Below are 111,412 nucleotides of genomic sequence, written 5' to 3'. Positions count from 1 at the left end.
GTCCGGCCGAAGCGGAAGGGGTGCCCAGCCAAGTTCAGCTGGCAAACCGTTCTCGTACTCAGGATCGCTGTCCTGCTGAGGGATCAATTCAGTCTGGAGCTTCAGTCGCACAAAGACTCGTTCGCGGCGCTGCGCAGGGAGCTGCGAAACCGATCGTTCATCGCGCTCTGGGGGCAACGTTTGGCGCTCCACCCCGGCGGCGCGTGGGTATTTCTCGACGAAGCTGATTCAGCGCCGGGTTCGGACTACCTGTCAATCCGGCTGGACCCACACCTCGTCGTGCTTCGAGACGGCTTCGCGCTGTCCGACGCCGCGGCCGACCGCGGGCAACTCGATCTCTTCAGCCTTCCCGCCATTTACAGAAAGGCAAAACCGCGAGCCCCGAAGGTCGCGACGACGGGTCGAAAGCGATCGGCGTGATCACTCCTACCGTCCTAACGACAGCCGGTCTCGCGCGAGCATTCTCGCTTCAGCATGTTCGTGCTATGTTCTGTCTTTCGGGTGTAGCCAGGAAGGCATGGTGGTAACCGCTGCGGTTGAGATGTGGCTCGAGAAGCTCGGCTACGCCGCCGAGCCCGCCGTGCTGCATACCCGCGGAGAAGGCATTCCCGAGACGCACCCCTACGCGCTCGAGATCAAGGCGCTGCTTAAGCCGGACGGCGCCGTGCGTGCCCAAGCCGTATTCGACGTCGAGGGCGTACCGACCGTCGTGTTCGTCGGCGATGACGAAGGCCCGCTTTCCGCAGCGGCGCTCGATGACGCCCGCAAGCGGATATGGAACCAGAACCTCGCCACGGTTGTGATAGAGGTGAAGGGCGATGAGGCCGTCGCTCTTCCGGCGCGCAAACTGAAAAAGGCCGGTGAGCGCTTACGCCTCGACGAAGCACGCCCGGACGGTCCCTTTTCGGCTCTCGATGTCGCGTCGGCGAACCTATCCCGGCGCATGCCGAAATGGTTCGACGTCAAGGCGCGAGTCGACCGTAAGCTCCTCGCCAACTTGTCCACGTCCGTCGCTAAACTGACAGAGGGAGGGTTCGACGGCGTCACAGACGAGGGGGTTCGCCGGAGACTAGCCGAACTCCTCATGGGCCAGGTGCTCTTCGTCTCCTACCTTGAGCACCGCGAGATCGTAGGCGCCACGTATCGCGAACGACGCGAGGTCGCCGAGCTCCACGGCCTAGTCGCCCGCGCCGATCGGGACGGCGTGGGTACGCTGATCGACAGTCTAAGGTCCGACTTCAACGGCGACTTCCTCGGAGACGACAGGCACGATCCCTGGACGGCGTTGTCGGACGTGGGCTTCAACTTGCTCAATCAGTTCCTCCGCCGCACAGACATGCGAACTGGGCAAGGTGACTTCTGGAACTACGACTTCAGCTACATTCCGGTCGAGCTGCTCTCCGGCTTGTACGAGAAGTTCCTGACGCCGGAGCAGCAGGCTAAGGAAGGTGCCTACTATACGCCACGGCACCTCGCCATGCTGGCCGTCGATCAGGCGCTCATGGCCTCGCCCGATCCGTTGTCGGAAACGATCTTCGACGGTGCTTGCGGCTCAGGCATCCTGCTGACAACTGCCTATCGTCGCCTCATCGCACTTTCAGAGGCACGCGAGGGGCACCAGCTCGGCTTCGCCGAGCGAGGCGCACTTCTGAAGCGCACCATCTTTGGCGGCGATATCAATTTCATGGCATGCCGTGTCACGGCCTTCAGCCTTTATCTCTCTTTGCTCGAAGGGCTGGATCCCGCCGACATTTTGGAAGCGCAGGAGCGCGATGGCGCGAAGCTACCCTCTCTCAACGACAGCAATCTCGCTCATGGTAGGTACTACGGCGATTTCTTCCGCAGTTCACACCGGTTCCACGACCGACGCTTCTCGCTGATCATCTCCAACCCGCCCTGGGCAGAGCCGGAGGGCGAGGCTCAGACATCGGCCGACGAGTGGTCAGCCAACGCATCAGCCCCATTCGTCCGGCGACAGATTGCGGGTGCTTACGCCCTCCGCGCCCTTGAGTTCCTAGCCGACGGCGGTCGCACGTGCCTCATCCTGCCGATCGGTCAGTTCCTCGGCCCGTCGAGCACGGACTTCGTCTCGCACCTGTTCGAGGCGTGTCGGCCATTGCGCCTTATCAACTTCGGCGACTTGCAAGGGCTGCTCTTTCCGACCGCCGAGAACACGTGTCACGTGTTTTTCGGTGAGCGGCGGCCGGCAAGCGCTCTCGGCCGCATACCCTTCGGCGAGACCTTCGACTACCTCATTCCGAAAGCCGATCTAAGCTTGGCGCTCGGGCGCCTGACCATGCAGTCCGCCGACCGGCACACCCTGCAGACGCGTTCGGTGGTCGAAGACCCTCAGCTTCTCGTCACATTGATGTGGGGAGACGCGAACGATCTCGCGATCTGGGCCCGCCTGAGCCTGCGTGGCACGTTCGCGAACTTCTGGCGCGGACCGAAGGAGTCTCGTCGTTGGGTGTACCGCAAGGGCATCCACCTCAAGGACCGGAGCCGCGATGCCGTCAGTGCGAGGCCTATCAGCGACCGCCCGTTCGTGCCGATCGCCGCGTTGAGCGCCGGGTCGCCCGTTCTCCACCCAGACCTGCTCGGCAAGTGGCCGGTCACCCAAGACACGGTGGTCGGCCTAAACAACGCCGTACTTGCGGTCTTCGACGGCCCACGTGTCTTGTTCCCAGATGGCTTCTCGAAAGAGGAGCAGAACATTCGCGCCGTGTATTACGACAGTTCCGCAACATTCACGCACAGCATCGGCGTGATCGCGGGGAAGCGAGAGGACGCTGACCTTTTAAAGTTCGCGGCCGTTTATCTGCGCTCCACGCTCGCCCGCTACTTCCTCATGATGCGCGGCTGGAAGATGCTCTGTGAGCGTAACGGCGTCCACCTCACGGACGTGGAGGCGTTCCCGTTCTTCCCGCCAGCGGGCGCACCCGACCCGGATGCTGCCACGACTGCACTGAGCACGGTCGTTACCAGAATGGACCAGATCGCCGCCCTGTCCGAGCTTGAGCAGGGGCCCCGCTTCGGCGAGCTCCGGCCCGAAATCGACGACGCGATCTTCGATTACTTCGGATTGGCTCCCGAAGAGCGCACCCTAATCCGGGAAACCGTCGACGTGCTGATGCCTTCCGTACGGCCGCGCAGCTTCAAGAGTTTGGACACTCCAGCCCAGCACGTGGCCGACGCCGACGACTTCTCGATCTACGCCAAGGCTCTCGCAGAGGCGCTCACCTCTTGGCGCACGAAGACCCGAGGCCGAGGCCGTTTCCGAGTCGACGTCGTCACCAGCGATCCGGAGCGCGCAGGCCCGTCAGGGATCGTACGGGTGACCTACGTGGACGAGCCAACGCAAACGCCAGAAGTCGGGGCTGAAGTCAGCGACGAACTCGTCCTCGAGACGTTAGCCCAGTTGCGAGCGGCGGGCCTCCGAGCAATCCCGGCGGGCGACTTCCTGACGTTGGTTCCCGACGCGCACCTCTGGGTCGACGGCGCTTTATATCTGGTGCGGCCGCTCACACAGCGAAGCTGGACCGTTCGCCAGGCCATGCGAGACGCCGAGCACATCGTACGCGGCGTTCAGTCTCGCGCGGTGCGAGGCAAGATCAAGGTGACTGCGTGACGACACCGGTCGATTGGTTCGCCGCGTTCCCCATCCAACCGGCGACGGAAGCCGTCGAGGCGCTGCGGCAGGGGTGGACGGAACTGGCGTCAGTCGAAAGAGCCGATTTCAACCCCAAAACGAAAGAGGGCGCTCTCACGAAGCGCCTCAAGATCTACGTGGAGAATTACACTGCGCGCGAGCGCGGACTGCTCGGAATGTGGGCGGCCGAAGACATCATCGGCGAGATCGATCCCGTCACTGGAGAGCTGATCGAGGAGCGTCGAACGGACATCGTCTACGGATGGAACAATGACGTCGGTGCGATGAAGCTTGTTTTCGAGTTCAAAAGACTTGGACGCCAGAAGAAACACCGAGACCACTACCTTAAAGACCAAGGGCTTGGGCGCTTCGTCACCGGAATCTACAGCCGTCAGCAGGCCGTCGCCGCCATGGTGGGCGTCCTCCTTGACCCCGAAGCGGAAGTGGTGCCGCCGATCCGGAAGGCGCTTGAAAATAGCGCTCTCGCGACAAAACTGCGCTTGCGCGCGACGGCCGGCGGTCAGCCGTTCGCAAAACCCTCGACGATGTTCACGACAGCGGACTTCGACACCGAGCATGACCGAGACCCAGCCCTCGCACCCACCCACGGCACGATCTGCGTGTCTCACTTCTTTATCGCCTTCGGCTACCCGACCTCGACTAAGAAGCCGAAGAAGGCGAAGAGTGCCTGAGGGGCAACGACCCTGAAATTCCTAGCCTCAGGCGTCCGCGGGTTAGTACGTCTTCGAGAGCATCGGTAGAAGCTAAAGCGCCTTCCTCGATATCATCCGCGTAGCTCGCCTTCAGCTGGACAAGCTACAACGGCAGCCCTCCCGAAAGTTCAGCTACTGCCAACAATCGACCGTGAAGTCCTCGGTGAGCGCTATCAGGCCTGCTTCGATCGTGCGCCACACGAGCCGAAGATCGCGTAGGTCATCCGGCGTGAAATCGCCAGCATGGTGCGAGCGGGCACGCAGCCGCCCGGCGTCGTCGATCAGCGTGACGAGCACCGTGGGGTCATCAAATGCCACCGAGAATACTCGTGAATGATGATCGGGGTGGCTCATAATCTCACGGTAATGCGCATAGTCTGCATGATCGAGCGGCTCGCCACCCTTGGACGCTGCCCGGCTCAGCAGGGTTTTGCAACCGCATAGGGGCAACCGCTGGTCGGTCCAGTCCTCCCCGTATTCGGCGGCCATCGCGGCATCAATGATCTCCCGGAGAACGCGCTCGTACCGGTGCACGAGCGATTTGGCGCGCTTAACATGGGCCGCCTCAGTGTTCTGCTGGAGGCGCACTTTGAAGCGCCGCCGCTTCTCGGCGGTGGTGAGCAGGCGGACGCGTGGCCAGCGCGGCAGCCATAGGCCCGAAGCGTCGAGGAAGGCTCGATGCGCAGCCCAAGAGCCGAGGTCCGGCAGAAGGGTGCGTGAGAACGCCTGAGTTGCGTCGATAAGGCTCCGATCGACGCGCGAGGCAAGTGCAAGCGCGTTGGAGGCGGCGGCCCCGCGGGCAAACGCCTCGATCGCAACCCGATCGTGCTCGATGCGAGCCGTATCAAGCACCGTAAGCCGGTCCGCGAGCGATTGCGTGGACAGGCGGTAGGTGTCGAGTGCTGACGGTAACGCCAGAGCGCTGGCGCGCTCGGCGATCGCCCGGACCGCCTGCGCCGACTGGGTCTCGACGAGGCCGCTGGCTGAGCGCATCGTCTTACCATCGAGATAGCCCATCGCGGCTTTCATCGACGGGCTGTCGAGATAACCCATCGCCGCACGCATGGTAGGGCTGTCGAGGTGACCCTGCGCCGCCCGCGCAAGCTGGGACGTAGTCGAGCCGTCGATATGGTCGCGCAGCCGCTCGTGCCGCTGCCATTCGGCGACGGCGGTGCTCAGCTGGTGAATCCGCGACGCGCCGTCCATGCCGGCCACGAAGTCGCTGGCGAGGCTGGCGCGCTCTTTTGCTTCACGGACGGCGCGCGCTAGGGTCGTGCCCTCCGCCCCCACGTCCTGATCGAGATCCGCGTTAAGCACGACGCGCATCGGGCGATCGCCTGTACGAAAATCCGCGACGTGCTGCCAGTGCTGACCGTGGCGGCCGCGCTCCTGTCGGCTCGCAGCAGACTTCAGGCCGGCGGTCGCTAGCGCTGGTCCGAGCAGCGGATGCCCATCTGCCCAACCCTGACGTGCAAGGACTCTAAGCCGGCGAAGAACAAACCGTGAAAAGCTCTGCGAACTCTGGCAGAAAACCGTTTGTTTATATGGATTTGCAGTCCTCTGCGTAACCACTCCGCCATCGGGCCGAGTCACCGACTTTGCTTCTGAGAGATGTTGCGAAGCCTAAAGGTTCGCAACGAATTCGCACAAGCATTCGCGGTCGAGGACGCGCGTTTAGAGTGACTCCTCAATCTTGGTAATGGCGGCTTTCGCACGAAAGCGCCGCGAGGCGTCGTCGGTTGGCGGGGTCGGGGCTGAGAGGGGCCACCACTCAGCCCGGGATGGCAAAGGTCACATTGGCCGACATGGCGAGGCCGCGCGGGCCCTGGCGTGCAACCGCATCGGGTCGCCCTCTTCGCGCGACTCCGGCGTGATCGGCTCGCCATCGAACAGCGGCAACAGGCCCCGGAAATCAAAGGTTCGGACAGGGACCCGGGGGCGCTGCGCCAGCGCGTGGTCGAGCAACGGCGTCGCGGTCAGCGGCCCGTGGACGACGAGCCCGGATAGCCTTCGACGTTGCGGCTGAACGCACGGTCATAGTGGATGCGATGGCTGTTCAGCGTCAGCGCGGAATAGCGGAAGAGCAGGACAGGGTCCGCGAAAAGCTTGCGAATGGCGCCGTGATGACCGGGCTATCACCGGCCGGGATGGACGGCGGATCGCCCGTCGCGCCATTCCGATAGACGATGTCTTGCTGCTCGCGAATGGCGGCCCGAACGTCGGCAAGGCAAATCTCATGCTCGACGGTTACGAACACCGTCGGATCGCTACGGCCGGTCTTGGGTGTGACAGCGGTGACGGTCGATCTGCGCTGCAGGCGTGCCTCCAGCGGGATATCTGCCAGAAAGGTGATGCGGCTCCCCGCCCACATCCGGCGGGGAAGGTCGACGGGCGGCAGCAGGCTGGCGGCGTCACGCCTGGGATCACCGTCCGTATCCAGGTCCCGTTGCAGCACCTGCGGTCGAAACAGCAGCCAGTGGCCCAGCGGCGGCCACAGCCCCGGTGCCCAGGTTCAGCAGCGCCCCCAAGGCTTCAACGCGTTGCGGGTCCGCAAAGTCATCCTGAACTTGCCGGCCGCCGATATGGGCTTGCGGGTCCATCAGAAGGACTTCGGCAGGCCGAGAGCGTGAGTGGCGACGTGGCTCAGGATGAGGTTCGTCGAGATTGGCGCGACCTGATACAGGCGCGTCTCGCGGAACTTGCGTTCGATGTCATATTCCTCCGCAAATCCGAAGCCCCCATGGGTCTGGACGCACATGTCTGCGGCGTACCAGCTTGCCTCGGATGCCAACATCTTCGCCATGTTGGCCTCGGTGCCGCAGTCGAGGCCCGCATCGAAGAGGCGGGCCGCCTGGTCCACCACGCCTGCGGCTGCCGTCAGCTGCACATGCGCGCGGGCAATCGGGAATTGCACCGCCTGATTTGCGCCGATCGGCCGACCGAAGACACGTCGCTCCTTGGCATAGGCGGTGGCGCGATCGACGAAGAAGCGGCCGTCGCCGATACATTCCGATGCAATCAGAATGCGTTCCGCATTCATGCCGGAGAGGATGTAGCGAAAGCCCTTGCCTTCCTCGCCGATCAGATTGGCCGCCGGCACCTCCAGATCGTCGAAGAACAGCTCGGTGGTCGCATGGTTGAGCATGGTGCGGATCGGGCGAATGGTCAGGCCGCGGCCGACGGCGTCGCGCATATCGACGAGCAGCACGCTCATGCCGTCCGATGGCTTCTCGCACGCTTCGCGCGCCGTGGTGCGGCAGAGCAGCACCATCAGGTCGGAATGTTCGGCACGACTGATCCAGATCTTCTGTCCGTTGACCAAGAAACGATCCCCAGAGCGTCTGGCGAACGTTTGGATGCGGGTCGTGTCCGTGCCCGCGCCGGGTTCGGTGACCGCAAATGCCTGCAGCCGCAGCTCCCCTGACGCAATGCGGGGCAGATAGGCCTGCTTCTGGGCTTCCGACCCGTGCTTCAGAATCGTTCCCATCGTGTACATCTGGGCATGGCAGGCGCCGCCATTGCACCCGGAACGGTGAATCTCCTCAAGGACCGCTGTCGCAGCGGCAAGGCCCAAACCCGAACCGCCATAGCTTTCGGGAATGAGGACCGAAAGAAATCCGGCCTCGGTCAGGGCCTGAACGAATTCGGTCGGATAGCAGCGCTCCCGGTCGAGCCGCTGCCAATAATCGCCGGGAAAGCCGCTGCAGAGGCGACGCACCGACTCGCGGATCTCTGGAAAGCTTTGTTCGTCCGGGCTCATCACCCGTCGCTACCAGATCAAAGCAGGGTCTTGGAACCGCCGCCATCGCGGGTTCAGCAAACTGCTGAGCGCAGCCGGCTGCGGTCAGAGCATGCTGGACAAGCGCGGCCGCGCGCGCGCAGAGGCGGCGTCTGAAAGGACCCGGATGTGACGCTCGAGACGATTTCTTCATGGCGCAGTCATGGCGGCACGCAGGGTGTGTACCGCCACCCCAGCCAGGCGACCGGCACCGACATGGTGTTCTCGGTCTTCGTGCCCGATCATGCTGACGGGACCCGGCTGCCCGTCGTCTGGTATCTCTCCGGCCTCACCTGCACCCACGCCAATGTAATGGAAAAGGGCGAGTTTCGCGCCGCCTGCGCGGCGCTCGGCCTGATCTTCGTCGCGCCCGACACCAGCCCGCGCGGCGGACAGGTCGCCGACGACCCGGCCTATGACATGGGGCAGGGCGCCGGCTTCTACGTCGACGCCACGCAGGCTCCTTGGGCGCCGCATTTCCGCATGCGCAGCTATATCGAGGACGAACTGGCGGCGCTGATCGCCGAGGCGTTTTCGGCCGACATGGGACGGCAGGCGATCACCGGTCATTCGATGGGCGGCCATGGTGCGCTCACGATCGCGCTGCGCAACCCGGACCGCTTCCGCAGCGTATCGGCCTTCGCCCCGATCGTCGCGCCCTCGCAGGTGCCATGGGGCGAGAAGGCGCTCGCCGGCTATCTCGGCGAAGACCGGTCGACCTGGCGGGACTATGACGCGGTTGCGCTGATCGAGGACGGCGCGCGGGTGCCCGAGCTGCTTGTCGACCAAGGTGATGCCGATACTTTCCTGACCGAGCATTTGCGGCCGGAGTTGCTGTCGCAAGCCTGCGCACGTGCGGGTATCCCGCTCACCCTCCGCATGCAGCCGGGCTATGACCATAGCTATTATTTCATCTCGACCTTCATGGCGGATCATCTGCGCTGGCACGCGGACCGGCTGACCGCCTGACCTGTCCGCCTGCGAACAGACCCTGTCCGTTTTCGGACGCGAATTCCTGGTCTGGCATTGCCGTTCAAGGAAGGGGACGCCGCTGGCACGGGCTTTGCTGATGAAGCGGCATGTCGCGCTTGGCGTCCCCATTTCCTGCCGATAAGACGCAGCTGGTGCGCAACTGTATTGCGCTAGTAAGACAGTTATGCGAAGAGGCAGTCCGATGACCGAGCAGAGTTTCGAAGCGATGCGGCGCGCGATGGTCGAAAGCCAGCTGCGCACGACCGGCGTCAACGATCCCCGCGTGATCGCGGCGATGGCGGCCGTCCCGCGCGAACGCTTCGTGCCCGAGGAGTGGCGGACGCTTGCCTATATGGACCGGCCGGTGCCGGTCGGCGGCGGCCGCGAGCTGAACATGCCGGAGGCGACGGGGCGACTGCTCACCGCCGCGGCGCCGACGCGCCACGACCGCGTGCTGCTGGTCGGCGCCGCCACGGGTTACACGGCGGCCCTTCTCGCGCAGCTGGCCGGGCAGGTGGTCGCGCTCGAGGAAGACGCCGATCTTTCGGGCCAGGCCGTCGAGAACGACACTGTCGAGCGGGTACAGGGGCCGCTGGCCCAGGGTTGGGCGGCCGGCGCGCCCTACGACCTGATTTTCATCGATGGCGCGATCGAGCAGGTGCCCGACGCGCTGCTGGCCCAGCTGAAGGAAGGCGGCCGGCTCGCCGCCGCCATCCACGAAAAGGGCGCCACCCGCCTCGGCATCGGTCGCAAGTCCGGCAACGGCTTCGGCATGGACCTGTTCGCGGACTGCGAAGCGGTGCGCCTGCCCGGCTTCGAGCGCCCGAAGAGCTTCGTCTTCTAAGCAGAGAGTGAACCCACGAGCATGCGCCTGACTTACTCCGTCCTGATCTCTTCCGCAGCCGCGCTGGCGCTCGCCGGTCCGTCGGCCGCGGAGACGCTGCAAGGCGCGCTCGCCAAGGCCTATAACGCCAACCCGACGCTCACGGGCGCTCGTGCTCAGCAGCGCGTGACGGACGAGGATGTCGTGATCCAGCGCGCCCAGGGTCTTCCGAACGTCACGGCCAGCTCGACCTTCGGCGAGAATGTGGTGGTGCCGACCGGGCAGGTCTCGGCGGGCCGGCAGCTGCAAAACCAGTTGCAGATGAGCGTGCCCATCTACCAGGGCGGTCTCGTCAAGAACAATGTGCGGGCGGCCAACCAGCGCGTGCTCGCCGGGCAGGAGACGCTCCGCGCGACCGAGGCCAGCGTGTTCAGCCAGGTGGTGGCCGCCTATAACGACGTGATCCGCGATCAGGCGATCGTCGAGCTGAACCGCGCCAATGTCCGCCAGCTGGACGTGAACCTGACCGCGACTCGCGACCGGTTCGAAGTCGGCGACCTGACCCGCACCGACGTCGCCCAGTCCGAAGCGCGGCTGCAGCTGGCGCGCGGCGACCTGCGCACTGCCGAATCGAACCTGATCTCCAGCCGGGAGCGCTACATCGCGCTGGTCGGCGACGTGCCGGGCGAACTCGCGCCGCCGCCGCCGCTCCCCAACCTGCCGGACACGCCGGATCAGGCGGTCGAGATCGCGATCCGGGACAATCCCGACCTGCTCGCCGCCAACCGCAATCGCGAGGCGGCGCGCTATGGCGTCCGCGCCGCCGATGCCTCCCGCCTGCCGCGCCTGTCCGCCGTCGCGCGCGGCAACAGCACCAATTACCTGAACTCGCTGCAGAACACCCAGATCGTCCAGCAACCGGGCCAGGACCCGACGGAAGTCCCCCTCAACCTCCCCAACCAGCAGACCAGCGCCGTGATCGGCCTGTCCGCGAGCTTCCCGCTTTATCAGGGCGGCGGACCCTCGGCGCAGGTGCGCCAGGCCCAGGCGCGGCAGAGCCAGGCCTTCGAGCGCGAGATCGAGGTCGAGCGTAGCGTCGTGCAGCAGACCCGCGCCGCTTTCGCCAGCTGGCGTGCCAGCCAGGACGTGATCCGCTCGGCCGAGGCGGCGGTCTCCGCCAATCGCCTGTCGCTGGAGGGCGTGCGCGCCGAAAACAGCGTCGGCAACCGTACCATCATCGAGATATTGAACGCCGAGCAGGAACTGCTCAACGCTCAGGTCCAGCTCGTCACCGCGCGCCGCAACGCCTATGTCGCCGCCTTCACCTTGCTCGCCGCGATGGGCCAGGCCGAGGCGCGGGACCTGAACCTCGAAGGCGTCGCGCTCTACGATCCAACGCGCAACTACCGCCGGGTGAAGAGCGTCTTCTGGGACTGGGACAGCGATCCGACGCCGCGGCCGGTCGCGACGCGCACCGTTGACACGCCCGCGCTCAACCCGGAGAACATCGCCGGGCCCAAATAGCCGAAGGTCTGGACCGTGTCGAAAGAGCCGTCGATGGAGGAAATCCTCTCCTCCATCAAACGCATCATCGCCGAGGAAGGGGAGGCGGCACCCCCGCGCGCCTTGCAGCCGGAGCCCGAGGATGAGCCGGAGGTGCTGGAGCTGACGCACAGCTTCGCCGAGCCCGACACGATGCAGCCGGCGCCCGAACCCGAGGCCGAGCCGATCAGCGCCGAGGAAGCGCCCGCGCTCGCGACCGCCCCGATGGCGCCCTTCGTCAGGCGCGCCGAGCCGAAGGCGGAGCCGGCACCCATGTCTGCGCCGACGCCGACGCCCGAGACCCTGATCTCCTCGGCCGCCGCCGACGCGACGCGCGAGGCGCTCGCCGCACTGTCGCGCGTGATCGTGAAGCCGGAAGATCCCGCCGCCGACAACACGCTCGAAGGGCTGGTCCGCGAAATGCTGCGGCCCATGCTGAAGGACTGGCTCGACGCCCACCTCCCGCGCATCGTCCAGGCGACCGTCGACCGCGAAGTCGCCCGCATCAGCGGACGGGCCTGAGCACCCATTCTCCCGCGGTTTGGCCTGAGCCCAGACCGAATTGAGAAGGGGTGCGCGCTCTTCCCCAATCGCTGCGCCCTCGTCTAAGGCCGCGCGCATGAGCGAACTGCCGAAGACCTTCGACCCCGCCGCGATCGAGGCGCGCTGGTATCCCTATTGGGAAGAGAACAATCTGTTCCGTCCCGAGCGGCCCGAGGCGGAGCCGTTCACGATCGTCATCCCGCCGCCCAACGTCACCGGCTCGCTCCACATCGGCCACGCGCTCGACAACACGCTGCAGGACATTCTCGTCCGCCACGCTCGGCTGAAGGGCAGGGATGCGCTTTGGGTGGTCGGCACCGATCATGCGGGCATCGCCACCCAAATGGTCGTCGAGCGCAACCTGAACAGCCAGGGTGTCAAGCGCACCGACATGCCGCGCGAGGCGTTCGTCGAGCATGTCTGGGAGTGGAGGGCGCAGTCCGGCGGCCAGATCACCCGCCAGCTCCGTCGCCTCGGCGCCTCGTGCGACTGGGCGAACGAGCGTTTCACCATGGACGAAGGCTTCAGCCGCGCCGTGCTGAAGGTGTTCGTGGAGCTCTACCGCCAGGGCCTGCTCTACCGCGACAAGCGGCTGGTCAATTGGGACCCGGCGCTGAAAACCGCCATCAGCGACCTGGAAGTCGAGAGCCGCGAAGTGAGCGGCCATATGTGGCACTTCAAATACCCGCTCGCCGGGGGGCGCACCTATCGATATGTCGAGCGCGACGCGGACGGGAATGTGCTGTTCGAGGAAGAGCGCGACTATATCTCGATCGCCACGACGCGGCCCGAGACGATGCTCGGCGACGGCGCGGTCGCCGTTCACCCGGGCGACGAGCGTTATCGGCCGATCGTCGGCGCGCTGTGCGAGATCCCGGTCGGTCCCAAGGCGCAGCGCCGCCTGATCCCGATCATCACCGACGATTATCCGGATCCGAATTTCGGCTCCGGGGCCGTGAAGATCACCGGCGCGCACGACCAGAATGATTACGGCGTCGCCCAGCGCAACAACATCCCGATGTACCGGCTGATGGACGAGTCCGCCCGCATGCGGACCGATGGCGATGATTATGCCACCGCGGCCGCCCGCGCACGCGAGATCGCGGCTGGCGCGACCGCTTCAGCCAAGGACATCGATGCCCTCAACCTCGTTCCAGACATCTATCGTGGCCTGGACCGGTACGAGGCGCGCAAGCGCGTCATCGCTGACATCGATGCGGAAGGGTTGATGATCCGCGTCGAAGACAAGCAGATCATGCAGCCCTTCGGCGACCGCTCGAACGTGGTCATCGAGCCGATGCTGACCGATCAATGGTATGTCGATGCCAAGACGCTCGCCGGCCCTGCGATCGAAGCGGTGCGGTCCGGCACGATCAAGGTCGTGCCTGAAAGCTGGACCAAGACCTATTACAACTGGATGGAAAACATCCAGCCCTGGTGCGTCTCGCGCCAGCTCTGGTGGGGCCACCGCATCCCCGCCTGGTATGCCGACGATGGCCGCGTCTTCGTCGCCGAGAGCGAGGAGGAAGCGCAGCGCGAGGCTGGCAACGTGCCGCTTCGCCGCGACGACGACGTACTCGACACCTGGTTCAGTTCGGCGCTGTGGCCGTTCGGGACCTTGGGCTGGCCAGAGGACTTTCACCCCTCCCCTTCAGGGGAGGGGCAGGGGGTGGGGCAGTCGCCGGCTCCGCACCTGTCGGATGGCCCCACCCCAACCCCTCCCCTGAAGGGGAGGGGCTTATTGGCCCGCCACTACCCCAATGACGTGCTGATCTCCGGCTTCGACATCCTGTTCTTCTGGGATGCGCGGATGATCATGCAGGGTTTGCACTTCATGAAAGAAGTGCCGTTCAAGACCCTGTATCTGCACGGCCTCGTCCGCGCAGCCGACGGCTCGAAAATGTCCAAGTCGAAGGGCAACACGGTCGATCCCCTCGGCCTGATCGACCGATACGGCGCCGACGCCCTGCGCTTCACGCTGGCGGCGATGGAGAGCCAGGGTCGCGACGTGAAGCTCGATGAAAAGCGGGTCGAAGGCTATCGCAACTTCGCGACCAAGCTGTGGAACGCCACCCGCTTCGCCCAGGCGAACGGCATTGGCGCCTCGCAGACGCTGGAGCCGCCTGCAGCGACGCTGCCCGTCAATCGCTGGATCGTCGGCGAGACGATCCGCACCGTCCAGAAGCTCGACCTCGCGCTCGCGGACCTGCGCTACGACGAGGCGGCGAACACCATCTACCAGTTCGTCTGGAGCCAGTTCTGCGACTGGTATCTGGAGCTGATCAAGCCGGTGCTCTCGGAACAGCTCCCCGGCGAAAGCCGGGGCCCAGAGTCCGGCGAAGCTGGACCCCGGCCTGCGCCGGGGAGCGCCGCAGAGACCAAGGCCGTCGCCGGCTGGGTGCTCGACCAGATCCTGGTCATGCTCCACCCGTTCATGCCCTTCATCACCGAAGAGCTGTGGCATGCGCTGGGCGATCGCCCCTACGACCTGATCGTCGCCAAATGGCCGCTCGCCGATGCGCGCGCGATTGATCCTGATGCGGCGAAGGAGATCGACTGGCTGATCCGTCTGGTCAGCGAGGTCCGCACCGCGCGCACCGAACTCAACGTGCCGCCCGGTGCGCGGGTGCCTTTCTCGGTGGCCGATGCGAGCGAGCCGACGAAGCGGCGGCTTGCCGCCAACGCGGCGGCCCTGTCCCGGCTGGCCCGCATCGAGCCGAGCCAGAGTGCGGGCGGCCAGGCGCAGATCGTCGTCGACGAGGCTACCTATGCACTCCAGCTCGGCGACGTGATTGACCTCGAAGCCGAACGCGCCCGGCTCGCCAAGGCCATTGCCGCGGCGGAGAAGGAGCGGGATGCGCTTGCCGGGCGCCTGAACAACCCGAGCTTCGTCGAACGCGCCAAGCCGGAAGCGGTCGAAAAGGCCCGCGTCGATCATGCCGACAAGTCAGCCGAGGCGGAGCGGCTGACCGCGGCGCTGAAGCGTCTCGGTTGAAGGCCGGCCACCTGCTTTGACCATTGAGGCTGTCCTACAGGCCTGTCGATGTGCGACTGAAGTGCGGCGCAGGAGCGGAGGATCGCAACAGTCACCCGCTCCCTTGGCCAGTGCGACCTTTTGTGACCATTCGGACGTTAAGGGGGAGTAATGGCCCGTGATAACGCACCTCCCCGCCAGGACCTGACCGAGGGGCCGATCGCATCGACGCTGCTGAAGTTCGCGCTGCCGACGCTCGGCTCCAGCGTGCTGCAGTCGCTGAACGGGTCGATCAACACCTTCTGGGTCGGGCATTTCCTTGGTGAGGAGGCGCTGGCTGCGACCTCCAACGCCAACATGATCATGTTCCTGCTGAACGCCTTCGTGTTCGGCTTCGGCATGGCGGCGACGGTGCTGATCGGCCAGAGCTATGGCCGGCGCGACATCGATGCGGTGCGCCGGACGATCGGCACGGCGATGGGCGCGTTCATTCCGCTGACTCTGGTGGTCGCACTGCTCGGCTGGGTGTTCGCGCCGCAGATCCTCGACCTGCTGCAGACACCCGCCGGCGCCTGGCAACTCGCGCTCGACTATCTGCGGGTGATCTTCATCGCCATTCCGCTGTCGCTGATCGTCGTGCTGCTGATGATGGGCCTGCGCGGTGTCGGCGACAGCGTCACGCCCTTCTATTTCATGTTCGTGGCCGTGGTGCTCGATAGCGGCCTCAACCCCGTCTTCATTCTCGGGCTGGGGCCGGCTCCGACGCTCGGGATCGCCGGCTCGGCGCTGGCGACGGTGATCGCCAATCTCGTCGGCCTGCTCGCGATGATCGGCTTCATCTATGCCCGCGACCTGCCGCTGCGCCTGCGCGGGGCTGAGCTCGGCTATCTGCGTCCCCAAGGCGCCTTGCTGCGCACGATCGCGGCCAAGGGCTTCCCGATGGGCCTGCAGATGATCGTCATCTCGCTCGCCGCCCTGGTGATGATCGGCTTCGTCAATGCCGAGGGCGTCGATACCGCCGCCGCATTCGGCGTCGCCCAGCAATTATGGACCTATGTGCAGATGCCCGCGATGGCGATCGGTGCCGCGGTCAGCGCGATGGCCGCGCAGAATATCGGCGCGGGCCGGTGGGACCGGGTGTCGCAGATCATGCGCGCCGGCGTCGCTCAGAATGTGCTGCTCACCGGTGCGCTCGTCCTGCTGCTGCTCGCCGCCGATCGGCCGGCGATCGCATTGTTCCTGGGGCAGGACAGCCCGGCCATGGGGATCGCGCGGCACATCCAGCTGCTCGCCACCTGGAACTTCGTGCTGTTCGGCGTCACCATGGTGTTCTTCGGCATCGTCCGCGCGAACGGCGCGGTGTTTGCGCCGCTGGTGATCCTGTTCGTCGCCATGTTCCCGGTCCGGCTGGGCTTCATCGCGCTGGCGCGGCCGGCGCTCGGCGCCGACGCGCTCTGGCTGAGCTTCCCCGCCGGGTCGATCGTGACCTTGGTGCTGGCTGGCCTCTATTACCGCTATGGCGGCTGGCGGAAGGCGCGGATGATGACGCCGCCGAGCGGCGACGAATGTCGCGAGGAGGCGCTCGGCACGTCGGAGCCTGCCGGCCGCCTCAACCCTGCGGCTTAGGGGCGGCCACTTCGATGATGCCGGCGGCGATGCGGGCGGTGACCGGGGTATGCGCCAGCACTTCGCCGTCGATCGAGATGGGGAGGGGCGGGTCGGTCGCGACGCGCAGCTCGCTGCCGTGAAACTCGCGCACGGTGCGCTTGCGCGCGCGCAGCTTCAGGATGCTCGCCGCCCAGCTCCAGATCAGCCGGTGGCGCGCATTGCCGAGCACGGCCTGCACGACGATCTTGCCGCTGTCGACCGCGGCGTCTTCGACCAGTTCCGTGCCGCCATGGTAAGGACCGTTGGCGATCCGCACCTCGACGGCATCGACCGTCTCGTTGCCGACGGTGAGCTTGAAGGGCCGGAAGCGCAGGAACTGCCAGGCCGCCCAGCTCAGATAGCCGACGCGGCCGAGATAGCGTTTGAGGTTGTGCGGCACCGTCTCGGCGATCAGCGGCGACATGCCGATCGCTGCGCAATTGGCGAAATAATCCTTGTCGATCATGCCCAGATCGATCCGCCGCCGCTCGCCGGTCGCGATCACGTCGATGGCGCCTTCGAGGTCGAGCGGGATGCCGAGCGTGCGCGCAAAGCTGTTCGCGGTGCCGAGCGGCAGCAGCGCGAAAACCGTGTCGTGCGGCACGAAGTCGTCGACCGTCGAAGAAAGCGTGCCGTCGCCGCCGCCGACGATGATCATCGGCGGATCGATGGCGAGTGCCTGCTGGATCGTCGGGCGGAGCTGGTCCGGATCGGGCACGGCATGGGCGGCGATCAGCTCGATGCCGCGGGCGGTGATCAGTTCCTTTGCGCGCTCGAACAGGTCCCGACCCTTGCGCGACTTGGCATTGACCACGAGGATGGCTTGTCTGGGCAGCGGTTTCACTGGCGTCCTAACGCGGGTTCGGGCTAGTCGGGCGCATGCATAGTGCCGCTTATCCCGCACTGCGACTCCGTCGCACCCGCTCTTCGGCCTGGAGCCGGGCGCTGCATGCCGAAACCGTGCTCACGCCCGCCGATCTCATCTGGCCCTTGTTCATCGTCGAGGGCGAAGGCGTCGAGCAGCCGATCGCCACCATGCCGGGCGTATCCCGCTGGTCCGTCGACCTTATCGTCGAGCGCGCCCGCGATGCCGCGGCGCTCGGCATTCCCTGTCTCGCCCTGTTCCCCTACACGCCCGAGCCGCTGCGCACCGACAATGGCGATGAGGCGCTCAACCCCGACAATCTGATGTGCCGCGCCGTCCGCGCGATCAAGGATGCGGTGCCTGAGGTCGGCGTGCTGACCGATGTCGCACTCGATCCCTACACTGCGCACGGCCATGACGGCCTCGTCGATGAGCGCGGCTATGTGCTGAACGACCGGACGAAGGACGTGCTGGTCGCGCAGGCGCTCAACCAGGCGCGTGCCGGTGCCGACATCATCGCTCCCTCTGACATGATGGACGGCCGCGTCGCCGCCATCCGAGCGGGCCTCGAGGCTGACGGCCATGTCAATGTCCAGATCATGGCCTATGCCGCCAAATACGCCTCGGCCTTTTACGGGCCGTTCCGCGATGCCGTGGGCTCGCGTGGTCGGCTGCAGGGCGACAAGAAGACCTATCAGATGGACCCCGGCAACGCCGAAGAGGCGCTGCGCGAAGTCGCGCTCGACCTGGCGGAAGGCGCAGACACCGTGATGGTCAAGCCCGGGCTGCCCTATCTCGACATCATCCGGCGCGTGAAGGAGCGCTTCGAAGTGCCTGTTTTCGCTTATGCGGTGTCGGGCGAATATGCGATGATCGAGGCCGCAGCCGCGGCCGGCGCCGGCGATCGGGATGGCCTCGTGCTGGAAAGCCTGGTGGCGCTGAAGCGGGCGGGATGCTCAGGAGTGCTGACCTATCACGCGCCGCTCGCCGCGAGGCTGCTGGCCCGTTGAATCCCGCGGTGACATTCGAGCGCAACGACCTGAACGGGGCCGCTTAGCATGGCGAGCGCTGCCGGTGCGCTGACCGCCGAGGGCATTGGCGAACATCGGCGCGACCTGGGGCCGCTGTTCGTCGGCACGATCTTCGTCGGCTCGTTCCTGCTGTTCCTGGTGCAGCCGATGATCGCCCGCATGGCGCTGCCACGCCTCGGCGGTGCGCCGGCGGTGTGGAACAGCGCGATGCTGGTCTATCAGGCGCTGCTGCTCGGCGGCTATGCCTATGCGCATGGCCTGTCGCGGCTGAACGTGCGCAACCAGTCCGTCGTCCACCTGCTGCTACTGGCATCGGCCGCGCTGCTGCTGCCGATCGGGTTGGTCGACTGGACTCCCTCGGCCACAGCCTCGCCGGCGCTGTGGATTCTGTGGTTGCTGCTGGTGTCGATCGGCCCGCTCTTCCTTGCCGTGGCGGCGCAGGCGCCGATGATCCAGCGCTGGTATGCCGCGGCGACCGGCGGCCGGGATCCTTATCCGCTCTATGCCGCCTCCAATCTCGGCAGCTTTACCGGCCTGCTCAGCTATCCCCTGCTGGTCGAACCGCGATTGACGCTCGCTCAGCAGAGCACGCTGTGGACGATCGGCTATGTGCTGCTGTTCGTGCTGACGCTCAGCTGCGCCGCCGTACTGCCGCGCGCCGGCGTCGACACATCGGACGCCGGTTACACGGCCGAGCGGCGCCCGACGCTCAGGCGCCGGCTCTGGTGGATCATGCTTGCGGCGGTGCCCTCGGGGCTGATGCTGTCGACCACGACGTATCTGACCACGGACATCGTCGCGATGCCGATGCTGTGGGTGATTCCGCTCGGACTGTACCTGCTCAGCTTCACGCTGGCCTTTGCGGCGGAGCGCGGCGCGGTGGTGTCGCTCTGCCGCTTGTCGCCGCTCATCATCCTGGCGTTCGGCGGCATGGCGATCCGGCATGCGCCGAGCCAGCCCTTCTTCATGGCGAGCGTGGAGTTGCTGCTGCTGTTCACCATCGCCGTGACCCTGCACGCGGAGATGTATCGCACACGGCCGGCGCCGATCTACCTGACCGGCTTCTATCTCTGCATGTCGATCGGGGGCGCGCTGGGCGGGCTTTTTTCGGGACTGCTCGCGCCGGTGCTGTTCGACTGGACCTACGAACATCCGTTGCTGATCCTCGCCGCCGCCGCCCTGGTGCCGCAGCACTATTTGTTCGATGCGCTCGATCGACTCTGGTCGAATCGCACCCGCGCGGTCGTCCTGACACTCGCGATGCTCGTCCTGACGATCATTCTGGTCGGGATCACGATCGAGCAGCCCTGGCGCTGGATGTGGGGTCGATCAATGTGGATCGGGGGCGGGGCGATCGGCCTGCTCACCTTCTTCTGCATCGGGCGGCGCGTGCCGTTCCTGACCGGCATCGCCGGCATGATGCTGGTGTTCGGCGGCTATGAGTCGCTGCGCCTGTCGATGACGCCGGATGCCCGCGCGCGCAGCTATTTCGGCGTCTACACGATCCGCGACTCCGGCGACGTGCGGACGCTGGCGCACGGCACGACGGCACACGGCGTGCAACTGCTCACACCCGGCCGTGAGCGCGAGCTGACCAGCTATTACAGCGCCTTTTCCGGTGTGGGCCAGGCAATGTTCAAGCTGCCCGAGATTGCGGGGCCTGCCGCCCGCGTCGGGTCGGTCGGCCTCGGGACCGGCACGCTCGCCTGCTACACCCGGCCGGGCCAGAGCTGGCGGATCTACGAGATCGACCCGGTGGTGATCGATATCGCCCGGCGATCCGGCAAGTTTACCTATCTGCCGCGGTGCAACCCGCGTGCGCAGATTATCCTGGGCGATGCGCGGGTGAGTCTGGCCAAGGAGCCGGCGCAGAGCCTCGACTTCCTCTCGCTCGACGCCTTTTCGTCCGATGCAGTGCCCATGCATCTCCTCACCCGCGAAGCCTTCGCCATCTATGGCCGCGTGCTCGCTCCTCGCGGGATGCTGCTCGTCCACATCTCCAATCGCTTCCTGGAGCTGGAGCCGGTGATCGCGCGGGCAGCGCGGGAAGGGGGCTGGCTTGCCGCCCGCTACGATGACCTGATCTCGCCAACTTCCGAATATTACGACTATATCAACAGCTCGAGCTGGATCCTGATGACCCGCGACGCGGCTGTGCTCGCGCGGGTTACCGGCGACCCCCCGCCGCAGCACAAATGGCGACCGCTGAAGGAAGACGCCGGGTTCACCGGCTGGAGCGATGATTATGGCAGCATTCTGCCGCTGCTGAAGGCGTTCCGATGAACGGCAGCGCGGCGCCGACGCCCGCACCCGACCCCCATCTGCCGCTGGCCCACGCGCTGCTCGCGCTGGCGGTTGTTGCAGTCTGGGGCACCAACTTCGTGGTCATCAAGGTCGCGCTGAACGCGCTGCCGCCACTGACCTTCGCGACCCTGCGCTACATCTTCGCGCTGCTGCCGGCGGTGTTCTTCGTGCCGAGACCCGAGGTGCCGTGGCGAAGCCTCGCCACCTATGGCGTCGCGATCGGCTTCGGGCAGTTCGGGCTGCTCTTCATTGCGATGGACGGGCTGATCTCGCCCGGGCTCGCCTCGCTCGTCGTGCAGATGCAGATCTTCTTCACCATCGGCCTGTCCGTGTGGCTGTCCGGCGAGCGGATGCGGCGCTTTCAACTTGGCGGGCTGGCGCTCGCGACGGCTGGCCTGGTCGTCATCCTCTTCCACACCGATGCGGCGACCACGCCGCTTGGGCTCGCGCTGGTGTTGGCGGCGGCGCTCAGCTGGGGCATCGGCAATCATGTCGCCAAGGTCAGCGGGGCGAGCAACATGCTGGCGTTCGTGGTCTGGGCGAGCCTCTTCTCGATCCCGCCGCTGCTGATAGCGACGCTGGTCGCGGACGGTCCCGCCAAAATTGCGACAAGCGTGGCGGCTGCATCCTGGCCGACCTGGGCGGCCGTGCTGTGGCAGTCGGTGGGCAATACGCTGTTCGGCTATTCCGCCTGGGGCTGGCTGCTGTCGCGCCACCCGGCGTCCACCGTGTCGCCGCTGTCGATGCTGGTGCCCGTATTCGGCATGAGCGCATCGGCGCTACTGCTCGGCGAGCCGCTTCAGGACTGGAAGCTGCTCGCCGGCGCGCTGGTGATGAGCGGCCTTGCCCTGAACCTGCTCTGGCCCAGGCTCAGCCGCTCACGCGGTCACTGATCCAAGAATGAGCGCATTTTCCGCGACCGGCTCGGGTGCTTCAGCTTCCTGAGCGCCTTGGCTTCGATCTGGCGGATGCGTTCGCGGGTGACGCTGAACTGCTGGCCGACTTCCTCGAGCGTGTGATCGGTGTTCATGCCGATGCCGAAGCGCATGCGCAGCACACGCTCTTCGCGTGGCGTCAGCGAGGCGAGCACGCGGGTCACGGTTTCCTTCAGGTTCGCCTGAATTGCCGCGTCCACTGGAATGACCGCGTTCTTGTCCTCGATGAAGTCGCCCAGGTGCGAATCTTCCTCGTCGCCGATCGGCGTTTCGAGTGAGATCGGCTCCTTGGCGATCTTCATCACCTTGCGCACTTTCTCAAGCGGCATGGAGAGGCGCTCGGCCATTTCCTCGGGCGTGGGTTCGCGACCCTGTTCGTGGAGGAACTGGCGGCTGGTGCGGACCAGCTTGTTGATCGTCTCGATCATATGGACCGGGATGCGGATGGTCCGCGCCTGATCCGCGATCGAACGGGTGATCGCCTGCCGGATCCACCAGGTTGCATAAGTCGAGAACTTATAGCCGCGGCGATATTCGAACTTATCGACCGCCTTCATCAGGCCGATATTGCCTTCCTGGATCAGGTCCAGGAACTGCAGGCCGCGATTGGTGTATTTCTTCGCGATCGAGATCACGAGCCGGAGATTGGCTTCGACCATCTCCTTCTTCGCGATCCGGGCTTCGCGCTCGCCCTTCTGCACCATATTCACGATGCGGCGGAACTCGGGCAGCGCCATGCCGGTCGCCTGGGCGATCTCGGCGATTTCGGAGCGGATGCGCTCGACGGCATCGGCCTCGTTGGCGGCAAAGGCGGACCATTTCTTGTCGGCGCCCTTGACCGTCTCCAGCCAGCCTTCGTCGAGCTCGCGATTGACGTAGCGGTCGAGAAAGTCCTTGCGCGGCACCTTATGGCGTTCGGCCAGGCGCAACATCTGCCCGCCCAGAGCAGTCAGGCGCCGGTTGTAGCTGTAGAGCTGATCGACGAGATATTCGATCTTGGCGTTGTGGAACTGCACGCTCTCGACCTCGGCGGTGAGGTCCTCGCGCAGCTTCTGGTACTTCTTCTCGTCGCCGCTGGAGAAGGGCGCACCGCCGCCCATCGCGTCGAGACGCGCCGCCTGCAGCTTCGAGAATTTCTTGAACAGGGCGGTGATGCTGGCGAATTTCTCCAGCGCTGCCGGCTTCAGCTGCTCTTCCATCTGAGCGAGCGAGAGAGTGTTGTCCTCTTCCTCGTCGTCGCTCGGACGCGGCGCACGCCGTTCGGTCATCGACTCTTCGTCTTCGTCGTCCGAAGACTGAACTTCCTCGACCTCTTCCTCTTCCTTGAAGCTCGGGCCGGCGGTCTTTTCGGAAATCTCGCCGTCGCCGCCTTCTTCCTCGTCGGTTAGGTTTTCGGGCGCGGGATCCTTGTTCAGCATCGCGTCGAGATCGAGGATCTCGCGCAGCTGCATTGTCCCTTCGTTCAAGGCGTTCGACCAGCCGATGATCGCGTTGAAGGTGATCGGGCTTTCGCACAGCCCCAGGATCATCGTGTCGCGGCCGGCCTCGATCCGCTTGGCGATCGCGATCTCGCCTTCACGGCTGAGCAGCTCGACGGCGCCCATCTCGCGCAGGTACATGCGCACCGGATCGTCGGTGCGGTCGACCGTTTCCTTCTTCTTCTCGATCGCGGGCGCCGAAAAACCGTCGCCGCCTTCGGCCGCGACGTCGGTATCGTCCTCTTCGGGTTCCTTCTCGGCCTCGCCGTCCTCGCCCGCCTCGTCATTCTCAACGATGTTGACGCCCATGTCGTTGAGCGCGGACATGATGTCCTCGATCTGCTCGGACGACATCTGATCCTGCGGCAGCGCCTCGTTCAGCTCGTCATAGGTGATCACGCCGCGCTTCTTGGCGCGGGCGATCAGCTTCTTGATCGAGGCTTCGTTGAGGTCGATCAGCGGGGCATCGCCGCCCTCGGGCTTTTCGACCTGTTCTTCCATCTGTTTCGCCATTCAACCGCCCGAACGTAAATCAGTTTGCGCCTTCGTCGTCCTGCAACAGATTTGCAAGCCGCCGATCGATATCGACCCGCATTTCCAAGAGCCGTTGCTGCTCTTCGTAAGTCGTCGCGTCGAACGACTCCTTCAACCGCGCCGTGGCCGCGGCGAGCGCCGCGTCGAGTTCCGGCCGTTCGACCATCACTTGGATGGCCTCGCCCAGATCCGCCCGGGCCCGGTCCGGTGCTGCATCCTTCCGCGTGAACGAGAAGGGCAGGCAATCGGCACGCAACAAGTCTCTGGCGAGCGCGTCGAACTCGCCGGCGCGCAATATGGTGGCGAGTCGCTCGGTATCAAGCGCTTGCTCGTGCAGCGCCAGATCGACGAGCGAGTCGATCAGCCGCGCGACCAGCGGATCGCCGAACTGCAGCGCGTGCAGCGCCTCGGCATGGCGGGCGAGCATGTCGGGAAAGCGCAGCAGCCCGGAGACGACGCCCTTGACCAGCACCCGGTCGATGCCGGTCGCACCGACGACCTTAGCCTCGGACGAGGCCGGCTGGGGCGGTTGCCAGCGCGCACCAGGGCGGAAAGGCACGCGAGGACCGGGCTGGTAGGGCGGGCGCTTGCGCTGCAGGAAGTTGGTCTCGAACCGCTCGCGAAACTCGGCCTGATATTGCTGGCGGACATCCGGGTCGGCGATGGACGCGGCAAGCTCGTTCAGGCGCTTGCGCAGTCCCGCCTTCTGTTCTGGCGTGGAAAGGGAGCCGGCCCCCACCTCATGGTTCCAAAGCCGGTCGACCAGCGGCTCGGGTGCGGCGGCCAAGGCTTCGAAGGCGGCCGCGCCGCCACCGCGGACCAGATCGTCCGGATCCTGCCCCTGCGGCAGGGTCAGGAAAGCAAGGGAGCGGCCGGGCGCGAGGCCGGGCAGGGCGCGAGTCGCGGCGCGGAACGCCGCCTTCTGGCCCGCGGCGTCGCCGTCGAAGCAGAGCAAAGGCGCATCGACCTGCCGCCACAGCCGCTCGATCTGGTGCTCGGTCAATGCGGTGCCGAGCGGCGCGAGTGCCTCCTGGATGCCGACCTGGGCAAGCGCGATCACGTCGAGATAGCCTTCGACGACGATCATCCGGTTCGCCTTGCGCGCAGCCGGCGCCGCCCGGTCGAGATTGTAGAGCGTGCGTCCCTTGTCGAAGAGCGGCGTGTCCGGGGAGTTCAGATATTTCGGCTCACCCTGGCCGATGATCCGCCCGCCGAACGCGATGACGCGGCCGCGGGGATCGCGGATCGGGATCATCAGCCGGTCGCGGAACCGGTCATAGGGTTCCTTGTCCTCGACCTGGATCAGCAGCCCGGCTTCCACCAGCATCGCGTCGCCGAAGGAGGCGAGGGCGCGGCGCAGTCCGCTCTTGCCGTCGGGCGCATAGCCGAGCCCGAACGCCTTGCGGGTCTGCTCGGAGATGCCGCGCTTTTCGACATAGACGCGTGCCGCGGCGCCGGCGAGCCCGGCATATTGCTCCTCGTACCAGGCGGCCGCCGCCGCCATGACGTCGTGCAGCGACCTGGCCCGCTCCGCCCGCGCTGCCTCCCGCGCATCGGGGGCAGGCAGCTCGAGATTGGCCGCCTGCGCCAGCTCCTTCACCGCCTCCATGAACGGCAGCCCGCGCTGATCCGTCATCCACCTTATCGCATCGCCATGTGCGCCGCAGCCGAAGCAATGGTAAAAGCCCTTCTCGTCATTGACGTAGAAACTGGGCGTCTTCTCATTGTGAAACGGGCAGCAGGCCGCGAACTCGCGGCCCTTGCGGGTGAGCTTCAGCGTCTTGGAGACGAGTGCCGACAGCAGCGTGCGCGCGCGGAGTTCGTCGAGGAAGGCGGGGGCGAGGGTCATGGGGTGGAGAACTGCTTCTCGACGTCGCTCGCTTCTCGACTTCGCTCGAAGCAATCGGTGCCCTCAGCCTCCCCAACTCCGTTCGTTTCGAGCGAAGTCGAGAAACGCGTATGACGTTCTCGCGGGGGCCGGGCCAGGTGCGAGACCATCGTCCAATCGCCCCGTATCAGCGCCTCCTTCTTGAGCTTGGACCAGCCGCCCACAACGCGCTCGGCCTCCAACGCTTCGTGACGCGTCGGAAATGCTTCGCACCAGACGAGCTCGACCGGTCGCCGCTTGTACGTCCAGCAAGCTCGAAAATAGCCCTGCTGATGTTGGGCCAGCCTGACCTCGAGGTCCTCGGTGTGGCCGGTGTAGTACCGGCTGTCGGCGCAACGCAGCATGTAGCACCAGAAGGCCATGGCGCTTCATAAGCTGTCTGGTCGATTCGGCGAGTGCGTTTCTCGACTTCGCTCGAAATGAACGGGGAGGGGTGGGTCCCACGCAAATCCGTTCGCTTCGAGAGAAGTCGAGAAGCCGTTGTCAGGAAAGCGCCCCCTTCACCGCCGCACTCGCCTTGCTCATATCCAGCTTGCCCGCGTGCCGCGTCTTCAGTTCGGCCATCACGCGGCCCATGTCCTTGACGCTCGACGCCCCGATCTCCGCCTTGATCGCTTCGATGGCGGCGGCCATTTCGGCTTCGTCCATCATCCGGGGCAGGAAGCGTTCGATCACCGCGACTTCCGCCGCTTCGGCGGCGGCGAGTTCGGGCCGGTTGCCCTGTTCGTACATGGTGATCGATTCGCGGCGCTGCTTGACCATTTTCTGCAGCACTTCGGAGACGAGCACGTCGTCGTCCTCGGGTGCCTTGCCGGTGCGCGCTTCGATGTCGCGATTCTTGATCGCCGCCTGGATCAGGCGGATGGTGGCGGTGCTGTCCTTGTCGCCGCTCTTCATGGCGGTGACGAGGGCGGATTTGATGTCGTCTCGAATCATTTTGCCCGTCTAGCAGGTTGACCGCGGGCGTCACGGTCCCTAGCTGCGAGGCCTTAGCGACATCGCTGCCGAACCACTCGAAGGAGCCTGCCGATCATGGCCGACGCCACCCCCTTGCGCGCACCTGAAGGAGCCACGGGGGTATTGGTGCTGGCGTCCGGCGACGTGATCTGGGGGCGGGGCTTCGGCGCGGAAGGCGAGGCGGTGGGCGAAGTGTGCTTCCACACCGCCATCACCGGCTATCAGGAAATCATGACCGATCCGTCCTTCGAAGGGCAGATCATCACCTTCACTTTCCCGCACATCGGCAATGTCGGCGCCAACCATGAGGATGTGGAGGCGAACCACGCCCATGCGCTCGGCTGCATCGTGCGCGAGGACGTGACCGCGCCGTCCAACTTCCGTGCGGCCGAGGGTTTCGACGCCTGGCTGAAGGCGCGGGGCAAGATCGGGCTGGCGGGGGTGGACACGCGCGCGCTGACGCGGCGCATCCGGGAGGGAGGCGCGCCAAACGGCGTGATCGCGCATTCGGCTTCGGGGCAGTTCGATGTGGAGGCGCTGCTGGCGAAGGCGCGGGCCTGGCCGGGGCTGGAGGGGATGGACCTTGCGCGGGAAGTTTCGTGCGAGGCGCATCACCTGTGGGAAAGCGGGGTTTGGAAGCTGGGGTTTGGGTATTCTTCGTCAGACGGTTTCTCGACTTCGCTCGAAACGAACGGTGTTGAAGAGACTGCGAACCCCACTCCGTTCGTTTCGAGCGAAGTCGAGAAACGTGCGTCCGGAGATGGCTCCAAGCCCCACATCGTCGCCATCGATTACGGCTCCAAACACAACATCTTCCGCAACCTGGTAAAGGCCGGCGCCAAGGTCACCGTGCTCCCCGCCACCGCCACCTTCGACGAAGTGATGAACCATAATCCTGATGGTTTCTTCCTCTCGAACGGCCCCGGCGACCCTGCCGCGACCGCGCAATATGCCGTGCCCGTGATCCGGCAGATGCTGGAGACCGGTAAGCCGCTGTTCGGCATCTGCCTCGGCCACCAGCTGCTCGCGCTCGCGATCGGGGCGAAGACGACCAAGATGTTCCAGGGCCATCGCGGCGCCAATCACCCGGTCAAGCGGCTGGAGGACGGCCGCGTCGAGATCACCAGCATGAACCACGGCTTCGCCGTCGAGCGCGACAGCCTGCCCGCGAACGCGCGCGAGACCCATGTCTCGCTGTTCGACAACTCCAATTGCGGCCTCGAACTCACCGACCGCCCCGCCTTCAGCGTGCAATATCACCCGGAGGCCAGCCCCGGGCCGATGGACAGCATGTATCTGTTCGAGAAGTTTGTTGGCCAACTGGAGCACAGGGTGTGATTGCTGCCGAAGTTCCGCCGATCCCGCCTTGTCCGATTGCGGTCGAGGTATACGCGTCCAGCAATTCTGCCGACAAGGCCCGCAGTTTAGTGAATGTTCCGGGGTACCGGATAGTTTCGGAGCGTTCTGAAACCGACAACGTAACGGCTATTCGGCTAGAGGTATCGAACACTCCTGTTGAAAACGACGAGTTCAGCGCATTTCTCGGGTCCGGAGCATTGGGACGCATTAGAGCACTCAACGAGGCTGGGTTGTCACTGGGGCCGCCGATGGCAAGCACTGGTACGAACTGCAGATCATCAACCATGTTTAAGTCACAGCAAGCCTTGCTCGGTGGTCGAAGTGCTCAAGTCTACGAACTTGATCAAGCTGGAGCCGTGCGGTTCGAACAGATTGCCTCGAAGTTGTCTATCAAGGTGACGCTTTACAGGTCTGCAACGCATATTCTTGCGGAAGTTCCCGCGTCTGCAGAGCAGACGAGCTTACTATTCCGCTTGAAGCGAGGAGACTTCGGGAAGCTAGGCCGCATGGGTGTTTTGGCTGACATAAGTGAGGCTCAAGCGCTGCAACAGAGCCAGCCAGAGTGAGCCAATAATGCCCAAACGCACCGACATTTCCTCCATCCTCATCATCGGCGCGGGGCCGATCGTCATCGGGCAGGCGGCGGAGTTCGATTATTCGGGGACGCAGGCGGCCAAGGCGCTGAAGGCTGAGGGCTATCGCATCGTCCTGGTCAACTCCAACCCGGCGTCGATCATGACCGATCCGGAGTTTGCCGACGCGACCTATATCGAGCCGATCACGCCCGAGATCGTCGCCAAGATCATCGAGAAGGAGCGGCCCGACGCGATCCTGCCGACCATGGGCGGCCAGACGGCGCTGAACACCGCGCTCGCCCTGTTCCGCGACGGCACGCTGGAGAAGTTCGGCGTCACCATGATCGGCGCGGATGCCGAGGCGATCGACAAGGCCGAGGACAGGCAGAAGTTTCGCGTCGCGATGGATAAGATCGGGCTGGAATCCGCCCGTTCGGCCATCGCCCATTCGGTCGAGGAGGCGCTCGCAGGGCTGGAGAAGACCGGCCTCCCCGCGATCATCCGCCCGAGCTTCACCCTGGGCGGCACCGGCGGCGGCATCGCCTATAATCGCGACGAGTTCCTGGAGATTGTGAAGAAGGGGCTCGACGCCAGCCCCACCACCGAGGTGCTGATCGAGGAATCGCTGCTCGGCTGGAAAGAATATGAGATGGAGGTCGTCCGGGACCGGAACGACAATGCCATCATCGTCTGCTCGATCGAGAATGTGGACCCGATGGGGGTGCACACCGGCGACTCGATCACCGTCGCGCCGGCGCTGACGCTGACCGACAAGGAATATCAGATCATGCGCAATGCAAGCATCGCTTGCCTGCGCGAAATCGGTGTCGAAACAGGCGGTTCTAACGTCCAGTTCGCAGTCAATCCGAAGTACGGACGGCTGATCGTCATCGAGATGAACCCACGCGTGTCGCGCTCCTCGGCACTGGCGTCCAAGGCGACCGGCTTCCCGATTGCGAAGGTCGCGGCGAAGCTGGCGGTCGGCTATACGCTGGACGAGATCGACAACGACATTACCGGCGCAACGCCCGCCAGCTTCGAGCCGACGATCGACTATATCGTCACCAAGATCCCGCGCTTCGCCTTCGAGAAGTTCAAGGGATCGGACCCGCACCTCTCGACGATGATGAAGTCGGTCGGCGAGGTGATGGCGATCGGCCGCAACATCCATGAGAGCCTGCAAAAGGCCCTGCGCGGCCTCGAGACCGGGCTGTCCGGCCTCAATGTGGTGGACGAGCTGGTCGGCGCGCCGCGCGAGGAGCTGCTGGCCGCACTCGCCCGGCCGACGCCCGACCGCCTGCTGGTCGCGGCCCAGGCGTTACGCGAGGGCTTGAGCGTCGCGGAAGTGCACGCGGTGGCGAAATACGACCCCTGGTTCTTGGAACGGCTCGCCGAGATCGTCCGCGCCGAGGAAGAAGTCTGCACCGGTGGCTTGCCCCGCGACGCCGCCGGCATGCGGCGGCTGAAGGCGATGGGCTTTTCCGATAAGCGGCTAGCCTGGCTGGCGCTGCGTTCGGCCAATCTCCAGCCCGGCACACGCCGTGCGTTTGGCCGTAGCTCCGGCCTGATCGGCGAGGCGGTCAAGGCGATGACCGGCGGGGCGACCGAAGAGGATGTCCGCGCGCTCCGCCACAAGCTGGGCGTGCGACCGGTGTTCAAGCGGATCGACACCTGCGCAGCCGAGTTCGAGGCGAGGACGCCGTACATGTACTCGACCTATGAAGCCCCCAGCTTCGGCGAGCCGGAGAATGAGGCGAACCCCTCGGACCGCAAGAAGGTCGTGATCCTGGGTGGCGGGCCGAACCGGATCGGGCAGGGGATCGAGTTCGATTATTGCTGCGTCCACGCCTGTTTCGCGCTGCGCGAGGCCGGCTTCGAGACGATCATGATCAACTGCAATCCGGAGACGGTGTCGACGGATTACGACACGTCGGACCGCCTCTATTTCGAGCCGCTGACTTCCGAGGACGTGCTCGAGATCCTGCATGTCGAGCAATCGAAGGGCGAGCTACTGGGTGTCATCGTGCAGTTTGGCGGCCAGACACCGCTCAAGCTCGCGCATGAACTCGAAAAAGCCGGCATCCCGATCCTCGGCACCAGCCCGGACGCGATCGACCTGGCCGAGGACCGTGAGCGATTCGCCAAGCTGGTCACCAAGCTTAAGCTGAAGCAGCCGGACAACGGCATCGCGCGCAGCCGCGACGAGGCGATCGCGGTCGCCAATCGCATCGGCTATCCGGTGCTGATCCGTCCCTCCTACGTGCTGGGCGGCCGGGCGATGGAGATCGTCGACGGCGAAGCCCAGCTCGATGCCTATATCGCCACCGCCGTTCAGGTCTCCGGCGACTCGCCGGTGCTGATCGACCGCTATCTGCGCGACGCGATCGAAGTGGATGTCGACGCGCTTGCCGACGGCACCGACGTGGTCGTCACCGGCGTGATGCAGCATATCGAGGAAGCGGGCGTGCATTCGGGCGACAGCGCCTGCTCGCTGCCGCCTTACTCGCTGCCTGCCGAGATCGTCGCCGAGATCGAGCGCCAGACTGAAGCGCTCGCTCGCGCGTTAAGCGTCGTCGGGCTGATGAACGTCCAGTTCGCAGTCAAGGATGGTGCGGTGTACCTGATCGAGGTCAATCCGCGCGCCAGCCGCACCGTGCCCTTCGTCGCCAAGGCGGTCGGCACGCCGATCGCGAAGATGGCGGCGCGGGTGATGGCGGGCGAGAAGATCGCCAACCTGCCGCCGGTCAACCGGCCGACCGGGCACATCGCCGTCAAGGAAGCGGTGTTCCCCTTTGCGAAGTTCCCCGGCATCGATCCAATTCTCTCGCCGGAAATGAAGAGCACGGGCGAAGTGATGGGAATCGATGATGATTTCGCCACCGCATTCGCTAAGTCGCAAATCGGGGCAGGGACCAAGCTGCCACCCTCGGGCTGTCTGTTCGTGTCGGTCAAGGACAGCGACAAGCCGGCGATCGTCGAGCCTGTCCGCGAACTGATCGGCCTCGGCTATCGCGTGATCGCGACCGGCGGCACGGCCGGCTTCCTTGCCGGCCAGGGCGTGGCGGTCGAGCAGGTCAACAAGGTGGCGGAAGGCCGGCCGCACATCGTCGACAAGATCAAGGACGGCGAAGTCGCACTGATCTTCAACACGACCGAGGGCTGGCAGAGCCTCAAGGACTCGCAATCGATCCGGGCGTCCGCGCTCAATGCCAAGATCCCTTACTTTACCACGGCTGCGGCCAGCGCGGCTGCGGTGCGGGCGATCAAGGCCTTGCGCGAACGCCCCCTTGCGGTGCGCTCGCTCCAATCCTACTATTCTGCCCCTCGCGCCTGACCTCCCGACATAAAGATCGAGTGGGAGGCGGTCCTGAACAGGGCCGCCGGGCGAGGCAGTTTTGACGAAGAGGACATGATGGCGACCGTCGATAAGATGCCGATGCTGCAGGAGGGCTATGAGAAGCTCCAGGCGGACCTGAAGCGTCTCAAGGAGGAGCGGCCGCAGGTCGTCGACGCGATCGAGGAAGCGCGCGCCCATGGCGATCTTTCCGAGAACGCGGAATATCACGCTGCCAAGGAGCGCCAGGGCCAGATCGAAGCGTCGATTGCCCAGCTCGAGGACCGGCTGAGCCGCGCCCAGATTATCGACCCGAAGGACTTGTCGGGCGACAAGATCGTGTTCGGCGCGACCGTCACCCTGCTCGACGACGAGGACAAGCCGATCCGCTATCAGATCGTCGGCGAGACCGAGGCGGACGCCAAGGTGGGGCGGATCAGCTTCAACTCGCCGCTCGGCCGCGCGCTTATCGGCCGCAAGGTCGGCGACGAGGTCGAAGTGACGGTGCCCTCGGGCGACCGCTATTATCTCGTCGACAAGATCGAGTTCGTCTGAGCGAACGGCCGGAATGGTTGAGCTCCCTCCCGGCAAGGTCACCCAAGGCATCACCATTGCGACGGTCGCGGCATTCCTGCTGGTGACGATCGCCGGCTGGGGTCCGGTCGCGAGCCTCTATGGCGGCTTCATTCCGGCGCGGGTGAGCGGCCTTCTGAACGTGCCCGGTGCGCTGCCGGTCTGGCTGACGCCGCTTTCGGCGACCTTGCTGCATGCCGGGCTGATGCACATCGCCTTCAACATGGTGATGTTCCTGTTCATCGGCCGCTTCACCGAAAGCGTGATCGGCGGACCTGCGAGCGCCTTCCTCTATGTGGCCGGCGCCTATGCGGCCGCGCTGCTGCACTGGGCGATCGACCCGCTGCAGACCGTGCCGATGGTGGGGGCGAGCGGCGCCATTTCAGCGACGTTCGGCGCCTATGCCGTATTCTTCGGTCGCGATCGCACCAAGGGCTTTGGTCCGCTCTCCGGCTATGCGGTGCGGATCATCTGGCTCGCTTCGGCCTGGATCTTCGTCCAGTCGCTGATCGGCCTAGCGGCGTTCGGCGGCGGCCAAGTGGCGATCTTCGCCCATATCGGCGGGTTCATCGTCGGCCTGGCGCTTGCACGGCCGCTGCTGCTGTGGCGGTATCGGAAGGCTTAGTCCTACCGGGACTTATGAGGAAGCAGGCAGCTCCGGCTCCAGCAGCCGGTGCAGGTGCACGACGACATATTTCATCTCGGCATCGTCGACGGTGCGCTGGGCGGCGCCGCGCCAGGCGGCCTCGGCCGCTTTAAAGTCGGGGAAAATACCGACCACGTCGATATTGTTGAGGTCGACGAAATCGAGGCCGCGCGGATCTTTCACGCGGCCTCCGAATACCAGGTGCATTTTGCTCATGGGCGGCGGCCCTAATGCCGCCGCGCCGCTACGGCAAGGATCACGCGTCCTGCTTGCCGGTGACGGTGGACGCTGCCGCCGAGCCAGCCGCGGAGCCTGCCTTGCTGACCGCGTCGACGGCCTTTTCGACCATCATTTCCATCGGCGACTTGTTCTCGGCGAGGATGCCCAGCTCCTGCTTGCCGGCGTCGCGCGCGGCCTTGGCGGCATCCGCCGCGGCCTGGCCGATCTTGCTGCCGATCGGGCCCAGCACTTCCGTCTCGCGCTCGGTGCGGGGCAGCAGGGCGCCTGCCAGCGCGCCGATCGCGACACCGGCGGCCACGGCGGCCAGCGGCGCGCTGTCGACCGTGCCGCTCAGACGATCGCCCGCGCCCGCGGCACGTCCCTTAACGCTGCTCAAGGCGCTGCCGGCGCGGCTCTGTCCCGTGGTCTCGTTGCTGTTACTTGCCATGCTCATGCTCCTTGTTCTGCGGGTGTCTTGGTGCGCATCGTTTCGGTGGGCAGCGGCGCCGGGTGGCGCGCCGCTTCATAGGGCTGCAACGCCGGCGCTTCCGCTTTGCTGCCAAACAGCGCCTTCAGCCCGCGCGCGATCGGCTTGCGGAAGAAATAGACGGCGATCGGGATGGTGATCGCCGCGACGGTCGATGGGTGGGTCGCCGCCTGCGTCATGCCATCCTTGGCGGCGGAAACGGCGCCATCCGCCTTCTCCTTCGCCTTTTCCTTCACGTCGTTCGCGATCGTCTTCGGATGCAGGCGATGCTGCAGCTCGTGCAACGTCGCCATGAACTTGTCGCGGGCGGCGGTGGCTTCGGCTTCCTTGGCGCGGAGATCGGCCTTGCTCATCGTTTCGCCTCCGCGACCTGCTTATACGCCATCCAGCCGAGCAGCCCGGCGATGGCCAGTGTCGCAAAGACCACGATCAGCGTCGCGGCGAGCGGCCCGACCAGCGTTTCCAGCGCGAGGATCAGCCCGACGAGCAGTGCCGTGACGGCCGACAGCGCGAGCGTCACCGCCACGCCGCCGAAGATCGCCGCCTTCTTGACCGGCTCCGCCTTGTCGGCAGCCTTCGCCTTGTAGAAGTCGACTTCGGCGCGCGCATAGCGTTTGCCGTCGTCGACCAGCTGGCTGAACAATTGCCCGATCGGCACGTCGCCGTTCATGGCTCGCCTCAGGCCGGGAACGTCGGGGTGACGGGCGTATCCTGATTGGCCGCCTGCGTCGTCGCCGGAGCGCCGACCGGACCGCCAGTCGTCCCGGTGGCTGTATCTCCAAGCGCCGAGCCGCGCGTGGCCGCGCCGGTGCTGCCGCCCGTGTTGCCGAACGAGGCCGAACCGCTCTCATAGCCTGCGCCGGCCTTCGCCAGCCGCGCGAGCACGAAACCGAGGCCGACGGCGGCACCGATCGCTACCGCCGGGCTCTTGCGCACGAAGGAGCGGACGTCGTCGACCAGCTCCTCGACATCCTTGCCGCGCAGCTGCTCGGCAAAGCCCGATACGCTCTCCGCCGCGGAGAAGCCGTAGCGGCCATATTGTGGCCCCAGCTTTTCTTCGACCGTGCGCGCCGTATCCTCGAGGAACTTCGCTGCCTCGTCGAGCGCCCCGGTGGCACGCTCGACGCCCTGGCCGGCATAGTCTCGGGCCTTGTCGGTCGCCTGGCTCTTGAAGCTTGCGAATTGGCTCTTGAACTTGTCGGCCGTGGTGTCGCCGCCCTGCGTCGTGGCGCCGTCATTCGCCTGGCTTACATCGGTCATCGCGCATCCCTTTCGACAAAATCTTCGTCGCCAGAACAATCGCTCTGCCGACGCGGTTCCACTCGCTTCGGGTCCGCCGATTGCCTTCCGGCACCGGCACCGATAGGGGCGGCCCCAATCCCGAAACGATGTAGGAAGACCGTTACGTGACCGCAATCATCGACATTCATGCCCGTCAGATTCTCGACAGCCGCGGCAATCCGACGGTGGAAGTGGATGTCGAGCTGGAGGATGGCAGCTTCGGCCGCGCCGCAGTGCCATCGGGAGCGTCGACGGGAGCGTTCGAGGCCGTCGAGAAGCGCGATGGCGACAAGGCGCGCTGGCTCGGCAAGGGCGTCGAGCAGGCGGTGCGCGCGGTCAATGGCGAGATTGCGGAGACCGTCCTTGGCCTCGATGCGGAGGATCAGGCGGAACTCGACGCGCAGATGATCGCGCTCGATGGCACGGAGAACAAGTCGCGGCTCGGGGCCAATGCGATCCTTGGCGTCAGCCTGGCGGTGGCCAAGGCCGCGGCGGAGGCGAGCGGTCTGCCACTTTACCGCTATGTCGGCGGAGTGGCCGCGCATCTGCTGCCGGTGCCCATGATGAATATCGTCAATGGCGGCGCCCATGCCGATAATCCGATCGACTTCCAGGAATTCATGGTGATGCCGGTCGGCGCCGAGAGCCTGGCCGAGGGGGTGCGCTGGGGCGCTGAGATTTTCCACACCCTGAAAAAGAACCTGCACGATCAGGGTCTGGCAACCGCGGTTGGCGACGAGGGCGGCTTCGCGCCCAACCTTGCCTCGCCCGCCGACGCGCTCGACTTCATCATGCGGTCGATCGAGCAGGCGGGCTACAAGCCGGGCGAGGACGTGGTGCTCGCGCTCGATTGCGCGGCGACCGAGTTCTACAAGAATGGCCAATATGCGCTGGAGGGCGAGGGGCGTACGCTCTCCTCCGACCAGATGGTCGACTACCTGGCGGAGCTGTGCGGCCGCTATCCGATCCGCTCGATCGAAGACGGCATGGCCGAAGACGATTATGCCGGCTGGAAGGCGCTGACGGAGCGGCTTGGGGCCAAGGTGCAGCTGGTCGGCGACGACCTGTTCGTCACCAATCCCAAGCGGCTCGCTGACGGCATCGTACAAGGCCTCGCCAACTCGCTGCTCGTCAAGGTCAACCAGATCGGCACGCTGACCGAAACCCTGGAAGCGGTCTCGACCGCCCAGCGGGCGAGCTACACAGCCGTTATGTCCCACCGTTCGGGCGAGACCGAGGATGCGACAATTGCCGATCTCGCGGTCGCGACCAATTGCGGACAGATCAAGACCGGCAGCCTCGCACGTTCCGACCGGCTCGCCAAATACAACCAGCTGATCCGGATCGAGGAACAGCTGGGTTCGCAGGCAAAATATGGGGGTAAGGCGATCTTCGCGAACAAAGCGGGTTGATCGCGCGACTCCCTTGTGATTCAAGGGAGATATGGCGCGGACACGATCATTGGGTGAGCTTGTCAGGGCAGCGGCCGGACCGGCCATCGCCCTGATGATCATCGGCTTTTTCGGTGGCTATGCGCTGGTCGGGCCGAACGGCGTACTCGCCTGGGGTGATTATCGGCAGGAACTGGTCCGCAAGCAGGTCGAGCTCGCGAGGCTGGAGGCGCAGAAGCGCGTCGTTCAGAACCGCGTCGCCCTGCTCGACCCGCGAAGGGCCAACCCCGATCTCGCCGACGAATTGATCCGCAAGCGTCTCGGCTATAGCCACCCCGACGAGATCATTATCCCGATGGACGGGGACCAGGCCGCGCAATAGCCTCCCGGCTCACCAACAGGGGTGAGTCTCATGACCTTGAACAGCGCCGTGCCGGTCGCCTTCGTCAGCGTCACCAGTCGGGAAGAGGGGCGGGCCTTCTATGAAGGCGTGCTTGGCGTGCAACATCGCAGCACCGACGAATTCGGCGACTTCTACGCATTCCCGAACGGCACCATGTTGCGTCTCACGCCGATGCTCGACTTTAAGCCGATCGAGCATCCGGTGCTAGGCTGGGACGTGGCGGACATCCGCGCCACCGCGATCGCGCTCAAGGATAAAGGCATCAGCTTCACCATCTATGAAGGCTTGGGCCAGGACGAACTCGGCATCTGGACCGCACCGGACGGCCGCGCCAAGGTCGCCTTCTTCAGCGATCCCTTCGGCAACGTGCTCAGCATCGCCGAGCACTGAACCGCTACCGCCGCCGCGTGTTGCGGACCTGACGAGTCCGCGCCTATAGGCGGGCGCAATCCTCACCCAAGAAGGAACAATCCCTTGGCTCGAGCCGCTAAGCCCACCGCGCCGCCCGCCACGCCCAATCGCGAACGTCCGCCCGAACCCCAGCGCTACCAGGCGTCCAAGGAAGAGCTGATGGAGCTCTACCGCCAGATGCTGCTGATCCGGCGGTTCGAGGAAAAGGCGGGGCAGCTCTATGGTCTCGGCCTGATCGGGGGCTTCTGCCACCTCTATATCGGCCAGGAGGCAGTTGCGGTCGGGCTCCAGTCGGCGCTGAAACCCGGCCTCGACAGCGTCATTACCGGCTATCGCGACCACGGCCATATGCTCGCTTATGGCATCGATCCGAAAGTGATCATGGCCGAGCTGACCGGGCGCGAAGCCGGCATCAGCCGCGGCAAGGGCGGCTCGATGCACATGTTCTCGGTCGAGCACCGCTTCTATGGCGGGCACGGCATCGTCGGCGCACAGGTGAGCCTCGGCACGGGCCTCGCCTTCAAGCACAAATATGCCGAGGACGGCGGCCTCTGCATGGCCTATTTCGGCGATGGCGCCGCCAATCAGGGCCAGGTCTATGAGAGCTTCAACATGGCGGAGCTCTGGAAGCTGCCGATCATCTTCGTGATCGAGAATAACCAGTACGCGATGGGCACGTCGGTGAACCGCTCGTCGGCCGAGGACCAGCTTTATCGCCGCGGTGAGAGCTTCCGCATTCCGGGTATCCAGGTCGACGGCATGGACGTGCTCGCCTGCCGTGGCGCGGCCGAGACGGCATCCGAATGGGTGCGCAGCGGCAAGGGCCCGATCATCCTCGAGATGAAGACCTATCGCTATCGCGGCCACTCCATGTCCGATCCGGCGAAATACCGCAGCCGCGACGAAGTCCAGGCCGTGCGCGAAAAGTCCGACGCGATCGACCATGCCGCACGTGAGCTGGAGCAGCTGGGTGTCAGCGAGGCGCAGTTGAAGGATCTCGACAAGGAAATCCGCCGCATCGTCGCGGAGGCAGCCGACTTCGCCGAGACCTCGCCCGAGCCGAACCTGTCCGAACTCCATACCGACGTGCTGGTGGAATCCTACTGATGGCGATCGAACTGAAGATGCCGGCGCTGTCGCCGACGATGGAGGAAGGCACGCTGGCCAAATGGCTGGTGAAGGTCGGCGACGCGGTGAAGTCGGGCGATATCCTCGCCGAGATCGAGACCGACAAGGCGACAATGGAGTTCGAGGCGGTCGACGAGGGCACGGTCGCCGAGATCCTCGTCGCTGAAGGCACCGACAATGTGAAGGTCGGGACGGTGATCGCGCGGCTGGCTGGCGAGGGTGAAAGCGCCGAGAGCGCATCGCCAGCCGCAAGCCCGGAGCCGCAGAACGCTCCCGGCGCGCCGGCCGGCGAAGGGCAGGGCGAGGAGCCCACGCCCAAGCAGGAAAAGGTCGAGACCGGCGCGCGCAAGCTGTTCGAAGCGGCCTCGCACGATGCCGACCCGGAAGTGCCTGCCGGCACCGAGATGGTGCGCACGACCGTCCGCGAGGCGCTGCGCGACGCGATGGCCGAAGAGATGCGCAAAGACGACCGCATCTTCGTGATGGGCGAGGAAGTCGCCGAGTATCAGGGCGCGTACAAGGTCACGCAGGGGCTGCTCGACGAATTCGGCCCGAAGCGCGTGATCGACACGCCGATCACGGAATATGGCTTTGCCGGCGTCGGCACCGGGGCGGCCATGGGCGGCCTCAAGCCGATCGTCGAGTTCATGACCTTCAACTTCGCCATGCAGGCGATCGACCACGTCATCAACTCGGCCGCCAAGACCAATTATATGTCGGGTGGCCAGATGCGCTGCCCGATCGTGTTCCGCGGGCCGAATGGCGCCGCGTCGCGGGTCGCCGCCCAGCATAGCCAGAATTATGGTCCCTGGTACGCCAGCGTCCCAGGGCTGGTCGTGATCTCGCCCTATGACGCCGCGGACGCCAAGGGCCTGCTCAAGGCGGCGATCCGCAGCGACGATCCGGTCGTGTTCCTCGAGAATGAGCTGCTTTACGGCCGCAGCTTCGATGTCCCGAAGCTCGACGACTATGTCCTGCCGATTGGCAAGGCCCGGATCATGCGGCCCGGCAAGGACGTGACTTTGGTCAGCTATTCGATCGGCGTCGGCCTCGCGCTGGAGGCGGCCGAGCAGCTGGCCGGCGAGGGCATCGACGCTGAGGTGATCGACCTGCGCACGCTCCGTCCGCTCGATACGCGGACCGTGCTGCAGAGCCTCGCCAAGACCAACCGGATCGTGGTGGTGGAGGAAGGCTGGCCCGTCTGCTCGATCGCATCCGAGCTGGCGGCGGTGGTGATGGAGCAGGGCTTCGACGATCTGGACGCGCCGCTGCTCCGCGTGACCAACGAGGATGTGCCGCTGCCCTATGCCGCCAATCTCGAAAAGGCGGCGCTGGTCGACGCCGGACGCGTCGTCGCCGCGGCGAAGAAGGTCTGTTATCGCTGAAGGTCGGTAGTGTCCGGTTAACCATGCCGGACAAACAATCGTAAGCGATGTTCGGGTTACTTCCCGGTCCAAACAGGTCCGGGGACGTCAACCGTGTCACATTTTTCACATTGCCGGCGCGGTCTTCGTTCGATCCTGCGGGACGAACGGGGCAGCACTTACGCGATCGCCGCCGCCTATATCATCCCGCTGCTGGGCTTTGTCGGCCTGGGGCTGGATCTCGGCCGCGGCTACATGACCTCGTCGCGCCTGCAGAGCAGCGTCGATACGGCGACCCTGGCCGCGGTCCGCATGGAGCAGCTCTATCCGGGCACCGGCTCCACGCCAGGCCCGAAGACAGTGGCGACCATCAACGAGTTCCTGACCGCCAATATGCCCATGGGCTATGTCGGCGCGACGCGGCAGGCGCCACAGGTGGCGGTGACCCGCAGCGGGGATGAAGTGACGATTCAGGTTACCGTTGAAGGTACGGTGCCGACGACGCTGATGCAGATCTTCGGCATCCAGACCATGCCGGTCAAGGCGATGGCGAAAGGCATTGCCGGCAAGACGATGCCGACTGCCGTCGAGACGATGATGGTGCTGGACGTCACCGGGTCGATGGACAGCAATGGCGGCATGACCGCGCTCAAGGACTCGATGGGCGCGTTCCTCGACATCGTTTACGGCACCAATGAAACGCGCCAGAACTTCGGCATCGGCGTCCTGCCGTACAACGTCATCGTCAATGTCGGCCGCCTGCTGCCTGCCGGTATGGTTCAGCAGGTGCCGGGCTATACCGACAAGCTGGCCAGCAACGCCTATGGGTGGAAGGGCTGCGTGCTCGCCGATCCGACGCTGCGGACGCTGAGTTCCGACATTAATGTAATGGACGCCAACACCTACGACATGGGCAAGACCATGCCGGGCGAAAACGGCATGCCCGTCATCAAGCCTTCCATCTACCCGCCCATGTGGGTCGATTCGTTCCACCTGCAGGATAATCGGTACAAGCTGGGTGCTTCCGCGGCCGACGAACTAAGCGTCGCCAACTACGGGCCGATGAGGACTGCCCTGATCCGCCGTTACGGCGACGATATTTGCCAGGTGAGCAGCAGCAACTCGACCGACGCCAAGTGCAGCAGTTCTTCGAGCACGATGATCAAGGTGTCGCGCCTACCTAGCTACAGCAGCTGGCCGGCGCCGCAGCTGTACAACTCGGCGGTGAAGCCGTCGAACGCGGACAACTACGTCTCCAAGTCGCCCAACTATGTCTGTCCGACCGAGGCGCTACCGATCAGCTATTCGCGCACCAAGACCGAGCTGACCAACTACAAGAACAGCCTGCAGCCCCTGTTCAACATTGGTACCTGGCACGTGCCGGCGATGACTTGGGCCTATCGCCTGCTCGCCCGCGACACGGTCTTCACGCGCGCACGGCCGAACAACATTGGATTGCGGCGTGTCGTTGTATTCATGACCGACGGCAATTTCGACTCGCAGGACGACGGCTCGACCTTCAATCCGCGCGGCAAGGACCCGCTCAAAGCCGGCTCGAACTATGCCGACTTCCAGCGCGACACCGCCTATACCGCGTACAGCTCCTATGCCGACAAGCTGGTCGTGAACCAGGAGTGGGCGAGCGGCGGGACCGGGACTAGCCAGGCGCGTGCGGCGCACCGCGACCAGATGGCGCTCCGCTTCGCCAAGACCTGCCAGGCGATGAAGAACGAAGGCATCGAGATTTATACGATCACCTTTGCCATCGCGTCCGGTGCGGAAGGCGACGCGACGCGCGAGATGTTCAAGACGTGCGCGACCAACCGCAACACGCACTTCTTTGAGACGAAGGACCCGAGCCAGCTGCGGATCGCCTTCACCTCGATCGCCGCCAACCTCATCGATCTCCATCTGGCGAAGTGAGGCGGACGATGCGCATGCTCATCAAGGATCGGAACGGCATCGCGACGATGGAGTTCGCGCTGATCGCGCCCGTGATCACCGTATTGCTGTTCGGCTTTCTCGAATTCGCCTGGGTGGAATCGGCGCGCTCGGCGCTCGAATCCTCGACGATGAAGGCGGCGCGCCTGATTGCCGCCTCCGACTGTCCGGCCAATCGTGAGACGCAGATGATCCAGACGATCACCCGCGGCATGCAGCACGTGCCGAGCTCCGACGGGCAGGGCGTGACCATCAAGGCGGTGTCCTACGGCTCTTCGTTCGGCGATGTCGGAGAGCCCGAACCCTTTGTCGACAATCCGGCGACGAAGAACGGCAAATATGATGTCGGCGAAACGTTCACCGACGTGAACGGCAATGGCAAGTGGGACCCCGATATGGGCACGTCCGGGTCGGTCGGTGGCGCGGGCCAGGTGGTCAGCTATACCGCCACCTTCCGGGTCAAGTCGCTGGTGCCGTGGATCGCCTCGCGCTTTGGCGACGGCGGCCCCGATTATCCCATCAAGGCGTCGACCGTCATCCGCAACGAACCGATTTTCCGGAACACGGGATGCTGACCATGATCGCTGCTCTGAAGAGGCTTGGCCGCGACCAGCGCGGCGTCTCGATCGTCGAGACCGCGCTGTGGCTGCCGCTCGTCGCCATGGCCGGGCTGGGCGGGCTCGAATATACGAACTTCGTGCTGGCCAATCAGAAGCTGGAGCGCATCGCGAGCGTGTCGGCCGATACCATCGCCCGCAACACTATCGCGCCGAGCGAGAATAGCTTCAAGGACGTGTTCAAAGCCGTCGACCAGCTCGATGCTCCGTTCGACGTCAAGGAATATGGCCGGGTAATCCTGACCGGCGTGATCGGCGTCAACCAAGACGGGGAGATCGTCAACAAGGTGGTCTGGCAGCGCTGCACGGGCAAGAAGACGACGATCGTCAGCCAGATCGGGGCGGAGTGGACCCAGACCGATGATTTCGGCGAAGGGCCGGACGTGACGTTGCCGAACAACGTCGTGCTGCAACAGAATCAGATGGTCGTCGTCGCCGAAGTGGGGTTCGAGTATAAGCCGCTGATCAACGTCGCGAACATCCGCAACCGCGCGAGCGACGGCATTATCCGGCAGCGCTCGATGTTCGTCACCCGCGGACAGGCAATCCCCAACATCACGCCGGTCGCCGGAGTCGTGCCCTCGCGCTGCTGATCGGCTAGGGCCGGTCGCGTGACCGACCTGCCCGCAATCGCCGATCCCGAACGCGCGCTGTCGCTTGCCTACGCACCCGCCGCGGTGCGGCCGGCGCTCGCGGCCTTGTGGGCGCTGGACGAACAACTCGGCGCCACGATCGCCCGCACCGAGACGCCTGCGATTGCGCAGATGCGGCTCGCCTGGTGGCATGATGCCCTCGATACGCTGGCGGAGTCGCGCCCATCCAATCCGGTGCTGGTCGCGCTCGCCCAGGCTTCGCAGATTGATCCGAAAGACTTGCTGCCGCTGATCGACGGGTGGGAAGCGCTGCTGGAGCCGTTGCCGCTGGCCGATGAGAGCCTCTTGCTCCACGCTGAGGCACGCGGAGCGGCGTTGTTCCGAGCGGCCGGCACATTGCTGTTGGCCGAAAGGAGCGCGGCGGACACGGCCGGCAGGCTTTGGGCGCTGACCGATCTCGCCTTCCGGGTCAGCGACCGGGTCACGGCCGAGCGGGCGCTTGCGTTGGCGCCGCGACAAATCGGGCACCTGCCGGGGCCGCTAGCGATGTTGGCCACCTTGGCGATGCGCGATGTCCGACGCGGGTTGGACCGGCCACGCCGGCAGGGCTCGCCGCTGCGCCTGCTGCGCGGCGTCGTTGCGGGGCTGGCTGGCCTCTAACGCGATCGCCTTCTAAGCTGCGTGCCGAACGGGGGGAGACGCGGAATGTGGCGGTTTCTGGCGGGCGTGGCATCGGCGCTGCTGCTGTGCGGGGCGGGACTGGTTTGGTGGACGAACGGCCGCAGCGAGTCGCCTTTGCTCTCCGCCGTGGCCCCGCCGCTTGCGCGCGACAGCGGCGGCGCCTCAGATCCCGGCGCGCCGCCAGCCGCGGAGGAGCGGACGCGCGAGGAGAAAAGGTTCGACCGTTACGACAAGGATCGCGACCAGAAGATCACGCCCGAGGAATATCTGCTCAGCCGCCGCAAGGCCTATGCGAAGCTGGACGCCAATGGTGACGGTCGGCTGAGCTTCGAGGAATGGGCGAAGAAGACGACGGACAAATTCGCCAAGGCTGACGCCGACGGGTCCAAGGCCCTGTCCCGCACCGAGTTCGCGACGACCAAGGTGGTGCGCAAGACCAAGGCACCGGTAAAGTGCGCACCGCCGAAGGAAGAGGACGAGGGCTAACCCACTCCGTTCGTTTCGAGCGCAGTCGAGAAACGCGTCTCGTCCGGCACCCCGCTTCTCGACTGCGCTCGAAGCGAACGGTGATTCTGCAGCCATTCTTCCAGATCCCGCTTGGCACGCGAGGTCAGCGCCAGCTTCCGTTCGGCCTTCTTTGCCTTTTCCTGCAGGGGCGGGAACAGCCCGAAGTTGACGTTCATGGGCTGATAGCTATCGGCCTGGGCGCCACTCGTGATGTGCGAGAGCAGGGCGCCCAGCGCGGTGGTCGGCGGCGGGGGCGTCATGGTCTGGCCCATTAACTCCGCGGCAGCGAAACGGCCGGCAAGCAGGCCCACCGCTGCACTTTCGACATAGCCCTCGCAACCGGTGATCTGGCCGGCGAAGCGGATGTGCGGCGCGTTCTTCAGCCGCAAGTGCGCGTCGAGCAGTTCCGGCGAGCGGATGAAGGTGTTGCGGTGGAGCCCGCCCAGCCGCGCGAATTCGGCCCGCTCGAGTCCGGGAATGGTTCGGAACAGCCGCACCTGCTCGGCATGCTTCAGCTTGGTCTGAAAGCCGACGATGTTCCACAATGTTCCCAGTGCATTGTCCTGGCGCAGCTGGACGACGGCATAGGCGCCCTTGCCCGTGCGCGGGTTGCGCAGGCCGAACGGCTTCATCGGCCCGTGGCGCAGCGTCTCGGGTCCGCGCGACGCCATGACTTCGACCGGCATGCATCCTTCGAAATAGGGCGTGTCCTTCTCCCACTCGCGAAACTCGGTCTTCTCGCCGTCGAGCAGCCCCTGCACGAACGAGAGATACTGATCCTTTTCCAGCGGGCAGTTGATGTAATCATGCCCGTCGCCCTTGTCCCAGCGCGACTGGAACCAGGCAACGTCCATGTCGATCGAGTCGCGGTGGACGATTGGCGCAATGGCGTCGAAGAAGGCGAGGCTGTCGAGGCCAGTGGCCGCGCCGATGGAGGCGGCGAGCGGCGCAGCGGTGAGCGGGCCAGTGGCGATAATGGTTGGGGTCGCAGGGAGCGTGTCGACCCGTTCCCGCACGATCTCGACGTTCGGATGCGCCTCCAGCGCGGCGGTGACCCCTTGCGAGAAGCCGTCGCGATCGACCGCCAGGGCGGAACCCGCCGGCACACGGTGGCGATCGCCTTGCTGCATGATCAGCGAGCCCAAGGCCCGCATCTCCGCATGCAAGAGCCCGACCGCATTGTTGTCGGCGTCGTCCGAGCGGAAGCTGTTCGAACAGACCAGCTCCGCCAGCCCGTCGCTATGGTGGGCAGGCGTCGTCTCGACTCCCCGCATTTCCGACAGCCTGACCCGAAACCCGGCCTCGGCAAGCTGCCACGCCGCCTCCGATCCCGCGAGCCCGCCCCCGATGATCTGGATATCAGCCACGGTTCGCAACCTGCGCAAAGGTAACAACGGTGAGGGGGCGTTGGGTGTGCAGAATGTGCAGTTCGCGGCGCATAGAAACGGGAGTGAGAGGCGAGTCGGTCATGCACTGGTCCTTGAACGCTGAAGTGAGGCGTAGGACAGTCTTTTCTTGCTGAGAGGGGAGGCGGAAGACCGGATGCGTGCACTGTTCTGGGCAGCCGTGATCGCGGGCTCGAGCTACTGGCCGGCGTCGCACTTGGGGCTGCCACCTGCCGTGATCGTGGCCTGGAAGGGCAGCGGCGTGGCTTTGTTGGCGTTTTGGGCAGCGTCGCAGGCGCGCTTGGCGGACGGTTGGCTGCTTGCGCTGGTGCTGGCGCTTGGCACGGCCGGAGATGTGCTGCTGGAGGTGGCGGGGCTGCAACTGGGGGCAGTTGCGTTTCTGGCCGCGCACTGCGTGGCGACCGCGCTGTATCTGCGGCACCGCAGGCAAAAGGCAGGCTGGTGGCCGGTGCTCGCCATTCCGGTGGTGGTGGTCGTCGCGGCGGCTCTGCCGGCGGACCGGTCGGCGGCGCCGGGTATCGCGCTCTACAGTTTCGGCCTTGCGGCCATGGCCGTTGCAGCGATCCTAAGCCGCTTCAGCCTCGCGGCGATCGGCGCATGGCTGTTCGTCGGGTCAGACCTGCTGATCTTCGCCCGTCTGGGGCCGCTTGCGGGGTCGTGGCTGCCGACTTTGCTGGTTTGGCCGCTATATTTCCTTGGCCAGGCGCTGATCGCCTGGGGCGTTGTGCGGGGTCTGGAACAAGAAAGGGAGAATGGCGGTGCGGGTCTTCACCATCGGCTATGAGAATGCGACGGTCGATGAGGTGCTGGCGGCGCTGCGCACCGCCGGGGTGAAGCAGGTGGCGGACATTCGCGCCGTCGCCGCTTCGCGTCGCCCTGGCTTTGCCAAGTCGGCGCTGGCGGCGAACCTTGCGTCGGTCGGGATCGGCTATCGCCATTTCCGTGCGCTCGGTACCCCCAAGGAAGGACGCGACGCCGCCAAGAAGGGCGATCGGGCGACGCTGGAGCGGGTCTATGCCGGTCAGCTGGATCTGCCCCAAGCGCAGGCCGAAGCCGAGATGGTGAAGGCCATGGTCGCCGAGTCGCCGACCGCCTTGCTCTGCTTCGAGCGCGATCCAGCGATGTGCCACCGTTCGTTGCTGATCGCCGACGCGATGCCGACGCACGATGTGGAGCATCTATTCGCCTGAGCAAGAAATGCCGTCGAAACACGACGACTTTATCTGCAATATAGTTTACGTGCCAATCTGATGCATCGGGAGAAATGAGAGTTAATGTGATCGTAACGGAGTCACTCCGCAGATATAAGCAGCGTCGGGTTCGTTGCTTTTTCGAGGGGTATTTCCATGATCCGATCTTCTGCTCTCTTCGCTGCTTTGCTCATCGGCTCGACCGCTGCTTCGGCCGAGACGACGGTGTCCTTCAATGGCGGCGTGGGTACGCTGCCTGCCGGCACGACCGTCATCTAGGACTTCGAGGCGCTGGCGGCGGGTTCGCCTGGTGCCGCGATCGGTCCGAACGCTTTCGTGTATGACGGCAGCGCCGGTGGCCAGTCGGCGCGACCGAACTTCGGCAGCACGGGCAACTTCGCGACCGTGCTGACGGGCGGCAGCTACACGATCGATTTCGCGCCGACGTCGCTGTTCGCCTTCGTGCTCGGCTCGCTCGACACCTACAACAATCTGACGCTGAGATATGAAGATGGCACGTCGCAGCTCTACGCTGGCGGCCAGATCATCAACGACTTGGCTTTCCCGAGTGGGAACCAGATCAACGGCGTGGTCAGCTATCGCGTGATCAGCGGTCCGCGGCTGACCGGCGCGGTGTTCGGCTCGACGGCGAACTCGTTCGAGTTCGACAACCTGTCGGTTGCGGCGGTGCCGGAGCCGGCGACCTGGGCGCTGATGATCGGCGGGTTCGGGATGGTCGGCGGAGCGATGCGCCGCCGCAAGGTCGCCAACACCACCTACGCCTGACTTCACCGGAGGGGGTGAAGAGCGCCGCCGGCCCTGAACCGGCGGCGCTTCTTTCTGTCAATTCCCGCTGATCAGGTCGCCGAACTCGCCGAGGATCGAGCCTTCGCCGCGATTCTGGCCGCCGCGACTGCCGGCGGCCGCGAGCATGCGGCCGGCCAGGCGCGAGAAGGGCAGCGACTGGATCCAGACCTTGCCCGGCCCGGTCAGCCGCGCGAAAAAGGCGCCTTCGCCGCCAAAGATCATGCTCTTGACCCCGCCGGCCGTGACGAGGTCGAACTCCACGCTCGGGGTATAGGCCGCGAGGCAGCCGGTATCGACGTGCAGTTCCTCGCCGGCCCGCAACTCCCGCTCGACCAGCGTGCCGCCCATCTGCACGAACACCCAGCCGTCGCCGTCCAGCCGCTGCATGATGAAGCCCTCGCCGCCGAACAGGCCCGTCATGATCCTGCGCTGGAAGTGAATGCCGATCGAGACACCCTTGGCCGCGGCGAGGAAGCTGTCCTTCTGGCAAATTAGGCTGCCGCCGACATCGTCGAGCTTGATCGGCAGGATTGAGCCGGGCGTCGGCGAGGCGAAGGCGACGCGCGCCTTGCCCGATCCGCGATGGGTGAAGACGGTGGTGAACAGGCTTTCGCCGGTCACCAGCCGGCGGCCGGCGCCCAACAGCTTGCCCATGAATCCGCCATCCTGCCCGCCCGAGCCGTCGCCGAACACGGTGGTCATTTCGACATGGGCGTCCTTCCACACCATCGCGCCGGCTTCGGCGACGGCGCTCTCGCCCGGATCGAGTTCGATCTCGACGAACTGAAGCTCCTGTCCCTTGATGTCGAAATCGATGTCGTCGGCGATCCCGGACCGGCGATCGTGATGCCAGGGGCTGTGTGGCGGCATATGGACTCCTCTTGCTTGTAGTCTGTCTTAGCGGCTGGGTCGGGGCGACGCGATGGGCGCGTCAGACCATTCGGAGGACGCGGGCCGGCCTGAGCGAGAGCAGCGGCAGCGATCCAGCGAGGCCGATGCCGAGCGTGAGCAAAGCGCCCCCGCCCAGCGTCAGCAGCACCGTGGCCCAGTCCGGCGCCCAGGTGAAGTCGAACAACTGGACGATCACGACCCATGCGGCCGTGAGCCCAAGCGCCAGGGCGATCGCCGCCAGGAGTCCGGCGAGCAGCGCATATTCGATTGCCTGTGCGCCGAGCACCTGGGCGCGGGTGGCACCGAGGACCCGAAGGATGGTGCTGTCATAGGCGCGGCTCTGCCGGGACGCGGCGATCGCCCCGACCAGCACCGCAATCCCGGCGAGGATCGCCACCGAAGCCGATAGCAGGATGGCCGTCGCCATCTGGTCGAGCACGGTCTTCACCTGACCGATCACTTCGCCGACCGGGATCACCGAGGCGGAGGGGAAGGCGCGCACGAGGCTGCGCGCGACTGCGCCTTCCTGCACCTTATCCATGGTGATGGTCGCGGTCAGCGTGTGCGGAGCGCCGGCGAGCGCGGACGGCGCGAACACCATGATGTAGTTGAAGCCCATCGTCTCCCAATGGATCTCGCGGAGGGAGGCGATCCGCGCTTCGATCTCGCGGCCGAGTACGGAGACGGTGAGGGTGTCGCCGACCTTCAGCCCCATCACCTGCGCGGCGTCGCGGTCGAGCGAGACGAGTGGTGGTCCGGCATAGTCGCGCGGCCACCAGCGGCCGGCGACGACCGTGCTGCCCTCGGGCGGGGTGGCGCTGTAGGTGACGCCGCGCTCGCCGCGCAGGAACCAGGCGCCTTCGGGCAGGGTCTTCAGGTCGGCGACGCGCTTGCCGCCATAGGCGGTGATGGTGCCGCGCAGGGCGGGCACGATGTTGAGTTCGGCCTGCGGCGCCTCGGCCCGCACCGTCGCGACGAAGCGATCGCGATCGGTTGCCGGAATGTCGAGCACGAACTGGTTGGGCGCCCTTGCGGGCACGGTGCGAGTGATCTCTGCGGTCAGGCTGGTCTGGATCGCGGCGAGGGTGACGAAGAGGGTCAGGGCGAGGCCCAGCGCGATAACCAGTGCCACCGTCTGTGCGCCCGGCCGGTACAGGTTGGCGACGGCGAGGCGGAGGAGCGGACGCCGGGGCCGCGGCACCGTGCGGGCGAGACGCCGGACGAGCCAGCCGAGTCCGGTCAGCAACGCCAGGGTGGCGGCGACCGAGCCCAGCACCGCCGATGCGAAGACCGGCTCGTCGGCGGTGCCCACCGCAATGGCGACGAGGACTGCGCCGGCCGCTGCCACTTGCGCCCAGGTGCTGCGCGGCAGCCGGCCGGTGCCTTCGACCAGGGTGCGGAACTGGGCAGCGGCGGGAAGCGCCTTCGCCCGCGCAAGGGGCGGCAGCGCGAAGGCGAGCGCGATCAGCAGGCCATAGACGGCGCCGGTGAGGAGCGGGAGCGGATGCAGGCCGGCCTGCGGGCTGACCGGCAGCAAATCGCCCATCGCGCCGATCAGCATCGCGGGCAGGGCCGCACCGAGCGCCAGTCCCAGCGCGATCGCGATTGCCGCCACCGCCCCGACCTGAAGCATATAGATCCGTGCGACATCGCCCGAAGTGGCACCAAGGATCTTCAGCGTGGCGATGCCGTTGCGCTTCGACTGGAGATAGGAGGCGACCCCGTTGCTCACGCCAATGCCCGCGATCACGAGCGCCGACAGGCCGATCAGCGACAGGAACTGGCCCATGCGATCGAAGAAGCGGCTGGCGCCGGGCGCTGCCCGGTCGCGGTCGCGATAGGTCGAGCTTGCGGAGGGGAACGCGTCTTTGAGCCGCTCCGTGGCGGCCGCCGGAGCGATGCCTGGCTTGAGCGCGATGCGGTATTTTGATGTGTAGAGGCTGCCGGGCAGCAGCAGATTGGCGCGGCGAAGGCCGTCGAGGGACACGATCGCGACTGGTCCGAGGGTGAAGCCCTCGCCGACGCGGTCGGGCTCCTCGTCGATCAGCGCGCGGACGCGGTACGCGGCGTCGCCATAGCGAACGGTGCTGCCGGGCCGCAGGTTCAGCCGGTCGGCGAGAGCCTGGTCGATCAGGACTTCGTCTGGCCCGAGATCTCGCGACGAGGCTCTGCCCTCGGCCGAGAGGGCGCCATAGAGCGGATAGGCGCGATCGACCCCCTTGAGCTCGGTCAGGATGGCGGCATCGCCTGCGCCGCGGGCCATGGCGCGGGTGCGGATCGTCTCGCTCAGTCGCCCGAGCTTGCGGAAGGCCGCCTTCTCCTCGGCCGAGGCCTCCCGCTGCGACATCGCGATCTCGACATCGCCGCCAAGCAGGACCTGGCCGCGGGCCGCGAGCTCGTCGGTGATCGCGGCGGTGAGACTGCCGATCGCGGCAAGCGTGGTCACGCCCAACAGCAGGCAGATGAAGATCAGGCGCAGACCGCGAAAGCTGCCGCTCAGGTCGCGGCGCGCGATCGCCCAGGCGGCGCGCCAGCCAAGCGGCCTCACGCGGCGCTGTCCGAGACGATCAGCCCGTCGCGCATCTGCAGGACGCGGCCGCAGCGCTCCGCCAGTGCGGGATCGTGGGTGATGATGACGAGCGTCGCGCCGGCGGCGGACTGGCGCGCGAAGAGCAGGTCGACGATCGCGGCGCTGGTCACCGCGTCGAGATTGCCGGTCGGTTCGTCGGCGAAGATGATCGCGGGTCTCGGGGCGACGGCCCGCGCGATGGCCACGCGCTGCTGCTCGCCGCCCGAAAGCTGCGCCGGATAATGATCGAGACGGTGGCCGAGCCCGACCGCCTCCAACTCCCGCGCAGCCCGATCGAATGCGTCGGGGACGCCGTCGAGCTCAAGCGGGACGGCGACATTCTCATGCGCTGTCATGGTCGGCAGCAGGTGAAAGCTCTGCAGCACGATGCCGATCCGTCCGCGCCGCGCCAGCGCCAGCGCATCTTCGTCGAGCCTGTCGAAGCGGGTGCCCGCCACATCCACTTCGCCGCCGCTCGCCCGTTCGAGGCCGGCGAGAATGGCCATAAGTGACGACTTGCCGGATCCTGAGGGGCCGAGCACCGCGACGCTGTCGCCGGCGGTCAAGCTGAGGTCGATTCCCTTGAGGATGTGTACCGGTGCAGCGGCGGAGCCGAGCTTCAACGTGACATTACGCGCGTGGATCGCGATATCGGGACCAGCCATGAAGGAGAAGATATCCTTGTCGTTTCGCCTGCGCACATATGGGGCGGCCCTGATCTTCGTCCAGCTTGCCGGTTGCGGCGGACGTGACGCTTCGACCAACGACACACAGCCGGCGACGCAAGCCGCCGCTCCCGCTGCATCGCCGAGGCCCGGACCAGCCAAGGGCAAGCTGATCCTGGCATTCGGGGACAGCCTCTATGCCGGTTATGGGGTGGCACAGGGCGAAAGCTTCCCCGCGGAACTCGAAAAGGCACTGAACAAGTCCGGACTGCCGGCGACCGTGCACAATGGCGGCGTGTCGGGCGACACCACCGCCGCGGGGCGCCAGCGGCTCGCCTTCACGCTCGACGGTCTGGCGCGCAAGCCGGACCTGGTGCTGCTGGGCCTGGGCGGGAACGACATGCTGCGCGGGCTGCCGATCGCCGAGACGGAAGCCAATCTGCGGGCGATGCTGGATGAGCTGAAGCGCCGGGGCATTCCCGTGATCCTTACCGGCATGCTGGCAGCGCCGAACATGGGGCGGGATTATGTCAGCCGCTTCGACGCGCTCTATCCCAAGCTGGCCAAGGAATATGCAGCGGGGCTCTACCCGTTCTTCCTCGACGGCGTGGTCACGAACCCCAGGCTGATGCTGGCCGACCGCATCCATCCCAATCCGGCCGGCATCGACCGAATCGTGGAAGGGATCGCTCCGCTGGTCGAGCAGCGGTTGCAGCGATGATGGGCGTGGCTGGCCAAAGCCAGTCGCAGCGGGCAAGGGGACCCTTATGACCGATGCCGTGCTGAGCGCCCGTGACGGCGCCATCCTCACCGTCACGATCAACCTGCCGGACAAACGCAACCCGATTTCCGATGTCGCGGTGATCGAGCAACTCGAAACCATCCTGCTCGAGGCCGACAGCGATATCGGCGTGCGCGCAGTGATCCTGACCGGTGCAGGCTCCGCCTTTTCCTCTGGCGGCGACCTGAAAGCGATGAAGGCGGGTGTCGGCTTGCGGGCCGCCTTGCCCGCGCAGACACGGCGCAATTATCGTGAGGGCATCCAGCGGCTGCCTTTGCTGTTCCAATCGCTGGAGGTACCGGTCATCGCGGCGGTCAACGGCCCGGCGATCGGTGCCGGGCTGGACCTGGCCTGCATGTGCGATGTGAGGGTCGCCTCGAAGAACGCTGTCTTCGCCGAAAGCTTCGTCAAGGTCGGCATCGTGCCGGGCGACGGCGGTGCCTGGCTGCTGCCGCGCATCGTCGGCTTCTCCAAGGCGACGGAGCTCGCCCTGACCGGCGAGACGTTCGACGCGGACGCGGCGCTGGCCATGGGGCTGGTGTCGCGCGTCGTGGAGCCCGGGGACCTGCTCGCGACCGCCCGCGAGATCGCCGACAAGATCGCCGCCAATCCGCCGCACGCGGTGCGGATGACCAAGCGGCTGCTCCGCGAGGGGCAAACGGCTACGCTCGCGAACATCCTTGAGATGTCCGCGGCGATGCAGTCGCTGGCGCACGCCACGCGCGACAATGACGAGGCGATCGACGCCTTCCTCGAGAAGCGGACCCCGCGCTTCACCGGCGAGTAGATGTTCGATCAACTCGTCGCCGTCGAAATCCCTGCCGCGGACGAGGCATTGCGCCCCGCCGTGCGGTCGCTGATCGAGCAGCTTGTCGCGCAGCGGCCCGTCACCGAACGGGTGCGCTCCTGGATGGGCGTGGACCGGGAACTCAGCCGCGCAATGGGCGATGCGGGCCTGCTAGGGCTGACGCTGCCCGAACGATATGGCGGCGGCGGGCGGGGCCCCTTTGCGCGCTATGTGGTTGTGGAGGAGCTGCTCGCCGTCGGCGCCCCGGTCGGGCTGCACTGGATCGCGGACCGGCAGAGCGCGGAGGTGATCCTCCGCTTCGGCAGCGACGCGCAGAAGGAGCTTTATCTGCCGCAAATCTGCCGCGGCGAGACCTTCTTCTGCATCGGGATGAGCGAGCCCGGCGCTGGGTCCGATCTCGCCTCAGTGCGCAGCCGGGCCGAGCGCGTCGAGAATGGCTGGCGTCTGAACGGACAGAAGATCTGGACCACGGGCGCCCATCTTTGCGATTACATGATCGCACTGGTGCGGACATCCGGCACGGCCGAGGATCGGCAGGCAGGGCTTTCGCAGTTCATCGTGGATCTGCGCGCGCCTGGCATTACGATCCGCGGAATCGATGACGCGACCGGCCATCGCGACTTTAATGAGGTGTTCTTCGACGATGTCCTGCTCGGCGCCGATGCCCTGCTGGGCCAGGAAGGAGCTGGCTGGGCGCAAGTCAATGCCGAACTCGCCTTCGAGCGGAGCGGGCCGGAGCGGATCTGGTCGAGCGCGGTGCTGCTCGATGCGTGGATCGATCACCTTCGCCGCGCTGGTGCGACCGACCGTCGCACCGAGAGGGTGGGCGACCTCATGGCGCAGTTGGCGGCCTTGCGAGCTCTGTCGATCGCCGTGACGGCGCGGCTTGCGGCAGGTGAGGAGCCAGTGGTCGAAGCATCGCTGCTGAAGGATCTCGGCACCAGTTTGGAGCAGAGCGTACCGGTTGCCATCGCAGACGATCTGGGGAGCTGTCCCGACGAGGCTGTAGGGCCCGAACTGCGCGCCGCGCTGGTCGACACGCTGGCCATGGCGCCGGCCTATTCGCTGCGGGGCGGTACGCGTGAAATCCTGCGTGGCATCATCGCGCGCGGGCTGGGGCTGCGGTGAGCGAGCTGCTCGCCCCGTTCGAGCGGCTGCTCGATGCTCATGGTAGTGCGGACCTGCTGCCGGAGTTGGAGCGGAGCGGCTTTCTTGCCGCTCTCGTGGAGCTTCCTCTGGCCGATGTGGAGCCACTGCTCCGCGCCCTGGGCCGGCGCGCGATCGACGCACCGGTCGTGGAGACCATGGCCGCGCGTGCTTTCCTCGAGCCCAGTCGGCCGCTGCTCGCCATAATGACCGCGTGTGAAATGGCGGGGCTTGGCGAGCGCCTGCTCGAGATGAGCATCGAGCACGCCAACCAGCGGAGCCAATTCGGCAAGCCGATCGGTCGCTTCCAGGCGGTCCAGCAGCAACTCGCGGTCATGGCCGAACAAGTGATCCTGGTGCGGATTGCCGCTGAGGCCGCGTGCGTGCACGGCCTGGCGCCGTCCGAAAGCGCAGCGGCAATGGCAAAGTCGGTTGGGAGCAAGGCGGCGCCGGTGATCGCCGGCATTGCCCATGCCGTGCATGGCGCGATCGGCATTACCGCCGAATTTCCGCTGCACCGCTACACTGCGCGTCTGCACGCGCTGCGCATGGCGTACGGCTCGGAAAGCTATTGGAACGCCCGCATCGGAGCGGCGCGTCTGCAATCGGACGGCACGTCGCTGGAGTTCGTTCGCGGGCTTCATGTCACGACGTCGACATCCTAGACGGCAAAAGATCTGCAGGCCGCTCAGTAGCGGATCATGATTCGACGGGCGGTCGCGGGTGAGACTTCGCTGACGATACGGAGCAGCTTGGTCGCGCCGATATATGCCTCCTTCTTCCCCGTCTCGATCGCCTTGACGATCTCTGCGGCGCAGGCGGATGCCGACATTTTCTTGTGCGGGTTTTCAGCGGTCATGCGCGTCTCGACGACCGGCGGGAGCGCCTCGATAACGGTGATGCGGCTGTCGCGCAGCTGGTGGCGCAGCGCCTGGGTGAAGCTGCGCAGCCCGGCCTTGGTGGCGCAATAAACGCCGGCCACGCTCGGAGCGATCGCCAGGCCCGAGGTGACATTGACGATCGCCGCTTCCGGCCGCTCGCGCAAGATGGGCAGAAAGGCGGCGATCAGGTGCATCGGCGCGTTCAGGTTCAGGAAGATCGCACGATCGGTCAGGTCGAGATCGAAGTCGTTGACCAGATCGCGCGGCCCGCCCATGCCGGCATTGTTGACGAGCAAGTCGAGCGGTGCGCCGCCAATCTCGTCGACCACGCGGTCACAGCCTGGCTTGGTGGACATATCCGCTTCGATCGTGGCGAAGCCTTCGCTCTTCGCTGCCGCGAGCCGGCCCGGGTCGCGCCCGACGACAACGACGTTGGCGCCCTTGGCGTTGAGCTGGCGCGCGATCTCGAGCCCGATACCGTCGGTGCCGCCAGTCACCAGCGCAGTCTTGCCGGCGATCCTCATTTCGGCTTCCGGAACTTATATACGAACTGGTCGGTCTTACCGCGGATCGAGGGGTCGAAAACCAGCGCCGTGTGCGGGTCGGCTGTGTTGCGGAGGAGCGTCAGCTCGCCGTCGAACTGGAAGCCGGCTTTCTCGATCTCCGCGCGGGCCGCGGTTGGATCGATGCGGTGCAACGTGTCGGGCGCCTTGAAGTCGGGATCGGCATTGGCGACGTGATCGACGACGAGCAGCACGCCGCCGGGCTTGAGCGAGTCGTACAGCCTTTTGGCGACGGTGCCAGCGAAACCCGGAGGCGCCATTTTCAGGTGCAGATCGTGATAATTCTGCACGGTCATGATGGCGTCGAGCGGCTCGGCGAAGCTGAAGCTGGCGAGCGAAGGCCGCAGCGGCGTGACGTTGGCGAGCCCCTTCACGGCTTCGTCCTGCTCGGTGCCATAGGCGGCGCGAAAGCCGATGAACTCCGCCGGCTGATAGGCATAGACGCGACCCTTCGGTCCGACGACGCCGGCGAGGATCTTGGTCCAATAGCCGCCGCCCATGATGAAGTCGGCAACCTTGTCGCCCGGCTTCACGCCGGCAAACGTGAGCAGTTCGGCGGGCTTGCGCGTGGCGTCGCGGGCGCGGTCGGCATCTGGCCGGGCGGGGCTGGCGAGTGCCTGCTGGATGGCGGGCGAGACGGTCTGGGCAGCGGCGGGCGCGGTCAGCGCCAGGGCCAATGCGGTGGCGAGCAATTTCATCCTATCCTCCCCGTTCGCCGCGATTGTCGGGCAGCGCGGCAATGCCTAACTGTGCCACCCCATGTCGCGTCCGCAAAGCCCCGATCGGTTCAATGAGGAAGCCGCCACCTACAGCGTGCGCGGGGCCGATGCGCCGGACCTGGAGCAGGGCGTCGCCGCCATCCGCAACGTGCTGAAAACCCTGCCCGTCCGGCCGGGCGTCTATCGCATGCAGGATGCGCGCGGCGACGTGCTCTATGTCGGCAAGGCTCGGGCGCTGAGGAACCGGGTGACCAACTACACCCAGGTCTCGCGCCTGTCGAAGCGGCTGCAGCGGATGGTCGCGCAGACGCGGTCGATGACGATCGTCACGACCAACAATGAGGCCGAGGCGCTGCTGCTCGAGGCGCAGCTGATCAAGCGCTATCGGCCGCCCTACAACGTCCTGCTGCGCGACGACAAAAGCTTCCCCTACATTCTGCTCCGCGCCGACCACGAGTTCCCACGCGTGCAGAAGCATCGCGGCGCGCAGAAGATCAAAGGCAATTATTACGGACCGTTCGCCAGCGCGGGATCGGTGACGCGGACGCTCAACGCGCTGCAGAAATTGTTCCTGCTGCGCTCCTGTTCGGACAGCTTCTTCGCCAACCGTTCACGGCCCTGCCTGCTCTACCAGATCAAGCGCTGCTCGGCGCCGTGCGTCGGGCGGATAGACGAGACTGGCTATGGCGAGTTGGTCGGCGACGCCAAGGCATTCCTTGCCGGCAAGTCGACCCAGGTGCAGGCGAAGCTTGGCGCGGCGATGCAGGCGGCCGCGGAGAATATGGATTTCGAACTTGCCGCCGTATTCCGCGACCGGCTGAAGGCGTTGACCTTCATCCAGGGCACGCAGGCGATCAATGCGGAAGGGGTCGGCGACGCCGATGTCTTCGCGCTCGCCTGCAAGGCCGGGACCATGTGCATCCAGGGCTTTTTCATCCGCGGCGGGCAGAATTGGGGGCATCGCAGCTTCTTTCCGACGCACACCGAGGACTCGTCGGAAGAAGAGGTGCTCGCCGCCTTTCTGATGCAGTTCTACGAGGAAGTGACGCCGCCACGCGCGATCCTGCTCGACCGTGCGTTGAGCGAAGGCGAGCTGATCGCCGAGGCGCTGGCCGAGCAGGCGAAGGGGCGGGTGGCGATCACCAACGCGCATCGCGGCGACCGCCGGCGGCTGATCGAGCAGGCGAAGCGCAATGCCGAGGAAGCGCTCGATCGCCGGCTCGCCGAGAGCACCACTCAGGCGAAGGTGCTGCGCGAACTTGCCGACCTGTTCGAACTCGACGGGCCGCCCGACCGCATCGAGGTGTTCGACAATTCGCACATCATGGGCACCAACGCGCTGGGGGCGATGATCGTCGCCGGGCCGGAAGGGTTCCGCAAGAACAGCTACCGCAAGTTCAACATCAAGCGGCCGGAAACGGCGCCCGGCGACGACTTTGCGATGATGCGCGAAGTGTTCGAACGCCGGTTCGGCCGCGCGAAAAGCGAGGATCCCGATCGCGAAGGCGGCGACTGGCCCGATCTGGTGCTGATCGACGGCGGGCGGGGCCAGCTCAATGCCGCCGCCCGAACGCTGGAGGAGATCGGCGTGGAAGACGTCGCGCTGGTCGGCGTCGCCAAGGGACCGCATCATGGGCGCGAGGGCAGGGAAGTGTTCCACCTTCTCGACGGGCGGGAGATTACCTTGCCGCCCAACTCGCCCATCCTCTTCTACCTGCAGCGCCTGCGCGACGAAGCGCACCGCTTCGCCATCGGTGCTCATCGGCAGAAGCGCGCCAAGGCGATCGGCGTCAGCTCGCTCGACGAAGTGCCGGGCATCGGCCCCGCGCGGAAGAAGGCGCTGTTGATGCATTTCGGCACCGCCAAGGCAGTGCGATCCGCATCGCTGGAGGACCTCGCCAAAGCGCCGGGCGTGAGCCGCAGCGTGGCGCAGCAGGTCTATGATTATTACCATGCGCGCTAGATGCTGATCCAATCACCCGCGCTCGTCGTCGCGGTGCGGCAGCATGGGGAGCACGGCACCATCTTGCGGGCGCTGACGCCGGGGCACGGCCTGCAGCCGGGCTATGTTCGCGGCGGCCGCTCGCGGCGGCTGCGGCCGGTGCTGTTGCCCGGCAATCTGGTGCAAGCGGAATTTCGCGCGCGGGTCGAGGAGCAACTCGCTGCCGCGACCGTCGAGCTCACGCACAGCCGCGCGCCCTTGCTGTCGGAGCCGCTGCCGGCGGCAGCGATCGAGTGGGTCTGCGCGCTGGTGGCGGTGACCCTGCCGGAGGGGCAGCCCTATCCCAATCTGTTCCAGGGCCTGTCGGGCCTGCTCGACGCGATCGAACATGCGCCGAGCGCGCGAGGATGGGTCGAGGGACTGGTGCGCTTCGAGGCGCTGCTGCTCGCGGAGCTCGGCTATGGGGCGGGGGCGCCCGACCTGCACCGAAATGGCAGAGCGCTCGACGCTCACCTGTTTGCCGGTCGCAAGGCGGACGTGCTGGCGGCGCGGGAGCGGCTGGTGCAACGGCTGCGCAAAGCCGACTGACACGGTCTGGCCTGAGCTTGTCGAAGGCCTCCCTTCTTCTTACGGGCATGGGTGAAAGGAAGGGGAGGGCTTCGACAGGCTCAGCCCAGACGGAGTTTCTATGCTAGTCGCAATCTTGCCGGGAGATGGGATCGGTCCCGAGGTGGTCGCCGAAGCGGTGCGTGTGCTCCAGGCGCTGGATCTCGGCCTGTCCTTCGAGGAAGCGCCCGTCGGCGGCGCGGCGTACAAGGCGCATGGGCATCCGCTGCCTGCGGCGACGCTGGATCTCGCCCGGCGGGCCGATGCGATCCTGTTCGGCGCGGTCGGCGATCCGGATTGCGACGCGCTCGACCGGGCGCTGCGGCCGGAGCAGGCGATCCTGGGCCTGCGCCGAGAACTCGGCCTGTTCGCGAACCTGCGGCCGGCCAAGGCTTTTGCGGAGATGGTCGATGCTTCGGCGCTGAAGCCGGAAATCGCCGCCAGCATCGACCTGCTGATCGTCCGCGAGCTGACCGGTGACGTGTATTTCGGCACGCCGCGCGGTCGGCGACAGACGGACGCAGGGCTGCGCGAAGGCTATGACATGATGCGCTATGACGAGGCAGAAGTGGCGCGGATCGCCCGCACCGGCTTCGAAGCGGCCCGCAAGCGTCGGGGGCGCCTCTGTTCGGTCGACAAGGCCAATGTGCTGGAGACGTCGCAGCTGTGGCGCGACGTGGTGATCGAAGTGTCCGGCGATTATCCCGACGTGACGCTCGACCACATGTATGTCGACAATGCCGCGATGCAGCTGGTGCGCAATCCCGGCGCGTTCGACGTGATCGTCACCGGCAATCTGTTCGGGGATATCCTGTCCGACCAGGCGTCGATGTGCGTCGGGTCGATCGGGCTGCTGCCCTCGGCCTCGCTCGATGCGGCGGGCAAGGGCCTTTACGAGCCGATCCATGGCAGTGCGCCCGACATTGCCGGGCAGGGCAAGGCCAATCCGCTCGCCACCATCCTGTCCGCGGCGATGATGCTGCGTTATTCACTCGGGCGGCCAGAGGCGGCGGACCAGGTCGAAGCGGCGGTTGCGAACGCCCTTGCGGCCGGCGCGCGCACCGCGGATCTGGGCGGCAGCCTCCGCACGCGCGAAATGGGCGATCGCGTTCTCGCCGCCTTATGAGCGGGCTCGAACTCGCCGTCGTCATTCCGACGTTCAACGAGGCGGGCAATGTCGAGGAACTGGTGGAGCGGCTGGAGCGGGCGCTCGCCGGGTTCGGCTGGGAAGCAATTTTCGTCGATGACAACAGCCCCGACGGCACGGCCGAGCGGCTCCGCTCCCTTGCCCAGCGCGACCGACGAATCCGCGTCATCGAGCGGATCCGGCGGCGCGGGCTCTCGTCGGCGTGCATCGAAGGGATGATGGCGACGGCGGCGCCGCTGATCGCCGTGATGGACGCCGACCTGCAACATGATCCCGAAGTGCTGCCGCGGCTCGCTGCTGCCTTACGCGCCGATCCGGAGCTCGATCTCGCCATTGCCTCGCGCTTCGTGGAGGGGGGCGGGACCGGTGATTGGGAGCGCGAGCGGGTTGCGAAATCCGAGACGGCGAGTCGCATCGCGCAGCTGGTGCTGAAGGCCGATCTCCGGGACCCGATGAGCGGCTGCTTCATGATCCGCGGCAGCACCTTTCGGCAGCTCGCGCCGCGACTGTCCGGCATCGGCTTCAAGATCCTGCTCGACCTTTTGACCAGCGCGACGGTGCCGCTGCGCTTCGCCGAGGTGCCGCTGCAATTCCATCGCCGCGAGGTGGGCGAGTCGAAGCTCGACCATGTCGTCGCGATGGAGTTCCTGATCGCGCTCTACGACCGGATGTTCGGTCGCATCGTCCCGACGCGCTTTGCCATGTTCGCGCTGATCGGGGGGTTGGGCGTGGCGGTGCACATGGCCATCCTGGCGCTGGCTTATGGCGTGGTCGCGACGACCTTCCTGACCGCCCAGATCGTCGCCACAATTGGCGCGATGACGTTCAACTTCTTCCTGAACAACGGGCTGACCTATCGCGATCGGCGGCTGCATGGCGCGCGGGCGTTGACGCTCGGCTGGCTGAGCTTTTGCGCGGTGTGCTCGGTCGGTGCGCTCGCCAATGTCGGCGTCGCCGCCTTCCTGTTTTCCAGCCGTTATGCCTATGCGACGGTCTCTGCGCTTGCCGGCATTCTCGTCGGTGCGGTGTGGAATTTCGCCCTGTCGAGCCGCTTCACCTGGGGTCGCTATTAGGGCCAGGTCGACAGCCACATCCAGTTGAGGAAGGCCTGGTCGTTCGGCAACGGCGCGGCCGAAAGGATCGGATAGAAATAGGCGAAGAGGCCGAAGCTGACGGCGAGGAATGTCGCCGGCAGCCAACGCTCCTTGACCCGATAGGCATGGTGAAACGTCGCGGCGATCAGCAGGGGCAGGAAGAGGCTCGGAAAATAGTAGTAATAGAAGAAGCCGATCTTTTTCGGGATGATGATCCAGATCGCGAAGGAAAAGATGTAGAGCGCCGACAGGATCAGCAGCGCGCGGTTGCGTTCGCGCAGGCCGTCCCAAAGGCAAGCGGCCAGGGCGATCAGTCCGCCCCACATGATCGCCGGGTTGCCTAGCAGTAGCACGCCGCGCTGCACGCCGGCGACCGGCTCGTAGAGATACCAGATCGGCCGGGTCAGCAGCGGCCATTGCCAGGGCGTGCTCTGATAGGTGTGGTGGGCGAGCGGTCGGGTCTGCAGGTCGAACATGCGGAGCTGGAAGGGCAGGATCTGGTCCAACTTGATCGGAGCGAAACCGTAGAAGGCCGCCGGCAGGAAGGTGGCCAGATAGGCGACGATCGCGGCGGCGCCAAAGACCGCACCGGCCCGGAACCAGCGCTCGCTCCACCCGATCAGCACGCCGAGGCCGAGCAGGAGCAGGAACGGCAGCGCGCTCCATTTGCAGCCGATCCCCAGGCCCAGGCAGATCCCGGCACCGAGCAGCCATTTCTGGCCTGGTCGGCCATGACCCCAGACGAGCAGTGCAATGCTCGCGAACAGGAAGGCGCCTGCAAACACCTCCAGCATCGCGATCCGCGCCTGGATGAACAACATCTGGTTCAGCAGCGCGAGCAGGGCGGCCGTCGCGGCGGTGCGCAAGTCGCCCAGAAGCCGCAGGGCAATCGCATAGATGCCCAGCATCGTGACGACGCCGGCGACGCTGCTCAGCGCGCGCCAGCCGATCGGATTGTCGCCGAACAGCGCGATGGACAGGCCGATCAGCCATTTGGCCAACAGCGGATGTTCCTCGTTCGACCGCGCGAACATGCCGAACGTGTCGCGGCCGGCTGGCACATAATAGACCTCGTCGAACATCAGCTTGTTCGGCTGGCCCAGGTGCACCGCGAACAGCAATTCGGCCAGCAGGGCGAGCAGCAGCGCCATCTGGAGCCCGGACAAGCGCTCCAGCCATGCGACGAAAGATTTCATGACACCCCGCTGCAGTTGACGATTTGCCCCCCTAGCTTGCAAAGCGCCGCTGTGAAGAGACGAACTGGACAGGATCGCAGCGTCACCGCCAAATGGCGGCCCGCCACCCTTGCTGTGCGCGGCGGCACCGCGCGCTCGGAATGGGGCGAGACCTCCGAAGCGCTCTTCCTCACCTCGGGCTACGCCTATGACTGTGCGGGGGACGCGGCGGCGCGCTTTTCCGGTGACCAACAGGGCATGACCTATAGCCGGCTGCAAAACCCCACGGTCGAGATGCTGGAGCAGCGGATCGCGCTTCTCGAGGGAGCCGAAGCGGGGCGCTGCATGGCGAGCGGCATGGCGGCAATGACCGCGGCGCTGCTTTGCCAACTTTCCGCCGGCGATCATCTCATCGCTGCCCGCACCATGTTCGGATCGTGCCGCTGGCTGACCGACAGCTTGTTGCCACGCTTCGGCATCGAAGTGACGATCGTCGACGGTTCCGACACAGCTGCCTGGGAAGCGGCGGTGCGACCGAACACCAAGGTCTTCTTCTTCGAAACGCCCGCCAACCCGACGCTGGAGATCGTCGACCTCGCGGCAGTCTGCGCCATCGCCAAGGCGCACCACGTCACGACCGTTGCCGACAATGCCTTTGCGACTTCAGCCCTGCAGCGGCCGATGAGCTTCGGTGCCGATATCGTGGCCTATTCCGCGACCAAGCTGATGGACGGGCAGGGGCGGGTGCTGGCGGGTGCGGTGTGCGGTACCAGCGCTTTCGTCAACGACCTGCTGCTGCCCTTTGTCCGCAACACTGGGCCGACGCTTTCGCCGTTCAACGCCTGGGTAGTGCTGAAAGGGCTGGAGACGCTGGACCTGCGCGTGCAGCGGCAGAGCGACAATGCGATGGAGGTCGCGCGCTTCCTGGAAGGCCGGGTCTCGAGGGTCCTCTATCCCGGCTTGAACTCCCATCCGCAGCACAATCTCGCGCTCGCCCAGATGAGCGCCGGCGGCACGATCATGTCGCTGTTCGTCGCCGACCGGGCGCAGGCGCACGGCCTGCTCGACGCGCTCGAACTGATCGACATCTCGAACAATATCGGCGATTCGCGGTCGCTGATGACGCATCCTTCCTCGACGACGCATAGCGGGCTCAGCGCCGAAGTGCGGGAGTCGATGGGGATCACGGAAGGCATGCTGCGGCTGAACGTGGGGCTGGAGGATCCGGCCGATTTGATCGACGATCTCGATCGGGCGCTCGGGAGCGTCGGCCTTTGAAGGCGCTGTTCCCGCATGCGCAGACGACGCGCGGCGTGACAGTGCGCGTGTCGGTCAGCTTTCTTCCCGAGCAGTCGGAACCGACGAAGGGCCGCTGGTTCTGGGCCTATCATATCCGCATCGAGAATGAGGGGCGGATGGCGGTGCAACTGCTCACCCGCCACTGGATCATCACCGACGGCCGCGGCGCGCGCCACGAAGTGCAGGGCGAAGGCGTGGTCGGTGAGCAGCCGGTGATTCAGCCGGGCGGCTCCTACGATTATGTCTCGGGCTGTCCGCTCGCCACGCCCACGGGGCAGATGCGGGGTAGCTATCGCATGGTGGGCGAGGACGGGTCGATGTTCGACATTCCCATCCCACGCTTTCCATTGGTCGCGCCGGCGGTGCAGGCATGAAGCGGACCCATTTGCCGCTGAACGGGCTGCGCGTGCTCGACGCCGCCGCCCGGCATCTGTCCTTCACCCGAGCGGCCGACGAGCTGGCCGTCACGCCGGCCGCAGTGGGTCAGCAGATCCGCGCGCTCGAAGACACGCTCGGCACCGTGCTGTTTCGACGCACGACGCGCGGGCTCGAGCTCACGCCCGAGGCGGAAGCGGGGCTCGAGGCGCTGCGGCACGGCTTCCTCTGCTTTGAGGATGCGGTGCGGGCGATGCAGGCAGGGCAATCGTCCAAGGTGCTGACCATCGCCGCGCCGCGCGACCTGACCGCGCGCTGGCTTTCGGCCCGGCTCGTCGAACTGGCGGCGCAGGACCCGGAGTTGCGCTTTCACCTCGTGCCCGCGGACGAGGCGATCGACTTCACCGAAGCCAATCTCGACGTTGCGATCCGCCTGATGGTCGACAAGGGCGAACATGAGGGCGCGCGCATCGGATCGAGCAGCTTCTGCAAGGTGGCGAGCCCAACCGGTGATGCCGAACGGTGGATTGCGTGGCCCGGGCATGCGGCGCCCGAGCCGGTGCTGCGCGTCGCGGACGCCGGGCTTGCGATAGAGGCGGCGATTGCGGGACTCGGCCGCGCTCTGGTGCCCGAACTGCTGGCGCGCCGGGAAATCGAATCAGGTGCGCTGCGTTTGCTTGGGGAGACGGTCGATCAGGGGCTCTCCTATTGGGTGTTCGCGCCGACGCCGCAATGGCGGCAAGCCAAGGTGCGACGGCTGGTCGAGCATCTCGGCGGCTGATCGGAGCTGCTGTCCCAAAACGGCACCTTAACGACTTATTTACCTCTTTTTCTGGTGCCCGGGATGAGCTATACCCTGCGGTGCAAGTGTGGCCGATCAATGAGCCACTGCTTTGCGCCACGTGTTCCCGTGGCGGTACTGTAAAGGGGGTTTGTTTTATGAAGAAGTTTGCTTTCCTCGTCACGGCGGCGGTTCTGGCGGCGACGCCGGCCTTTGCGGCTCCGGTCAACAACGGCGACGGGATTGGCGGCAACCCGCGCGCCGCGATCGACCCGTTCAACGTTGCGACTCGCGGCACGCTGCTCGCCCAGTCGTCGACTTCGGGCACCGCGCTGACCTTCGCGGGCACCTTCAACTCGGCGGTTTACAAGAACACCGACGGTACGTTGGACTTCTATTATCAGGTCGTCCGCACCGGTGCCGGTACGGAAGCCAGCAACGAGATTCAGTCGTTCACCGTCCAGGCGTTCGGCGGCTTCACGATTGACGCGTTCCGCGATGGCCTGTTCAACGCGGCCGGCTTCCTGACCGCCAACAACCCGGGCACTTTCACCTCGGGCGCGACTCGCAGCTTCAGCGGCAACGTTGCCGGTGTCGACTTCGGCTCGAACAATCTGGCCGGTACCGAGAACAGCACCACCTACATTTTCCGCACCAACGCGACCGCGTTCACCCGCGGCACCTTCGGCGTGATCGACGGTTCGACCCTGCAGGGTGCCACCTTCGCGCCGACCGTTCCGGAGCCGGCGACCTGGGCGATGATGCTCGGTGGTTTCGGCCTGCTTGGCGCCGCGGCTCGCCGCAGCAGCCGTGCGAAGACGGTCCTGGCGTAAGCGCCTCGATCTTCCGAGACAGAAAGGGCGGCCTCGGCCGCCCTTTTTTGTGCCTGCGGAAGGGGAGAGAACGGGCTCTCATCCTCTCGCAAGCGATCTGGCCGCCGGATATGGGCTCACCAGCCCCAGGGGCGTTCCCTGAACCACTTGGTGATCACATATTTCTCGCCCGCCCGAACCTTCATCGCGTGGTGGATAGTGGAAGGATTGCAGCTTCCGTCCGGCCGGCGGTTGTTCCACGCCAGCAGCTTGCCGGTTTCCGGCTGCACCAGTTTGTCGATGGCCTTGAAGCGCGTGGCGCCGCCAGCCTCCGGTTCGTTCAAGTAGATCATGACCGTCCAGGTCCGCTGGCCCGCCACCGAAGTGTATTTTTCATAGTCGACCCCGGTCGGCTCGAAATAGTCGGTGTGCGCCTTGAACTCCTGCCCGACTTCATAATGCTGTCCCTGCATCGGCTCACCATAGACCGGGTCGAGGCGGGAAAAGGCGGCGATCTTGTCCTCGATCGCGCGAACGACCGGATCGTTGCTGTCGAGATCGCAGGTTTGCGACGTCCGAAAGGCCGCATCGCCATTGTAGTTGGCGAGCGTCGAGGGCCGGCGATTGGCGCGGATCCGCTCGATCAGGGCGTCACACTCCTCGGTCGAAAGGAAGTTGCGCTTGATAAACAAATGTAGCTTCGGGCTCGGCACGCGCTGCACGCCGCCCGTGCTCATCATGCTGTCGATGACCATCTGGTCGTAGGGATTGTCCACACGCCGCTCCACCCGGTATAGTTGAGCGAAGTGCGATGCTTATGGGCGAAGCGTCAAGCCGCGTGGCTGACGCAAAACTGTCACGCAAGCGTCGCACAGGCGGTGTTCGCCCCGGGGGGAGTTGGGATTTGCGTCTCGCAATCGATCCGCGCCAATGGCGCCTCTTCCGGCGCCTGCCACGCTATAGCCTGCTGAGCCTGACCGAGATTCTGCTGCTTGCCTTGCTGGCCTGGCAATGCGCGCGGCTGGTCTGGGCGGTGGTGACGCCACTCGGCCCGCTCGGCGACTGGCGGCCGGTGCAAGGTCCCGATGCGGCACGCGGCCGCGCGGTGCTCGCGAGCGGTTTCGACCCCTTTTTCCGGCTCGGCCGCGCCGCGGGGCCCGCCATCGTCACGTCGCTGCAGCTGAAGCTGTTCGGCGTGCGGGTCGACGAGGCGACCGGGCGCGGCTCCGCCATCATCGCCGGCCCCGACAATGTGCAGACCAGCTATGCGGTCGGCGAAGCGATCCAGCCAGGCGTGACGCTCAAGTCGGTCGGCTATGACAGCGTCGTCATCTCGCGCGGCGGCGCCGACGAGACGCTCTACCTCGATCAGTCCGGCGCCGCGCCGGTGGCTGCCGCCCCGATCGTGCCGCCGGCGGCGAACACGGGGCTGCTGAGCGCTCCCGCAGGCCAGACCATGGCGCCGGGAGCCGTCACGCTCTCGGAACTGCAGGCCCAGCTCAATCTCGCGCCGCGTCAGGCAGGCAACCGGGTGACCGGCCTGGTGCCTCGTGGCGATCCCGCCCTGCTGGCGCGGCTCGGTCTGCGGCCGGGCGACGTGATCGTCCAGGTTTCCGGGCGGCCGATCGGGTCGGTGCAGGATCTGCAGCGTGCTGCGGCCGGCCTGGCACAAGGCGGCAATCTTTCCATCGCGGTGGAGCGGGGGGCACAAATAGTGCCGATCGCCGTCGCCATTTCGGGACAATGATGCGTCACTTCCTTCTTCCGGCGCTGCTCCTCGCCGTCGCGAGTCCGGTCGCTGCCCAATATTCGCTGAACGTGCGCGATGCGGACATTCGCGCCTTTATCCAGGATGCGGCGAAGGTGACCGGGCGCACCTTCATCATCGACCAGCGGGTGCAGGGCAAGGTGTCGGTGGTGACCGATCGCCCGCTCAGCCGGTCCGAATATTATGAAGTGTTCCTGTCTACGTTGCGGGCGAATGGCCTAGTCGCGATCCCGGCGGCGGGTGGCGCCTTTCGCGTCCAGCCGCTCGAAGGTGCAGCCAGCCAGCCGAGCCGGGTCGGGCGGGCAGGGTCGTCGAACGCGCTGGTGACGGAAATCGTGCGGCTACGCTCGATCGACGCGCCCTCCGCCGTCGATACCGTGCGGCCGCTGATCAGCCCCCAAGGGTCGGTTACGGCCAACCGCGCCGGCAATTCGCTGGTGGTGGTCGATTTCGGCGACAATGTCCGCCGTGTCCGTGAAGTGCTCCGCCGCATCGACCAGGACAGCGCCTCGACCGTCGTCGTTCCTCTGCGCAATGCCGGCGCCCGCGAGATCGCGCAGTCGCTCGGGCAACTGGTCGGCGCCGGCGCGGCGGGACAGGGGGGCACGGCCGCGCCGGCCGCCGCCTCGATCGTCGCGATCGACAGCTCCAACTCCGTCGTGCTGCGCGGCGACCCCGGCACCGTATCGCGGCTTGCTGCGGTGGCACGCGATCTCGACCGCCGCGCCGCGAATGGGACCGAAGTGCGCGTCTATTGGCTGGAGAACGCAGATGCCGAGCTGCTGCTGCCGGTACTGCAGCAGCTGACCGGACAGCCGGTCACCCAACCAGGGCCGGCGCGAGGGCTCAGCCAGGTCGCGCCGCGCGGCACTGGCAGCAGCCGTAGCTCTTCGGCCGGAAATGCAGCGACGCCGCTGCCGACCACCGAGGTCGCGCCAGCTCCAGCCGTGGCGCAGTCGGGGGAAAGCATCACGGGGCGCAACAGCGCGATCGTCACTCGCTATGAAGGCGCGAACGCGATCATCATCGCCGCCAACGCCGACACGCAGCGGACGCTCGGCGAAGTGATTCGCCAGCTCGACGTTCGCCGCGAGCAGGTGCTCGTCGAAGCGATCATCGTCGAGATATCGGACTCGCTCGCCAAGCGGCTGGGTGTCCAGTTCCTGCTCGGCGGCAAGCCCGGCAGCGACATCCCTTTCGCAGTCACCAACTATTCTAACGCGCAGCCGAATATCCTGACCATTGCCGGCGCGATCGGCGCACGTGAGCTCGACCGCACTACGACCACGACCGATGATGGCGTGACCACGACCACCAGGACGCCGAGCGAAGCGTCCCAGCAGCTTGCGCAGGCCGCCGTCAACTCGATCCTGAACGCGACGGGCGGGATTGGCGGCTTTGCCACCAACATCGGCAAGAACGGCATCTTTGGCGCCATCATCAATGCCGTGCGGTCGGACAGCACGTCCAACATCCTCTCGACGCCCTCAATCGTGACGCTCGACAATCAGGAAGCGCGTATCCTGGTCGGGCAGGAAATCCCGATCACCACCGGCCAGGCGCTGTCGAACAATTTCGATAACGCGTTCCGCACCGTTCAGCGCGAGAATGTCGGTATCCAGCTCCAGGTGCGGCCGCAAATCAACGAAGGCGGCGCGGTCAAAATGCTGCTTCGCCAGGAAGTCAGTTCGATCGCCGGCCCGGTCTCCAACGACAATAGCGAGCTGATCCTCAACAAGCGCGAGATCGAGACCACCGTCACCGTCGACAATGGCGAGATCATCGCACTCGGTGGTCTGCTCGACGACAATGAGCGGCGGACGATCGAAAAGATTCCGCTCCTCGGCGATATTCCGGGCTTAGGCGAGCTGTTCAAGTCGCGCTCCAAATCGCGCCAAAAGACGAATCTGATGGTGTTCATCCGCCCGACTATCATCCGCTCCGCCGCCGACGCGCGGGCCCTTGCCGAACGCCGCTACGGCTATGTGCGCGAGCAGCAGTTGCTGCAGCGTCCTAACCAGGAGCCGAGCCTCGACGAACTGGTGCGCGAATATATGGGCGCGCTGCCGCCGACCCCGCCGCCGGCGCTGCCGGGCAGCACGCCGCCGCCCGCCGCGCCGCCGCAAATCATCGTGCCGCAGGTGCGCAGCTCGACGACGACGGTCCAGCCGGTGCCGGAGCCGAAGCGGTGAGTTCCTCCATCAGTGTTCCGGCGCAGGCCGGAACCCTGCTCGAAATGGGCGCATCCGTTGACGCACCGCTCCGGCCTGCGCCGGAGCACAGCTTGCCACTCGTCTCCGTTCCCTACGCCTTCGCACGAAAGTTCGGCGTGATTCTGCTCGAGCCCGCGGGTGAGCGGTTCAAGGTCGCGCTGCGTGAAGGCGCGGACCCGCGCGCCCTGCTGGAGCTCCGCCGGCACCTTGCCCAGCCGCTCGCGATCGAGTCGGTGGCGGCGCCCGACTTCGACAAGCTCCTGTCCGACCACTATGCGATGAACGGCGAGGCCGCGGCCGCGGCGGCGGGATCGCTGGGGCTGGGCGACGATCTTGCGCTGATCGCGGGCGACCTGCCGACCGCCGACGACCTGCTCGACAGCTCCGACGACGCGCCGGCCATTCGCCTGATCAACGGCGTCATCGCCGACGCGGTGCGGCAAGGCGTGTCCGACATCCATGTCGAGCCCTATGAGACCGGCCTGATCGTGCGGATGCGCATGGACGGCGTGCTGCGCGAGACCTTGCGCATGCCTGCCCATGTCGCGCCGGTGCTGGTCAGCCGCATCAAGGTGATGGCCCGGCTCGACATCGCCGAACGGCGCGTGCCCCAGGATGGCCGCATCTCGCTCACGCTCGGCGGCAAATTGCTCGACGTGCGCGTGTCGACGCTGCCCAGCCGCGCCGGCGAGCGGGTGGTGCTGCGCATCCTCGACAAGGAGAATGCCGGGCTGGACCTACCGGTTCTGGGCCTGTCGAGCACCGCCGAAGCTGTGCTGCTGGACGCCTTGCGCGAACCAAACGGCATCATCCTCGTCACCGGTCCCACCGGCTCCGGCAAGACGACGACGCTCTATTCCAGCCTCCGCCTGCTGAACGATGGCAGCCGCAACATTCTGACGGTCGAAGACCCGGTCGAATATGCGATCGAGGGCGTCGGCCAGACCCAGGTCAATGCGAAGGTCGGCCTGAGCTTCGCCGCCGGGTTGCGGGCGATTCTTCGCCAGGATCCCGATGTGGTGATGGTGGGCGAAATTCGCGACCGGGAGACGGCCGAGATCGCCGTCCAGGCGTCGCTGACCGGCCACCTCGTCCTGTCCACAGTCCACACCAACGATGCGGTGGGCGCGATCACCCGCATGCGGGACATGAAGGTGGAACCCTTCCTGCTCGCGTCCACGCTGCGCGCGGTGATCGCGCAGCGGCTGGTGCGGCAGCTCTGCCCGAGCTGTCGGCGAGCGGAGCCGGCGAGCGAACAGGCGCAGGCGCTGCTCGGCCTGCAGCCGGACACGATGGTCTATGAGCCGGGCGGCTGCGACGAATGCGGCCAAACCGGTTTCCGCGGCCGGGTCGGCGTGTTCGAAGCGGTGCGCATCGACGAGGCGATCCGCCAGCTAATCAACCAGGGCGGTGATGAAGGGGCAATCGCCCGCCATGCCTTTGCGCGCGCACCGAATCTCGCCAGCGCCGCGCGGGCGCTCGTCATCGAAGGCCGGACCACCCCGGAGGAGGCCGTGCGCATCACCCGCCGCGAGCAGGTCGATGCATAGTGCCTCAACTCCGCTCGTCCCGAGCGAAGTCGAGGGGCGTAGCTCAGCGTTCGTGTCAGCGCCCCTCGACTTCGCTCGGGACGAGCGGGGGAGGAGCCATGCCTGACTTCGATTATCTCGCGATCGACGCGCGCGGCGGTGAGCGGCGCGGCAGCGTGGTGGCGCCTTCGCTCGACGATGCACGGGCACGGCTCGACGCGCGCAAGCTTTATGTGCTGCGGCTGGAGCCCGGCACGGGTGGCTCCCCGGTGCGCAAGCCGCTCTTCTCACTGTCACGCCGGAAGCTGACTGCGAAGGAACTGACATTATTCACGCGTCAGATCGCGACCCTGGTGCAGGTCAGCCCGCTCGAAGAGGCGCTGCGGACGATCTCGCGCCAGACCGAGAAGCCGCATGTTCGTGCGATCACTGGCGCCGTTCATGCCGGCGTGCTGGAAGGTCGGCGCATGTCCGATGCGATGGCGCGCGAGCCGAAGAGCTTTCCCGCGCTGTACCGGGCGATGGTGAGCGCCGGCGAAAGCTCGGGCACGCTGCCGACCATTCTCGAGCGACTGGCTGACCTGCAAGAGCGGCAGGCACAGGTGCGGTCGAAGGTGATGACGGCAATGGCCTATCCGGCCGTGCTGTCGGCCGTCGCGCTGCTGGTCGTAACGGCGCTGATGATGTTCGTGGTGCCGAAGGTCGTCGAGCAATTCGAGACGGTCGGCCAGCAACTGCCGCTGCTGACGCGCGCGGTGATCGGGATTTCCAGCCTGTTGGTGAACTGGTGGTGGGCGATGCTGCTGCTCGCGGGTCTGGCCGGGTTGGTCGGCTGGCGGGCCCTTCAGGATCCTGCCACGCGCCTGCGTTTCGACCGCTGGCTGCTGCGCCTCCCGCTGTTGGGCCGCCTGATCCGCGACCTGCATGCTGCCCGCATGGCGCGGACGCTCGCCACAATGGTGTCGTCGCGGCTGCCCTTGCTCGAAGGGCTGGCGCTCACCACGGGCACGATCCACAACCGTGCGCTCCGCGCCGCATCGGAAGAGATCGTCGAATCGATCCGCGGCGGCGGCAGCCTTTCAGCCGCCCTGCGCCGCGCCGGCGTGTTCCCACCCTTGCTCGTCTATCTCGCAGCGAGCGGCGAAGCCTCGGGCCGGCTCGATACGATGCTGGAACGCGCGGCCGATTATCTGGAACGCGAGTTCGATAGCTTCACGGCCACCGCCCTGTCGCTGCTCGAGCCGGCGATCATCGTCGTCATGGGCGTTATCGTCGCCGTGATCGTGCTTTCGATCCTTCTTCCGATCCTTCAGCTCGAAACCCTGGCAGGCGCATGATGATGTCGAACCCGCAATCCCCGCTCTCCGGCGCGGGCCGGAGTCCATGGGCTCCGGCCTGCGCCGGGGCACCCTCGCGGGGACGCGAGAGTGGATTCACCCTCGTCGAGCTGATGGTGGTGATCGTCATCCTAGGCCTGCTGGCGACCATCGTCGCGATCAACGTGCTGCCGGCGCTGGGGCAGGGCAACAGCGCCAAGGCGAAGACGGACATTGCGGCAATCGAACAGGCGCTCGAAATGTACCGGCTCGACAATCTCGCCTATCCGTCGCCGACGGACGGACTGCAGGCGCTGGTCAGTCCGCCCCCGGGTCTCGCTCAGCCGCAGCGCTATCGACAAGGCGGATACATCAAGCGGCTGCCCGACGACCCCTGGGGCAATCCCTATCGCTACACCTTCCCCGGCCAACATGGTGCCTTCGACGTGTTCTCGCTCGGCGCGGACAATAAGGAAGGCGGCGAGGGCGAGAATGCCGATATCGGCAATTGGGGCTAGCCGTCCGCGCCGCGAAAGCGGCTTCACGCTGATCGAGCTGATCGTCGTGATCGCGATCATCGGCGTACTGGCCGCAGGCGTGGTGGTGGCGATGCCCGATCCGCGCGGCCGCTTGCGCGACGAAGCGGAGACGTTTGCCGCCCGCACTGTCGCGGCGCGCGACCTGGCAATCGTAGAAGGCCGGCCGGTCGCCTTGCGGGTCACCGCGCGCGGCTATGCCTTCGATCGGCGGCAGGGCGGAAGCTGGGTGCCGTTGGCCGATAAGCCGTTCCGCTCGCAGCCCTGGAGCGACGGCACCGCCGCAATGGTCGGGCAGGGCGGCACTATGCGCACCGCCTTCGACGCGACCGGCCAGCCGAGCGAGCCGGTGGCGGTCCTGCTGACCCGCGCCGGCGAACAGGTCCGCGTCACCGTTGCGGCCAACGGCGAGGTGCGCACCGGTGGGTGATCGTCAAGAGCTCGGATTCACTTTGCTGGAGATGCTGGTCGCGCTCGCCGTGTTCAGCCTCGCCGCGCTTGCCCTGCTGCGGCTGGAGGGCGCGACCGTGCGCCAAACCGGCGAACTGGACGAGCGGATGCTGGCGCAGCTCGTCGCCCGCAATCTCGCTGTCGAGACGATCACCGATCCGGCCCCGCCGCCGATCGGCCAGAGCACCGGCGAAGCCGTCAATGGCGGACGAAGCTGGCGCTGGGCGCGGGTGACGAGTCGCACGCCGGACCAGCGGCTGGTCCGCGTCGACATCAGCGTCTCGACCACCGGCGCGCCCGCCCTGCTGACCATCGTGCGGCCGGCGACGTGAGACGCAACGGCTTCACCCTTGTCGAACTGCTCGTGGCGCTGACGATCTTCAGCATGCTCGCGGTGGCGGGCGTTGCGCTGCTGCGGTTCAGCGTCGATGCGCAGGCGGCGACCGGGGCGCGGCTGAAGGAGCTGGCGGCGCAGCGCCGCGTCGAGTCGCTGATCCTGGCTGACGCGGCCCAAGCGGTGCCGCGGATCACCCGCAACGAGGCGGGCGATCCCGTGCAGGCGTTCGAAGGGGATGCCAGCGGATTTACCCTGGTGCGCGCCGGCGTGGACGCGCTTGGCGAAGGGGCGCGGCCGACGCTGCAGAAGGTGCGGTACAGCCTCGACGGCGGCAATCTCACCCGCAGCAGCTATGCGATGCTCGACGGAGCAGCACCGGCGGCCACCAATATACTGCTAGGCGGGGTTGCGGGTCTTCGCCTGCGCTATCGCTCGAAAGATGGTTGGCGTGACGTGTGGGACCCGCTGCGCCCGGACCTGATGCCGCGGGCGATCGAGCTGGTGGTGCGCCGTAGCCAGGGTCCCGAGATGCGCTATCTCTTCCTCGTCGGAGCCGCGGCGTGAAGCCCGGCGAGAAAGGGGCGGCGCTGCTGACGGTGCTGCTGCTCGTGTCCGTGATGGCGGTGCTGTCCGCCTCGGCGCTGGAGCGGCTGCGGCTGTCGACCCGTCTTGCTGCGAACGCTGGGGCGATCGATCAGGCGCGGGCCTATGCCGTTGCGGCCGAGGGGATCGCAATGTCCCGGATCACTGCGCTGGTCGAAGCCGATCCGGCGCGAACGCCCGCGCCCGAACAGTGGAACGGACGCGAGACCGCGCTGCCGCTGCCTGGTGGAGCCGCTTCCGCTGTGGTGCGGGACGGCGGCAATTGCTTCAATCTCAACAGCGTCGCGTCCGGCCAGCCCGGGCAGCCCCTCACGACACGGCCGCAGGGAATTGCTCAGTTCGTCGCGCTGATGCAGCTGCTCGGCATCGGCGAAGGCGAAGCGCGCAAGGTAGCCGTGTCGCTCGCCGACTGGATCGACAGCGACACCCTGCCGCAACCCGAAGGCGCCGAGGACCAAGCCTATGCAGGTGGCGACACCCCTTACCGGACCGGCAACACGCTGCTCGCCGATCCGAGCGAGTTGCGTGCCGTTGCGGGCGTGACGCCTGAACTCTACGACAAGGTTCGGCCCTGGGTGTGCACCTTGCCCGTGACCGACTTGTCGCCGATCAACGTCAACACTCTCGCACCCGAACAGGCGCTGCTGCTGTCCATGCTGATGCCCGACAAGCTTTCACCGGATCGCGCGCGGACGCTGCTCCTCGCCCGTCCGCCGGGCGGCTTTGAGAGCGCCTATGCTTTCTGGCGCTCCTCCGCCCTGCAGGGCATGGCGCCCGGCGGCGACGTCGAGGCGCAGACCGGCGTGCGCACGCGCTGGTTCACGCTCAGGCTGCGCGTGATGCTGGGCGATAGCGAAATCGAGGAGACCGCCTTGATCGACGCCGGCCTGCCGCCGGCAAAGCTCGTGCGGCGCAGCTGGGGAGAGGGGGATTGAGCACCCTGATCCTCTTCATCGCGCCCAGCGACCGGCTGCATAGCTGGTGGCTTGAGGAGAACGGCGAAGTCCGTGCACGCGGGGAGGCGGACACGCCCTTGCCGATCGAACTGCCGGAGCGGATAGTTGCGATCGCGCCTGCAGGGGCGATTACGATCCACACGGCCGAACTCGGCAGCCTGACGCCGCAACAGGCCCGCACCGCCGCGCGGCTGCTGGTCGCCGACACCAGCATTGTCCCCGTCGAGACGCAGCATGTCGCGGTGGGTGCCGCCCAGAGTGCCGACCGCAGCGTCGCCGTGATCGGCAATGGCCGCCTGTCGGCCTGGCTGGAGTCGCTACAGGCGCGCGGGATCGACCCCGATGCCTTGCTACCCGCGCCCCTGCTGCTGCCCCGGCCCGAGACCGGCTTCGTGCGGGCGGCGATCGGTGGTGAGACGGTGCTGCGCGGGCGCAGCAGCGCCTTCGCCGAAGAGCCGGGTCTCAGCGAATTGCTGGTCGCCGACGCGCCGACCGAGGATCTCGACGCCGAGCCGCTGGTGCTGGCCGCGCTCGACGATCCGGAACTCGACCTGCGGCAGGGTTCGTTCGCGAAGCGCAGCCGCTTTCGACTCGACTGGGCGCTGGTTCGGCGGCTTGCCCTGCTCGGCGGCGCTGTTGCCGCGGTCACCCTGTTGATCGCGATCGTGCAGACCGTGCGCTACGGTCTTGCTGCCGACCGGCTGGAGGCGCAGGCGGAGGAGGTCGCGCGCGCTGCCGTCGCGAATGCGAGCGGCGATGCGCGCGCAGCGATGACTGCCCGGCTGGCGGCGCGCCGCGGCGGCGGGCTTGGCTTCACGGCGACGGCGGGTGCGGTCATCACCGCCGTCCAGTCAGTCCCGAATGTCGAACTGGCGAGCCTCAGCTTCGACACTGACGGGCTGGTGAGGGCCACAGTGCTCGCACCCGGAGCCGCTGAAGCCGAAGCATTACGCACGCGGCTTCGATCGGCGGGGCTGACGGTGGAGGCGACTCCTTTTACCGCCGAGGCCGGGCGCATCCGCGGCGAGTTCAGGGTGGCCGGACGATGACAGCACGATTCATGGCCTGGTGGCGCGAACGTAGCCTGCGCGAGCAGCGGCTGCTGCTGATCATGTTCGCGCTGCTTGGCCTGACGATCCTGTGGCTGGGCATCTACCGCCCCGTGGAGTCCGCTCTTTCGGCTGCGCGCGAGCGGCATCAGCAGGCGGTGATCGCGTTAGGCGAGGTGCATGCCCAGTCCGACGCGCTGCGGGCCTTCGGAGGCTCTCCCGCAGCATCGGGGCCGCTGGCGCCGATCGTCACCCAGGCAGCGACCGAGGCCGGCTTCGCCAATGCCGTGGTCGCAGCGCAGGGGGAGCGCCGCGTCTCGATTTCCATTCCGGCCGCGCGTCCTGCGCCCGTGCTGGGCTGGATTGCCGGCCTCGAGGCACGGGGCATCGTGGTGGAGCGGCTGACCGCGCGCGCGAACAGCGATCCGACGCTAACCGTCGACGCGACGCTGGCGGCAGGTAGTTGATGCGTATTCTCGTCCCCACGCGGCGGCTGGTGCTGTTTGCGGCGATGTTCGCCGTGGCCTTGCTCGTCACCTTTCCCTTGCGCCTGGCTTTGGGTGCTGCAGGCGGGGTGTTGTCGGCGCGGGAAGCGAGCGGATCGGCTTGGGCGGGAAGCCTCAAGGAAGCGCGGCTCGGACCGGCGGCACTGGGCGACCTGTCTGCCCGACTGTCGCCGCTCGCTCTCCTGACTGGCAAGGCGCGGGTCGAAGTCGCGCGGCCGAGCGGCGCGCCGGATCGCTTTACCGGCGCATTGGTCGCTGGTGGACGTCTCCGAGGCGCCGAAAGCGTCACTGGGATCATTCCGGTGGAGGGGCTGTTCGGCACGCTGCCGATCGCTTCGATCGAGCTTACCGACGTCACCGCCCGCTTCCGCGACGATCAGTGCGACCGTGCCGAGGGATTGGTCCGCGCAAGCCTGGCGGGTGAGTCTGCAAGGCTGCCGCTGCCAACAAGCGTGAGCGGTGCCGCGCGTTGCGATCGGGGAGCCCTGCTGCTTCCGCTCGCCAGCGGTTCGGGCGGCGAGAGCGTAGCGCTGCGCATCTTCGGCGATGGACGTTATACGGCCGAACTGCGGCTGCGGGCGACCGAGCCGAGTCTTGTGGAGCGTCTGAGCGCCGCCGGCTTCACGCCGGGCCCGGGCGGCTATGTGATGACGATCGGCGGGCGCTTCTGAGCCCTTTTGCTTGACGCCGCGGGAGGCACGCTCCTATGTGCGCGCCCACGGAAATCTCCGTTGCGGCGATCGTAGCTCAGTTGGTTAGAGCATCGGTTTGTGGTACCGAGGGTCGCGGGTTCAAGTCCCGTCGATCGCCCCATTTTCCTTAACAATGTCGGGAACTTACGCGTGACTGCCTGGGACTTGCCAGACTTTGACGACCATGAAGGCGTGCATCTCTTCCGCGACCGCGCGAGCGGGCTGACGGCGGTCATTGCCGTTCATTCGACCGCGCTCGGGCCAGCGGCGGGCGGCGTGCGCTTCTGGCACTATGGCGAGAAGGGCGAGGCGGTGACCGACGCGCTGCGCCTGTCGCGCGGCATGAGCTACAAGAACGCGATGGCCGGCCTGCCGCTGGGCGGCGGCAAGGGCGTGATTCTGGCCGACAAGGCGGGCACCAAGACCCAGTCGCTGCTGCAGGCGTTCGGCAAGGCGGTAAACACGCTGGGCGGCGCCTATGTGACCGCCGAGGATGTCGGGATTTCCACCGACGACATGGTCGCGATTTCGAAGGAAACGAAGTTCGTCTCCGGCCTGCCGGTGGCGCAGGGTTCCGCCGGCGGCGATCCGGGGCCGTTCACCGCCTATGGCGTGTTCCTGGGCGTTAAGGCGGCGGTGAAGCGCGCGCTCGGCAAGGACAGCGTTCAAGGCGTGCACGTCGCCATACAGGGCGTCGGCAGCGTCGGGGGCGGCCTTGCGAAGCTGCTCGCGGAAGAAGGTGCGAAGCTCACCCTGGCGGACGTCAATGCCGACCGGGCGGCCGCGCTGGCACAGCAGCTCGGGGGCGCGTCGGTGCCATCCGACGAGATTCTGCGGGTGGAGGCGGACGTTATCAGCCCCAATGCCCTGGGTGCGATCCTGACCGAAGAGAGCATTGCCGCGCTCCGGGCTCCGGTCGTTGCCGGTGGCGCGAACAATCAGCTCGCGACGCCGCAGGACGGCGACCGCGTCCACGCGCGGGGCATTCTCTATGCGCCCGACTATGTGATCAATGCCGGCGGCATCATCAATGTCGGGCTCGAATATCTCGGCCGCGGCGACGAAGCCGAAGTCCGCTCGCGCATCCGGCTGATCCCGGACCGGCTGGAGCAGGTCTGGGCGGAAAGCGCGCATACGGGCGATCCCGCCGCGCGCGTCGCCGACCGCATCGCGCAGCGGCTGATCGGCCGCGGCTGATCGTTTCGCTGGGGGTAAGGACAAGCCCGTGCTTCCTTGGTTCGAGCGGAGTCGCTAGACAGGCGCCGAACATGCACGCGTTCGCCAATCCCACGCGCTTTCTGTCGATCGCCCGGCCGCTGACGCCGTGGCTGCTCGCATTGGGCGGCCTGCTTTCCGCCTATGGCTTTTATGCCGGTCTGGCGCTGACGCCGCCCGACTATCTGCAGGGGCAGAGTGTCCGCATCATGTATGTACACGTGCCGGCCGCCTGGCTCGGCATGGGCGGGTGGATGGGAATTGCGATTGCCAGCCTGACCCAGCTCGTCTGGCGTCACCCGCTGGCCGGCGTCGCTGCCCGCGCGATCGCGGCGCCGGGTGCGCTGTTCACTGCCATCTGCCTCGTCAGCGGTTCCATCTGGGGCAGCCTGACCTGGGGGACCTGGTGGCAATGGGACGGGCGAATGACATCGATGCTGGTCCTGCTGTTCCTCTATTTCGGCTATATCGCGCTCGCCAACTCCGGCGACGAAAAGACCAGTGTCAGCAAGGCGACGGCGATCTTCGGCGTGATCGGCGCGGTCAACGTGCCGATCATCAATCGGTCGGTGGTGTGGTGGAACTCGCTGCATCAGGGGCCGAGCATCACGATGCGCGGATCGACCATCGCGCCTGAAATCCTGTGGCCGCTCGCCTTCACGACCCTGGGCTTCACCTTCCTGTTCGGAGCGGTGGTGCTGATGCGGATGCGCGCGACGCTGGCCAGCGCCAAGGTCGAGGCGCGGCTGCGGAGGCTCGCGACCGCATGAGCCATTGGCCCTATATCGCCGCCGCCTATGTGCTGACGATCGGCGGCATGGCCGCGCTCGTGCTGGTCAGCTGGCTGCGCATGCGCAGGGCTGAGGCCCAGGCGGACACCCTATCACGCTCGTCCCGAGCGCAGTCGAGGGGCGTGGGCACCGGCGCGGAGCAGCACCCCTCGACTTCGCTCGGGACAAGCGGAACCCTATCATGAAAGCCAAGCACCAGAGGCTGACGCTGGCGCTGCTGGCGCTGGCGGCGCTGATCGGCGCGGGCCTGCTCGCGGCTTCGGCCCTGCGCAGCCAGGCGGCCTATTTCTACTCGCCCGCCGATCTGCAGCGGACGCCGGTCGAACCGGGCAAGCACATCCGGCTCGGCGGCATGGTCGCCGACAGGTCGATCGTGCGGGCGCCCGACGGCGTGACGATCGACTTCGTGGTGACCGACGGCCCGGCTAGCAACAAGGTGCGCTTCCGCGGCATCCCGCCGGACCTGTTCAAGGAAAATAGCGGAGTGGTAGCGGAAGGCGCGTTCGGGCCGGACGGCGTATTCGTCGCCGACACGATCCTGGCCAAGCATGACGAGCGTTACATGCCGCCTGAGCTGGCGAAGAAAGACGGGCGGACCGAGCACAAGACGGAGACGCTGCAGCAATGATCGCGGAGGCCGGACTGGCAGCCCTGTGGCTGGCGGCGGCGCTGTCGCTGCTGCAACTGATCATGGGCGCGGTGGCGCTGACACCCGGCCGGGGCGAGGCGAGCGCCATCGTCCGGCCGGTCGCGATCGTGCAGGGCCTGTTGACCCTGCTCGCCTTTGTGGCGCTGATCTGGTTGTTCCTGATCTCCGACATGTCGGTGAAGCTGGTCGCGGCGAACAGCAATTCCGCGAAGCCGCTGCTCTACAAATTCGCCGGCACATGGGGGAACCATGAAGGCTCCATGCTGCTGTGGGTGACGATCCTCGGCGTGGCGGGGGCCGCGGTAGCGATTTTCGAACGGCGGACGTCCGAGCGGATGATGGTCGCGACGTTGGCGGCACAAGCGGCGATCGGTCTCGGCTTTTTCGCCTTCCTGCTCTTCTCGTCGAACCCGTTCGAGCGGCTGGTGCCGGCGGCGGCGGATGGGCAGGGGCTCAACCCGCTCTTGCAGGATCCTGGCCTCGCCTTTCATCCGCCGACGCTCTATCTCGGCTATGTTGGTCTGTCGGTCGCCTTCTCCTTCGCGGTCGGCGCGCTTGTGACCCGGGAGGTGAATGCGGCGTTTGCGCGGGCGATGCGGCCCTGGGTGCTGGGCGCGTGGATCCTGCTGACGCTCGGCATCACGGTGGGCAGCTATTGGGCCTATTATGAGCTGGGCTGGGGCGGCTGGTGGTTCTGGGACCCGGTCGAAAACGCCTCGCTGATGCCCTGGCTCGCGGCGACCGCCTTGCTGCATTCGGTGACGGTGCTTGCCACCCGCGACTCGCTGCGGGCGTGGACGGTCATGCTGGCGGTGGTCGCCTTTTCGATGTCGATGGTCGGCACTTTCCTGGTCCGCTCGGGCATTCTCACCAGCGTCCACGCCTTCGCCGTCGATCCGGAGCGAGGCAGCTTCATCCTAGCGCTGCTCGCCATCTATATCGGCGGCGCGCTGGCGCTGTTCGGTTTGCGCATCGCGACGGTGAAGGAAGGCACGCAGTTCGATCCGGTGAGCCGCGAAGGATCGCTCGTGGCGAACAATCTGCTGCTCACCGCCATTCTCGGCATTGTCTTCGTCGGCACGCTCTACCCGCTGTTCGCCGAAGCATTGTCCGGTGAGAAATTGTCGGTCGGACCGCCCTATTTCAACAGCGCGGCAGGGCCGGTCGCGCTGTTGCTCGTCGCCTTGATGGCGGCGGGACCGGTGATGCGCTGGCGGCGTGACCAGTTCGGCGTGGTCGCGCGGCGGCTCGCGGCGCCGATACTCGTGACGGCGGTGGCGCTGTTGCTGGTCATGATCTTCGCGCCTGGCATCGGCATTTTTCCCGTGCTCGGCCTCGTGCTTGCGATCGGCGTCGGCGCGGGCAGCCTGGCGCCACTCTGGGGGCGCAATCTGCGTCGCACGCCGCTCTTCACCTGGGGCATGGTGATCGCTCATCTGGGGATCGCAGTCGCGCTGGCCGGCATGGCTTCGGAGGCGGCCTTCACCAGGGAAACGCTGGCTGCGGTCAGAATTGGCGAGACCAAGCAGGTCGGTCCGTTCACGGTGCGGCTCGATGCGATCGATCCGATTGCCGGTCCGAACTGGACCGCGCTCGAGGCGACGCTGACCGCCACGCGCGGCGGTTCATCGATCGTGCTGAAACCGCAGGCGCGCAGCTGGCCCAATCCGCCGACCGAGACCAGCGAGTCGGCGATCGCCACACGCTGGAATGGCCAGCTCTACACCGTGCTGGGCAAGCAGGACGAGGACGGCCGCTGGCAGTTGCGGCTGTGGTGGAAGCCGTTCGTGACCTTCATCTGGCTGGGCGGCGGCATGGTCGCGCTGGGCGGCGCGCTCTCGCTGCTCGGCCGCGTCCGACGCGAGCGGCGCTATCAGGACCGGATCGCCTACGCATGAAGCGCTTCTGGCTGTGGGCGCCGCTGATCGGCTTCGTGATCTTCTTCGCGGTCGTCGCGTCGGGGCTGCTCAAGCCCGGCGACCGGGCGATCGCTTCGAAGATGGTCGGCAAGCCGCTGCCGGCCTTCGACCTTCCCGCGGGGGCGCCGGGGCGGGCGGGCCTGTCGAGCCGCGACTTCGCACAAGGCGGCCCGCGCCTGCTCAACGTCTTCGCCAGCTGGTGCGTGCCCTGCATCGCCGAAGCGCCCGTGCTGATGGAGCTGAAGCGGAGAGGCGTGACGATCGACGCCATCGCGATCCGCGACCGGCCGGAGGATGTCGCCGCCTTCCTTGCCCGCAACGGCGATCCCTATGACCGGATCGGCTCCGACACCGCCTCGCGCGTGCAGCTGGCGCTGGGCTCCTCGGGCGTGCCGGAGACGTTCGTGATCGACGGCAAGGGCGTGATCCGCCACCAGCATATCGGCGACATCCGGCCGGAGAATGTCGCCGAGATATTCGCCGAGCTGGAGAAGGCCCGGTGATCAATCACTTTCTCCGTTTGCTTCGAGTGCAGTCGAGAAGCGTATCTCGACTTCGCTCGATACGAACGGCTTTGGTGTGGGTGGCCGTTCTTGCCAGCCCCGGTTTCGCCGACTCGACCCTGCCAGCCGAGAGATATGCCTATACGCAGCTAGCGGACCCGGCGAAGGAGAAGCAGGCCAGGGACCTGATGGCAACGATCCGATGCATCGTCTGCCAGGGCCAGGCGGTGGTCGACTCTGACGCGGAGCTTGCCGGCGACATGCGCGCGCTGATCCGTACCCGCATCGAGAATGGCGAGACGCCGGACCAGATCAAGGCGTGGCTGATCGAACGTTACGGCAACTACATCACCTATGAGCCGCCGCTGGAGCCGATCACCTGGCCGCTCTGGATCGCGCCCCTGCTGCTGCTCGGGCTTGGCGCATGGCTGGCGCGCGGGCGCTTCAGGAAGCATCGCTGATGGGGTGGCTGATCGTTCTCGCGCTGGCGCTGATCGCCGGGGGTGCCCTGTGGAAGTGGGGCAAGCTGCCGCGTTCCGCCTTCGAGCCGGTGGGGGCGGCGCTGCTGCTCGGCCTTGCCGGCTATGCGCTGCAGGGCAGCCCGAATCTCCCCGACAAGCCGGTGCAGTCGCCGGAGAGTGTCGCCAAGTTCGACGAGAAGCAGGCCGAGACGCGCGCGCAGATGGGCCAGCGTTTCGGCAGCGGCCCGCAATGGCTGGTCGCCGCCGACGGTGCGATGCGGGCGGGCGTGCCGCAAGCGGCCGTCACCTACATCAAATCGGGCCTGAAGGAGAATCCGCGCGATCCGGACCTGTGGGTGGGGCTCGGCAACGCGTTGATCGTGCACAATGGCGGCATGGTCTCGCCGGCCGCGACCTATGCCTTTCAGCGTGCCGCCGACATTGCCCCCAACCATCCGGGCCCGCCCTTCTTCATGGGGCTGGCGATGGCGCAATCGGGCCAGTTCGCCCAGGCGAGGGCGATCTGGACGGAGCTGCTCGCGCGCGCGCCGGCCGATGCGCCCTGGCGCGCGGACCTAGAAGCGCGGCTGGCGCAACTGCCGAGTTAGTCTATAAGCGCGCTCGCCAGAGGGTCGGGCGGCCGCGTCGCATGCAAGTGCGCCGAGGAAAGTCCGGGCTCCACGGAACGACGGTGCCGGGTAACGCCCGGCGGAGGCGACTCCAGGGAAAGTGCCACAGAAAGCAGACCGCCTTCGGCTTCGGCCGGGCAAGGGCGAAAGGGTGGGGTAAGAGCCCACCGCGGGCCCGGCAACGGGAACGGCACGGCAAACCCCACCGGGAGCAAGACCGAATAGGGATGGCAAATGGGCCTGTTCCGGCTCGTCATCCGGGTTGGTTGCTGGAGACCGTCAGCAATGATGGTCCAAGAGGAATGGCCGCACATCGTCCAACAGGGCGAGGACAGAACCCGGCTTACAGACCCTCTGGCGCTTTTCTCACCAACTGGCCTTCGACTAGCTCGATGGCATGCGCGATGGCCGACTCGATCGACAGGAAGCTGGTGTCGAGCAGCACCGCGTCGTCGGCCTGGCGCAACGGGGCGGCGGAACGCGTGCTGTCGCGCAGGTCCCGTGCCTTGATGTCGGCTAGCACCTTGTCATAGCTGATCGTGGCGCCGGACCGCACCAGTTCGTCATGACGGCGCCGCGCCCGCACGGCGGAGGTGGCGCGCACGAACAGTTTGGCATCGGCTTGGGGCGCGATCACCGTGCCGATGTCGCGGCCGTCGAGCACGGCGCCACCGGGTTGATTGGCGAAGTCCTTTTGCCGTTGGATCAGCGCCGCGCGGACTGCGGGGTGCGCCGATACGATGGAGGCGGCGTTGCCCGCCGCGCCGCTCTTCAGCCGGACGTCTTCAAGCAATTTGTCATTGAACGTGCAGGCGGCGAGGGCGTCGCCCTCGTTATTGGGGTCGCCACCCTGATCGAGCACGGTCTGCCCCACAGCACGGTAAAGCAGCCCGGTATCCAGATGCGGCAGCTTGTAATGGCCGGCGAGCGCACGGGCGATCGTGCCCTTGCCGCTAGCCGCGGGTCCGTCGACGGCGATGATCATGATCGGGTCTGCAAGTCCGAGATTAGCTTGGTAAAGCCGGGGAAGCTGGTCGCGACCGGGCTGATATCGTCGATCTCGACAGGTGCAAGGCAGTTCAGGCCGGCGACGGCAAAGCTCATCGCGATGCGGTGGTCGAGCTTCGAGGCGACGGTCGCGCCGCCGGCCAGCGGGTCGCCGCCAGTGCCGTCGACAATCAGGCCATCCGGCAGTTCCTCGACGCGGACGCCGATGGCGCGCAGGCCTTCCGCCATGGTGGTGATGCGATCCGACTCCTTGACGCGCAATTCTTCGAGCCCGCGCATCACCGTCGGGCCCTGGGCGAAGGCCGCGGCGACGAACAGCACGGGAAACTCGTCGATCATCGACGGCGCGATCTCCGGCGGCACTTCGATGCCGGACAAGGCCGAGAAGCAGGCGGTGACGTCGGCCACCGGCTCGCCGCCAACCTCGCGCTGGTTCGAGAAGGCGATCTCGGCGCCCATCATGCGCAGCACCTCGTAGAGCCCCGCCCGGGTGGGGTTCACGCCGACATTCTCGATCGTCACCGCTGATCCAGGCACGATCAGCGCGGCCACGACGGGGAAGGCTGCGGAGGAGGGGTCCCCCGGCACGACGATCTGCTGCGGCCGCAGCTCGGCCTCGCCGCGGATGCGAATGTGGCGCTCGCCGCCTTCCGCATCGACCGTGAGCTCGGCCCCAAAGCCGGCGAGCATCCGCTCGGAATGGTCACGGGTCGGCACCGGCTCGACGACGCGGGTGATGCCGGGCGTGTTGAGGCCCGCGAGCAGCACCGCGCTCTTCACCTGGGCCGAGGCGACCGGCAGGCGATAGGTGATCGGCACGGCCGGGCAGAGGCCGCGTAGCATCAGCGGCAACCGGCCGCCGGGCGAGGCGGTCACGTCGGCTCCCATCAGCGACAGGGGCTCGACCACCCGGTTCATCGGACGTTTCGAAAGGGAGGCGTCACCGACAAAGGTGGCGGTGATCGGATGACTCGCGACCAGCCCCATCAGCAGACGCGTCGAAGTGCCGCTATTGCCCATGTCGAGCGCCTGCCCAGGCTGCAGCAGGCCGCCGACGCCGACGCCGGCCACGCGCCAGATCGCATCCGCGGAGCGCTCGATCTGCGCGCCCATCGCCCGCATCGCGGTGGCGGTGGCGAGCACGTCCTCACCCTCGAGCAGGCCCTCGATCCGGCTTTCGCCGACCGCGAGCGCGGAGAGCATCAGTGCCCGGTGGCTGATCGACTTGTCGCCCGGCACGCGCGCCACGCCGCTGAGCGGCCCGGATCGCGCAAAGCTCATCGGCGTCGGGCTCGCATGCACGAAGGGGCGTTCCTGTCTGGATGATCGAAGGCGCGCGGCTTTTGACAGCGCCCATCCGCTATGGCAAGGCGCGCCCGATTGGCGGGGCATCGATGCCGATGCGCCGCTGTTTTCTTTTCTGACGATGTATCCGGAGCAAGGCCACAGATGGTGAAGCCTGAATGGGGTTCGAAGCGCAGCTGTCCGAAGTGCGCGACCCGTTTCTATGATCTGACCAAGGACGATCCCGTCCAGTGCATCAACTGCGGCTATTCCTGGCTGCCCGAGCCGGTGCTGAAGTCGAAGCAGCCGCTGCCGTTCGACGCGCCCAAGAAGGAAGAGGTCAAGTCCGAGGACGATGCGGTGCTCGGCGCCGACGAGGATCTGGACATCGATGAGGGCGAGCCCTCCGTCGACGAGGAAGTCGATCTCGGCGGCGACGACGATCTGGGCGTCGACACCGGCGATGCCGGTGACGAAAGCTGATTGATTTAGCCGATTGATTTCCGTGCGCCGCCCCGCTAACGGGCGGCGCTCAACCCCGCCGGACCAGCCCGGCGGAGGCGCGTGGGGCCGTAGCTCAGCTGGGAGAGCGTCGCAATGGCATTGCGAAGGTCAGGGGTTCGATCCCCCTCGGCTCCACCATTATAACGGGATAGGGCAGCGCCCGCTCATCGCTGCCTGGCCGGGTTTACCTGATACGGAACCCTGACGAACGAAAGGACAAGACCATGCGTCACCGCGTCGGCGGCCGTAAACTTCAGCGCACCGCATCCCATCGCACCGCGCTGTTCCGCAACATGTCGGCTGCGCTCATCAAGCATGAGCAGATCACCACCACCGTCGCCAAGGCGAAGGAGCTCCGCCCCTATGTGGAGAAGCTCGTCACCCTCGCGAAAAAGGGCGGGCTGTCGAACCGCCGTCTCGCTCATGCCCGGCTGCTGGACGACACGCAGCTGAAGAAGCTCTTCGACGTGCTCGCGCCGCGCTATGCCGAGCGCAACGGCGGCTACACCCGCATCATCAAGGCCGGCATCCGCGCGTCGGACGCGGCGCCGATGGCGATCATCGAGTTCGTCGACCGCGACGTCTCCGCCAAGGGCCAGGACTCGGGTCCGGTCCAGAATGGCGACGAGGATTACGCCGAAGCCGCCTGATCGGCAGCGTGAAGGTGTTTCGGAAGGGCTCCCCGTGCGGGAGCCCTTTTCGTTTGCGCTCAGCGTCCGGCGAAGAGGAACGCGACCGCCCCCATCAGGCAGGCAAAGGCGCCGAGGTGGCGCCAGCCGAGCGGCTCGCCCAGCACCAGCACCATGAACACGCCAAAAATGAGCAGCGCGATTGCTTCCTGAGCGACCTTGAGCTGTCCGCCGCTCCAGCCCTGGGCAAAGCCGATCCGGTTGGCCGGCACGGCCAGGCAATATTCGACCAGCGCGATGCCCCAGCTGATCGCGATCACCAGCGGCAGCGCCTTGTCCATCCCGCCCTTCAGATGCCAGTACCAGGCGATCGTCATGAAGATGTTGGAGGCGAAGAGGAGCGCGATGGTGACCATCGCGCCGCTATGCCCAGCCTGAGGGGCGGGCGCTATCCGCTCAGCGCAGATCCGCCATTGCCAGCAGCATGGCGAGCCCCGGGAGCATGCCCTTGAGGCTCGCGCCCTTCTCGACATCGATCCACTCGTCGAGCGCGTGCGCGCGGCCGCCGCTGCCGCCCGAGCCGATGGTGATGCCGGGAACACCCAGGCTCATCGCCATGTTCGCATCCGTCGACGAGGTCTGAAGTTCGGGCTGCAAGCCATTGGCCGCGACGGCTGCCCGGGCGACCTGGACCAGCTCAGAGGTGGCCGGCGTCTGTCCGGCAGGGCGATCGCCGATCAGCTTCAGCTCCGCCTTGATCACACCCGGCTTGGTTGAGCGGGCGGCATTCTCGCCTTTGACCGCATTGTCGACGATGCCGAGGAAGCGCTGCTCGAGCCTGGCGAGCTCGTCCGCGCTTTCGGAACGCATGTCGAACTCCATGAACACGTCATGCGGGATCGAGTTGACCGAGGTGCCGCCGCCGGTGACGCTCGCCGAATAAGTGGTCTTCGGCTTGGCCGGCACTTCGACCTTGTAGAGATCGACCACGGCCTGGGCCATCGCGGTCATCGGGTTGACGATCCCGAACGCGCCATAGCTGTGCCCGCCCGGTCCCTTGAAGGCGACCCGGTAGCGCTTGGAGCCGGTGCCGCCATTGACGATGCGGGCGCCGTCGGTGCCGTCCATGGAAATGAAGGCGGCGATCCGGTCCTTATACTTGCTCTTGGTGAACAGGTAGCGGACGCCGCGCAGGTCGCCGGGGCCTTCCTCGCCGACATTGCCGACGAACAATATGTCGCGGTCGGTCTTCACGCCCGCCGCCTTCATCGCCCGAACATAGGCGAGCAGCACGGCGAGGCTGCGCGTGTCGTCACCGATACCCGGGGCGGAGAGGCGTGTGCCTTCGCGCCGCACCTTCACCTCGGTCCCCTCGGGAAAGACGGTGTCGAGGTGCGCGGCGATAACGATCAGCGGCCGCCCGGCAGCCCCGGTTCCGCGCCACAGGCCGGTCGCATTGCCCTCGGCGTCGATGTCGACATCGACGAGGCCGGCGGCGCGCAGCATGCCGGCATAGGCCTCGGCGCGCTTGGCTTCCTTGAACGGCGGCGACGGAATTTCGGTCAGGGTAACAATCTCGTCGACGATCCGGTCGTGGTCGCGATCGAGATCCGCGACCGCAGCCTTGAAGGCCGGGCTCGCCATCACCCTCGGCACCGGGGTGACCGCGAGGGCAGGAGCTGCGGCGCCGAGCAGCAGGGGCAGGAAGAGAGCCCGCATCAGACGTACCGCGCCTTGACGACCCGCTCCAGCACGCTCAGCGGCATCGCACCGACCGTCAGCACGTCGTGGAAGGCCTTGAGGTCGAAGCGGCTGCCCTGCCGCTGCTTCGCTTCGTCGCGCAGCCGCACCCAGACGGTGTGGCCCAGCTTGTAGCTGCACGCCTGACCAGGCCAGACGGTGTAGCGGTCGATCTCGTTCTGGCTGCGGTTACGGGCGATGCCGGTCGTGGCCATGAAATAGTCGGTCGCCTGTTCGCGGCTCCAGCGCTTCACGTGCAGACCCGAGTCGACGACGAGGCGCGTCGCGCGGAACAGCAGCGACTGGAGATAGCCGACCCGGCCGAGCGGATCGTCTTCGTACACGCCCATCTCGTCGGCGAGCTGCTCGGCATAGAGCGCCCAACCCTCGCCATAGCCGCTGAAGTAACTGCGGCGCCGGATCAGCGGGATGCCGGTATTCTCAAGGGCAAGGCTACCCTGCAGGTGATGCCCCGGCACCGCCTCGTGATAGCTGAGGGTCGCGAGACCGAATTTTGGCCGGTCGAACGTGTCGCGCAGGTTGATGAAGTAGGAAGCCGGGCGCGACCGATCTAGCGGCGCCGATTCGTAATAGCCTCCGGGCGCGCCTGATTGGATCGCCGGCGGCACGCGGCGCGCGACCACTTCTCCCTTGGGCACGGTCGCGAAGGCTTCGAGCAGCCGCTTGGTCATCGCGGCAATCTGCGCATTGAGCGTGGCGACCAGCGCCAATTTGCCTTCATCGGTGTTGGGGAAGACCTGATCAGGCCGCTTGTTGAGGGCGACCAGCCGCTCGCCGACGCTGCCTTGGCTCATCCCCTGCGACTTCAGGATGGCATCGATCCGCCCGGAGATCTCCGCGACCTGCTCAAGCCCGATGCGGTGGATTTCCTCGCCCGTGAACGGCGCGGTGATCGCCGCTTCCGCCGCCGCCGCGTAGAAAGCGTCGCCGTCCGGCAAGCGCCACACGCCAGCATCGTGGCTCGCCTTGCCGCGCAGCTCCTGGACGAGAACGCGCTGCCGGTCGAGCGCCGGAAAGACGTCGTTCGTGACGATCTGCTCGGCGCGCACGGCAAAGCTGTCGGGCAGCTTTTTGGCGGCGAGCTTCTCGCGCAGGCTCTCGACCAGCAGCGTCTGGGCGGCGGGCTTGTCGCGCATCTCGGCGAGCAGCCCGAGGCTGCGATCGAGCACATAGTCAGGCGCGATCACGCCCTTGGCCGCGTCGGCGCGCTGGCGCTCCATGTCCTGCGCGATGGCGACAGGCATGGCAGACAGGCGCGCGAGATAGGCCTCCGCATCGCTGGTGCTGTTGACCGGATGCTGCCCCTCCAGAAAGTCCGGCACCTCGCGATAGGCGCCGCTCATCTGGTTCAGCACATAAGGCGTGTATTGGCCGCCGGTTTCGCCATAGGAAAAGCGCTCGCCGGCGATCGCGCGGTCGAGCTGATACTGGACCACGTCATAGTCGATCTGCGCTCCTGCGCTGAGCTCGTTGCGGTCGATGGCCGCGAGCGCCTTCTTCTCGGCGTGGGTCCGGGCGCGGCGGCGCGCCTGACCAGCGGGCGAATTGTCCGAGAGTTTGCCGCGCAAGGCCGCTCGTGCGCCCGTGTCCAGTCCCAGGTTGGTCGCCTGCTCGGGGCTGTCGTTCAGCCGATCGTAGAAGAAGCGTTCCAGCAGGGCGTGCAGGCGGGCGTCCGCGGCACCGGGGCTGGTTTTCGCCAGTGCGGGGGGCACGGCAGCCGCCGCCGCGACGGCTCCGCTGGAGAGAAGAAAGGCGCGACGATCCATGGATTTGCTCTCTGGTCTGCTATGCAAGATGGCCCCGTCCTGACGCGCCGTGATCATGGATGCAAGCGCCGGTCGTTACGGTGATCGAGTGAGTGCTTGACACTAATGAGAATGATTTGCATTAGCCGCCCCGACACGGCATCTTTCGCCGCAAAGGGGATTGTAGAAAATGATCGCACGCGGCCCGTCCACGGCCTCTCTCGCGCTTGGTTGTATCGGCTTTCTCGTGACCGCGCCGGCAGCGGCTGCCGACGGTATTGCCGTGGCGGCTGATGCGGCAGCCGCCGATCAGCAATCGATCATCGTGACCGGCCGGCCGGAAGCCGAACTGGAAAGCCCCAAGCAGATCGCGCCGCTGCTCGACACGCCGCAGACCGTCACCGTCATCAGCGATCAGGTGATCCGCAAGCAGAACCTGCTGACTTTGCGCGATGCGCTGGCGACGATCCCGGGCATCACCTTCGGCGCCGGCGAAGGCGGTGGCGGCTATGGCGATAGCATCAATCTGCGCGGCTATTCGGCGAACAACGATCTGACCCAGGACGGTGTCCGCGACAGCGCCCAATATAGCCGCACCGACCCGTTCAACCTACAGCAGATCGAGGTCTTCAACGGTGCCAACTCGGTCTTCAACGGCTCGGGTTCGGTGGGCGGCACGATCAACCTGGTGTCGAAGCTGCCGCAGCCGGACAATCTCACCATCGTTCAGGGCAGCGTCGGGACCGACGATTATTATCGCGCGACGGTGGACAGCAACTGGCGCGCCTCCGACCTGATCGCGGTACGCGTGAACGGCATGTTCCACCGCAACGACGTGCCCGGCCGCGATGTCGAGAAGTTCAAGCGTTGGGGCTTCGCGCCCTCGATCACGCTCGGCGTCGATGCGCCGACCAGCCTGACCATCGCCTATCTGCACCAGCGGGACGACAACACGCCCATCTATGGCGTGCCCTTCTTCCGCAACCGGTTGAACAATGGCCCGCTGCCCGGAACCAGCCGCAGCGATTATTACGGTTATCGCAACCTGGACGAGCAGGAAATCACCGTCGATCGGCTGACGGCTACGTTCCGGCACGCGTTCAGCGATGCCGTTTCGGTGCGCAACCTGACCCGCTGGCAACGGGTGGCGCAGGACACCGTCTCCAGCGCGCCGCAAGGGACCTTCTGCCTGGCCGGAACTGGGCGTCAGCCGGTCTCCGCAGGCGCCAACGACGCAGTCGGATCGGCGTGCAACGCCAATCTCACCAACGTGGCTGATGCGAACGGCGTATTCCGCCCGAGCGTGACCGTTCCCGTAGCGCCGGGGTTCTGGCAACCTTCCGGGCCGCGCGGGCTGGTGCGCAATCAGGAGAACCAGCTTCTCTTCAACCAGACCGATCTGCGGTGGGAGGCTGGCGAGAAGGGCGGGCTTTTCAACACGCTCGTCGTCGGCGCGGCCTTCACTTGGGAGGATTACCAGATCGAGAGCGCATCGCTGCCGCGCAACGCATCGGGTGCCCCGGTGATCCTGCCCCAGGAGAGCATCGTCAATCCGACGACCATCTATACCGGACCGATCAATTATACGGTGACAGCGCGATCCAAGAGCGAGACGCGGAACCAGGCCGTCTATCTGTTCGACAATCTCGAGATCGGCAAGTTCGAGCTGAACGGCGGCGTGCGGTGGGAACGGAACAGGGCGACGTTCCGGCCGCTCGCGCTGGCTTCTTACCCGCCTGGCACTGCAGTCCCGTCGGCTGTCGAACTCGCACCGCAGCGGAGCAGCGAGGATCTTTTCTCCTACCGCGTCGGCGTGGTGTTCAAGCCGGTCAAATCGGTCAGCATCTATGGTTCATTCGCCAACGCCAAGACGCCGTCTTCCGCGACCGTGCGCCTTGGCTGCACCAGTGGCTCGGGCAGCACTTTCGTCAACTTCTGCGACGTCGCCCCGGAAACTGCGCGCAACTATGAAGTGGGCGTGAAGGCCGACATCCTGGCCGGCCTTCAGGCGACTGCCGCCGTGTTCCGGAACGAGCGCACCAACTTTCGCGTGCCGTCGAACGATCCGGCGCTGCCCGCCGGCCTTCAGGTGCTCGACGGCCAGTCGCGCGTCGACGGGGTGGCGCTGGGGCTGACCGGCACGGTCGCCGAAGGCTGGACGATCTTCGCCAACTACACCTATCTCGACAGCAAGGTGGAGCAGAGCGTCTCCGCCAAGTGCCTGGCGAACCCTGGCACCGCCGGCTGCGGCAACAGCGCGGCGCTTCCCGACCCCCAGCGCGGCGACCGCCTGGTCCAGACGCCCAAGCATTCGGGCAGCCTCTTCACGACGTATCGCTTACCGTTTGGGCTGGAGCTCGGCTATGGCTTTACCTACCAGGGCAGTTTCGCGCTGAACCAGCGAAACCTCCTGCAGCGCACCCAGTTCAAGTCCGACGACTATCTGGTGCACCGGCTTTATGTCGCCTATCCATTCGCGCCGGGCCTGACCGCCCAGTTGAATGTGCAGAATGTGACGAACGAGCGCTATTTCACTGCGATCCGCAACAATGTGAACGCGACCTCCGGCGCGGTCACTGGCGGCTGGGCCACGCCGGGCGAGACCCGCTCGGCAGTGTTCAGCCTCGTCTACAGCTTCTAGAAGCGCTTCATGCTGATCCCCATCCCCGATGTGTTGTCCCCACAGGGCGTGCAGCGGGTGCGTGCGATCATCGATGCGGCGCAATGGGTGGACGGCAACGTCACCTCGGGTCCCCAGGCTGCGCTCGCCAAGTCGAACGAGCAACTGCCGGACGATGGGGCCGCGGCGGCGGAGGCCGGCGGCATCATCCTCGACGCTCTCGGGCGCATGCCGCTGTTCATCGCCGCGGCCCTCCCCGCCAAGGTGTTGCCGCCGATGTTCAACCGCTATGCCGGCGGCCAGGCATTCGGCGTCCATGTCGACAATGCGGTGCGCACCAAGGGGAGCTTTCGACTGCGCGCGGACCTGTCGGCGACATTGTTCCTGGCCGATCCCGACGAGTATGACGGGGGCGAACTGACGATCGAAAGCAGCTTTGGCGCCCAGACCGTCAAGCTGCCGGCCGGGCATATGGTGCTCTATCCCTCGTCCAGCCTGCATCGGGTGGAGCCGGTCACGCGGGGCACGCGGGTGGCGAGCTTCTTCTGGATCGAGAGCATGGTGCGCGACGGCGAAGCCCGGCGTGCGCTGTTCGAGATGGACCAGGCGATCCAGGCGCTGGGCGTGAAGCTGGGGCAGGGCGATCCCGCGATCGTGCAGCTGACAGGCGTATATCATAATCTCTTGAGACGGTGGGCGGACAGTTGAGCAAGACCAGGCTTCGGAACCTCTGGTTCGACGTGCATAAGTGGATCGGGCTGCTGCTGGCCGTCCTGATCATCCCGCTGAGCCTGACCGGCTCCGCGCTGGTGTGGCACGACTGGCTCGACGCTCGGGTGAACCCGGAGCGTTATGCGGTCAGCGGCGCCGCGACTCTGCCGGCGTCGCGCTATGTCGAGGCGGCGCGCGCCGTGCTGGCGCCCGGAGAGCAGGTCGTCTCGCTCCGCTATCCGGAACATGGCGACGGTCCCGTCATGGTGAGCGCGGCACCAGCCAAGGCCGGCACAGCCGCCGGGCCGCCGCGCCGCACCAACGTCTATCTGGACGGCGCAACGGCGCGGGTGCTCGACAAGGCGGGCTCGCGCGAGGGGCTGGTGCAGGTGCTGCACGTGCTGCACGGCAGCCTGATGGTGCCGGGCATGGGGCGCCAGATCGTCGGCTGGATCGGCGTCGCCATGCTGGTCTCGTCGCTCACCGGCCTGTGGCTCTGGTGGCCGCTGACGGGCAGCTTCGCGCGTGGTTTCAGATGGAAACGGCGACCGCAGTTCGACGCCAATCTGCACCATCAGCTTGGCTTCTGGATCTGCATTCCGCTCGCGATGCTGAGCTTCACCGGCGCATGGATCAGCTTTCCGGCCTTTTTCGGCCCCATGGTCGGCGAGAAGCCGCCGCAGCGCCCGGCTCCGGCGCCGGCGCTCGCTCAGCCGGTTCAGCAGGTCGACACGGTGGTGGCGAAGGCGGGAGGGCAGCCGGTTTCGATCGCTTGGCCGACGGGCAAGTCGCCGGTGTGGAAGATCGGGCTCGAGCGCGGCGAGGCGGAAGTGGCGGATGCGACCGGGGCCGTGGCGATCAAGCCGCCCAAGCCGGAGACTATCGCGCGGACAATGCGGCGCTGGCATGATGGAACCGGCATGGGCCCGCTCTGGCAGGTCGTCATCTTCCTGGGCGGAATCATTCCCGCCGTGCTGTCGATCACCGGCATCACCATGTGGGTGAACAGCCGCAAGTGGCGCAAGCGTCCGACGCGGCGGGTGGCGCCAGCAGAATAGGCGCTAGGCGAGCTCGATCCAGACGGGTGCGTGATCGCTGGTCTTTTCCCAGCCGCGCACCTGTCGGTCCACCTCCGCCTGCTTCAGCCGCGGCGCGACTGATGGGCTGAGCAGCAGATGGTCGATCCGCAGCCCTGCATTGCGATTGAACGCGTTCCGGAAATAGTCCCAGAATGTGTAGATCGTCTCGTCGGGATGGAGATGGCGCAGCGCGTCTGTCCAGCCTTGCGCGAGCAGCCGGGCATAAGCGTCGCGCGCTTCCGGGGCGAATAGGGCGTCGTCGACCCAGCGCTCCGGCTTGTACACGTCCCGCTCGGTCGGCATCACGTTATAGTCGCCCGCAAGCACCACCGGCGCGCCGCTCGCGATCAGGTCGGCCGCGTGGTCGATCAGCCGCTCGAACCAGGCGAGCTTATAGTCGAACTTGGGTCCGGGCTTCGGATTGCCGTTGGGCAGGTAAAGCCCGCCGATCAGCAAGCCGTTGACCGCCGCCTCGATATAGCGGCTCTGGCTCGGATCGGGGTCGCCCGGCAGGCCGCGCCGCGTCTCGACCGGCGTGCCGACGCGGCTGAGGATAGCGACGCCGTTCCACGACTTCTGACCGTGCCAGATCGCCTCGTAGCCGGCTGCCGCGATCGCGCCTTCGGGAAATTTCTCGCTGCTCGCCTTCAGCTCCTGCAGGCAGACCACGTCCGGCTGTGCCTGTTCGAGCCAGCGCAGCAGCACCGGCAGCCGCCCGTTGACGCCGTTCACATTGTAGGTGGCGATCTTCACCTCAGCATAAAGCTGAACCTGTCCGTTCGTTTCGAGCGAAGTTGAGAAACGGTGCTGAAGCTTCTCGACCTCGCTCGAAGCAAACGGGGCAGGAAGGCCTCAGAGGACGGCCGCGAACTCCCGGAGCATGTTCTTCGCGATGACGAGCTGAAGGATCTGCGACGTGCCTTCGTAGATGCGGTAGATGCGCACATCGCGATAGAAGCGCTCGGCCAGATATTCTTTCAGATAGCCCGCGCCGCCATGGATCTGGACGACGCGGTCAGCCACCCGCCCGCACATCTCGGACGCGAACAGCTTCGCGGCGGCAGCCTCGACGATGATGTTCTCCTGCCGGTCCGCGCGCGCGCAGGCGTCCTTCAGCATGCACTCGGCGGCGTAGATTTCGGCCTTCGAATCCGCGAGCATGGCCTGGATCAGCTGGAAGTTGGCGATCGGTTCGCCGAACGCCTTGCGCTCGGTTGCATAGCGAAGACCCGTGTCAAGGATGCGCTTGGCATAGCCGACGCTCGCGCCGGCGACCGACAGCCGACCGTTGTTGAGGCTGTTCATCGCCGCGCGGAAGCCGATCCCTTCAGCCCCGCCGAGCAGTGCCTCGCCGCCGACCTGCACATCCTCAAGGATCACGTCGGCGATCGCCGAGCCGGCTTGACCCATCTTGCCGTCCGGTGATCCGATGCTGACGCCAGGCGTGTTCCGGGGCACGAGGAACGCGGAGACATGGCCGTTCTTCGGCAGCGGCTCGGCGTTCGTGCGTGCCATCACCAGGATCATGTCGGCAAAGGGCGCATTGGTGATGTAGCGCTTGGTGCCGTTCAGGACATAGCCGTTGCCGCTTTTCACCGCCCGCGTCTTCATCGCGGCGCTGTCGGAGCCGCTGTCCGGCTCGGTCAGGCCGAAGGCGGCGATCTCGCCGGCGGCCAGGCGGGGCAGCCATTCCGCCTTCTGCTCGCTGGTGCCGAAGTTCGAAATGGCGGAGTTCACCATGCCGACATTGATCGACAGGATCGACCGGAAGGCGGGCGCGGCATAGGCGAGCGCCTGCACGAAGCCGATATACTGGCTGACGTTCATGCCCGCGCCGCCATATTCTTCGGGCATGGTGACGCCGAACAGGCCCATGTCGCGCATTTCCGCCAGCACATCGTCAGGGACCCGGCCGAGCGCTTCCACCTGCTCTTCGGCGGGGATCAGCCGGTCGCGCACGAAGCGGTTCAGCTGCTCCAGAAAGGCGTCGTAAATATCGGCGTCCATGCCGCGGCGCGTGGTGTCCAGCATCGTCTCTCTCCCGAACTGCGGGGCTAGTCGCGCTTGACGCGTCCGTAAAGCCGCCGCAAGCGCGGGGGGTGAGCGACTTTGCCGGATGGATCAAGGCGACGCTGGGCGTCACCCCCAAGGACCTGGGGCTCTACGAGCGGGCGACCACCCACAGCAGCCGCGAGGAAGCGGATTACGAGCGGCTGGAGTTCCTCGGTGATCGCGTGCTTGGCCTCGCCATGGCGACCTGGCTCTACAAGCGCTTCCCCGACGAGCCCGAAGGCAAGCTTTCCTGGCGGCTGAACGCCCTCGTCTCCGGTGCCGTGTGTGCGGAGGTCGCGCGCGAGATGGGCCTCGGCGCGCATCTCCGGCTCGGCAAGCAGGCCCGCGACGATGGCGCCGCGGACAGCGACAATGTGCTCGGCGATGTGGTCGAGGCGCTGATCGGGGCCATGTACCTCGAACATGGCTTTGCCGCCGCCGAGGCGTTCGTGCGGCACCAATGGGAGGACCGGCTCGACCATCAGCAGCGCGCGCCGCAGCATCCGAAATCGGCGCTGCAGGAATGGGCGGCGGCGCACCGGCGCAAGCCGCCGGTCTATCAGGTGACCGACCGTTCCGGGCCGCAGCACAGCCCGCGCTTCACCGTGACCGTGTCGATCCGCAATGCGGGTGAGGCGAGCGCCGAGGGCGCGTCCAAGCAGGAAGCCGAGACGGCGGCCGCCAAGGCGCTGCTGGAGCAGCTCAAATGAGCGAACGCTGCGGACTTGTCGCGGTCGTCGGCGCGCCCAATGCGGGCAAGTCGACGCTCGTCAATGCGCTGGTCGGGCAAAAGGTCGCGATCGTCAGCCCCAAGGCGCAGACCACGCGCACCCGGCTGATGGGTGTGGCGATCGAAGGCGAGGCGCAGATCATGCTGGTCGACACGCCCGGTATCTTCGAGCCGCGCCGCCGGCTCGATCGTGCTATGGTGCAGGCTGCCTGGGGCGGCGCCGCCGATGCCGATGTGATCGCGCTGATCGTCGATGCCAAGGCCGGCCTCGGCCCCAAGGTGATGGGCATCGTCGAGGGTCTGAAGAGCCGGCCCGAGCCGAAGATCCTGGTGCTCAACAAGGTCGATGTCGCCGCCAAGGATAAGCTCCTCGTTCATGCCCAGCGGCTCACCGATGCGCTGACCTTCGAGCAGGTCTTTATGGTGAGCGCCGCGACCGGCGACGGCATCGCCGACCTCAAGCAGGCGCTTGCCCAGCGTGTGCCGGAGGGGCTGTGGCACTTCCCCGAAGATCAGGTCAGCGACATCACCGACCGCATGCTTGCCGCCGAAGTGACGCGCGAACAGCTTTACCTGCAGCTGCACGCCGAACTTCCCTATGCCAGCGCCGTCGAGACGGAGGCGTATAAGGAACGCGAGGACGGCTCGGTCGAGATCCACCAGCAGATCCTGGTGGCGCGGCCCACCCAGCGCGCGATCGTGCTCGGCAAGGGCGGCGCGCAGATCAGGGCGATCGGCGAACGCGCGCGCAACGAATTGGCCGAACAGCTCGGCAAGCGCGTCCACCTCTATCTGCACGTGAAGGTGAAGCCCGACTGGGACGAAGATCGCGGTGTCTATCGCGACCTGGGGCTGGACTGGGTGGAGTAGGGTTAGTCAGAAAGTCGCTCGTTCTGAGCGAAGCACGAAGTGCGTAGTCGAAGGGCGGTGGCTCGGAACTGCGCCCCTCGACTTCAGCCTTGGCTGAAGTTCATCCTGAGCGACGCCGACAGGCGACGTCGAAGGGCTCGGGACGAGCAAGCCTTTAGCTGAGTATCTCCTCCACCCACGCTGGCACCAGCTCCGAAGCCGGACCCATGCGGCTCTCCGAGAAATAGACGCTGCCCGCCGACGGCTCCAGGTTCATCTCCAGCGCCCAGGCGCCGTAATGCCGCGCGGTGCGGACGAAGCCTGCGGCCGGATAGACCGCGCCCGACGTTCCGATCGAAACGAACAGGTCGCAGCGTTCCAGGGCGACGTCGATCCGCTCCATTTCGTAGGGCATCTCCCCGAAGAATACGATGTCGGGACGCAGCCGCGACTGGCCGCAGCCGGGGCAGGGCGGGTGGTTGCCCATCGGCGTCTCCCAGGGGTGCCGCGCTCCGCAGGCCGCGCACAGCGCCGATTTCAGTTCGCCATGCATGTGCAGCAGCCGCCTGGCGCCCGCCCGCTCGTGCAGGTCGTCGACATTCTGCGTGACGATCAGCAACTCGCCTGGCCATTCGGCGTCGAGCCGCGCGAGCGCATGATGCGCCGCATTGGGCTCCACCTCGCCAAGCTTCGCCCGCCGCGCATCGTAGAAGGCATGGACCAGTGCCGGATCGCGCGCGAGTGCCTCCGGCGTGCAGACATCCTCCACCCGGTGCCCTTCCCAAAGCCCGTCCGGACCACGAAAGGTCGCGAGGCCGCTTTCGGCGGAGATGCCGGCGCCGGTGAGCACGACAATCCGATCGATACCGCGCATCCGCGACGGATCAGACATGTTCGGTCGAGCGGTCGACTTCGATCCGCGCGCTGAGGATGTCCTCCGCCCGGTGCGCGAGGCGCTCCAGTTCGTCGAACATGCCGGGCTGGCGCAACAGCCGCGGCTGCGGATCGATCGCGCAGAGCGTACCGAAAAAGCTGCCGTCCCGCAGCTTCAAGGGCAGCGATACATAGCTTTGAAATCCATAAAGGATCGGCGTTGGGTGCGTGCACCAATTCCGGTCTTCGCGCACATGGTCGATGACGATCGCGCGCTGCGTCTTGCGGATGTCGTCGCAGATGGTGGTGGAAACATCGAGCTCGCCACCCGGCGTCAGGCCGAAGTCGATCTGGTCGAGGACCTGGCACGCGATCCAACGATCCTCGGTCACGCAGGCGATGGCGGCGAAGCCCATCCCGGTCAGCGCGCACAGCTCCGCCAGCACGTCATGCAGTTCCGGGTCATCGCCATAACGCGCCACTTGGCGGGCAAACTCGTCGTTCACTCGATCTCGCTCCGAAGCCCAGCTTCGGTCAGCGCTATCGGCAGGGCAAGCGAAATCAGTGGACGACGATCTCTCCCGTCATGCCGAAGCTGGCATGGAGCAGGTGGGAGCAATGGAGTTTGTAGGTCCCGGGCGCAGGGGCAACGAAGCGAATATCGGCCGTCTCGCCTCCCTTCAGCTCGATCGTGCCTTTGGCGATGCGGGGCCGATCGGTCGCGGCGACCTGGGCCTTGGCGAAGAATTCCGGCGCGTCAAAATTATGTCCGCCGCCTGCCGTGTTCACCAGATGCAGGCGATAGGCGTCGCCGCTCTTCAGCTCGATGCGCTCGGGCGTGAAGGCGAAGCTGCTGAGACGGACTTCCAGTTCATGCGCGGTTCCCCAATCCGGCGGCGCGGCGGCGAGCAGAAGGGGCGTGAGCAGGAACAGGGACAGACGCATGGCGAACCTCCGGGTACCGAGATGAGTTTACGCGCATTGCGCGCCTTGTTCAGCCCCCGAAAATCGTCGAACGTGAAACGATGAAGATCGGAATCCTGGGAGCAGCCGGCCGGATGGGCCGCGCGATCGCGGACGCGGCGCCGGCAATGGGCGCGGACCTTGCCGGCGGCGTGGATCGCGACGGCGCTGTGTTCGGCCCCTATCGCGACACCGCCGAGCTGGCGGTCGGGACCGATGTGCTGATCGATTTTTCCACGGCAGAAGCGCTGGCGGCCCACCTCGACATCGCGCGTGTCGACGGCGGAGCGATCGTGGTCGGGACGACCGGTCTGACCGCGGAGCATCACCGGCTGATCGACATCGCGGCACAGGATGTCGCGGTGCTGCAGTCCGCCAACATGTCGCTGGGGGTGAACCTGCTTGCCGCGCTGGTCGAGCAGGCCGCGGCGCGACTTGGGCCGGATTGGGACATAGAGGTGCTGGAGATGCACCACCGCCACAAGCTCGATGCGCCGAGCGGAACGGCACTGCTGCTCGGCCAGGCGGCGGCGAAGGGCAGGGGTGTCACGCTTTCGCCGCCGCAGCACGATCGCAATGGCGCGCGGAGCGAAGGCGCGATCGGCTTTGCCAGCCTGCGCGGTGGTTCGGTTGCGGGCGATCATCTGGTGGTACTGGCGACCGAGGGCGAGCGGATCGAACTCGGTCACCGGGCCGAGACACGCGCGATCTTCGCACGAGGAGCGATCAGGGCGGCGCAATGGCTCGCCGGCAGGCCTGCGGGCCGCTACGCCATGGCTGACGTGCTCGGTCTATGAGCTCACGCCATTCGCCGCTCGTCCCGAGCGAAGTCGAGGGGCGGGGTTCCGAGGTATGTGCATGCGCCCCTCGACTGCGCTCGGGACGAGCGAAGGAGTATGTGTTTACGTGAGCGCACCAGAGGAGTCGCCCCACCTCGTCCGCGGTCTCGGTGCGTTCGACGTCACGATGCTCGTGATGGGCGGCATTATCGGGTCGGGCATTTTCGTGAACCCGGCCGAAGTCGCGCGGCAGGCCGGCACGCCGGTGCTGATGGTCGGCGCCTGGCTGATCGGCGGAGCGATCGCGCTTGCCGGCGCCTTCGTCTATGCCGAGTTGGCGGCGCGACGGCCCGAGGTCGGCGGACAATATGCCTATCTGCGCGATGCCTGGGGTCCGCTTCCCGCCTTCCTCTACGGCTGGTCGCTGCTGCTCGTCATTCAGTCGGGCGGGATGGCGGCGGTGGCGATCACCTTCGCCCGCTATGCCCTGGAGCTGGTGCCCTTCGGCATGCCGGACTGGGCGCTGGCGGTGGCGGCGCTTGCCCTGTTGACCGCCATCAACTGCCTCGGCGTGCGTGCCGGCGGTACCGTCCAGAGCCTGTTGATGGTGCTGAAGATCGGCGCGATCCTGATGCTCGTACTGACGGGCCTGTTTCTGGCTCCGGCCGCTGCGCCGCAGGTGCGTACCTCCCTCGTAGCGGAGTCCGGCACGGTGACGGCGCTGATCGCGGCCCTCACCCCCGTCATGTTCTCTTATGGCGGTTGGCAGACCGCGAGCTTCGTCGCCGGCGAGATGCGCGACCCGCGCCGCGACCTGGTACGCGGCCTGCTGTTCGGCGTAGTCGGCGTGGTCACGCTCTACACCCTCGTCGCGCTGACCTGCGTGCTGGTGCTGGGGCCGGAAGGGCTCGCCGCGTCCGAGACGCCCGCTAGCGCAGTGATGCGGGCGGCGCTGGGCGACCGCGGGGCGGCGGTCATCGCCCTCGGCATAGCCATCTCGGCACTCGGCTTCCTCAGCCAGGGGATGCTCACCACGCCGCGCGTTTATTTCGCGATGGCCGAGGACCGGCTGTTCTTCCCGGCCGTCGCCGCCGTCCACCCGCGTACCCACGCGCCGGTGGCCGCGATCTTGCTGCAGGGCGGCGTGGCCGCGCTGATCGCGGTGACCGGCAGCTATGGCCAGATCCTCAGCTATGTCGTGTCCGTCGACTTCATCTGGTTCGGCCTGACCGGTGCGGCACTGTTCGTGCTTCGCCGGCGCGAAGGAGAGGCGAGCTTCCGTGCGCTCGGGCACCCCTGGACGACAGGCTTCTTCGTGCTCGCCTGCGCCGCGACCGTGGCGGGCACGGTCTGGAACCACCCGGTCAATGCGGCGATCGGTTTCGCCATCCTGCTGACTGGCGTGCCCGTCTGCCTGGTGTGGATGCGCAGGCGGGAGCGCGCGGCATGAGGGTTCTTCAGTCCGAATATATGTATTGGGCCAAGAATCAGCCTGCGGCGCGGTTCCCGCTTTCGTCCAGCGAAGTCCCGGCCTGCCATCTCGACCGCTTTCCGATCACGCTCGCCGATCTCGAGCTCGATGGCCGCAGCCGCTATCGTTACTTGCCGCTTCGCGAGGCGATCGGCCGGCGCCACGGCGTCGGACCCGAACAGGTGGTGCTCGCCGACGGCACTTCGATGGCGAACATGCTCGCCATGGCGGCGCTGATCACGCCGGGCGACGAAGTGCTGGTGGAGCACCCCGTCTATGAGCCGATGGTCGCGGCCGCCCGGTTCCTGGGCGCGCGCATCCGCACTTTCGAGCGCAAGGCGCCCGAATTCGCGCTCGATCCGGCGGCGATAGAAGCGACGCTCTCCTCTGACACGCGACTGATCCTGCTCACCAACCTCCACAATCCCAGCAGCGGGCTCGCTTCCACGGAGGCGCTCCAGGCCAGTGCCGAGCTGGCGCAGCGTGTGGGCGCGCATGTCCTGGTCGACGAAGTCTATCGCGACGCCACCTATCCGCTGCAGCCGAGCGCCGTGACCTTGGGCGACCGCTTCATCGTCACCTCCAGCCTCACCAAATGCTATGGCCTGAGCGGGATCCGCTGCGGCTGGATCATCGCGCCGCCGGACCTTGCTGAGCGCATGTGGCGACTGAACGAGCTGTTCGGCGTAGCCCAGTCCCACGCAGCAGAGCGGCTTGCCTGCGTCGCGTTCGAGCATTTCGACGAGATTGCGCGGCCGCTCACCGATCTCCTTCCACGCAACCGCGCCCTGTTCAACGATTGGCTGAAAACGCGTGCGGACCTCGATTGCGCGCTGCTCACCGGCGGCATCACTGCCTTTCCGCGGCTGATCGGCGCCAGCGTCGATGACCTGCACCGCCTGCTGCGCGAGGAATATGAGACGTCCATCGTTCCGGGCGCCTTCTTCGGTGCGCCGGATCACTTCCGCGTCGGTATGGGCAGCGCGACCGAGCTCGTCGGCGAGGGACTGGACCGGCTCGGCGCGGCTTTGGACCGGCTGCGATGACCAGGGCACAGGTCTTCGAGTTCTTCCGCCGCCTGGCCGAGGACAATCCGGCGCCGGAGACGGAGCTGGAGTTCGTCAATCCCTACACGCTCCTGGTGGCCGTCGTGCTCTCCGCTCAGGCGACGGATGCTGGCGTGAACAAGGCGACCCGCAGGCTGTTCGCCGTCGCCAGAACGCCCGAGCAGATGGTCGCGCTCGGTGAGGAGCAGGTGAAGGACTACATAAAGACGATCGGCCTGTTCAACACCAAGGCAAAGAACGTGGTCGCGCTCAGCCAGGCGTTGATCGACGATCATGGCAGCCAGGTGCCGGCCGACCGCGACGCGCTCGAAAAGCTGCCCGGGGTCGGCCGCAAGACCGCCAATGTGGTGATGAATTGCGCGTTCGGCGCGGAGACGTTCGCCGTCGACACGCACATCTTCCGGGTCTCGAACCGCACCGGCCTGGCGCCGGGCAAGACGCCGCTGGCAGTCGAGCAGCAGCTTGATGCCAAGGTGCCGCAGCCGTTCCGGCTCGGCGCGCATCACTGGCTGATTCTGCACGGCCGCTACGTCTGCAAGGCGCGGCGCCCGGAATGCTGGCGCTGCGTCGTGCGCGATCTCTGCGCCTATGAGCCGAAAACGCCTGCTCCATGTTAAGCTGGGGCACGCAATCGGGCGCGAGTCGTTGCTGGAGCCATGGAGGAGTGAAGATGCGCACCACCCTGATCCTCGCCACTGCCGTCTCTCTGTCGGCGTGCATGTCCACCCCCGAACAGCAGGCCCGCGCCGAGCGCAACGAAGCCGCCGCCGTGCTGTCGCCCGACGGCCAAAGCTTCGGCGACGGCGCCCGCGTCGCGGGTCCGGCGCGGACCTGTGTATCGCTCTCCCAGATCCGCAACAGTCGTGTGCGCAGCGATCGGGTCATCGATTTCTCGGGACCCGGTCGCCAGACCTACCGTGTCGTGCTGAACCAGTCCTGCCCGCAACTCGGTTTTGAGCAGCGCTTCACCTATTCGACGTCGCTGACCCAGCTCTGCGCGCAGGACATCATTACCGTGCTGCAGGGGCCAGGCATCAGCCGGGGCGCCAGTTGCGGCCTCGCACCCTTCCAGCCGATCGTGCCCGCACGACGCTAGTGGGGGTTGGACAGCGGCCTTCCGGCTGCTAAGCGAGCGCCCACGCACCCGTAGCTCAGCTGGATAGAGCGTTGCCCTCCGAAGGCTGATGTCAAGCGGAACGATTGTGAGAAGGAGGTCGAAAAACACTTGAAATACAGCGCTTTGAGAGCACCGAGGTTGGCGCTTTCAACTCTCAGATTTTTCGCGTAAGCACCGCGTAAGCATAATGCACCCGTAGCTCAGCTGGATAGAGCGCCACCCTCCGAAGGTGGAGGCCACACGTTCGAATCGTGTCGGGTGCGCCACGCCCCTGAGGGCTGGCGCAATGGGTTAGAGCGAAGCTCCCCAGTGTCGGCTAAGACGGAAAGATTTCAGGCAGGTTCGTAAGTTCGCGATCAGCGACTTTTTGCTGTCGTGTCTCGTGCCGGTTGGATCACCTTTACGACGCTCAGCGTGCGTTCGTGTCCATCGCGATCTGGCCAAAGTATTGAGTCACCTTCGCGCAAGCCGATGAGCCCGGCGCCGACAGGTGTGATTACGGAGATCCGGTTCGCAGCAATATCGGCCTCGGCAGGGTAGACAAGTTCGACGGTACGACGGGTGCCGGTTGCCTGATCGACAAACTCGACCGTCGAACGCATGGTCACGACGTCAGGAGGAATGTCCTCGGCGGTGTGAATCCTGGCGCGTTCGATCTCGGCCATCAACAGGCGGCTAACATCTGACTGGCGGGCGTGGGCACGCATTCCGAGATCGGACAGCGCATCGGCTTCGGTGTCGATCATATGAATGGGAGGGCGCGCGGCAGCTTTAACAAGGGTCATGACGAAGGCTCGTAGTGTGAGGGTTGCGAACGCTGGCGAGGCGTGGCGGATCGGGCTATGCCCTTACCCCGAACCCAGCACGCGAACGTCCGGACCCGGGGCTAACAGCCCGACATGAGCTGGCACCCGCGATTGCAGAATCGGACGTGAGCCTTCGACGCTTGCATAACCAAGCGACCATGGGCTGCGGCCCTAGCCCCGTCAATCGCCCCGCGAGCCTCAGAGCGATGTGTTACGTAACCCGGTGAACCCGATTTGGCTGAGAACGGCGAGCGCACGGCCTTAGCTGACCAGCATTCTGAGTGCCGCGGAGCTGATCAGCATCAGGAGCAACATGGCGAAGACGTGATCCCACATGCAGAGGCTCGTACGCGAAACTGGCTGTCGCGTGACCAGCGCCACCCCAACGAGAACGAGCGCGGATGCAGCAAACATTAAATGCACGAAGAACAGGAAAAGAAAGGGCGGCCGATGATCGAGCGCAAAGGTTGGTGCGCAGAGTAGGAGGATCAATCCGACTTGCCCGCAAAACGCGCGGAGATGTATCCGCGAGCGGCTGTCCTGCTCACGCAACAACCTCATCCACCGGAATCGCGTGACCGCTTCCCACATGGTCGGCGAGTGCCCTATCATTGCTCCAAGGCTCGCCGGTCACGGCCGCGCGAGGCCAATGCAACGAACGGTAGCTCGACCGACATGAGGATGGCGTATGATCGGGCCAAACCGCGCAAATATTGCGTTAGGGCAGATTAGCGTCGTCTAAGACCTTCCCTTTCAGTCTTTCTCGTCCTGAGATCCTTTAAGTCGACCTCGATCTCCAGCTAGAGGTTCTTTTGGAGCCTCGGTTACCGACCGATCTTTGGCTTTGTTGATGAGCCGAGACTTCGCGAGCGTGTCGAGCTTCGCCATTATGCCTCGTGTGACTTGGCGTCGCCGTACGAACAACGCCACTAGCGACACGAGCAAAGCGAATCGCGCGAGCATGAGGATCCAGTCGCCGATATCAGGGTGAAAGCTGTTCAACGCCATGGACGGCGACCAAGGAAGGAGCGCCCGCTTCGTTTCCCCGGGATCAGAACGTAGATGATCCCGAGCGCAAGAAACCAAAGCAAGGCGACCGCGCGCAACGGCGTCGCGGCCGCTGGTATATGATGAGCCGCCACGAGCAGGCCGATCAGGCCTGAGACGCCGATGATCTTAACGGCCGCGGAAAGAATGCTGAGGGGCGGCATCCTATAGCACCCTGGGCGAGGTCGGTGCAAAAGCCTTATGAGCCGAAGGAAGCTCAGGCGGCGGCGCGCAGCATGGGTTGACGGGGCGATCACTCCACCGCTCCCTGACGGCCTTCGGCCTGGGCATAGGCGAGCAGAACTGAGGCCTCTGGCGAGAGGGTCTCCGGCCTCCATATTGCGTAGACCGCAGCGTGAGGCTCCGGAGCGCTGATCGGTCGGTAGATGACGCCGGGATAATAAACGCCTAGCGCGCAAGAGCGTGTCAGCGCGATCCCGAACCCCAATCCTACGAGATGCATGAGAGTGTCGCGATGGACCTGGGTTGGAATGATCAACCGTGGCCGGCCTTCGAGTATTGTCGCTATTTCGTTCGCCGTGCGGATGACGCGTGTTTCATCGATCGCCATCAGAAACGTTTCGCATCTGAGTGCTTCGCGATGAAGGGCGTGGTGACCGGCGAGCCGATGACCCTCCGGCAAGGCCACTACGATCGTCTCGTTCCAGCAGTGTTCGGACACGATGGACGCTTTATCCACCCGCTCTTGTATGAAAGCGACGTCAATTGTTCCGCGCGCAACTTGATCGGCGATATCGTCGCCGTCACCCTCGACAAAACGTACATCTATTGCTGGTTCTGTTTTTTGGAGCCGAGCGAGCACGTTTCGAAGCGGGCCATAGCTCAGGGAGGCGTCCAGTCCGATCCGAAGCGATGCCGATGTGCTGCCGCCGGTGAAATGACTGCAAGCGTCGCGCAGGCTATGTGAGAGCCTCTTTTGAGGCCCACCGGAAGGGGCGGACAACTTGAGAAAGCGGCGATTGTTGCTTGGCTCAAACGTTGTAGGGCATGTTCCAACTGGTCTATCCATACGTGGAATGCCTTCGGCTTTTTCGCTCGCGGGGACCGGCGGTCGGCGCTCCGGGCGAAGCAACAGGCGTGCTGCAATCAAGAGCACTGCCAAGAAGATGATGAGGACGGACGCGCCAGACATTGGTCATTCCGTGAAATCGAGCGGACGGTCAATCGAAGCCGCGACGTTGATCGAAGTTCGCTTGCTCTCAGGTTGATCGCGGCTGCTCCAATCATGTTTGCGATTTTTTCAGGCGGAGCGTTCCTCCGATCCGCGGTCTTTTGTTGCTTTGCGCCTGTCCCGGCGGCTCGCCAGAAGCAGCTTTACGCGGAGGTAGATGTTCAACCACAGCAACCCGCCGATGATGAGCAGGAGCATCAGGAGGCCTTCTGGATTCATCATTGTGCCTCATCGTGCTCCCCGCAGCAGAACCCGGTTGCTGGCGCGCGGCGGGCGCGGAGACACCGATGATGGATTGGCGGGCGCCACGGTCCATCTCATTGCGTCCGAGGCCTCCTCGGAGGGAATGTGGAGAGGTGTCGCCGGGGAGCGCCTCGGTAGCTCGATCTGATCAAAGATGTGGCGACCGAGCACGAGCAAGGCGCTGCCCGCGCTCATGCCGACGAAGCCCAACGCCGCCAGAAGCATCTCAAAGGGCGTGGCTTCATGCAGCGGAAGCACATGGACAAGTGCGTACAGGCGGCTCAACGCAAGTACGGCAATGATCACGCCCAGCAAGCCCGCTAGTCGTAACCCTGCATCCCTTGCATCAGTTGCTGCGATTGGCATGCCGCCCTCCATGGTGGCGGCAATCCAACTAACGGCACGATCATAAAGATTCGAGATCAGATTTTCGGGCTAGACGTAAAGATGGTGTATATATGCGACTTACTTCCTAAGTCGGCAGCCGTGAGGTATGCCGCGTCTTTGGCCTCAAGTAGTGTGGGCTATAGCCATCCAGTTTTTCGGAAGCGCCGGTAGAGTGTGAGGCATATCACGGCGATGATCGACATAACCGCAGGGTAGCCATAGACGGAATGCAACTCGGGCATATGCTCGAAGTTCATCCCGTAAATGCCAGCCAAGGCAGTCGGCACGGCCAGGATCGCCGCCCATGCCGCCAGTTGGCGGGTGATGGCGCCAGTGCGTTGTTGCTCCATCAGATTGCTGAACTCGAAAACGGAAGTCAGCACCTCGCGGAGACCAGTGTTCATCGTCTCCACCCGCCGCACGTGATCCAGCACATTGCCGAAATAGTGGCGAGCCTCGGCATCGATGCAAGGATGGTTGGTCTGAGCTAACTTACGGGCCACCTCCTCCATGGGTATCAGGATGTGTCCAAAGCGAGTGAGCTGACGCCGAAGCGTGAATATTCGGGCGATCTCGGTTCGACCCAAGAAGGCGTCGAGCGTGTGCTGCTCCATAGCCGAGACTTCTTCCTCGAGCGACTCGACCAGTGGAATGTACCCGTCGACGATGAAATCCAGCACTGCGTGCAACACATAGTCCGTGCCTTGGCCGAGGAGATCTGGCGACTCTTCCAGGTGCTTGCGCAGCGGAAGGTGTGATCGGGTTGAGCCTTGCCGCACCGTGATGATGTGACTGTGACCGAGGAACACGGCGGTCTGTCCGTAGGCAATAACGCCGTCGTCCAGTTGCGCGGTGCGCGCGATCAGGAACAACTGATCGCCGTAGATATCGACCTTCGGCAACTGGCCGTCTTTGAGCGAGTCTTCGACCGCGAGTGGGTGAAGATTGTAGAGGGCCTGTAACGCCATGACGTCCTCCGCGCATGGGTCCGACAAGCCTATCCAAACGAACTCGGAGCGATCCGTCGGGCAATCAACCCGTTCGCCGATGTCGACTTCGCGAACCCGACGACCGTCGCGGTAGAGATACGCTGCGATGACTGGCATCAGTCCTCTTTCTGTATGAGGAGGTGCGGCCCGAGCTTAGTCGCCTGACCTGCAGTCGTCATCGCGATGACCGGCGATTGTGTGCGGCTACAGCGCTTGTGACGTGCGGCTGATTGGCTCGCCGTGGTTCTAAGCGGCGCGGACATTGCGGTCGATGCCGGCTTGGGGAGCACCTCTGGTCGGGGCTTGACCTCGGTCTCGACGGCCGGCGGTAAAATCATGTTCGACCGATTGGATGACTCGCCTCGACGTCTCGCGCAGCCAACTCGCGGCGCGTTGCATATCGCGCGGCGAGATCGAGATGAAGTCTCTTGACCGCTACATCTGAAGCGTTGGCCGCTAACTCCAGTTCCTGTGCCGCCCGGCGGGCGAAGTATGCTTCGTCCGATACCGGATCGACGCTCCTCGCGTCGGTGCTCCGGACCGAGGAAGCAGTCTCCGATGGGCTGGCGGGGACGGGCTCTTCTTCAGCCGCCATGGCGGCGCAACCAGGCCCGTGCAGCCTCTTCGTCGCTAGCCGCGAAATGACGGGCTTCCATCTTGAGCAGCGGATCGAAGAGGTTGGTGAGGCGACTTATCCAATCGGGCCCGCCGACGAGCGCATATCGCTCGATATGGCGTAACAGCCCGATCTTCAGTTCGAGCAGCCTCGTATCAACGAGCAGCGACGGCTCGAAGCCGTCGTAGTGACGGACGATGCCGAGGAGGCGGCGACCGCCCCCGCTGCTGAACGCGGCCGAAAGCCTCTCGGCGAGATTTCGCGCATCCGCGCTGGTGATGCGGCCGTCGATCTCGAAGGTGAAAATATCGGAATCACCGTTCTCTAAGACCCGCAGGCTTTCAGGATGCGCGCAATCGACGTCACCGCGAACCCAGGCGAGGGCGTGCTCCCGACGATCGTGCGTATAGGACTGATACCTGACATAGGGCAGCAAGGCGTTTTCGATCCGGGCGGCGTTACGGATGCAAGCCTGGTCGCTGACGATGGCGATCCGTCCGAATTGTCTGAGCCGTGCCAAGTAGCGGAACGCGTTGCCAAGATCGCTACGCCACGCCTCCGAGGACATGCCCTTGAAGTTGCGGACTTCCGCGAAGACATGGACGGTGTCGCCGCGCTCAAGCGCCGTATCAAGCTGCCGCATGGCGGTTTCGACGTCAGCTTTCTCGATACGGCCGTCGGTGGCCAACTCGATGACAGTTTCATTCTGATTTTCGGCCATGATCTGGTCCTTGCGGATTGTCGGATTGATCCGGTTGTTCAGCGTCAGCTATGACCTGTCTCGGCGGCCTCCAGGCCGGACAAGCGGTATCCGACCTGCAATTCCGTCAGGAGGTGCTGGGGCTGCGACGGCTCCTCTTCGAGCTTTTGCCTGAGCTGCGCCATGTAGATGCGGAGGTAGTGGGCGCGTTCCGAGTATCCGGGACCCCACACCTCCATAAGCAGTTGGCGGTGGGTTAGCACCTTGC

Annotated in this window: 113 protein-coding genes, 3 tRNA genes, 1 other RNA gene and 1 pseudogene (2 of these 118 cut by a window edge); 79 read left to right on the top strand and 39 right to left on the bottom strand. The window is 66.0% G+C overall.

The window, feature by feature from the left end; genetic code table 11:
• The 3 genes from HJG53_RS13730 to HJG53_RS13720 form a co-directional block, all read left to right on the top strand.
• On the top strand, positions 1-420 hold the 3' portion of the coding sequence (locus HJG53_RS13730; RefSeq protein ID WP_217352843.1) for a hypothetical protein. The gene continues 141 nt to the left of window position 1, outside the view; 420 of the gene's 561 nt are visible here — the last part of the coding sequence; its start codon lies beyond the left edge, outside the window; the stop codon is at positions 418-420.
• 97 nt (positions 421-517) lie between these two features.
• The gene (locus tag HJG53_RS13725; RefSeq protein ID WP_171131508.1) at positions 518-3,628 is read left to right on the top strand and encodes a class I SAM-dependent DNA methyltransferase; all 3,111 of its coding nucleotides are present in this window, start codon (positions 518-520) and stop codon (positions 3,626-3,628) included.
• The gene (locus HJG53_RS13720) at positions 3,625-4,341 is read left to right on the top strand and encodes a Fis family transcriptional regulator (RefSeq protein WP_171131506.1); all 717 of its coding nucleotides are present in this window, start codon (positions 3,625-3,627) and stop codon (positions 4,339-4,341) included. The genes HJG53_RS13725 and HJG53_RS13720 overlap by 4 nt, the downstream gene beginning before the upstream one ends.
• 153 nt (positions 4,342-4,494) lie before the next feature.
• On the opposite strand, the gene HJG53_RS13715 is transcribed toward HJG53_RS13720, so the two are convergent.
• From HJG53_RS13715 to HJG53_RS13705, 3 genes are all read right to left on the bottom strand, one after another.
• The gene (locus HJG53_RS13715; protein ID WP_171131504.1) at positions 4,495-5,688 is read right to left on the bottom strand and encodes a hypothetical protein; all 1,194 of its coding nucleotides are present in this window, start codon (positions 5,686-5,688) and stop codon (positions 4,495-4,497) included.
• Positions 5,689-6,424: 736 nt separating this feature from the next.
• A complete protein-coding gene (locus HJG53_RS13710) occupies positions 6,425-6,817 on the bottom strand; it encodes a MaoC family dehydratase N-terminal domain-containing protein (RefSeq protein WP_171131502.1) in 393 nt (130 codons plus the stop codon).
• A 144-nt stretch (positions 6,818-6,961) separates the two neighbouring features.
• The gene (locus HJG53_RS13705; RefSeq protein ID WP_171131501.1) at positions 6,962-8,122 is read right to left on the bottom strand and encodes an acyl-CoA dehydrogenase family protein; all 1,161 of its coding nucleotides are present in this window, start codon (positions 8,120-8,122) and stop codon (positions 6,962-6,964) included.
• A gap of 147 nt (positions 8,123-8,269) precedes the next feature.
• Between HJG53_RS13705 and fghA the strand changes: the two genes are divergently transcribed.
• The 6 genes from fghA to HJG53_RS13675 all read left to right on the top strand — a co-directional run bounded on the left by fghA (position 8,270) and on the right by HJG53_RS13675 (position 16,620).
• On the top strand, positions 8,270-9,109 hold the full coding sequence (gene fghA / locus HJG53_RS13700; protein WP_171131499.1) for an S-formylglutathione hydrolase: 840 nt from the start codon (positions 8,270-8,272) through the stop codon (positions 9,107-9,109).
• A gap of 205 nt (positions 9,110-9,314) precedes the next feature.
• Positions 9,315-9,956, top strand: coding sequence for a protein-L-isoaspartate O-methyltransferase (locus tag HJG53_RS13695; RefSeq protein WP_171131497.1), 642 nt, complete (start codon positions 9,315-9,317; stop codon positions 9,954-9,956).
• Positions 9,957-9,977: 21 nt separating this feature from the next.
• Entirely contained in the window at positions 9,978-11,459 is a 1,482-nt protein-coding gene (locus HJG53_RS13690) for a TolC family outer membrane protein (RefSeq protein ID WP_171131495.1), read from the top strand.
• 33 nt (positions 11,460-11,492) lie between these two features.
• Positions 11,493-11,999 (top strand): DUF2497 domain-containing protein, encoded by a 507-nt coding sequence (locus tag HJG53_RS13685; RefSeq protein ID WP_171131493.1) that lies wholly within the window; start codon positions 11,493-11,495, stop codon positions 11,997-11,999.
• 97 nt (positions 12,000-12,096) lie between these two features.
• Positions 12,097-15,015 carry a valine--tRNA ligase gene (locus HJG53_RS13680; RefSeq protein ID WP_171131491.1) on the top strand — a complete coding sequence of 973 codons (2,919 nt, stop codon included), beginning with the start codon at positions 12,097-12,099 and terminating at the stop codon, positions 15,013-15,015.
• Positions 15,016-15,165: 150 nt separating this feature from the next.
• Positions 15,166-16,620, top strand: coding sequence for an MATE family efflux transporter (locus HJG53_RS13675; RefSeq protein WP_171131490.1), 1,455 nt, complete (start codon positions 15,166-15,168; stop codon positions 16,618-16,620).
• Here HJG53_RS13675 and HJG53_RS13670 read toward each other — a convergent pair.
• On the bottom strand, positions 16,604-17,485 hold the full coding sequence (locus HJG53_RS13670; protein ID WP_171131488.1) for a diacylglycerol kinase family protein: 882 nt from the start codon (positions 17,483-17,485) through the stop codon (positions 16,604-16,606). The two genes, HJG53_RS13675 and HJG53_RS13670, sit on opposite strands and share 17 nt — an antisense overlap.
• A 35-nt stretch (positions 17,486-17,520) precedes the next feature.
• On the opposite strand from HJG53_RS13670, the gene hemB reads away from it, so the two are divergent.
• Genes hemB through HJG53_RS13655 form a run of 3 tightly spaced genes read left to right on the top strand, consistent with a single transcriptional unit; the run spans position 17,521 to position 21,734 of the window.
• Positions 17,521-18,516 carry a porphobilinogen synthase gene (hemB, locus tag HJG53_RS13665; RefSeq protein WP_171131486.1) on the top strand — a complete coding sequence of 332 codons (996 nt, stop codon included), beginning with the start codon at positions 17,521-17,523 and terminating at the stop codon, positions 18,514-18,516.
• A 48-nt stretch (positions 18,517-18,564) separates the two neighbouring features.
• Complete coding sequence (locus tag HJG53_RS13660) at positions 18,565-20,820, top strand: spermidine synthase (RefSeq protein WP_171131484.1); 2,256 nt, start codon at positions 18,565-18,567, stop codon at positions 20,818-20,820.
• Entirely contained in the window at positions 20,817-21,734 is a 918-nt protein-coding gene (locus tag HJG53_RS13655) for an EamA family transporter (RefSeq protein WP_171131482.1), read from the top strand. The genes HJG53_RS13660 and HJG53_RS13655 overlap by 4 nt, the downstream gene beginning before the upstream one ends.
• On the opposite strand, the gene rpoD is transcribed toward HJG53_RS13655, so the two are convergent.
• The 4 genes from rpoD to HJG53_RS13635 all read right to left on the bottom strand — a co-directional run bounded on the left by rpoD (position 21,728) and on the right by HJG53_RS13635 (position 26,612).
• Complete coding sequence (rpoD, locus tag HJG53_RS13650) at positions 21,728-23,767, bottom strand: RNA polymerase sigma factor RpoD (protein ID WP_171131480.1); 2,040 nt, start codon at positions 23,765-23,767, stop codon at positions 21,728-21,730. The two genes, HJG53_RS13655 and rpoD, sit on opposite strands and share 7 nt — an antisense overlap.
• Before the next feature lie 19 nt (positions 23,768-23,786).
• On the bottom strand, positions 23,787-25,637 hold the full coding sequence (dnaG, locus tag HJG53_RS13645) for a DNA primase (RefSeq protein ID WP_171131478.1): 1,851 nt from the start codon (positions 25,635-25,637) through the stop codon (positions 23,787-23,789).
• Complete coding sequence (locus HJG53_RS13640) at positions 25,634-26,038, bottom strand: GIY-YIG nuclease family protein (protein ID WP_171131476.1); 405 nt, start codon at positions 26,036-26,038, stop codon at positions 25,634-25,636. Before HJG53_RS13640 ends, dnaG begins: the two co-directional genes overlap by 4 nt.
• A gap of 121 nt (positions 26,039-26,159) precedes the next feature.
• The gene (locus HJG53_RS13635; protein WP_171131474.1) at positions 26,160-26,612 is read right to left on the bottom strand and encodes a GatB/YqeY domain-containing protein; all 453 of its coding nucleotides are present in this window, start codon (positions 26,610-26,612) and stop codon (positions 26,160-26,162) included.
• A gap of 96 nt (positions 26,613-26,708) precedes the next feature.
• On the opposite strand from HJG53_RS13635, the gene carA reads away from it, so the two are divergent.
• The 5 genes from carA to HJG53_RS13610 all read left to right on the top strand — a co-directional run bounded on the left by carA (position 26,709) and on the right by HJG53_RS13610 (position 33,099).
• Positions 26,709-27,971: a glutamine-hydrolyzing carbamoyl-phosphate synthase small subunit gene (carA, locus tag HJG53_RS13630; RefSeq protein WP_171131472.1), complete on the top strand. Its 1,263-nt coding sequence runs from the start codon at positions 26,709-26,711 to the stop codon at positions 27,969-27,971.
• A complete protein-coding gene (locus tag HJG53_RS13625) occupies positions 27,968-28,558 on the top strand; it encodes a hypothetical protein (RefSeq protein ID WP_171131463.1) in 591 nt (196 codons plus the stop codon). Before carA ends, HJG53_RS13625 begins: the two co-directional genes overlap by 4 nt.
• A 7-nt stretch (positions 28,559-28,565) precedes the next feature.
• A complete protein-coding gene (carB, locus tag HJG53_RS13620; protein WP_171131461.1) occupies positions 28,566-31,901 on the top strand; it encodes a carbamoyl-phosphate synthase large subunit in 3,336 nt (1,111 codons plus the stop codon).
• Positions 31,902-31,979: 78 nt separating this feature from the next.
• On the top strand, positions 31,980-32,456 hold the full coding sequence (greA, locus tag HJG53_RS13615) for a transcription elongation factor GreA (protein ID WP_171131452.1): 477 nt from the start codon (positions 31,980-31,982) through the stop codon (positions 32,454-32,456).
• Between the two features lie 13 nt (positions 32,457-32,469).
• On the top strand, positions 32,470-33,099 hold the full coding sequence (locus HJG53_RS13610; RefSeq protein WP_171131451.1) for a rhomboid family intramembrane serine protease: 630 nt from the start codon (positions 32,470-32,472) through the stop codon (positions 33,097-33,099).
• 12 nt (positions 33,100-33,111) lie between these two features.
• Here the strand turns inward: HJG53_RS13610 and HJG53_RS13605 are convergent, their stop codons facing one another.
• The 5 genes from HJG53_RS13605 to HJG53_RS13585 are packed head-to-tail and all read right to left on the bottom strand — an operon-like array spanning position 33,112 to position 35,086.
• A complete protein-coding gene (locus tag HJG53_RS13605; RefSeq protein WP_171131449.1) occupies positions 33,112-33,336 on the bottom strand; it encodes a DUF4170 domain-containing protein in 225 nt (74 codons plus the stop codon).
• A 40-nt stretch (positions 33,337-33,376) separates the two neighbouring features.
• Positions 33,377-33,787, bottom strand: a complete 411-nt coding sequence (locus tag HJG53_RS13600) for a hypothetical protein (protein ID WP_171131447.1) — start codon at positions 33,785-33,787, stop codon at positions 33,377-33,379.
• Positions 33,788-33,789: 2 nt separating this feature from the next.
• The gene (locus HJG53_RS13595) at positions 33,790-34,179 is read right to left on the bottom strand and encodes a DUF3618 domain-containing protein (protein WP_171131445.1); all 390 of its coding nucleotides are present in this window, start codon (positions 34,177-34,179) and stop codon (positions 33,790-33,792) included.
• A complete protein-coding gene (locus HJG53_RS13590; protein ID WP_171131442.1) occupies positions 34,176-34,496 on the bottom strand; it encodes a phage holin family protein in 321 nt (106 codons plus the stop codon). Before HJG53_RS13590 ends, HJG53_RS13595 begins: the two co-directional genes overlap by 4 nt.
• Before the next feature lie 8 nt (positions 34,497-34,504).
• Complete coding sequence (locus HJG53_RS13585; protein ID WP_171131440.1) at positions 34,505-35,086, bottom strand: hypothetical protein; 582 nt, start codon at positions 35,084-35,086, stop codon at positions 34,505-34,507.
• 146 nt (positions 35,087-35,232) lie between these two features.
• On the opposite strand from HJG53_RS13585, the gene eno reads away from it, so the two are divergent.
• The 10 genes from eno to HJG53_RS13535 all read left to right on the top strand — a co-directional run bounded on the left by eno (position 35,233) and on the right by HJG53_RS13535 (position 44,122).
• Positions 35,233-36,519 carry a phosphopyruvate hydratase gene (eno, locus tag HJG53_RS13580; protein ID WP_171131438.1) on the top strand — a complete coding sequence of 429 codons (1,287 nt, stop codon included), beginning with the start codon at positions 35,233-35,235 and terminating at the stop codon, positions 36,517-36,519.
• Between the two features lie 49 nt (positions 36,520-36,568).
• Entirely contained in the window at positions 36,569-36,880 is a 312-nt protein-coding gene (locus HJG53_RS13575) for a septum formation initiator family protein (protein ID WP_368039584.1), read from the top strand.
• A 30-nt stretch (positions 36,881-36,910) separates the two neighbouring features.
• Positions 36,911-37,291 carry a VOC family protein gene (locus HJG53_RS13570; RefSeq protein WP_171131434.1) on the top strand — a complete coding sequence of 127 codons (381 nt, stop codon included), beginning with the start codon at positions 36,911-36,913 and terminating at the stop codon, positions 37,289-37,291.
• 180 nt (positions 37,292-37,471) lie between these two features.
• Positions 37,472-38,419 carry a pyruvate dehydrogenase (acetyl-transferring) E1 component subunit alpha gene (pdhA, locus tag HJG53_RS13565; protein WP_254447783.1) on the top strand — a complete coding sequence of 316 codons (948 nt, stop codon included), beginning with the start codon at positions 37,472-37,474 and terminating at the stop codon, positions 38,417-38,419.
• Entirely contained in the window at positions 38,419-39,825 is a 1,407-nt protein-coding gene (locus HJG53_RS13560) for a pyruvate dehydrogenase complex E1 component subunit beta (protein ID WP_171131433.1), read from the top strand. Before pdhA ends, HJG53_RS13560 begins: the two co-directional genes overlap by 1 nt.
• Positions 39,826-39,918: 93 nt before the next feature.
• The gene (locus HJG53_RS13555; protein ID WP_171131431.1) at positions 39,919-41,727 is read left to right on the top strand and encodes a TadE/TadG family type IV pilus assembly protein; all 1,809 of its coding nucleotides are present in this window, start codon (positions 39,919-39,921) and stop codon (positions 41,725-41,727) included.
• A gap of 8 nt (positions 41,728-41,735) precedes the next feature.
• On the top strand, positions 41,736-42,320 hold the full coding sequence (locus tag HJG53_RS13550) for a TadE/TadG family type IV pilus assembly protein (RefSeq protein ID WP_171131429.1): 585 nt from the start codon (positions 41,736-41,738) through the stop codon (positions 42,318-42,320).
• A complete protein-coding gene (locus tag HJG53_RS13545) occupies positions 42,314-42,955 on the top strand; it encodes a TadE/TadG family type IV pilus assembly protein (RefSeq protein ID WP_171131427.1) in 642 nt (213 codons plus the stop codon). The genes HJG53_RS13550 and HJG53_RS13545 overlap by 7 nt, the downstream gene beginning before the upstream one ends.
• Positions 42,956-42,973: 18 nt before the next feature.
• Positions 42,974-43,615, top strand: a complete 642-nt coding sequence (locus HJG53_RS13540; RefSeq protein ID WP_171131425.1) for a squalene/phytoene synthase family protein — start codon at positions 42,974-42,976, stop codon at positions 43,613-43,615.
• Between the two features lie 45 nt (positions 43,616-43,660).
• Positions 43,661-44,122 (top strand): EF-hand domain-containing protein, encoded by a 462-nt coding sequence (locus tag HJG53_RS13535; RefSeq protein WP_171131423.1) that lies wholly within the window; start codon positions 43,661-43,663, stop codon positions 44,120-44,122.
• Here the strand turns inward: HJG53_RS13535 and trmFO are convergent.
• Positions 44,119-45,510, bottom strand: a complete 1,392-nt coding sequence (gene trmFO / locus HJG53_RS13530) for a methylenetetrahydrofolate--tRNA-(uracil(54)-C(5))-methyltransferase (FADH(2)-oxidizing) TrmFO (protein ID WP_171131421.1) — start codon at positions 45,508-45,510, stop codon at positions 44,119-44,121. The two genes, HJG53_RS13535 and trmFO, sit on opposite strands and share 4 nt — an antisense overlap.
• A gap of 175 nt (positions 45,511-45,685) precedes the next feature.
• Between trmFO and HJG53_RS13525 the strand changes: the two genes are divergently transcribed.
• The 4 genes from HJG53_RS13525 (at position 45,686) to HJG53_RS19185 (ending at position 47,525) form a co-directional block, all read left to right on the top strand.
• Positions 45,686-46,333, top strand: a complete 648-nt coding sequence (locus tag HJG53_RS13525; RefSeq protein WP_171131419.1) for a lysoplasmalogenase family protein — start codon at positions 45,686-45,688, stop codon at positions 46,331-46,333.
• The gene (locus tag HJG53_RS13520) at positions 46,308-46,739 is read left to right on the top strand and encodes a DUF488 domain-containing protein (protein WP_171131584.1); all 432 of its coding nucleotides are present in this window, start codon (positions 46,308-46,310) and stop codon (positions 46,737-46,739) included. The genes HJG53_RS13525 and HJG53_RS13520 overlap by 26 nt, the downstream gene beginning before the upstream one ends.
• Positions 46,740-46,895: 156 nt before the next feature.
• Positions 46,896-47,018 carry a hypothetical protein gene (locus HJG53_RS18995; protein WP_302477385.1) on the top strand — a complete coding sequence of 41 codons (123 nt, stop codon included), beginning with the start codon at positions 46,896-46,898 and terminating at the stop codon, positions 47,016-47,018.
• Positions 47,019-47,075: 57 nt separating this feature from the next.
• On the top strand, positions 47,076-47,525 hold the full coding sequence (locus tag HJG53_RS19185; protein ID WP_368039583.1) for a PEPxxWA-CTERM sorting domain-containing protein: 450 nt from the start codon (positions 47,076-47,078) through the stop codon (positions 47,523-47,525).
• A gap of 57 nt (positions 47,526-47,582) precedes the next feature.
• On the opposite strand, the gene HJG53_RS13510 is transcribed toward HJG53_RS19185, so the two are convergent.
• The 3 genes from HJG53_RS13510 to HJG53_RS13500 all read right to left on the bottom strand — a co-directional run bounded on the left by HJG53_RS13510 (position 47,583) and on the right by HJG53_RS13500 (position 51,671).
• Entirely contained in the window at positions 47,583-48,416 is an 834-nt protein-coding gene (locus HJG53_RS13510) for a TIGR00266 family protein (RefSeq protein ID WP_171131418.1), read from the bottom strand.
• 61 nt (positions 48,417-48,477) lie between these two features.
• Positions 48,478-50,985 carry an FtsX-like permease family protein gene (locus HJG53_RS13505; RefSeq protein ID WP_171131417.1) on the bottom strand — a complete coding sequence of 836 codons (2,508 nt, stop codon included), beginning with the start codon at positions 50,983-50,985 and terminating at the stop codon, positions 48,478-48,480.
• Positions 50,982-51,671, bottom strand: coding sequence for an ABC transporter ATP-binding protein (locus tag HJG53_RS13500; RefSeq protein ID WP_171131416.1), 690 nt, complete (start codon positions 51,669-51,671; stop codon positions 50,982-50,984). Before HJG53_RS13500 ends, HJG53_RS13505 begins: the two co-directional genes overlap by 4 nt.
• Between HJG53_RS13500 and HJG53_RS13495 the strand changes: the two genes are divergently transcribed.
• Genes HJG53_RS13495 through HJG53_RS13480 form a run of 4 tightly spaced genes read left to right on the top strand, consistent with a single transcriptional unit; the run spans position 51,670 to position 55,071 of the window.
• Positions 51,670-52,392: an arylesterase gene (locus tag HJG53_RS13495; RefSeq protein ID WP_171131415.1), complete on the top strand. Its 723-nt coding sequence runs from the start codon at positions 51,670-51,672 to the stop codon at positions 52,390-52,392. The two genes, HJG53_RS13500 and HJG53_RS13495, sit on opposite strands and share 2 nt — an antisense overlap.
• Positions 52,393-52,438: 46 nt before the next feature.
• The gene (locus HJG53_RS13490) at positions 52,439-53,239 is read left to right on the top strand and encodes a crotonase/enoyl-CoA hydratase family protein (RefSeq protein WP_171131414.1); all 801 of its coding nucleotides are present in this window, start codon (positions 52,439-52,441) and stop codon (positions 53,237-53,239) included.
• A complete protein-coding gene (locus tag HJG53_RS13485; protein ID WP_171131413.1) occupies positions 53,240-54,388 on the top strand; it encodes an acyl-CoA dehydrogenase family protein in 1,149 nt (382 codons plus the stop codon). It abuts the gene before it with no gap.
• A complete protein-coding gene (locus HJG53_RS13480) occupies positions 54,385-55,071 on the top strand; it encodes an acyl-CoA dehydrogenase family protein (protein ID WP_171131412.1) in 687 nt (228 codons plus the stop codon). The genes HJG53_RS13485 and HJG53_RS13480 overlap by 4 nt, the downstream gene beginning before the upstream one ends.
• Before the next feature lie 23 nt (positions 55,072-55,094).
• Here the strand turns inward: HJG53_RS13480 and HJG53_RS13475 are convergent, their stop codons facing one another.
• Positions 55,095-55,811: an SDR family oxidoreductase gene (locus tag HJG53_RS13475; protein WP_171131410.1), complete on the bottom strand. Its 717-nt coding sequence runs from the start codon at positions 55,809-55,811 to the stop codon at positions 55,095-55,097.
• Positions 55,808-56,548 carry a class I SAM-dependent methyltransferase gene (locus HJG53_RS13470; protein ID WP_171131408.1) on the bottom strand — a complete coding sequence of 247 codons (741 nt, stop codon included), beginning with the start codon at positions 56,546-56,548 and terminating at the stop codon, positions 55,808-55,810. The genes HJG53_RS13475 and HJG53_RS13470 overlap by 4 nt, the downstream gene beginning before the upstream one ends.
• A 61-nt stretch (positions 56,549-56,609) precedes the next feature.
• Here HJG53_RS13470 and uvrC point away from each other — a divergent pair, with 61 nt between their 5' ends.
• The 4 genes from uvrC (at position 56,610) to HJG53_RS13450 (ending at position 61,337) form a co-directional block, all read left to right on the top strand.
• Entirely contained in the window at positions 56,610-58,532 is a 1,923-nt protein-coding gene (uvrC, locus tag HJG53_RS13465; RefSeq protein WP_171131406.1) for an excinuclease ABC subunit UvrC, read from the top strand.
• Positions 58,533-59,099, top strand: coding sequence for a DNA repair protein RecO (gene recO, locus HJG53_RS13460; RefSeq protein ID WP_171131404.1), 567 nt, complete (start codon positions 58,533-58,535; stop codon positions 59,097-59,099).
• A gap of 100 nt (positions 59,100-59,199) precedes the next feature.
• Entirely contained in the window at positions 59,200-60,243 is a 1,044-nt protein-coding gene (gene leuB / locus HJG53_RS13455; RefSeq protein WP_171131402.1) for a 3-isopropylmalate dehydrogenase, read from the top strand.
• Positions 60,240-61,337 carry a glycosyltransferase family 2 protein gene (locus HJG53_RS13450; RefSeq protein ID WP_171131400.1) on the top strand — a complete coding sequence of 366 codons (1,098 nt, stop codon included), beginning with the start codon at positions 60,240-60,242 and terminating at the stop codon, positions 61,335-61,337. Before leuB ends, HJG53_RS13450 begins: the two co-directional genes overlap by 4 nt.
• On the opposite strand, the gene HJG53_RS13445 is transcribed toward HJG53_RS13450, so the two are convergent.
• Positions 61,334-62,554 carry a glycosyltransferase family 39 protein gene (locus tag HJG53_RS13445; RefSeq protein WP_171131397.1) on the bottom strand — a complete coding sequence of 407 codons (1,221 nt, stop codon included), beginning with the start codon at positions 62,552-62,554 and terminating at the stop codon, positions 61,334-61,336. The genes HJG53_RS13450 and HJG53_RS13445 overlap by 4 nt on opposite strands.
• A gap of 51 nt (positions 62,555-62,605) precedes the next feature.
• Here HJG53_RS13445 and HJG53_RS13440 point away from each other — a divergent pair, with 51 nt between their 5' ends.
• From HJG53_RS13440 to HJG53_RS13425, 4 genes are all read left to right on the top strand, one after another.
• A complete protein-coding gene (locus HJG53_RS13440) occupies positions 62,606-63,811 on the top strand; it encodes an aminotransferase class I/II-fold pyridoxal phosphate-dependent enzyme (RefSeq protein WP_171131396.1) in 1,206 nt (401 codons plus the stop codon).
• On the top strand, positions 63,808-64,206 hold the full coding sequence (apaG, locus tag HJG53_RS13435; protein WP_171131395.1) for a Co2+/Mg2+ efflux protein ApaG: 399 nt from the start codon (positions 63,808-63,810) through the stop codon (positions 64,204-64,206). Before HJG53_RS13440 ends, apaG begins: the two co-directional genes overlap by 4 nt.
• A complete protein-coding gene (locus HJG53_RS13430) occupies positions 64,203-64,988 on the top strand; it encodes a LysR family transcriptional regulator (RefSeq protein ID WP_171131394.1) in 786 nt (261 codons plus the stop codon). Before apaG ends, HJG53_RS13430 begins: the two co-directional genes overlap by 4 nt.
• Before the next feature lie 158 nt (positions 64,989-65,146).
• Positions 65,147-65,821 carry a PEPxxWA-CTERM sorting domain-containing protein gene (locus tag HJG53_RS13425; protein WP_171131392.1) on the top strand — a complete coding sequence of 225 codons (675 nt, stop codon included), beginning with the start codon at positions 65,147-65,149 and terminating at the stop codon, positions 65,819-65,821.
• A gap of 116 nt (positions 65,822-65,937) precedes the next feature.
• Here HJG53_RS13425 and HJG53_RS13420 read toward each other — a convergent pair whose 3' ends face one another.
• The gene (locus tag HJG53_RS13420; protein ID WP_171131581.1) at positions 65,938-66,555 is read right to left on the bottom strand and encodes a 2OG-Fe(II) oxygenase; all 618 of its coding nucleotides are present in this window, start codon (positions 66,553-66,555) and stop codon (positions 65,938-65,940) included.
• A 149-nt stretch (positions 66,556-66,704) separates the two neighbouring features.
• Between HJG53_RS13420 and HJG53_RS13415 the strand changes: the two genes are divergently transcribed.
• From HJG53_RS13415 to rnpB, 22 genes are all read left to right on the top strand, one after another.
• Complete coding sequence (locus HJG53_RS13415; RefSeq protein ID WP_171131391.1) at positions 66,705-67,547, top strand: type II secretion system protein N; 843 nt, start codon at positions 66,705-66,707, stop codon at positions 67,545-67,547.
• Entirely contained in the window at positions 67,544-69,760 is a 2,217-nt protein-coding gene (gene gspD, locus HJG53_RS13410; RefSeq protein ID WP_171131389.1) for a type II secretion system secretin GspD, read from the top strand. Before HJG53_RS13415 ends, gspD begins: the two co-directional genes overlap by 4 nt.
• 44 nt (positions 69,761-69,804) lie before the next feature.
• Positions 69,805-71,331: a GspE/PulE family protein gene (locus HJG53_RS13405; protein ID WP_171131579.1), complete on the top strand. Its 1,527-nt coding sequence runs from the start codon at positions 69,805-69,807 to the stop codon at positions 71,329-71,331.
• 98 nt (positions 71,332-71,429) lie between these two features.
• On the top strand, positions 71,430-72,647 hold the full coding sequence (gspF, locus tag HJG53_RS13400) for a type II secretion system inner membrane protein GspF (RefSeq protein ID WP_171131387.1): 1,218 nt from the start codon (positions 71,430-71,432) through the stop codon (positions 72,645-72,647).
• A 2-nt stretch (positions 72,648-72,649) separates the two neighbouring features.
• Complete coding sequence (gspG, locus tag HJG53_RS13395; protein WP_217352838.1) at positions 72,650-73,144, top strand: type II secretion system major pseudopilin GspG; 495 nt, start codon at positions 72,650-72,652, stop codon at positions 73,142-73,144.
• Positions 73,119-73,592 (top strand): GspH/FimT family pseudopilin, encoded by a 474-nt coding sequence (locus HJG53_RS13390; RefSeq protein WP_171131383.1) that lies wholly within the window; start codon positions 73,119-73,121, stop codon positions 73,590-73,592. Before gspG ends, HJG53_RS13390 begins: the two co-directional genes overlap by 26 nt.
• Complete coding sequence (gene gspI, locus HJG53_RS13385) at positions 73,585-73,944, top strand: type II secretion system minor pseudopilin GspI (protein WP_171131381.1); 360 nt, start codon at positions 73,585-73,587, stop codon at positions 73,942-73,944. The genes HJG53_RS13390 and gspI overlap by 8 nt, the downstream gene beginning before the upstream one ends.
• The gene (gene gspJ / locus HJG53_RS13380; RefSeq protein ID WP_171131379.1) at positions 73,941-74,513 is read left to right on the top strand and encodes a type II secretion system minor pseudopilin GspJ; all 573 of its coding nucleotides are present in this window, start codon (positions 73,941-73,943) and stop codon (positions 74,511-74,513) included. Before gspI ends, gspJ begins: the two co-directional genes overlap by 4 nt.
• On the top strand, positions 74,510-75,487 hold the full coding sequence (gspK, locus tag HJG53_RS13375; RefSeq protein WP_368039582.1) for a type II secretion system minor pseudopilin GspK: 978 nt from the start codon (positions 74,510-74,512) through the stop codon (positions 75,485-75,487). Before gspJ ends, gspK begins: the two co-directional genes overlap by 4 nt.
• The gene (gspL, locus tag HJG53_RS13370) at positions 75,484-76,557 is read left to right on the top strand and encodes a type II secretion system protein GspL (protein ID WP_171131377.1); all 1,074 of its coding nucleotides are present in this window, start codon (positions 75,484-75,486) and stop codon (positions 76,555-76,557) included. Before gspK ends, gspL begins: the two co-directional genes overlap by 4 nt.
• Entirely contained in the window at positions 76,554-77,024 is a 471-nt protein-coding gene (gene gspM, locus HJG53_RS13365; RefSeq protein WP_171131375.1) for a type II secretion system protein GspM, read from the top strand. Before gspL ends, gspM begins: the two co-directional genes overlap by 4 nt.
• Positions 77,024-77,734, top strand: a complete 711-nt coding sequence (gspN, locus tag HJG53_RS13360) for a type II secretion system protein N (protein ID WP_171131373.1) — start codon at positions 77,024-77,026, stop codon at positions 77,732-77,734. The genes gspM and gspN overlap by 1 nt, the downstream gene beginning before the upstream one ends.
• A gap of 65 nt (positions 77,735-77,799) precedes the next feature.
• Positions 77,800-77,876, top strand: a tRNA-His gene (locus HJG53_RS13355).
• 29 nt (positions 77,877-77,905) lie between these two features.
• Entirely contained in the window at positions 77,906-78,952 is a 1,047-nt protein-coding gene (locus tag HJG53_RS13350; protein WP_171131367.1) for a Glu/Leu/Phe/Val dehydrogenase, read from the top strand.
• Between the two features lie 71 nt (positions 78,953-79,023).
• Positions 79,024-79,740, top strand: a complete 717-nt coding sequence (gene ccmC / locus HJG53_RS13345) for a heme ABC transporter permease CcmC (protein WP_171131365.1) — start codon at positions 79,024-79,026, stop codon at positions 79,738-79,740.
• Entirely contained in the window at positions 79,737-79,946 is a 210-nt protein-coding gene (gene ccmD / locus HJG53_RS18395) for a heme exporter protein CcmD (RefSeq protein ID WP_217352837.1), read from the top strand. Before ccmC ends, ccmD begins: the two co-directional genes overlap by 4 nt.
• Positions 79,943-80,389: a cytochrome c maturation protein CcmE gene (gene ccmE, locus HJG53_RS13335; protein WP_171131362.1), complete on the top strand. Its 447-nt coding sequence runs from the start codon at positions 79,943-79,945 to the stop codon at positions 80,387-80,389. The genes ccmD and ccmE overlap by 4 nt, the downstream gene beginning before the upstream one ends.
• Positions 80,386-82,308, top strand: coding sequence for a heme lyase CcmF/NrfE family subunit (locus HJG53_RS13330; RefSeq protein ID WP_171131361.1), 1,923 nt, complete (start codon positions 80,386-80,388; stop codon positions 82,306-82,308). The genes ccmE and HJG53_RS13330 overlap by 4 nt, the downstream gene beginning before the upstream one ends.
• Entirely contained in the window at positions 82,305-82,832 is a 528-nt protein-coding gene (locus tag HJG53_RS13325) for a DsbE family thiol:disulfide interchange protein (protein WP_171131360.1), read from the top strand. Before HJG53_RS13330 ends, HJG53_RS13325 begins: the two co-directional genes overlap by 4 nt.
• A gap of 59 nt (positions 82,833-82,891) precedes the next feature.
• On the top strand, positions 82,892-83,293 hold the full coding sequence (locus HJG53_RS13320) for a cytochrome c-type biogenesis protein (protein ID WP_171131576.1): 402 nt from the start codon (positions 82,892-82,894) through the stop codon (positions 83,291-83,293).
• Entirely contained in the window at positions 83,293-83,901 is a 609-nt protein-coding gene (locus tag HJG53_RS13315) for a cytochrome C biogenesis protein (protein ID WP_171131574.1), read from the top strand. Before HJG53_RS13320 ends, HJG53_RS13315 begins: the two co-directional genes overlap by 1 nt.
• A gap of 16 nt (positions 83,902-83,917) precedes the next feature.
• Positions 83,918-84,284: RNase P RNA component class A (gene rnpB / locus HJG53_RS13310), an RNA gene on the top strand.
• Between the two features lie 8 nt (positions 84,285-84,292).
• Here rnpB and cmk read toward each other — a convergent pair.
• Positions 84,293-84,907, bottom strand: a pseudogene (cmk, locus tag HJG53_RS13305) ((d)CMP kinase); the annotation flags it as partial.
• Positions 84,904-86,211, bottom strand: a complete 1,308-nt coding sequence (gene aroA / locus HJG53_RS13300; RefSeq protein WP_171131573.1) for a 3-phosphoshikimate 1-carboxyvinyltransferase — start codon at positions 86,209-86,211, stop codon at positions 84,904-84,906. The pseudogene cmk and the gene aroA, both read right to left, overlap by 4 nt.
• A gap of 168 nt (positions 86,212-86,379) precedes the next feature.
• Here aroA and HJG53_RS13295 point away from each other — a divergent pair, with 168 nt between their 5' ends.
• From HJG53_RS13295 to rplQ, 3 genes are all read left to right on the top strand, one after another.
• Positions 86,380-86,697, top strand: coding sequence for a TIGR02300 family protein (locus HJG53_RS13295; protein WP_171131359.1), 318 nt, complete (start codon positions 86,380-86,382; stop codon positions 86,695-86,697).
• A gap of 83 nt (positions 86,698-86,780) precedes the next feature.
• Positions 86,781-86,856: transfer RNA gene (locus HJG53_RS13290), tRNA-Ala, on the top strand.
• Between the two features lie 86 nt (positions 86,857-86,942).
• Positions 86,943-87,368: a 50S ribosomal protein L17 gene (rplQ, locus tag HJG53_RS13285; RefSeq protein ID WP_171131358.1), complete on the top strand. Its 426-nt coding sequence runs from the start codon at positions 86,943-86,945 to the stop codon at positions 87,366-87,368.
• A gap of 59 nt (positions 87,369-87,427) precedes the next feature.
• Here the strand turns inward: rplQ and HJG53_RS13280 are convergent, their stop codons facing one another.
• Genes HJG53_RS13280 through HJG53_RS13270 form a run of 3 tightly spaced genes read right to left on the bottom strand, consistent with a single transcriptional unit; the run spans position 87,428 to position 90,874 of the window.
• Entirely contained in the window at positions 87,428-87,763 is a 336-nt protein-coding gene (locus HJG53_RS13280) for a DMT family protein (RefSeq protein WP_171131357.1), read from the bottom strand.
• 40 nt (positions 87,764-87,803) lie between these two features.
• A complete protein-coding gene (locus HJG53_RS13275; protein WP_171131356.1) occupies positions 87,804-89,066 on the bottom strand; it encodes a M20/M25/M40 family metallo-hydrolase in 1,263 nt (420 codons plus the stop codon).
• A complete protein-coding gene (locus HJG53_RS13270; RefSeq protein WP_171131355.1) occupies positions 89,066-90,874 on the bottom strand; it encodes a DUF885 family protein in 1,809 nt (602 codons plus the stop codon). The genes HJG53_RS13275 and HJG53_RS13270 overlap by 1 nt, the downstream gene beginning before the upstream one ends.
• A 169-nt stretch (positions 90,875-91,043) precedes the next feature.
• Here HJG53_RS13270 and HJG53_RS13265 point away from each other — a divergent pair, with 169 nt between their 5' ends.
• Genes HJG53_RS13265 through HJG53_RS13255 form a run of 3 tightly spaced genes read left to right on the top strand, consistent with a single transcriptional unit; the run spans position 91,044 to position 95,242 of the window.
• Positions 91,044-93,494, top strand: coding sequence for a TonB-dependent siderophore receptor (locus HJG53_RS13265; RefSeq protein ID WP_171131354.1), 2,451 nt, complete (start codon positions 91,044-91,046; stop codon positions 93,492-93,494).
• Between the two features lie 9 nt (positions 93,495-93,503).
• Entirely contained in the window at positions 93,504-94,181 is a 678-nt protein-coding gene (locus tag HJG53_RS13260) for a Fe2+-dependent dioxygenase (protein ID WP_171131353.1), read from the top strand.
• Entirely contained in the window at positions 94,178-95,242 is a 1,065-nt protein-coding gene (locus HJG53_RS13255; protein ID WP_171131351.1) for a PepSY domain-containing protein, read from the top strand. Before HJG53_RS13260 ends, HJG53_RS13255 begins: the two co-directional genes overlap by 4 nt.
• Before the next feature lie 3 nt (positions 95,243-95,245).
• Here the strand turns inward: HJG53_RS13255 and xth are convergent, their stop codons facing one another.
• Both xth and HJG53_RS13245 read right to left on the bottom strand, forming a co-directional pair.
• The gene (gene xth / locus HJG53_RS13250) at positions 95,246-96,016 is read right to left on the bottom strand and encodes an exodeoxyribonuclease III (protein WP_171131350.1); all 771 of its coding nucleotides are present in this window, start codon (positions 96,014-96,016) and stop codon (positions 95,246-95,248) included.
• A gap of 99 nt (positions 96,017-96,115) precedes the next feature.
• Positions 96,116-97,294: an acyl-CoA dehydrogenase family protein gene (locus HJG53_RS13245; protein ID WP_254447769.1), complete on the bottom strand. Its 1,179-nt coding sequence runs from the start codon at positions 97,292-97,294 to the stop codon at positions 96,116-96,118.
• Between the two features lie 68 nt (positions 97,295-97,362).
• Between HJG53_RS13245 and rnc the strand changes: the two genes are divergently transcribed.
• Together rnc and era are read left to right on the top strand one after the other, a co-directional pair.
• Positions 97,363-98,025 carry a ribonuclease III gene (rnc, locus tag HJG53_RS13240; RefSeq protein ID WP_171131348.1) on the top strand — a complete coding sequence of 221 codons (663 nt, stop codon included), beginning with the start codon at positions 97,363-97,365 and terminating at the stop codon, positions 98,023-98,025.
• Positions 98,022-98,915, top strand: a complete 894-nt coding sequence (era, locus tag HJG53_RS13235; RefSeq protein WP_171131346.1) for a GTPase Era — start codon at positions 98,022-98,024, stop codon at positions 98,913-98,915. Before rnc ends, era begins: the two co-directional genes overlap by 4 nt.
• A 154-nt stretch (positions 98,916-99,069) precedes the next feature.
• On the opposite strand, the gene HJG53_RS13230 is transcribed toward era, so the two are convergent.
• Genes HJG53_RS13230 through HJG53_RS13220 form a run of 3 tightly spaced genes read right to left on the bottom strand, consistent with a single transcriptional unit; the run spans position 99,070 to position 100,712 of the window.
• Positions 99,070-99,768 (bottom strand): NAD-dependent deacylase, encoded by a 699-nt coding sequence (locus HJG53_RS13230; protein WP_217352836.1) that lies wholly within the window; start codon positions 99,766-99,768, stop codon positions 99,070-99,072.
• Between the two features lie 10 nt (positions 99,769-99,778).
• Positions 99,779-100,273, bottom strand: coding sequence for a GAF domain-containing protein (locus tag HJG53_RS13225; RefSeq protein WP_171131341.1), 495 nt, complete (start codon positions 100,271-100,273; stop codon positions 99,779-99,781).
• Positions 100,274-100,328: 55 nt separating this feature from the next.
• Positions 100,329-100,712, bottom strand: coding sequence for a cupredoxin domain-containing protein (locus HJG53_RS13220; RefSeq protein ID WP_171131339.1), 384 nt, complete (start codon positions 100,710-100,712; stop codon positions 100,329-100,331).
• Between the two features lie 80 nt (positions 100,713-100,792).
• On the opposite strand from HJG53_RS13220, the gene dapB reads away from it, so the two are divergent.
• The 6 genes from dapB to HJG53_RS13190 all read left to right on the top strand — a co-directional run bounded on the left by dapB (position 100,793) and on the right by HJG53_RS13190 (position 105,430).
• A complete protein-coding gene (gene dapB / locus HJG53_RS13215; RefSeq protein WP_171131337.1) occupies positions 100,793-101,527 on the top strand; it encodes a 4-hydroxy-tetrahydrodipicolinate reductase in 735 nt (244 codons plus the stop codon).
• 109 nt (positions 101,528-101,636) lie between these two features.
• Complete coding sequence (locus HJG53_RS13210) at positions 101,637-102,959, top strand: amino acid permease (RefSeq protein WP_217352835.1); 1,323 nt, start codon at positions 101,637-101,639, stop codon at positions 102,957-102,959.
• Complete coding sequence (locus HJG53_RS13205; RefSeq protein ID WP_171131333.1) at positions 102,956-104,026, top strand: pyridoxal phosphate-dependent aminotransferase; 1,071 nt, start codon at positions 102,956-102,958, stop codon at positions 104,024-104,026. Before HJG53_RS13210 ends, HJG53_RS13205 begins: the two co-directional genes overlap by 4 nt.
• A complete protein-coding gene (nth, locus tag HJG53_RS13200) occupies positions 104,023-104,664 on the top strand; it encodes an endonuclease III (protein WP_171131331.1) in 642 nt (213 codons plus the stop codon). Before HJG53_RS13205 ends, nth begins: the two co-directional genes overlap by 4 nt.
• Positions 104,665-104,717: 53 nt before the next feature.
• A complete protein-coding gene (locus HJG53_RS13195) occupies positions 104,718-105,143 on the top strand; it encodes a hypothetical protein (protein WP_171131329.1) in 426 nt (141 codons plus the stop codon).
• 210 nt (positions 105,144-105,353) lie between these two features.
• Positions 105,354-105,430: transfer RNA gene (locus tag HJG53_RS13190), tRNA-Arg, on the top strand.
• A 90-nt stretch (positions 105,431-105,520) separates the two neighbouring features.
• Here HJG53_RS13190 and rnk read toward each other — a convergent pair.
• From rnk to HJG53_RS13150, 8 genes are all read right to left on the bottom strand, one after another.
• Positions 105,521-105,949 (bottom strand): nucleoside diphosphate kinase regulator, encoded by a 429-nt coding sequence (gene rnk, locus HJG53_RS13185; RefSeq protein WP_171131327.1) that lies wholly within the window; start codon positions 105,947-105,949, stop codon positions 105,521-105,523.
• Positions 105,950-106,231: 282 nt separating this feature from the next.
• Positions 106,232-106,531 carry a hypothetical protein gene (locus HJG53_RS13180; RefSeq protein WP_217352834.1) on the bottom strand — a complete coding sequence of 100 codons (300 nt, stop codon included), beginning with the start codon at positions 106,529-106,531 and terminating at the stop codon, positions 106,232-106,234.
• A gap of 739 nt (positions 106,532-107,270) precedes the next feature.
• Positions 107,271-108,047 carry a LysR family substrate-binding domain-containing protein gene (locus HJG53_RS19180; RefSeq protein WP_368039586.1) on the bottom strand — a complete coding sequence of 259 codons (777 nt, stop codon included), beginning with the start codon at positions 108,045-108,047 and terminating at the stop codon, positions 107,271-107,273.
• A gap of 231 nt (positions 108,048-108,278) precedes the next feature.
• Positions 108,279-108,431: a hypothetical protein gene (locus HJG53_RS13170; protein WP_171131323.1), complete on the bottom strand. Its 153-nt coding sequence runs from the start codon at positions 108,429-108,431 to the stop codon at positions 108,279-108,281.
• 6 nt (positions 108,432-108,437) lie between these two features.
• Positions 108,438-108,818, bottom strand: coding sequence for a hypothetical protein (locus HJG53_RS13165; protein ID WP_171131321.1), 381 nt, complete (start codon positions 108,816-108,818; stop codon positions 108,438-108,440).
• Between the two features lie 158 nt (positions 108,819-108,976).
• Positions 108,977-109,945 carry a magnesium and cobalt transport protein CorA gene (locus HJG53_RS13160; RefSeq protein WP_171131319.1) on the bottom strand — a complete coding sequence of 323 codons (969 nt, stop codon included), beginning with the start codon at positions 109,943-109,945 and terminating at the stop codon, positions 108,977-108,979.
• A gap of 467 nt (positions 109,946-110,412) precedes the next feature.
• Positions 110,413-111,165 (bottom strand): STAS/SEC14 domain-containing protein, encoded by a 753-nt coding sequence (locus HJG53_RS13155; protein WP_171131317.1) that lies wholly within the window; start codon positions 111,163-111,165, stop codon positions 110,413-110,415.
• Between the two features lie 44 nt (positions 111,166-111,209).
• Positions 111,210-111,412, bottom strand: partial view of a response regulator gene (locus HJG53_RS13150; protein WP_171131315.1) — the end only. It continues 517 nt past the right edge of the window; 203 of the gene's 720 nt are visible here — the last part of the coding sequence; its start codon lies beyond the right edge, outside the window — the gene reads right to left on this strand; its stop codon occupies positions 111,210-111,212.

It is taken from the genome of Sphingomonas sp. ID1715 (assembly GCF_013044515.1).
In the GTDB taxonomy this organism is placed as follows: Bacteria; Pseudomonadota; Alphaproteobacteria; order Sphingomonadales; family Sphingomonadaceae; genus Sphingomonas_B.
This window is presented reverse-complemented; position numbering and strand designations above follow the sequence as displayed.

Excerpts from the sequence above, each read along its gene's own strand:
- dnaG (WP_171131478.1), bottom strand. The coding sequence starts at position 25,637 with ATGACCCTCGCCCCCGCCTTCCTCGACGAACTCCGCGCGCGCACGCTG.
- nth (WP_171131331.1), top strand. The coding sequence starts at position 104,023 with ATGACCAGGGCACAGGTCTTCGAGTTCTTCCGCCGCCTGGCCGAGGAC.
- HJG53_RS13245 (WP_254447769.1), bottom strand. The coding sequence starts at position 97,294 with ATGCTGGACACCACGCGCCGCGGCATGGACGCCGATATTTACGACGCC.
- HJG53_RS13635 (WP_171131474.1), bottom strand. The coding sequence starts at position 26,612 with ATGATTCGAGACGACATCAAATCCGCCCTCGTCACCGCCATGAAGAGC.
- HJG53_RS13680 (WP_171131491.1), top strand. The coding sequence starts at position 12,097 with ATGAGCGAACTGCCGAAGACCTTCGACCCCGCCGCGATCGAGGCGCGC.
- HJG53_RS13260 (WP_171131353.1), top strand. The coding sequence starts at position 93,504 with ATGCTGATCCCCATCCCCGATGTGTTGTCCCCACAGGGCGTGCAGCGG.
- HJG53_RS13390 (WP_171131383.1), top strand. The coding sequence starts at position 73,119 with ATGCCGATATCGGCAATTGGGGCTAGCCGTCCGCGCCGCGAAAGCGGC.
- HJG53_RS13155 (WP_171131317.1), bottom strand. The coding sequence starts at position 111,165 with ATGGCCGAAAATCAGAATGAAACTGTCATCGAGTTGGCCACCGACGGC.
- HJG53_RS13295 (WP_171131359.1), top strand. The coding sequence starts at position 86,380 with ATGGTGAAGCCTGAATGGGGTTCGAAGCGCAGCTGTCCGAAGTGCGCG.
- HJG53_RS13280 (WP_171131357.1), bottom strand. The coding sequence starts at position 87,763 with ATGGTCACCATCGCGCTCCTCTTCGCCTCCAACATCTTCATGACGATC.
- HJG53_RS13420 (WP_171131581.1), bottom strand. The coding sequence starts at position 66,555 with ATGGTCATCGACAGCATGATGAGCACGGGCGGCGTGCAGCGCGTGCCG.
- HJG53_RS13725 (WP_171131508.1), top strand. The coding sequence starts at position 518 with ATGGTGGTAACCGCTGCGGTTGAGATGTGGCTCGAGAAGCTCGGCTAC.
- HJG53_RS13430 (WP_171131394.1), top strand. The coding sequence starts at position 64,203 with ATGAAGCGGACCCATTTGCCGCTGAACGGGCTGCGCGTGCTCGACGCC.
- HJG53_RS13405 (WP_171131579.1), top strand. The coding sequence starts at position 69,805 with ATGGGCGCATCCGTTGACGCACCGCTCCGGCCTGCGCCGGAGCACAGC.
- gspM (WP_171131375.1), top strand. The coding sequence starts at position 76,554 with ATGACAGCACGATTCATGGCCTGGTGGCGCGAACGTAGCCTGCGCGAG.
- HJG53_RS13485 (WP_171131413.1), top strand. The coding sequence starts at position 53,240 with ATGTTCGATCAACTCGTCGCCGTCGAAATCCCTGCCGCGGACGAGGCA.
- ccmC (WP_171131365.1), top strand. The coding sequence starts at position 79,024 with ATGCACGCGTTCGCCAATCCCACGCGCTTTCTGTCGATCGCCCGGCCG.
- HJG53_RS13315 (WP_171131574.1), top strand. The coding sequence starts at position 83,293 with ATGGGGTGGCTGATCGTTCTCGCGCTGGCGCTGATCGCCGGGGGTGCC.
- dapB (WP_171131337.1), top strand. The coding sequence starts at position 100,793 with ATGAAGATCGGAATCCTGGGAGCAGCCGGCCGGATGGGCCGCGCGATC.
- HJG53_RS13525 (WP_171131419.1), top strand. The coding sequence starts at position 45,686 with ATGCGTGCACTGTTCTGGGCAGCCGTGATCGCGGGCTCGAGCTACTGG.
- recO (WP_171131404.1), top strand. The coding sequence starts at position 58,533 with ATGCTGATCCAATCACCCGCGCTCGTCGTCGCGGTGCGGCAGCATGGG.
- HJG53_RS13585 (WP_171131440.1), bottom strand. The coding sequence starts at position 35,086 with ATGACCGATGTAAGCCAGGCGAATGACGGCGCCACGACGCAGGGCGGC.
- HJG53_RS13550 (WP_171131429.1), top strand. The coding sequence starts at position 41,736 with ATGCGCATGCTCATCAAGGATCGGAACGGCATCGCGACGATGGAGTTC.
- HJG53_RS13715 (WP_171131504.1), bottom strand. The coding sequence starts at position 5,688 with ATGCGCGTCGTGCTTAACGCGGATCTCGATCAGGACGTGGGGGCGGAG.
- aroA (WP_171131573.1), bottom strand. The coding sequence starts at position 86,211 with ATGAGCTTTGCGCGATCCGGGCCGCTCAGCGGCGTGGCGCGCGTGCCG.
- leuB (WP_171131402.1), top strand. The coding sequence starts at position 59,200 with ATGCTAGTCGCAATCTTGCCGGGAGATGGGATCGGTCCCGAGGTGGTC.
- HJG53_RS13660 (WP_171131484.1), top strand. The coding sequence starts at position 18,565 with ATGGCGAGCGCTGCCGGTGCGCTGACCGCCGAGGGCATTGGCGAACAT.
- HJG53_RS13490 (WP_171131414.1), top strand. The coding sequence starts at position 52,439 with ATGACCGATGCCGTGCTGAGCGCCCGTGACGGCGCCATCCTCACCGTC.
- HJG53_RS13595 (WP_171131445.1), bottom strand. The coding sequence starts at position 34,179 with ATGAGCAAGGCCGATCTCCGCGCCAAGGAAGCCGAAGCCACCGCCGCC.
- HJG53_RS13275 (WP_171131356.1), bottom strand. The coding sequence starts at position 89,066 with ATGCGGGCTCTCTTCCTGCCCCTGCTGCTCGGCGCCGCAGCTCCTGCC.
- HJG53_RS13205 (WP_171131333.1), top strand. The coding sequence starts at position 102,956 with ATGAGGGTTCTTCAGTCCGAATATATGTATTGGGCCAAGAATCAGCCT.
- HJG53_RS13450 (WP_171131400.1), top strand. The coding sequence starts at position 60,240 with ATGAGCGGGCTCGAACTCGCCGTCGTCATTCCGACGTTCAACGAGGCG.
- gspG (WP_217352838.1), top strand. The coding sequence starts at position 72,650 with ATGTCGAACCCGCAATCCCCGCTCTCCGGCGCGGGCCGGAGTCCATGG.
- HJG53_RS13605 (WP_171131449.1), bottom strand. The coding sequence starts at position 33,336 with ATGAGCAAAATGCACCTGGTATTCGGAGGCCGCGTGAAAGATCCGCGC.
- HJG53_RS13445 (WP_171131397.1), bottom strand. The coding sequence starts at position 62,554 with ATGAAATCTTTCGTCGCATGGCTGGAGCGCTTGTCCGGGCTCCAGATG.
- HJG53_RS13165 (WP_171131321.1), bottom strand. The coding sequence starts at position 108,818 with ATGCCAATCGCAGCAACTGATGCAAGGGATGCAGGGTTACGACTAGCG.
- gspD (WP_171131389.1), top strand. The coding sequence starts at position 67,544 with ATGATGCGTCACTTCCTTCTTCCGGCGCTGCTCCTCGCCGTCGCGAGT.
- HJG53_RS13570 (WP_171131434.1), top strand. The coding sequence starts at position 36,911 with ATGACCTTGAACAGCGCCGTGCCGGTCGCCTTCGTCAGCGTCACCAGT.
- HJG53_RS13545 (WP_171131427.1), top strand. The coding sequence starts at position 42,314 with ATGCTGACCATGATCGCTGCTCTGAAGAGGCTTGGCCGCGACCAGCGC.
- HJG53_RS13655 (WP_171131482.1), top strand. The coding sequence starts at position 20,817 with ATGAACGGCAGCGCGGCGCCGACGCCCGCACCCGACCCCCATCTGCCG.
- gspF (WP_171131387.1), top strand. The coding sequence starts at position 71,430 with ATGCCTGACTTCGATTATCTCGCGATCGACGCGCGCGGCGGTGAGCGG.
- HJG53_RS13325 (WP_171131360.1), top strand. The coding sequence starts at position 82,305 with ATGAAGCGCTTCTGGCTGTGGGCGCCGCTGATCGGCTTCGTGATCTTC.
- HJG53_RS13510 (WP_171131418.1), bottom strand. The coding sequence starts at position 48,416 with ATGCCGCCACACAGCCCCTGGCATCACGATCGCCGGTCCGGGATCGCC.
- HJG53_RS13560 (WP_171131433.1), top strand. The coding sequence starts at position 38,419 with ATGGCGATCGAACTGAAGATGCCGGCGCTGTCGCCGACGATGGAGGAA.
- HJG53_RS13230 (WP_217352836.1), bottom strand. The coding sequence starts at position 99,768 with ATGCGCGGTATCGATCGGATTGTCGTGCTCACCGGCGCCGGCATCTCC.
- gspN (WP_171131373.1), top strand. The coding sequence starts at position 77,024 with ATGCGTATTCTCGTCCCCACGCGGCGGCTGGTGCTGTTTGCGGCGATG.
- HJG53_RS13695 (WP_171131497.1), top strand. The coding sequence starts at position 9,315 with ATGACCGAGCAGAGTTTCGAAGCGATGCGGCGCGCGATGGTCGAAAGC.
- HJG53_RS13500 (WP_171131416.1), bottom strand. The coding sequence starts at position 51,671 with ATGGCTGGTCCCGATATCGCGATCCACGCGCGTAATGTCACGTTGAAG.
- HJG53_RS13690 (WP_171131495.1), top strand. The coding sequence starts at position 9,978 with ATGCGCCTGACTTACTCCGTCCTGATCTCTTCCGCAGCCGCGCTGGCG.
- HJG53_RS13220 (WP_171131339.1), bottom strand. The coding sequence starts at position 100,712 with ATGCGTCTGTCCCTGTTCCTGCTCACGCCCCTTCTGCTCGCCGCCGCG.
- HJG53_RS13195 (WP_171131329.1), top strand. The coding sequence starts at position 104,718 with ATGCGCACCACCCTGATCCTCGCCACTGCCGTCTCTCTGTCGGCGTGC.
- era (WP_171131346.1), top strand. The coding sequence starts at position 98,022 with ATGAGCGAACGCTGCGGACTTGTCGCGGTCGTCGGCGCGCCCAATGCG.
- HJG53_RS13475 (WP_171131410.1), bottom strand. The coding sequence starts at position 55,811 with ATGAGGATCGCCGGCAAGACTGCGCTGGTGACTGGCGGCACCGACGGT.
- HJG53_RS13600 (WP_171131447.1), bottom strand. The coding sequence starts at position 33,787 with ATGGCAAGTAACAGCAACGAGACCACGGGACAGAGCCGCGCCGGCAGC.
- HJG53_RS13675 (WP_171131490.1), top strand. The coding sequence starts at position 15,166 with ATGGCCCGTGATAACGCACCTCCCCGCCAGGACCTGACCGAGGGGCCG.
- HJG53_RS13330 (WP_171131361.1), top strand. The coding sequence starts at position 80,386 with ATGATCGCGGAGGCCGGACTGGCAGCCCTGTGGCTGGCGGCGGCGCTG.
- HJG53_RS13180 (WP_217352834.1), bottom strand. The coding sequence starts at position 106,531 with ATGAGGTTGTTGCGTGAGCAGGACAGCCGCTCGCGGATACATCTCCGC.
- carB (WP_171131461.1), top strand. The coding sequence starts at position 28,566 with ATGCCCAAACGCACCGACATTTCCTCCATCCTCATCATCGGCGCGGGG.
- HJG53_RS13270 (WP_171131355.1), bottom strand. The coding sequence starts at position 90,874 with ATGGATCGTCGCGCCTTTCTTCTCTCCAGCGGAGCCGTCGCGGCGGCG.
- HJG53_RS13705 (WP_171131501.1), bottom strand. The coding sequence starts at position 8,122 with ATGAGCCCGGACGAACAAAGCTTTCCAGAGATCCGCGAGTCGGTGCGT.
- HJG53_RS13535 (WP_171131423.1), top strand. The coding sequence starts at position 43,661 with ATGTGGCGGTTTCTGGCGGGCGTGGCATCGGCGCTGCTGCTGTGCGGG.
- HJG53_RS13685 (WP_171131493.1), top strand. The coding sequence starts at position 11,493 with ATGGAGGAAATCCTCTCCTCCATCAAACGCATCATCGCCGAGGAAGGG.
- HJG53_RS13160 (WP_171131319.1), bottom strand. The coding sequence starts at position 109,945 with ATGCCAGTCATCGCAGCGTATCTCTACCGCGACGGTCGTCGGGTTCGC.
- HJG53_RS13425 (WP_171131392.1), top strand. The coding sequence starts at position 65,147 with ATGAAGAAGTTTGCTTTCCTCGTCACGGCGGCGGTTCTGGCGGCGACG.
- pdhA (WP_254447783.1), top strand. The coding sequence starts at position 37,472 with ATGGAGCTCTACCGCCAGATGCTGCTGATCCGGCGGTTCGAGGAAAAG.
- HJG53_RS13495 (WP_171131415.1), top strand. The coding sequence starts at position 51,670 with ATGAAGGAGAAGATATCCTTGTCGTTTCGCCTGCGCACATATGGGGCG.
- HJG53_RS13265 (WP_171131354.1), top strand. The coding sequence starts at position 91,044 with ATGATCGCACGCGGCCCGTCCACGGCCTCTCTCGCGCTTGGTTGTATC.
- ccmD (WP_217352837.1), top strand. The coding sequence starts at position 79,737 with ATGAGCCATTGGCCCTATATCGCCGCCGCCTATGTGCTGACGATCGGC.
- HJG53_RS13170 (WP_171131323.1), bottom strand. The coding sequence starts at position 108,431 with ATGATGAATCCAGAAGGCCTCCTGATGCTCCTGCTCATCATCGGCGGG.
- uvrC (WP_171131406.1), top strand. The coding sequence starts at position 56,610 with ATGTCGCGTCCGCAAAGCCCCGATCGGTTCAATGAGGAAGCCGCCACC.
- rplQ (WP_171131358.1), top strand. The coding sequence starts at position 86,943 with ATGCGTCACCGCGTCGGCGGCCGTAAACTTCAGCGCACCGCATCCCAT.
- HJG53_RS13590 (WP_171131442.1), bottom strand. The coding sequence starts at position 34,496 with ATGAACGGCGACGTGCCGATCGGGCAATTGTTCAGCCAGCTGGTCGAC.
- hemB (WP_171131486.1), top strand. The coding sequence starts at position 17,521 with ATGCATAGTGCCGCTTATCCCGCACTGCGACTCCGTCGCACCCGCTCT.
- rnk (WP_171131327.1), bottom strand. The coding sequence starts at position 105,949 with ATGACCCTTGTTAAAGCTGCCGCGCGCCCTCCCATTCATATGATCGAC.
- ccmE (WP_171131362.1), top strand. The coding sequence starts at position 79,943 with ATGAAAGCCAAGCACCAGAGGCTGACGCTGGCGCTGCTGGCGCTGGCG.
- HJG53_RS19180 (WP_368039586.1), bottom strand. The coding sequence starts at position 108,047 with ATGGATAGACCAGTTGGAACATGCCCTACAACGTTTGAGCCAAGCAAC.
- HJG53_RS13640 (WP_171131476.1), bottom strand. The coding sequence starts at position 26,038 with ATGGCCTTCTGGTGCTACATGCTGCGTTGCGCCGACAGCCGGTACTAC.
- carA (WP_171131472.1), top strand. The coding sequence starts at position 26,709 with ATGGCCGACGCCACCCCCTTGCGCGCACCTGAAGGAGCCACGGGGGTA.
- HJG53_RS13470 (WP_171131408.1), bottom strand. The coding sequence starts at position 56,548 with ATGAAATTGCTCGCCACCGCATTGGCCCTGGCGCTGACCGCGCCCGCC.
- rpoD (WP_171131480.1), bottom strand. The coding sequence starts at position 23,767 with ATGGCGAAACAGATGGAAGAACAGGTCGAAAAGCCCGAGGGCGGCGAT.
- HJG53_RS13610 (WP_171131451.1), top strand. The coding sequence starts at position 32,470 with ATGGTTGAGCTCCCTCCCGGCAAGGTCACCCAAGGCATCACCATTGCG.
- HJG53_RS18995 (WP_302477385.1), top strand. The coding sequence starts at position 46,896 with ATGATCCGATCTTCTGCTCTCTTCGCTGCTTTGCTCATCGGCTCGACC.
- greA (WP_171131452.1), top strand. The coding sequence starts at position 31,980 with ATGGCGACCGTCGATAAGATGCCGATGCTGCAGGAGGGCTATGAGAAG.